123 protein-coding genes are annotated in these 113531 nt (G+C 43.1%); 43 read left to right on the plus strand and 80 right to left on the minus strand.

The window, feature by feature from the left end:
- A partial coding sequence (locus R7Q38_RS15890) for a flavin prenyltransferase UbiX (protein WP_318114285.1) occupies positions 1–617 on the minus strand: 617 nt, incomplete at its 3' end.
- 5 nt (positions 618–622) lie between these two features.
- The gene (gene mpl, locus R7Q38_RS15895) at positions 623–1981 is read right to left on the minus strand and encodes a UDP-N-acetylmuramate:L-alanyl-gamma-D-glutamyl-meso-diaminopimelate ligase (RefSeq protein ID WP_171345712.1); all 1359 of its coding nucleotides are present in this window, start codon (positions 1979–1981) and stop codon (positions 623–625) included.
- 312 nt (positions 1982–2293) lie between these two features.
- Between mpl and fbp the strand changes: the two genes are divergently transcribed.
- Positions 2294–3310 (plus strand): class 1 fructose-bisphosphatase, encoded by a 1017-nt coding sequence (fbp, locus tag R7Q38_RS15900; protein ID WP_005383114.1) that lies wholly within the window; start codon positions 2294–2296, stop codon positions 3308–3310.
- Positions 3311–3437: 127 nt separating this feature from the next.
- The gene (gene ppa / locus R7Q38_RS15905; protein ID WP_054574250.1) at positions 3438–3968 is read left to right on the plus strand and encodes an inorganic diphosphatase; all 531 of its coding nucleotides are present in this window, start codon (positions 3438–3440) and stop codon (positions 3966–3968) included.
- A 73-nt stretch (positions 3969–4041) separates the two neighbouring features.
- Here the strand turns inward: ppa and R7Q38_RS15910 are convergent, their stop codons facing one another.
- Genes R7Q38_RS15910 through R7Q38_RS15925 form a run of 4 tightly spaced genes read right to left on the minus strand, consistent with a single transcriptional unit; the run spans position 4042 to position 10319 of the window.
- Entirely contained in the window at positions 4042–4404 is a 363-nt protein-coding gene (locus tag R7Q38_RS15910; protein WP_017633454.1) for a DUF2799 domain-containing protein, read from the minus strand.
- A gap of 49 nt (positions 4405–4453) precedes the next feature.
- Positions 4454–4801: a gamma-glutamylcyclotransferase gene (locus R7Q38_RS15915; RefSeq protein ID WP_206953619.1), complete on the minus strand. Its 348-nt coding sequence runs from the start codon at positions 4799–4801 to the stop codon at positions 4454–4456.
- Positions 4802–4845: 44 nt separating this feature from the next.
- Positions 4846–8610 carry a translocation/assembly module TamB domain-containing protein gene (locus R7Q38_RS15920; RefSeq protein WP_239938864.1) on the minus strand — a complete coding sequence of 1255 codons (3765 nt, stop codon included), beginning with the start codon at positions 8608–8610 and terminating at the stop codon, positions 4846–4848.
- Positions 8607–10319 carry an autotransporter assembly complex protein TamA gene (locus tag R7Q38_RS15925; RefSeq protein ID WP_005383121.1) on the minus strand — a complete coding sequence of 571 codons (1713 nt, stop codon included), beginning with the start codon at positions 10317–10319 and terminating at the stop codon, positions 8607–8609. Before R7Q38_RS15925 ends, R7Q38_RS15920 begins: the two co-directional genes overlap by 4 nt.
- A gap of 167 nt (positions 10320–10486) precedes the next feature.
- On the opposite strand from R7Q38_RS15925, the gene msrA reads away from it, so the two are divergent.
- Positions 10487–11125, plus strand: a complete 639-nt coding sequence (gene msrA, locus R7Q38_RS15930; protein WP_239938862.1) for a peptide-methionine (S)-S-oxide reductase MsrA — start codon at positions 10487–10489, stop codon at positions 11123–11125.
- Positions 11126–11195: 70 nt separating this feature from the next.
- On the opposite strand, the gene R7Q38_RS15935 is transcribed toward msrA, so the two are convergent.
- Positions 11196–11396, minus strand: coding sequence for a DUF1107 domain-containing protein (locus tag R7Q38_RS15935; protein WP_005379612.1), 201 nt, complete (start codon positions 11394–11396; stop codon positions 11196–11198).
- 215 nt (positions 11397–11611) lie between these two features.
- Here R7Q38_RS15935 and R7Q38_RS15940 point away from each other — a divergent pair, with 215 nt between their 5' ends.
- The 7 genes from R7Q38_RS15940 to R7Q38_RS15970 all read left to right on the plus strand — a co-directional run bounded on the left by R7Q38_RS15940 (position 11612) and on the right by R7Q38_RS15970 (position 17242).
- Positions 11612–12163: a YtfJ family protein gene (locus tag R7Q38_RS15940; protein ID WP_005383122.1), complete on the plus strand. Its 552-nt coding sequence runs from the start codon at positions 11612–11614 to the stop codon at positions 12161–12163.
- A gap of 227 nt (positions 12164–12390) precedes the next feature.
- On the plus strand, positions 12391–12690 hold the full coding sequence (locus R7Q38_RS15945) for a DUF2607 family protein (protein ID WP_080996158.1): 300 nt from the start codon (positions 12391–12393) through the stop codon (positions 12688–12690).
- Between the two features lie 134 nt (positions 12691–12824).
- On the plus strand, positions 12825–13478 hold the full coding sequence (zrgA, locus tag R7Q38_RS15950; protein WP_054576634.1) for a zinc uptake protein ZrgA: 654 nt from the start codon (positions 12825–12827) through the stop codon (positions 13476–13478).
- Between the two features lie 52 nt (positions 13479–13530).
- Positions 13531–14259, plus strand: coding sequence for an ABC transporter ATP-binding protein (locus R7Q38_RS15955; protein WP_042522447.1), 729 nt, complete (start codon positions 13531–13533; stop codon positions 14257–14259).
- A complete protein-coding gene (locus R7Q38_RS15960; RefSeq protein ID WP_239938860.1) occupies positions 14256–15515 on the plus strand; it encodes an ABC transporter permease in 1260 nt (419 codons plus the stop codon). Before R7Q38_RS15955 ends, R7Q38_RS15960 begins: the two co-directional genes overlap by 4 nt.
- Positions 15516–15519: 4 nt before the next feature.
- On the plus strand, positions 15520–16014 hold the full coding sequence (locus R7Q38_RS15965) for a DUF3299 domain-containing protein (RefSeq protein ID WP_239938859.1): 495 nt from the start codon (positions 15520–15522) through the stop codon (positions 16012–16014).
- 322 nt (positions 16015–16336) lie between these two features.
- On the plus strand, positions 16337–17242 hold the full coding sequence (locus R7Q38_RS15970; protein ID WP_005379599.1) for a TIGR03899 family protein: 906 nt from the start codon (positions 16337–16339) through the stop codon (positions 17240–17242).
- An 89-nt stretch (positions 17243–17331) separates the two neighbouring features.
- Here R7Q38_RS15970 and cysC read toward each other — a convergent pair whose 3' ends face one another.
- The 5 genes from cysC to cobA form a co-directional block, all read right to left on the minus strand.
- On the minus strand, positions 17332–17949 hold the full coding sequence (gene cysC, locus R7Q38_RS15975) for an adenylyl-sulfate kinase (RefSeq protein ID WP_054576630.1): 618 nt from the start codon (positions 17947–17949) through the stop codon (positions 17332–17334).
- 24 nt (positions 17950–17973) lie between these two features.
- Positions 17974–19698 (minus strand): SLC13 family permease, encoded by a 1725-nt coding sequence (locus R7Q38_RS15980; RefSeq protein WP_005379596.1) that lies wholly within the window; start codon positions 19696–19698, stop codon positions 17974–17976.
- A gap of 250 nt (positions 19699–19948) precedes the next feature.
- Entirely contained in the window at positions 19949–21379 is a 1431-nt protein-coding gene (gene cysN, locus R7Q38_RS15985) for a sulfate adenylyltransferase subunit CysN (RefSeq protein WP_017820290.1), read from the minus strand.
- An 18-nt stretch (positions 21380–21397) separates the two neighbouring features.
- Positions 21398–22306, minus strand: coding sequence for a sulfate adenylyltransferase subunit CysD (cysD, locus tag R7Q38_RS15990; RefSeq protein WP_005379592.1), 909 nt, complete (start codon positions 22304–22306; stop codon positions 21398–21400).
- Between the two features lie 59 nt (positions 22307–22365).
- Positions 22366–23241: a uroporphyrinogen-III C-methyltransferase gene (cobA, locus tag R7Q38_RS15995; protein WP_031780800.1), complete on the minus strand. Its 876-nt coding sequence runs from the start codon at positions 23239–23241 to the stop codon at positions 22366–22368.
- Between the two features lie 275 nt (positions 23242–23516).
- Between cobA and cpdB the strand changes: the two genes are divergently transcribed.
- The gene (gene cpdB / locus R7Q38_RS16000) at positions 23517–25478 is read left to right on the plus strand and encodes a 2',3'-cyclic-nucleotide 2'-phosphodiesterase (protein ID WP_165935352.1); all 1962 of its coding nucleotides are present in this window, start codon (positions 23517–23519) and stop codon (positions 25476–25478) included.
- A 97-nt stretch (positions 25479–25575) separates the two neighbouring features.
- Positions 25576–26154, plus strand: coding sequence for a Crp/Fnr family transcriptional regulator (locus tag R7Q38_RS16005; protein WP_239938857.1), 579 nt, complete (start codon positions 25576–25578; stop codon positions 26152–26154).
- A 54-nt stretch (positions 26155–26208) separates the two neighbouring features.
- Here R7Q38_RS16005 and dbpA read toward each other — a convergent pair whose 3' ends face one another.
- On the minus strand, positions 26209–27588 hold the full coding sequence (dbpA, locus tag R7Q38_RS16010; protein ID WP_213869160.1) for an ATP-dependent RNA helicase DbpA: 1380 nt from the start codon (positions 27586–27588) through the stop codon (positions 26209–26211).
- A 142-nt stretch (positions 27589–27730) separates the two neighbouring features.
- On the opposite strand from dbpA, the gene R7Q38_RS16015 reads away from it, so the two are divergent.
- Positions 27731–28192: a GNAT family N-acetyltransferase gene (locus R7Q38_RS16015; protein ID WP_132936775.1), complete on the plus strand. Its 462-nt coding sequence runs from the start codon at positions 27731–27733 to the stop codon at positions 28190–28192.
- A gap of 91 nt (positions 28193–28283) precedes the next feature.
- Here R7Q38_RS16015 and R7Q38_RS16020 read toward each other — a convergent pair whose 3' ends face one another.
- Entirely contained in the window at positions 28284–28880 is a 597-nt protein-coding gene (locus tag R7Q38_RS16020; protein WP_017820296.1) for a LysM-like peptidoglycan-binding domain-containing protein, read from the minus strand.
- A gap of 232 nt (positions 28881–29112) precedes the next feature.
- Between R7Q38_RS16020 and R7Q38_RS16025 the strand changes: the two genes are divergently transcribed.
- Together R7Q38_RS16025 and R7Q38_RS16030 are read left to right on the plus strand one after the other, a co-directional pair.
- Positions 29113–29733, plus strand: coding sequence for an FKBP-type peptidyl-prolyl cis-trans isomerase (locus tag R7Q38_RS16025; protein ID WP_005383137.1), 621 nt, complete (start codon positions 29113–29115; stop codon positions 29731–29733).
- 153 nt (positions 29734–29886) lie between these two features.
- Positions 29887–30366 carry a DUF2780 domain-containing protein gene (locus R7Q38_RS16030; protein WP_017820297.1) on the plus strand — a complete coding sequence of 160 codons (480 nt, stop codon included), beginning with the start codon at positions 29887–29889 and terminating at the stop codon, positions 30364–30366.
- 135 nt (positions 30367–30501) lie between these two features.
- On the opposite strand, the gene rplQ is transcribed toward R7Q38_RS16030, so the two are convergent.
- The 29 genes from rplQ to rpmE all read right to left on the minus strand — a co-directional run bounded on the left by rplQ (position 30502) and on the right by rpmE (position 44839).
- Entirely contained in the window at positions 30502–30882 is a 381-nt protein-coding gene (gene rplQ, locus R7Q38_RS16035) for a 50S ribosomal protein L17 (RefSeq protein ID WP_005383141.1), read from the minus strand.
- 26 nt (positions 30883–30908) lie between these two features.
- A complete protein-coding gene (locus R7Q38_RS16040; RefSeq protein ID WP_005383143.1) occupies positions 30909–31901 on the minus strand; it encodes a DNA-directed RNA polymerase subunit alpha in 993 nt (330 codons plus the stop codon).
- Between the two features lie 24 nt (positions 31902–31925).
- Positions 31926–32546, minus strand: coding sequence for a 30S ribosomal protein S4 (rpsD, locus tag R7Q38_RS16045; RefSeq protein ID WP_005383146.1), 621 nt, complete (start codon positions 32544–32546; stop codon positions 31926–31928).
- 27 nt (positions 32547–32573) lie between these two features.
- Positions 32574–32963, minus strand: a complete 390-nt coding sequence (gene rpsK, locus R7Q38_RS16050; protein WP_001118870.1) for a 30S ribosomal protein S11 — start codon at positions 32961–32963, stop codon at positions 32574–32576.
- Positions 32964–32981: 18 nt separating this feature from the next.
- Positions 32982–33338 carry a 30S ribosomal protein S13 gene (rpsM, locus tag R7Q38_RS16055; RefSeq protein WP_005383154.1) on the minus strand — a complete coding sequence of 119 codons (357 nt, stop codon included), beginning with the start codon at positions 33336–33338 and terminating at the stop codon, positions 32982–32984.
- Between the two features lie 149 nt (positions 33339–33487).
- Positions 33488–33601, minus strand: coding sequence for a 50S ribosomal protein L36 (gene rpmJ, locus R7Q38_RS16060; RefSeq protein WP_000868186.1), 114 nt, complete (start codon positions 33599–33601; stop codon positions 33488–33490).
- A gap of 38 nt (positions 33602–33639) precedes the next feature.
- Positions 33640–34974 carry a preprotein translocase subunit SecY gene (gene secY / locus R7Q38_RS16065; RefSeq protein ID WP_005379562.1) on the minus strand — a complete coding sequence of 445 codons (1335 nt, stop codon included), beginning with the start codon at positions 34972–34974 and terminating at the stop codon, positions 33640–33642.
- Between the two features lie 20 nt (positions 34975–34994).
- Complete coding sequence (gene rplO / locus R7Q38_RS16070) at positions 34995–35429, minus strand: 50S ribosomal protein L15 (RefSeq protein ID WP_005383155.1); 435 nt, start codon at positions 35427–35429, stop codon at positions 34995–34997.
- Between the two features lie 5 nt (positions 35430–35434).
- On the minus strand, positions 35435–35611 hold the full coding sequence (rpmD, locus tag R7Q38_RS16075) for a 50S ribosomal protein L30 (RefSeq protein ID WP_005379565.1): 177 nt from the start codon (positions 35609–35611) through the stop codon (positions 35435–35437).
- A gap of 7 nt (positions 35612–35618) precedes the next feature.
- Positions 35619–36122, minus strand: coding sequence for a 30S ribosomal protein S5 (gene rpsE / locus R7Q38_RS16080; RefSeq protein ID WP_004745894.1), 504 nt, complete (start codon positions 36120–36122; stop codon positions 35619–35621).
- A gap of 14 nt (positions 36123–36136) precedes the next feature.
- Complete coding sequence (gene rplR, locus R7Q38_RS16085) at positions 36137–36490, minus strand: 50S ribosomal protein L18 (protein WP_005379568.1); 354 nt, start codon at positions 36488–36490, stop codon at positions 36137–36139.
- A 9-nt stretch (positions 36491–36499) separates the two neighbouring features.
- A complete protein-coding gene (rplF, locus tag R7Q38_RS16090) occupies positions 36500–37033 on the minus strand; it encodes a 50S ribosomal protein L6 (protein WP_005379570.1) in 534 nt (177 codons plus the stop codon).
- 13 nt (positions 37034–37046) lie between these two features.
- A complete protein-coding gene (gene rpsH / locus R7Q38_RS16095; RefSeq protein ID WP_005379572.1) occupies positions 37047–37439 on the minus strand; it encodes a 30S ribosomal protein S8 in 393 nt (130 codons plus the stop codon).
- Between the two features lie 29 nt (positions 37440–37468).
- Positions 37469–37774, minus strand: a complete 306-nt coding sequence (gene rpsN / locus R7Q38_RS16100; protein WP_004410442.1) for a 30S ribosomal protein S14 — start codon at positions 37772–37774, stop codon at positions 37469–37471.
- A gap of 17 nt (positions 37775–37791) precedes the next feature.
- Positions 37792–38331, minus strand: coding sequence for a 50S ribosomal protein L5 (rplE, locus tag R7Q38_RS16105; protein ID WP_005379573.1), 540 nt, complete (start codon positions 38329–38331; stop codon positions 37792–37794).
- Between the two features lie 23 nt (positions 38332–38354).
- Positions 38355–38672, minus strand: coding sequence for a 50S ribosomal protein L24 (rplX, locus tag R7Q38_RS16110; protein ID WP_005379574.1), 318 nt, complete (start codon positions 38670–38672; stop codon positions 38355–38357).
- A gap of 13 nt (positions 38673–38685) precedes the next feature.
- Positions 38686–39057, minus strand: a complete 372-nt coding sequence (gene rplN, locus R7Q38_RS16115; protein ID WP_004410450.1) for a 50S ribosomal protein L14 — start codon at positions 39055–39057, stop codon at positions 38686–38688.
- Between the two features lie 162 nt (positions 39058–39219).
- A complete protein-coding gene (rpsQ, locus tag R7Q38_RS16120) occupies positions 39220–39474 on the minus strand; it encodes a 30S ribosomal protein S17 (RefSeq protein ID WP_005379575.1) in 255 nt (84 codons plus the stop codon).
- Entirely contained in the window at positions 39474–39665 is a 192-nt protein-coding gene (gene rpmC / locus R7Q38_RS16125) for a 50S ribosomal protein L29 (RefSeq protein WP_005379576.1), read from the minus strand. The genes rpsQ and rpmC overlap by 1 nt, the downstream gene beginning before the upstream one ends.
- Positions 39665–40075, minus strand: coding sequence for a 50S ribosomal protein L16 (gene rplP / locus R7Q38_RS16130; RefSeq protein WP_005379577.1), 411 nt, complete (start codon positions 40073–40075; stop codon positions 39665–39667). Before rplP ends, rpmC begins: the two co-directional genes overlap by 1 nt.
- Before the next feature lie 11 nt (positions 40076–40086).
- Positions 40087–40785 carry a 30S ribosomal protein S3 gene (gene rpsC / locus R7Q38_RS16135; protein WP_005383161.1) on the minus strand — a complete coding sequence of 233 codons (699 nt, stop codon included), beginning with the start codon at positions 40783–40785 and terminating at the stop codon, positions 40087–40089.
- Positions 40786–40803: 18 nt separating this feature from the next.
- On the minus strand, positions 40804–41136 hold the full coding sequence (gene rplV, locus R7Q38_RS16140) for a 50S ribosomal protein L22 (RefSeq protein WP_005383164.1): 333 nt from the start codon (positions 41134–41136) through the stop codon (positions 40804–40806).
- A gap of 10 nt (positions 41137–41146) precedes the next feature.
- Complete coding sequence (gene rpsS / locus R7Q38_RS16145; RefSeq protein WP_004394525.1) at positions 41147–41425, minus strand: 30S ribosomal protein S19; 279 nt, start codon at positions 41423–41425, stop codon at positions 41147–41149.
- Positions 41426–41446: 21 nt separating this feature from the next.
- The gene (gene rplB / locus R7Q38_RS16150) at positions 41447–42271 is read right to left on the minus strand and encodes a 50S ribosomal protein L2 (protein WP_005383168.1); all 825 of its coding nucleotides are present in this window, start codon (positions 42269–42271) and stop codon (positions 41447–41449) included.
- Between the two features lie 15 nt (positions 42272–42286).
- Positions 42287–42589: a 50S ribosomal protein L23 gene (rplW, locus tag R7Q38_RS16155; RefSeq protein WP_004398471.1), complete on the minus strand. Its 303-nt coding sequence runs from the start codon at positions 42587–42589 to the stop codon at positions 42287–42289.
- Positions 42586–43188: a 50S ribosomal protein L4 gene (gene rplD, locus R7Q38_RS16160; protein WP_005379556.1), complete on the minus strand. Its 603-nt coding sequence runs from the start codon at positions 43186–43188 to the stop codon at positions 42586–42588. The genes rplW and rplD overlap by 4 nt, the downstream gene beginning before the upstream one ends.
- 17 nt (positions 43189–43205) lie before the next feature.
- Positions 43206–43835, minus strand: a complete 630-nt coding sequence (gene rplC, locus R7Q38_RS16165) for a 50S ribosomal protein L3 (protein ID WP_005379555.1) — start codon at positions 43833–43835, stop codon at positions 43206–43208.
- Positions 43836–43849: 14 nt separating this feature from the next.
- Positions 43850–44161: a 30S ribosomal protein S10 gene (gene rpsJ, locus R7Q38_RS16170; protein ID WP_004410492.1), complete on the minus strand. Its 312-nt coding sequence runs from the start codon at positions 44159–44161 to the stop codon at positions 43850–43852.
- A 456-nt stretch (positions 44162–44617) separates the two neighbouring features.
- A complete protein-coding gene (rpmE, locus tag R7Q38_RS16175) occupies positions 44618–44839 on the minus strand; it encodes a 50S ribosomal protein L31 (protein WP_005379546.1) in 222 nt (73 codons plus the stop codon).
- Positions 44840–45135: 296 nt separating this feature from the next.
- Between rpmE and priA the strand changes: the two genes are divergently transcribed.
- The 7 genes from priA (at position 45136) to rraA (ending at position 54254) form a co-directional block, all read left to right on the plus strand.
- Complete coding sequence (gene priA, locus R7Q38_RS16180) at positions 45136–47340, plus strand: primosomal protein N' (RefSeq protein WP_085569690.1); 2205 nt, start codon at positions 45136–45138, stop codon at positions 47338–47340.
- 303 nt (positions 47341–47643) lie between these two features.
- Positions 47644–48672 (plus strand): DNA-binding transcriptional regulator CytR, encoded by a 1029-nt coding sequence (cytR, locus tag R7Q38_RS16185; RefSeq protein ID WP_254901949.1) that lies wholly within the window; start codon positions 47644–47646, stop codon positions 48670–48672.
- A gap of 225 nt (positions 48673–48897) precedes the next feature.
- Positions 48898–49446: a cell division protein FtsN gene (ftsN, locus tag R7Q38_RS16190; protein ID WP_062730765.1), complete on the plus strand. Its 549-nt coding sequence runs from the start codon at positions 48898–48900 to the stop codon at positions 49444–49446.
- Between the two features lie 115 nt (positions 49447–49561).
- Positions 49562–50113, plus strand: coding sequence for an ATP-dependent protease subunit HslV (gene hslV, locus R7Q38_RS16195; RefSeq protein WP_005383176.1), 552 nt, complete (start codon positions 49562–49564; stop codon positions 50111–50113).
- A gap of 23 nt (positions 50114–50136) precedes the next feature.
- Positions 50137–51468: an HslU--HslV peptidase ATPase subunit gene (gene hslU / locus R7Q38_RS16200; protein WP_239938881.1), complete on the plus strand. Its 1332-nt coding sequence runs from the start codon at positions 50137–50139 to the stop codon at positions 51466–51468.
- A gap of 1285 nt (positions 51469–52753) precedes the next feature.
- Positions 52754–53671 carry a 1,4-dihydroxy-2-naphthoate polyprenyltransferase gene (locus R7Q38_RS16205; RefSeq protein ID WP_005383178.1) on the plus strand — a complete coding sequence of 306 codons (918 nt, stop codon included), beginning with the start codon at positions 52754–52756 and terminating at the stop codon, positions 53669–53671.
- 76 nt (positions 53672–53747) lie between these two features.
- A complete protein-coding gene (gene rraA, locus R7Q38_RS16210; RefSeq protein WP_005379537.1) occupies positions 53748–54254 on the plus strand; it encodes a ribonuclease E activity regulator RraA in 507 nt (168 codons plus the stop codon).
- A 135-nt stretch (positions 54255–54389) separates the two neighbouring features.
- On the opposite strand, the gene zapB is transcribed toward rraA, so the two are convergent.
- Positions 54390–54632, minus strand: coding sequence for a cell division protein ZapB (zapB, locus tag R7Q38_RS16215; protein ID WP_005379536.1), 243 nt, complete (start codon positions 54630–54632; stop codon positions 54390–54392).
- Between the two features lie 348 nt (positions 54633–54980).
- On the opposite strand from zapB, the gene glpX reads away from it, so the two are divergent.
- From glpX to R7Q38_RS16230, 3 genes are all read left to right on the plus strand, one after another.
- Positions 54981–55988 carry a class II fructose-bisphosphatase gene (glpX, locus tag R7Q38_RS16220; RefSeq protein ID WP_047101877.1) on the plus strand — a complete coding sequence of 336 codons (1008 nt, stop codon included), beginning with the start codon at positions 54981–54983 and terminating at the stop codon, positions 55986–55988.
- An 883-nt stretch (positions 55989–56871) separates the two neighbouring features.
- The gene (locus tag R7Q38_RS16225; RefSeq protein ID WP_213885605.1) at positions 56872–57492 is read left to right on the plus strand and encodes a helix-turn-helix transcriptional regulator; all 621 of its coding nucleotides are present in this window, start codon (positions 56872–56874) and stop codon (positions 57490–57492) included.
- 160 nt (positions 57493–57652) lie between these two features.
- A complete protein-coding gene (locus R7Q38_RS16230) occupies positions 57653–58003 on the plus strand; it encodes a DUF3135 domain-containing protein (protein ID WP_239938882.1) in 351 nt (116 codons plus the stop codon).
- Here R7Q38_RS16230 and R7Q38_RS16235 read toward each other — a convergent pair.
- The 3 genes from R7Q38_RS16235 to R7Q38_RS16245 form a co-directional block, all read right to left on the minus strand.
- A complete protein-coding gene (locus R7Q38_RS16235) occupies positions 57997–58290 on the minus strand; it encodes a GIY-YIG nuclease family protein (protein ID WP_025768346.1) in 294 nt (97 codons plus the stop codon). The two genes, R7Q38_RS16230 and R7Q38_RS16235, sit on opposite strands and share 7 nt — an antisense overlap.
- A gap of 894 nt (positions 58291–59184) precedes the next feature.
- Positions 59185–59607, minus strand: a complete 423-nt coding sequence (locus R7Q38_RS16240; protein ID WP_005384868.1) for a DUF805 domain-containing protein — start codon at positions 59605–59607, stop codon at positions 59185–59187.
- Positions 59608–59769: 162 nt separating this feature from the next.
- A complete protein-coding gene (locus R7Q38_RS16245; protein WP_054866030.1) occupies positions 59770–60117 on the minus strand; it encodes a 5-carboxymethyl-2-hydroxymuconate Delta-isomerase in 348 nt (115 codons plus the stop codon).
- 269 nt (positions 60118–60386) lie between these two features.
- Here R7Q38_RS16245 and tpiA point away from each other — a divergent pair, with 269 nt between their 5' ends.
- The gene (gene tpiA, locus R7Q38_RS16250) at positions 60387–61157 is read left to right on the plus strand and encodes a triose-phosphate isomerase (RefSeq protein WP_005384863.1); all 771 of its coding nucleotides are present in this window, start codon (positions 60387–60389) and stop codon (positions 61155–61157) included.
- Positions 61158–61254: 97 nt separating this feature from the next.
- Here tpiA and galU read toward each other — a convergent pair whose 3' ends face one another.
- From galU to wecA, 11 genes are all read right to left on the minus strand, one after another.
- The gene (gene galU / locus R7Q38_RS16255) at positions 61255–62133 is read right to left on the minus strand and encodes a UTP--glucose-1-phosphate uridylyltransferase GalU (protein WP_021487153.1); all 879 of its coding nucleotides are present in this window, start codon (positions 62131–62133) and stop codon (positions 61255–61257) included.
- A gap of 68 nt (positions 62134–62201) precedes the next feature.
- Positions 62202–63368: a nucleotide sugar dehydrogenase gene (locus R7Q38_RS16260; RefSeq protein ID WP_262674596.1), complete on the minus strand. Its 1167-nt coding sequence runs from the start codon at positions 63366–63368 to the stop codon at positions 62202–62204.
- A gap of 97 nt (positions 63369–63465) precedes the next feature.
- Positions 63466–65571 (minus strand): YjbH domain-containing protein, encoded by a 2106-nt coding sequence (locus R7Q38_RS16265; protein ID WP_318114286.1) that lies wholly within the window; start codon positions 65569–65571, stop codon positions 63466–63468.
- A 24-nt stretch (positions 65572–65595) separates the two neighbouring features.
- Entirely contained in the window at positions 65596–66747 is a 1152-nt protein-coding gene (locus tag R7Q38_RS16270) for a glycosyltransferase family 4 protein (RefSeq protein WP_258638274.1), read from the minus strand.
- 8 nt (positions 66748–66755) lie between these two features.
- Positions 66756–67763: an NAD-dependent epimerase gene (locus R7Q38_RS16275; protein WP_005384851.1), complete on the minus strand. Its 1008-nt coding sequence runs from the start codon at positions 67761–67763 to the stop codon at positions 66756–66758.
- The gene (locus R7Q38_RS16280) at positions 67760–69040 is read right to left on the minus strand and encodes an O-antigen polymerase (RefSeq protein WP_318114287.1); all 1281 of its coding nucleotides are present in this window, start codon (positions 69038–69040) and stop codon (positions 67760–67762) included. The genes R7Q38_RS16275 and R7Q38_RS16280 overlap by 4 nt, the downstream gene beginning before the upstream one ends.
- A gap of 9 nt (positions 69041–69049) precedes the next feature.
- Positions 69050–70180: a glycosyltransferase family 4 protein gene (locus R7Q38_RS16285; protein WP_318114288.1), complete on the minus strand. Its 1131-nt coding sequence runs from the start codon at positions 70178–70180 to the stop codon at positions 69050–69052.
- A complete protein-coding gene (locus R7Q38_RS16290; RefSeq protein WP_206948645.1) occupies positions 70181–70744 on the minus strand; it encodes an acyltransferase in 564 nt (187 codons plus the stop codon).
- Positions 70734–71519: a glycosyltransferase gene (locus R7Q38_RS16295; protein ID WP_318114289.1), complete on the minus strand. Its 786-nt coding sequence runs from the start codon at positions 71517–71519 to the stop codon at positions 70734–70736. Before R7Q38_RS16295 ends, R7Q38_RS16290 begins: the two co-directional genes overlap by 11 nt.
- Complete coding sequence (locus R7Q38_RS16300; protein ID WP_318114290.1) at positions 71500–72735, minus strand: lipopolysaccharide biosynthesis protein; 1236 nt, start codon at positions 72733–72735, stop codon at positions 71500–71502. Before R7Q38_RS16300 ends, R7Q38_RS16295 begins: the two co-directional genes overlap by 20 nt.
- Positions 72736–72780: 45 nt before the next feature.
- Positions 72781–73875, minus strand: coding sequence for a UDP-N-acetylglucosamine--undecaprenyl-phosphate N-acetylglucosaminephosphotransferase (gene wecA / locus R7Q38_RS16305; RefSeq protein WP_318114291.1), 1095 nt, complete (start codon positions 73873–73875; stop codon positions 72781–72783).
- A gap of 1147 nt (positions 73876–75022) precedes the next feature.
- On the opposite strand from wecA, the gene R7Q38_RS16310 reads away from it, so the two are divergent.
- Entirely contained in the window at positions 75023–76339 is a 1317-nt protein-coding gene (locus R7Q38_RS16310) for an MBL fold metallo-hydrolase (RefSeq protein ID WP_318114292.1), read from the plus strand.
- A 239-nt stretch (positions 76340–76578) separates the two neighbouring features.
- Positions 76579–77586 (plus strand): sugar transferase, encoded by a 1008-nt coding sequence (locus R7Q38_RS16315; protein WP_005384832.1) that lies wholly within the window; start codon positions 76579–76581, stop codon positions 77584–77586.
- Between the two features lie 110 nt (positions 77587–77696).
- On the opposite strand, the gene R7Q38_RS16320 is transcribed toward R7Q38_RS16315, so the two are convergent.
- The 9 genes from R7Q38_RS16320 to R7Q38_RS16360 form a co-directional block, all read right to left on the minus strand.
- A complete protein-coding gene (locus R7Q38_RS16320) occupies positions 77697–78464 on the minus strand; it encodes a glycosyltransferase family 2 protein (RefSeq protein WP_239939299.1) in 768 nt (255 codons plus the stop codon).
- Between the two features lie 21 nt (positions 78465–78485).
- Positions 78486–79460: a glycosyltransferase family 2 protein gene (locus R7Q38_RS16325; protein ID WP_182038472.1), complete on the minus strand. Its 975-nt coding sequence runs from the start codon at positions 79458–79460 to the stop codon at positions 78486–78488.
- A gap of 7 nt (positions 79461–79467) precedes the next feature.
- Positions 79468–80724 (minus strand): lipid II flippase MurJ, encoded by a 1257-nt coding sequence (locus R7Q38_RS16330; RefSeq protein WP_213874579.1) that lies wholly within the window; start codon positions 80722–80724, stop codon positions 79468–79470.
- Between the two features lie 4 nt (positions 80725–80728).
- Positions 80729–81559 carry a polysaccharide pyruvyl transferase family protein gene (locus tag R7Q38_RS16335; protein ID WP_182038468.1) on the minus strand — a complete coding sequence of 277 codons (831 nt, stop codon included), beginning with the start codon at positions 81557–81559 and terminating at the stop codon, positions 80729–80731.
- A 1-nt stretch (position 81560) separates the two neighbouring features.
- Positions 81561–82691 carry a glycosyltransferase gene (locus R7Q38_RS16340; RefSeq protein WP_213874580.1) on the minus strand — a complete coding sequence of 377 codons (1131 nt, stop codon included), beginning with the start codon at positions 82689–82691 and terminating at the stop codon, positions 81561–81563.
- Positions 82692–83732, minus strand: coding sequence for an EpsG family protein (locus tag R7Q38_RS16345; RefSeq protein WP_318114294.1), 1041 nt, complete (start codon positions 83730–83732; stop codon positions 82692–82694). It abuts the gene before it with no gap.
- Between the two features lie 96 nt (positions 83733–83828).
- Entirely contained in the window at positions 83829–84815 is a 987-nt protein-coding gene (locus R7Q38_RS16350) for a Wzz/FepE/Etk N-terminal domain-containing protein (RefSeq protein ID WP_213874581.1), read from the minus strand.
- Positions 84816–84880: 65 nt separating this feature from the next.
- Complete coding sequence (locus tag R7Q38_RS16355; RefSeq protein ID WP_222716774.1) at positions 84881–87583, minus strand: SLBB domain-containing protein; 2703 nt, start codon at positions 87581–87583, stop codon at positions 84881–84883.
- 64 nt (positions 87584–87647) lie between these two features.
- Entirely contained in the window at positions 87648–88166 is a 519-nt protein-coding gene (locus R7Q38_RS16360) for an outer membrane beta-barrel protein (protein ID WP_017820722.1), read from the minus strand.
- A gap of 404 nt (positions 88167–88570) precedes the next feature.
- Here R7Q38_RS16360 and R7Q38_RS16365 point away from each other — a divergent pair, with 404 nt between their 5' ends.
- From R7Q38_RS16365 to R7Q38_RS16420, 12 genes are all read left to right on the plus strand, one after another.
- Positions 88571–88792 (plus strand): hypothetical protein, encoded by a 222-nt coding sequence (locus R7Q38_RS16365; protein ID WP_005535462.1) that lies wholly within the window; start codon positions 88571–88573, stop codon positions 88790–88792.
- 68 nt (positions 88793–88860) lie between these two features.
- Positions 88861–89541 carry a YjbF family lipoprotein gene (locus R7Q38_RS16370; RefSeq protein ID WP_104974573.1) on the plus strand — a complete coding sequence of 227 codons (681 nt, stop codon included), beginning with the start codon at positions 88861–88863 and terminating at the stop codon, positions 89539–89541.
- Positions 89538–90296: a capsule biosynthesis GfcC family protein gene (locus R7Q38_RS16375; protein WP_104974574.1), complete on the plus strand. Its 759-nt coding sequence runs from the start codon at positions 89538–89540 to the stop codon at positions 90294–90296. The genes R7Q38_RS16370 and R7Q38_RS16375 overlap by 4 nt, the downstream gene beginning before the upstream one ends.
- Positions 90293–92488: a YjbH domain-containing protein gene (locus R7Q38_RS16380; RefSeq protein WP_239939192.1), complete on the plus strand. Its 2196-nt coding sequence runs from the start codon at positions 90293–90295 to the stop codon at positions 92486–92488. Before R7Q38_RS16375 ends, R7Q38_RS16380 begins: the two co-directional genes overlap by 4 nt.
- A 148-nt stretch (positions 92489–92636) precedes the next feature.
- The gene (rfaD, locus tag R7Q38_RS16385) at positions 92637–93578 is read left to right on the plus strand and encodes an ADP-glyceromanno-heptose 6-epimerase (protein WP_186584525.1); all 942 of its coding nucleotides are present in this window, start codon (positions 92637–92639) and stop codon (positions 93576–93578) included.
- Between the two features lie 126 nt (positions 93579–93704).
- A complete protein-coding gene (gene lpxM, locus R7Q38_RS16390) occupies positions 93705–94691 on the plus strand; it encodes a lauroyl-Kdo(2)-lipid IV(A) myristoyltransferase (protein ID WP_017634970.1) in 987 nt (328 codons plus the stop codon).
- Positions 94688–95410, plus strand: coding sequence for a glycosyltransferase family 25 protein (locus tag R7Q38_RS16395; protein WP_186584527.1), 723 nt, complete (start codon positions 94688–94690; stop codon positions 95408–95410). The genes lpxM and R7Q38_RS16395 overlap by 4 nt, the downstream gene beginning before the upstream one ends.
- Positions 95407–96462: a lipopolysaccharide heptosyltransferase II gene (gene waaF, locus R7Q38_RS16400; protein WP_025768326.1), complete on the plus strand. Its 1056-nt coding sequence runs from the start codon at positions 95407–95409 to the stop codon at positions 96460–96462. The genes R7Q38_RS16395 and waaF overlap by 4 nt, the downstream gene beginning before the upstream one ends.
- Complete coding sequence (gene waaA, locus R7Q38_RS16405) at positions 96456–97730, plus strand: lipid IV(A) 3-deoxy-D-manno-octulosonic acid transferase (RefSeq protein WP_239939191.1); 1275 nt, start codon at positions 96456–96458, stop codon at positions 97728–97730. Before waaF ends, waaA begins: the two co-directional genes overlap by 7 nt.
- 103 nt (positions 97731–97833) lie before the next feature.
- Positions 97834–99444: an aldolase catalytic domain-containing protein gene (locus tag R7Q38_RS16410; RefSeq protein ID WP_053303379.1), complete on the plus strand. Its 1611-nt coding sequence runs from the start codon at positions 97834–97836 to the stop codon at positions 99442–99444.
- On the plus strand, positions 99428–100063 hold the full coding sequence (locus R7Q38_RS16415) for an HAD family hydrolase (RefSeq protein ID WP_054701124.1): 636 nt from the start codon (positions 99428–99430) through the stop codon (positions 100061–100063). Before R7Q38_RS16410 ends, R7Q38_RS16415 begins: the two co-directional genes overlap by 17 nt.
- Before the next feature lie 2 nt (positions 100064–100065).
- A complete protein-coding gene (locus R7Q38_RS16420) occupies positions 100066–100746 on the plus strand; it encodes a cytidylyltransferase domain-containing protein (RefSeq protein ID WP_239939190.1) in 681 nt (226 codons plus the stop codon).
- A gap of 48 nt (positions 100747–100794) precedes the next feature.
- On the opposite strand, the gene R7Q38_RS16425 is transcribed toward R7Q38_RS16420, so the two are convergent.
- The 9 genes from R7Q38_RS16425 to R7Q38_RS16465 all read right to left on the minus strand — a co-directional run bounded on the left by R7Q38_RS16425 (position 100795) and on the right by R7Q38_RS16465 (position 107822).
- Positions 100795–101658, minus strand: coding sequence for a hypothetical protein (locus R7Q38_RS16425; protein WP_017820716.1), 864 nt, complete (start codon positions 101656–101658; stop codon positions 100795–100797).
- Complete coding sequence (locus R7Q38_RS16430) at positions 101655–102587, minus strand: glycosyltransferase family 2 protein (protein ID WP_017820715.1); 933 nt, start codon at positions 102585–102587, stop codon at positions 101655–101657. Before R7Q38_RS16430 ends, R7Q38_RS16425 begins: the two co-directional genes overlap by 4 nt.
- Entirely contained in the window at positions 102587–103696 is a 1110-nt protein-coding gene (locus tag R7Q38_RS16435) for a DegT/DnrJ/EryC1/StrS family aminotransferase (protein WP_017634981.1), read from the minus strand. Before R7Q38_RS16435 ends, R7Q38_RS16430 begins: the two co-directional genes overlap by 1 nt.
- Positions 103696–104217, minus strand: a complete 522-nt coding sequence (locus R7Q38_RS16440; RefSeq protein WP_017634982.1) for a GNAT family N-acetyltransferase — start codon at positions 104215–104217, stop codon at positions 103696–103698. The genes R7Q38_RS16435 and R7Q38_RS16440 overlap by 1 nt, the downstream gene beginning before the upstream one ends.
- The gene (locus R7Q38_RS16445) at positions 104204–104617 is read right to left on the minus strand and encodes a sugar 3,4-ketoisomerase (protein WP_005489486.1); all 414 of its coding nucleotides are present in this window, start codon (positions 104615–104617) and stop codon (positions 104204–104206) included. Before R7Q38_RS16445 ends, R7Q38_RS16440 begins: the two co-directional genes overlap by 14 nt.
- The gene (gene rfbA, locus R7Q38_RS16450) at positions 104618–105484 is read right to left on the minus strand and encodes a glucose-1-phosphate thymidylyltransferase RfbA (RefSeq protein WP_025520720.1); all 867 of its coding nucleotides are present in this window, start codon (positions 105482–105484) and stop codon (positions 104618–104620) included.
- Positions 105484–106548, minus strand: coding sequence for a dTDP-glucose 4,6-dehydratase (gene rfbB / locus R7Q38_RS16455; RefSeq protein WP_132936688.1), 1065 nt, complete (start codon positions 106546–106548; stop codon positions 105484–105486). The genes rfbA and rfbB overlap by 1 nt, the downstream gene beginning before the upstream one ends.
- A 144-nt stretch (positions 106549–106692) precedes the next feature.
- On the minus strand, positions 106693–107403 hold the full coding sequence (locus R7Q38_RS16460; protein WP_171345965.1) for a 3-deoxy-D-manno-octulosonic acid kinase: 711 nt from the start codon (positions 107401–107403) through the stop codon (positions 106693–106695).
- A gap of 11 nt (positions 107404–107414) precedes the next feature.
- Positions 107415–107822, minus strand: a complete 408-nt coding sequence (locus R7Q38_RS16465; RefSeq protein ID WP_005395798.1) for a diacylglycerol kinase — start codon at positions 107820–107822, stop codon at positions 107415–107417.
- Positions 107823–107929: 107 nt separating this feature from the next.
- On the opposite strand from R7Q38_RS16465, the gene R7Q38_RS16470 reads away from it, so the two are divergent.
- The 3 genes from R7Q38_RS16470 to R7Q38_RS16480 are packed head-to-tail and all read left to right on the plus strand — an operon-like array spanning position 107930 to position 110573.
- Complete coding sequence (locus R7Q38_RS16470) at positions 107930–108985, plus strand: glycosyltransferase family 9 protein (protein ID WP_017820712.1); 1056 nt, start codon at positions 107930–107932, stop codon at positions 108983–108985.
- 35 nt (positions 108986–109020) lie between these two features.
- Positions 109021–109788, plus strand: coding sequence for a glycosyltransferase family 2 protein (locus tag R7Q38_RS16475; RefSeq protein WP_005395793.1), 768 nt, complete (start codon positions 109021–109023; stop codon positions 109786–109788).
- A complete protein-coding gene (locus R7Q38_RS16480) occupies positions 109785–110573 on the plus strand; it encodes a glycosyltransferase family 2 protein (protein ID WP_171344436.1) in 789 nt (262 codons plus the stop codon). Before R7Q38_RS16475 ends, R7Q38_RS16480 begins: the two co-directional genes overlap by 4 nt.
- 31 nt (positions 110574–110604) lie before the next feature.
- Here R7Q38_RS16480 and R7Q38_RS16485 read toward each other — a convergent pair whose 3' ends face one another.
- The 4 genes from R7Q38_RS16485 to R7Q38_RS16500 all read right to left on the minus strand — a co-directional run bounded on the left by R7Q38_RS16485 (position 110605) and on the right by R7Q38_RS16500 (position 113484).
- Positions 110605–111540, minus strand: a complete 936-nt coding sequence (locus R7Q38_RS16485; RefSeq protein ID WP_053303391.1) for a glycosyl transferase family 90 — start codon at positions 111538–111540, stop codon at positions 110605–110607.
- Positions 111527–112009, minus strand: a complete 483-nt coding sequence (coaD, locus tag R7Q38_RS16490; protein WP_017820709.1) for a pantetheine-phosphate adenylyltransferase — start codon at positions 112007–112009, stop codon at positions 111527–111529. The genes R7Q38_RS16485 and coaD overlap by 14 nt, the downstream gene beginning before the upstream one ends.
- 86 nt (positions 112010–112095) lie before the next feature.
- On the minus strand, positions 112096–112905 hold the full coding sequence (gene mutM, locus R7Q38_RS16495) for a bifunctional DNA-formamidopyrimidine glycosylase/DNA-(apurinic or apyrimidinic site) lyase (RefSeq protein WP_239938425.1): 810 nt from the start codon (positions 112903–112905) through the stop codon (positions 112096–112098).
- 102 nt (positions 112906–113007) lie between these two features.
- The gene (locus R7Q38_RS16500) at positions 113008–113484 is read right to left on the minus strand and encodes a hypothetical protein (protein WP_025768321.1); all 477 of its coding nucleotides are present in this window, start codon (positions 113482–113484) and stop codon (positions 113008–113010) included.
- Between the last annotated feature and the right edge of the window lie 47 nt (positions 113485–113531).

Genomic DNA, 113531 nt, shown 5'->3' on the forward strand with positions numbered 1-113531 from the left:
CAACGAGGCACCAAACCTTGCTCAATACCTAAGTGGTCAAGAATTCTCGCCACCATAAAATCCACTAAGTCTTCAATACTCTTTGGCTGATGATAGAAGCCTGGAGCTGCTGGCATGATGGTGACGCCCATTTGCGACAGTTTGTGCATGTTCTCCAGATGTAGCGTTGAAAATGGTGTTTCGCGAACCACGAGCAACAGCTGCCCGCGCTCTTTCATTACCACATCAGCGGCCCGCTCGATCAAGTTATCTGACATACCATGCGCAATCGCTGCAACGCTTCCCGCAGAACATGGGCAAACCACCATTTGCTTTGGTGCAGCAGAACCAGACGCAACCGGTGAGAACCAGTCATCTTTACCGCAAACGGTGATGTTATCGGGATTGCAGTTCAGGTGCTCTACCAATGCTTGCTGCGCCGCTTCTGGGCCACTTGGTAGCTTAAGATTATGCTCGGTTGCCATCACAACACGAGCTGCCGAAGAAATCAGAACGTAGACATGATAATCCGCCGCAACCAAGCATTCTAAAAGACGAAGGCCGTAGGGAGCACCAGAAGCCCCCGTTAATGCCAACGTGATGGCTTTTTTGTGAGAGGGTTGTGTTTTGTTTTGCATATAAATCAGGCTTTTTGTTTTAACTGCTCAAGAAGTTTTCCGTGAATACCACCAAAGCCACCGTTGCTCATGACTAGAATTTGGTCACCTGGTCGCGCACGTTCGACGATCTTGGCTACAAAGTTATCTATATCCGCATCGACAAACGCTGGCTGTTTGCATTGGTCGGCAATGTCTTGCACAGACCACTCGATATTATCTGGCTGGAACAAGAAGACTTCATCTGCACTGTGTAGTGACTCTGCAAGTGTGTTTTTGTGTACACCACGCTTCATGGTGGCAGACCGCGGCTCTAACACAGCAAGGATGCGTTTTTCACCTACCTTGTTACGCAAACCACCGACAGTAAGTTCAATTGCCGTTGGGTGATGCGCAAAATCATCGTAAACCGTCACACCTTGTTCTTCACCTTTCAGCTCTAAACGGCGCTTGGTATTGATGAAACGCCCTAATGCCTGGCAAGCAAGATCCGGAGTGACTCCAACATGTCGTGCAGCAGCGATTGCCATCAGCGCATTATCCACATTGTGGTCACCCACCAAATTCCATTCGACGGTACCAACCTTCTCACCTTGCAACGCAACGTCAAACTTTGAGCCATCAAGCACTAATTTGTGCGCTTGCCAGTCGCCATCAACACCTGAAAACTGCTTTTCTGTCCAGCAACCACGCTCTAATACATCCGCTAACGCTTGATCCTGCCTCGGCGCTAAGATCAATCCATTGCCCGGTACAGTTCGCACTAAATGATGGAATTGGCGTTTGATCGCTTCTAGATCATCGAAGATGTCGGCATGATCAAACTCAAGATTGTTCATGATTAAAGTGCGAGGATGGTAATGCACAAACTTAGAACGCTTATCGAAAAAAGCACTGTCATATTCGTCGGCTTCAACGACAAAAAACATGCTTTCACCCAAACGAGCAGACACTCCGAAGTTACCGAGTACCCCACCGACTAAGAAACCCGGTTGATAACCACAATCTTCAAGTATCCAAGCAAGCATGCTCGACGTGGTCGTTTTCCCATGTGTACCCGATACCGCCAATACCCAACGATCATGCAGCAAAAACTCGTTGAGCCACTGCGGGCCAGAGGTGTAACGCATGTTAGTGTTGAGCACATGCTCGACACAAGGGTTGCCACGGCTCATCGCATTACCAATCACCACAAGATCTGGTTGAGGGTCGAGTTGAGACGGGTCAAAGCCTTCAATAATTTCAATACCTTGAGACTCAAGCAGTGTGCTCATTGGCGGATAAACGTTGGCATCAGAACCAGTGACTTTATGTCCTAATTGGCGCGCTAGAATCGCTGCGCCGCCCATAAATGTGCCACAGATACCCAAGATATGAATGTGCATAAACTAAACCTTGTAATGCGTTTTTTAATGCTTTCATTATCGCGATTACCGCCTGAAAAGCGAGTGACTTTAGCCTTCTTCTTGCAGTCCCTTTCACAAATATGACAAGGTTGAACACAGACTGTACAACCTCTTGCTTACTGATGAATCCCTCAAACAAGTCTACAAATAAATTGAGATCTCAAACAGTTACTTCATTACCATTAAAAAGATCTGCGACTTAAACTTACATCCAGCGCAATCGTTTAACATCCATAAAGAGATGCTCACTTGCGCACTACCCCCAATGAAATGAAAATGTAAGGATTAACCATGTCAGGACTGCGCACCCTAGGCGAGTTCATTGTCGAAAAACAAGCGGATTTCCCCCACGCTAGCGGTGATCTATCATCCCTTTTAGCCTCCATTCGTTTAGCTGCAAAAATCGTTAACCGCGAAATCAACGCAGCGGGTCTCGGTGATATCACTGGTGCTGTAGGCACGGAAAATGTCCAAGGTGAAGATCAGCAAAAGCTCGATGTTTACGCGAACGATAAGTTCAAAGCCGCGCTTGAAGCTCGTGATCAAGTGTGTGGCGTTGCCAGTGAAGAAGAAGACGAAGCAGTTGCGTTCAATAAAGAACTCAACCAAAACGCCAAATATGTAGTACTGATGGACCCACTTGATGGTTCTTCTAACATCGATGTGAACGTCTCTGTTGGTACTATCTTCTCGATTTACCGTCGTGTTTCTCCAATCGGTACTCCACCAACTGAAGAAGACTTCCTACAACCTGGTCACAAACAAGTGGCTGCGGGCTACGTAATTTACGGCTCCTCCACCATGTTGGTATACACAACTGGTAACGGCGTAAACGGCTTTACTTACGACCCATCTATCGGCAGCTTCTGTCTTTCTCATGAAAACATGATGATTCCTGATGATGGTAAGATCTACTCCATCAACGAAGGTAATTACATTCGTTTCCCTCAAGGGGTGAAGAAGTACATCAAGTACTGCCAAGAAAACGTGCCAGAAGACGGTCGCCCATACACTTCTCGCTACATTGGCTCACTGGTTGCTGATTTCCACCGCAACCTACTGAAAGGTGGTATCTACCTTTACCCAAGCACACAAAGCCACCCACAAGGCAAGCTACGCCTGCTTTACGAATGTAACCCTATGGCATTCCTCATTGAGCAAGCTGGCGGCATTGCATCGGACGGCGTGAATCGCATTATGGACATCAAGCCTACTGAGTTGCACCAGCGTGTACCTTTCTTTGTGGGTTCGAAGAACATGGTTCGCAAAGTTGAAGAGTTCCTTGAACTGCACCGCGACGAAGAATAATTTCAGACCTTTGTCCAACGCGGCAGGTGTTTACCTGCCGCGTTTTTGTCGCTAAAGTGAAACGCGAATTTATCATCAGATGAAGCCGCTTTTGTGTGACTCATCGTTAATGAAAAGGAATATTCTAATGAGCTTAAACCATGTACCAGCAGGCAAGTCGCTGCCTGAAGATATCTATGTCGTTATCGAAATTCCTGCAAATGCAGATCCAATCAAGTACGAAGTAGATAAAGACTCTGGTGCTGTATTTGTCGACCGTTTCATGTCTGCACCAATGTTCTACCCATGCAACTATGGCTACGTGAACAATACCCTGTCTCTTGATGGCGACCCAGTCGACGTATTGGTACCAACACCATACCCACTCATGCCAGGTTCAGTCATTCGCTGCCGTCCTGTTGGCGTTTTGAAGATGACAGATGAATCGGGTGAAGATGCAAAAGTGTTTGCGGTTCCCCACTCAAAAATCTCGAAAGAGTACGAGCACATCCAAGATGTGGGCGATATCCCAGAACTACTGAAAGCGCAGATCACGCAATTCTTTGAGCGTTACAAAGAGCTTGAAGCAGGCAAATGGGTGAAAGTGGATGGTTGGGCAGATGTTGCTGCCGCCAAAGCTGAAATCCTAGAATCTTACGAGCGAGCTCAGAAAAAATAAGCATCACTGCTGATACAAAATTAAAAAGAGCTGCTCTAGGGCAGCTCTTTTGCTTTCATCTTACCTGTGTCAACTAGATAGGTGCGCCTGCTGAAGACATTCGTCCAGCGTCGTAGTCATGTTGAAAGAAGGGGTCAACATCATCACAAATGCCAAAATACGGCCGCCCGATAACACCGAGCATATAAGCACTTTGCTCACAATACTCTTGTTTGCCTTGCTGGTAACCCGCTTGATAAGCCATTATCAGTTCTGGCGTCGCATGGTTAACATCATCCAGCTTCGCAATTCGCTCCTCAGATAACTCCCGTAATCCATCTAAAGCTGACTGCTTACCAAACACTTGCCAATCGGTCACATTATTCGAAGTCGGTAGTGTTGTTTGTGCGCATGCAGCAAGAAGCAACGCCATTACTCCAATTACGAATGCTTTCATCGTGACTCCTTAGTGTTTAGCTCGTTGCTATTGATAATGTCAGTATAGCTCACACCTTTTGACACCAATCTCCGGAAGAGATTTCTTCGGTTAATTGCTCAGTATCTTGATATAAGTAGATCCAAGCTTGGCCAAACGGCGTGACGATGCTCTCTCGGCGATATTCCACTGGCACATCTTCCAACTTATCTAGCTCGGATAAGGTTTCATCATCAATCAGATACACTTCACCTTGAATCGAGCGTTGCCCAACAGACAACGCTGGATAAGGGCCTAAGTCATACATTGCAAATTGAGCATCCGTTTCATGTAAACCAAGAAACTGCGCCGAGCGCAAATACTGATGGTTGTACTCTCCCTTGCGTAACGTGCCGTAGACAAAAATCAAATGCTGCATAACCACTCCTTAGTCATGACTGTATATGCTTAGGTTAAAGCACTTTAATCGAACTCAAACTGATAGAGTAGGTCAACGGCGCTATCTACACCAGATACCGCTTCTAAATACAAGTCTTGCATCAATCGGTAACGCACAGTGAACTCACCTAGGGAGTTAAAGATGCCGACACCATATTTCACCTGCAAACCTGGCAGAATATAACCACTCACCGTCACTTGCGAATCATCGCCCGACCCAGCAGTGTCCAGCTGTAAATCCTGTACGCCAAAGGCTTCACCGATTTCACCAACCACACGACCACTCTTCGCCAAGCTTAAACCAATTAAGGTAGTCGTCATTGCATTACCACCGGCTTCACCATCAATATCTTGACCACGAAGTAGATAAGAAAGCGCATTGGCTTGGTTCATCGCTGGCTCTGAGAAAATTTCTATACTCGGATCAGATGCTGGGCCCGACACTTGTACCCCCGCAATGACATCATCTTGAGTATTGTCTGGATTACGAATCGCTTTGATAGACAAGTAAGGTTGATCTGGTGGACCATTCATCAGAATCTTACCTTCTTTAATCAATAAGTCCTGACCAAACGAACGATAGGAACCATCGACAACATTCACTTCACCAACGATGAACGGACCTTTGTCTTTTTGTGTCACGTTTAGGTTCCCTTTCAACCCACCTTTTAAACCAAAAGCGGCAAGTTGGAAGTCATCACCAATTTTAATGTTGATGTTCGTTTCCACATCAAACGGCATCGCAGCGACATCGTCCACTGGCTGCAAGTTTTTATCGAGAATAACGGTGTCACTCGATACGCCTACCGCACTTGGTGGAAGCTCTTCGACGACAATTCTGCCCCATGGCAAATTAATATCACCCTCAATTTTCGCAAGCTGAGGAGTCACATCTATTGTCATGTCAGGCTCAACTTTGATTTTTACCATTGGGGGCAAATCAACATTGAGCTCTTTAGCAAATACACGCGCTTTAGTACGCCAGTTCTGTAAGTCCTGCCAGTCGGCATCACCGGTAACGTTCAACTCACCATCCGGGGTTAGAATCCCGGCATCCAAGTCCGCTTGATGGCCTTTAAAGTTGATGACGACCTGCCCTGAGTTTATATCTATCGGTGTGACTTCACCCTGTAGCTTCATTTGGTCAATCAAGAACTGACCATTCACCTTCGGATGCATGACGTCACCTGATATCGCTAGGTCAGTATTCATGTTTGCTTTAAACAAGCTGTACTCACCAATCAACGGTGCCAAGAAGTCCAAGTGGAACGTAGAGAGTGAAACCTTACCATCAATAGTGGGCTTTTCAGACGAGACATTCAGTAAAGAAACCTTACCAGACAAGTCACCGTTATCTTTCACATCAAATAGCCACTCGGCATCAAGCTTGTCTTTCGCTAATGCCGCTTTAAAGTTGAAGCTTTCCCAACCGACTTTAATTGGCTGCTCAAGCGCTTGTTCAACTTGGCCTTTTGGCATATTGACACTTAAGGTTACTTCAGGCTTTTTCTCTGGTGCCCATTTAGCAAAAGCCTGTGCATTAACCGAGCCTTGCAGCTTGGTTTCTGGCGGCAGGAATTGCTTGATTTGGTCAAAATCAAAATCATTGATGGCTAGCTTCGCCTGGCCACTCTTACCAACACTAATGTCTTCGGTTAGACATACGCTCGACTCCGCTTGCAACCAACAATGCGCTTGAACGTTCGCGATCTGTTTGTCAATATTGACCTTCACCGCGGTCGATTTTTGCAACGCCCACGGGCCTTGTTGCGAGCTCAGCGTCAAGCGGCGCAGCGCCCCATCCCAAATCATTTCTGGTTTCTGCTGGAATGCCCCTTCAATTTCTAAACTGGTCGACACCAGGTCAGACACTACATCGAGCGTCAGTTGATGCAGTTTTTCATCCCCAGAGACTTCAAGGTCAGCACTATCAACTTTTATGTCGTCATAGGTAATGTTGTTCGCAATTAGGCTTATGTTCGCTTTTGGGGCTGGCAGAGGCTTCACATCACCCTTTAAGGTGATCGTTTCTACGTTCGCCTGTTGCTGCCAGTTTATCTGATTTAAAGCGAGATCAAGATTGATGTCTGGTTCTTTCAAGCTACCACGTAGTGCGACTTTACCTTGCATTTTACCTGCAAGATCCGGAACACTTTTTGCAAAATCAGGGAAGTTAACCTCAACATCCATCAGAATTTGCTTATCGATCTTACCCTTTGCACTCAGTTGGTTCGGGCCATGAGAAAGCGCTAAACCCTGAGTGGTAAGTTGGATGTCTTCGCCTTTGCCGTTCTTGTCAGACGCTTCAAGCTGCCCTTCAACATTCAGCGGATAACCTCGCAAAATGCCGTCAATGTCTAACTTAGGCAAACTGACTTGCCAACCGCCTTGTTCTGTTAACGACCCCGAAGTCGAAAGATTACCGCTGATATCCCCTTCGGCTTCTTTCCACTGCAATCCTGGTTGAATGTTCTTCAGGTTTAAGTCAGCTTGCCAGTTGATTGGCGCGGCCCAATTGGCCATGACTTTCCCAGAGAGCTCGCCCCCTAAGGTTTTCACTACAAGGCTTTCGAGGTCAATTTGCTCTAACGTACCTTTGCCGTTTAGTGCGACATCAACGGCGGGAATATCTTTGCCTGACGCTTTGGTTTCTAATGCGACTTCGTAGCCATCAAGTGAGCCTTTTGCCGCCAAGCTTGGTACAGAAACCTGGTAATCGCTTTGTCCAAATAGCGGCCATTGCGCCTGTACATTTTTAATCGCGACATCAAACGGTAACTGCGTTTTAAGCGGTTGAATATCACCTTTGATCTCCGCTTGTACAAGCTCAGAAAGCGTAGCATTTAGTGACAAATCACCAACCGAACCCGAGACCGAAAGCGACAGTTTTTGTCCCTTCGCATCCGCTTGCTTCACTAACGCGTCCAGTTGCGCTTTGATAGGGTAATCAGAAGAAAGCGTCACTTGTGTGCTCAACTTGCCTTCCACTTCTGGCATGTCGAGCTCTAACGTTTTGACATCAACACGTTCACCGCCTGCTCTTGCAACCAAACCAAGATGATTGACGATCACTGGCGTTTCACCCGCCAGTTTGAAATTGTGAATATCAAGACGACGCGCTTCAACCGTCAGTGGAATCCATACTTCGGGTAAAACAATATCTTGCGGCGTAACGTCAGTTTCTTTCGGCTCCTCGGCAGCCGCTTCAGGTTCAGCCTCACTTGGTGCTAAAGCCACATTAATGTCTTTCAACGCGGTAGGTGCGATCACCAAACGATCACCCTGCATCGACAAAGCGGTCGAGAATGTTTGCCAATCAATTTGATTGCCCAGCACATTGACATTGATGTCATTAAAGCTGACTTTATTAACAAAAATTGGCACTGGCGTACTGATAGAACGCAGTGGTGGTGTTTCCTCTTGCTCCTCGCTTGCTGGCGGTAGTTCTGGCATCTTAAAGTCAAGCCCCTGCAGTCTTAACTCATCGACACAGACCTTAGGGTCAAAGAAACAGCGGAAGTTCACTGCCAAAGCTAAACGCTCGACTTTGGCATCGATATTCAAAGACTCATCGACAAAACTGACGTTATGCAGTTCGAAGCGAGGAAACAATGAACCCTGCACTTTTTCAATCTGCAATTGTGGTAGTGCTTTTTCAGCTCCCCACAAGGCAAATTTGAGGCCTGGGTGGGTAAATAAAACTGTCGCGACAATAATGATGAGCAACAGCAATAGACCAATCAAACTGAGCGACAGCCATTTGGTCCACTTAAACATCATTTTGATCATAGCTCAGGCCCCAATGAGAAGTGGATACGAAACTCTCGTTCTGGTTTTGCATCCAACCCCCATGCAAAATCAAAACTAACAGGGCCCACCGGAGACGCCCAGCGGATACCAACACCAGCACCTGATTTCCAATCTGGTGTTTCATTAAACGCATCACCAATATCGTAAAACGTTGCAGCCCACCAGTTTCCATAAACACGATATTGGTATTCTAATGTACTGCTAACAATGTATTTACCACCCGTCAAAGCACCACTCTCATCCACAGGTGAAATAGATTCATAGCCGTAACCACGAATATTATTGTCACCACCAGCGAAGAAACGCAGCGACGGTGATAGTTTTTCAAGTTCATCGGTAATATTCGCACCACCTTCTAAGCGGAACAAACCACGATGATTCTCTCCAATACCACGAATCCAAGAAGTCGAGCCAATTAAGCGGAGCACTCTAGTTTCAGAAAGCATAGCGGTATCACCATACTCAATAGTGATGCTTTGCTTGTCTCCCCACATTGGCATATTGCCCCCTCGAACCCTAGTCCGAGAAAATGTCGCACCTGGAAGTACGAAGTTGAATTCATCATCTTGTAAACCTTGCGTAAAGCTCTCGTACAAATGACGAACATAAACGGTATTATGCCAACCACCGTCTGCTAACCAATGACGTTCCACTGCAAGGTTAGACTCGATACTCTGTGTGTCACGGTTGTCTAGGTTTTTAAGCCCATATTGAACTTGATAATAATCGTTAGCGACATCTTCTAAAGGAATTTTGTAAGAAGCAGTCACGGTTTGCTCTGGCTTAGATAGGGATAAAGCGGTGTTGAAACTGTGTCCTCGGGAGCTCACCCAAGGTTTCTTCCACTTCAACGTTCCTCGAACGCCGACATCCGTTGAGTAACCAATACCCGTCTCGATCTGATTCTTAGAAGCAGGAGATAAAGACACTTTAATTGGCAAGTCTCGGCCATCATCAAGCCTATCCAATTCAGGCTCAACAAAAACTGAGGAAAACCACTCCGTATTTGATAGCTTCTGGTTAAACTCGCCCAGCTTCGAAACGTTGTATGGGTCCCCTTCTTTAAAAGGTTGTAGTGATGCGACACGGTCTTCCCATATGTGGTTGCCAATAAAAGAAACGTCGCCAAAATTGAAACGTATTCCACTGCTGTAGTGCAAACGGACATTAGCTTCGTTCAGATCAGGGATAACCTCTAATCGACTTAGCGTAAACTCACCATTGAAGTAACCACGCTGAAGCGCCAAGTTACGAATGCCTGACTTAAGGCTGTCGTATTGGCCTTGATTCAAAACTTGGCCAACTTTGAGCGGAGAGCGCTCAATAAGTTTTGCAAATTCTTCATCGTCCTTGGCCTCTCCAGTGATGACCACATCCATGACTTTCACTTTCACTGGCAAGCCCGGCTTGATGAGCACAATTAACTCATCATTCGCTTCAGGAATAGAGTATGAAATTTTTGCATGATAATACCCAAGCGCGTTAAGCGCTTCAGTGATACTTTGATCTAATCTCGCTTGAAAACGCAGAGAAGTGGAGTAATCCTTCTCTGGAATAGATGATAGATACGCACTGACATTCTCTTCTAAAGCGCCATCAATGCCTTTCAAAGTCAAAGAAACATCGGCATAGGCACCATGAGAAAAGGCAAACAGGCCAACAATGGTGGGGAGAGCTTTTTTTATCATGCTTTTATGGCTGAATGAGGTTAAGTAAACGTAAATAATGATAACGCCAATTAGATTCTAAGTCTGTAATATTAATAGGTTTAACGCGGTCTATGTCATCACAGCATCAGATACAGACGAAATGAAAAAGTTCGCAAATTTAAGACACGTATTGAAGGACAAATACCATGCTCAACAAACAAACATTGATCAGTATAGAAGATGCCTTGCCAGGTAGAGATCAACCAATGCAGATTGACGATCATCATTTTGTAAATAAATCTAACCTAAAGGCGCCTCTTGCGTCACACCAACAGCAGATTTTGCTCGGAATGGGCTGTTTTTGGGGCGCTGAGCGCGTATTTTGGCAACTCGACGGCGTTGTATCCACTTCGGTCGGTTACGCTGGGGGATATACACTCAATCCCACCTATGAAGAGGTCTGTACAGGTAAAACGGGTCATACAGAAGTCGTACGAGTCGTTTTCGATGAACGCGTCATCTCATTAGAAAAGCTACTGGCTGTTTTTTGGGAAAAACACGACCCAACTCAGGGAATGCGTCAAGGTAACGACTTAGGTACTCAATATCGTTCTGCAATTTACACTTATTCGACGGAGCAGCTCGAGAGCGCAGAGAAATCGAAACTCTTGTATCAGCAAGCACTGCAAGAAGAGCAGCGCGCGAACATCACCACCGAAATACAACCAGCAGGTCCGTATTACTTTGCGGAAACCTACCACCAGCAATATTTGGCGAAAAACCCTGATGGTTACTGTGGCATCGGAGGAACGGGAGTTTGCTTCCCACCAAGCCTCCAAGGATAAACCTAACCAGCAACAAAAAGAGCGACCGATATGGTCGCTCTTTTCTAAATCTAAGTGGGTACCAAGCTAACTAAGCCGATAATGATGCTATCACTTGGTTGACTTCTTTAAAGATGGTGAGCCTTTTATGATCGTTGACGTCAGGTAGTAACACTTTGCCATTGTCGAACTGAAAACAGCCAACCCCAACAATAAAAAATTGACCTTTGAACAACGTTTTAACAAAACGGGCCACTTGTAATGGTCGATATACAGCAAACTCACGTAGCATAACTCACCTCAATTCCTTTGAGAAAACACGGATTGCTTATTTTTCCTCTGCAATCTTAATGCGCAATTTGCGACGGAAATCATTTTAGCAAATTCTAAATATAACGCAAGATTACACCACTCCATACGTTAAATAAATGTTATCAACGGTCCTACAAATTTCTAAGATCTGGATATATACTGGAAGCTTCCAAACCTCGTACGGAATATAACAATATGAAAACTAAGACTCTCCTACCTCTACTACTGGCCTTAACGCCAAGCTTGACCTTTGCACACAACTTGTCAGTAGGAAAAAGCGTTCCTCCTGTCAATGTTGCCGCTTACGGCGAGATTGTTTTACAAGGCGAAGGCGTTGCATACCAACCCTGGGCAACTCAACATATGCAAGGCAAAGTTCGTGTTATTCAAGCCATCGCAGGCCGTAGCAGTTCAAAAGAGATGAATGCCCCTTTAATGTCGGCAATAACAGCGGCAAATTTTCCACAAGAAAGCTACCAGACGACGACTATCATCAACCAAGATGATGCAATTTGGGGGACAGGCTCTTTCGTGAAGTCTTCAGCTCAAGACAGCAAAAAAGAGTTTCCTTGGTCATCCATGGTTCTTGATGAAAATGGCGTAGTTGCTAATACTTGGGACCTGAAAGAAGAAAGCTCGGCCATTATTGTTCAAGACAAAACGGGCAAAGTTCTGTTTGTCAAAGAGGGCGCACTTGAGCAAGATGAGATAACAAAAGTCATTGAGCTTATTAAACAGAACATCTAGCTTCATTGAATGGCTCCTTGTTCCTGTTGTAAGGAGCTATATGAATTTGATTAGAAGCATGGGCAGTGATAACTCTGCTCTTTATAAGTGCGACACTTCCATCAGAGAGTATTACCAATATTTTTCGGCACGTATGTGTTGAGTTAAATTTTTCTGCTAGCCAACAAAAGAGTGAACTTTTATTCATTATGGGTGTTATATTATAACAGTCGGTAAGAGGAGCTCAGATGTACCACCACCAGCAAAAAATACTAAGATATTGGTATCGCACTGCTTTATTTTTCAGTGTTGCGTTGCTGATCGCTTGGAACTTTGCGGTTGTACTTCATCAAGTCGATCTGACGCCCGACCATCATACCCATCATCATTGCCAATTATTTTCTGGTGTTCAGCACGGTATAGCAAAGGTACAACCTACCCTCTCTACACCGACTTTTACGCGCGCCCAGCATCATCATGTTTTTTTGCATCTCGTGTACGGCGAAGAAGTTCTTGGCGCTGCTCGTGCCCCTCCTTATTTTGCTTAATTTCCAAACTATTCCACACTCAAAATTATTGAGTTCATTTCCGCACCTAGTGTGTCAGGGAACAATAACTTAGTGAAACTCGAATCTGAGCAATACCGCCTTTGGTTAATGCCAGTAAAATTAGGAAAAATACAATGTCATCAAAACACGTTTTAGCCCTTGCTATTGGCCTCACTTTATCGACAGCAGCGAATGCAAACGAATACCGCCAGCATGGTGCTCATGTGCATGGTCACGTCGAGTTTAATATCGCCCAAGATGGCAAAGATCTGTTAGTAGAGATCACAGCTCCTGGAGCTGATGTTGTGGGTTTCGAACATGCTCCAGAAAACGCACAACAAGAGCAAGCGCTTAAACAAGCCGTCGCTACACTCGAAGACAGCAACGCATTGTTCGCTATTAACTCACAAGCTGATTGTAGTGTTGAAGAAGCTTACGTGAGCCACAACCTAAGCGAAACTCATGAGGAACATGATCATAGTGAGCACGACCATGATGACCATGCACATCACGATCATGAAGGGCACGAACACCATGATCATAATGAACATCATGATAAACATGACCACCATGACGCTCATGATGAAGCGCACGATCATGGCGGTCACGGTGAATTTTCGGTGCAATATCGCTTCAGTTGCGAACAAGTTAATCAGCTTAGCCAAATCCAAACCGATTGGTTTAACCAATTCCCAACTACAGAGTCCATCAGCGTCAATATATTCACTGATACCATGCAATCAGCAATTAAATTAAGCAAAGATAACACCCAAATCGTAATCAAATAACACGAGTGGCGTGTAAGTACCCACTTACACGCCACAGCTTTGGTGATTTAATATGACTGAAACCACACCAAATGTTGTCGAGCTAGAGGATGCCCAATTTTTCTGGCCCGGTTCAACCAACGCAACCATCCACATTCCCAAATTACACATTACACAAGGCGAGCATGTGTTTATCAAAGGTCCAAGTGGCTGCGGTAAATCGACCTTGCTCGCTTTGTTGACGGGGATTAACACATTAACTTCAGGCTCTCTATCTGTACTCGATACTGACCTTGCTAGTTTAAGTGCCAGTCAGAGAGACCGCTTTCGCGCCAATCATATTGGCTACATCTTTCAACAGTTCAATTTATTGCCGTACCTTAACGTACTTGAAAACGTATTATTGCCATGTCAGTTCAGTAAAATACGACGTGACCGTGCCCATTTAGGTGCCTCATCTCAAACGTTAAATGAACAGGCTCAGGCCCTACTAGAACGACTGCACTTGCCAAACGAGCTTCATACACGCCCTGTCTCTGAATTGAGTATTGGTCAACAACAACGTGTGGCTGCGGCTCGAGCTCTGATAGGACATCCAGAGTTAGTGATCGCTGACGAACCAACCTCAGCTTTAGACTATGACAATCGTAAAGCATTTATTGAGCTCCTTATGGAGCAAGCGAATCAAGCCAATGCCACACTGGTATTCGTTAGCCACGACCCAACACTCGAACCCTTATTCGATCGCACGCTCAATCTACCCGACATTAATCAAGTATCTAGCCTAGGAGCCATATCATGAGTGCTGTTGTAAAGCTCGCCTGGAAAAGCTTGATGAACCGCAAAGCGACGGCAATTCTAACCATCATGACCGTTGCGATTTCAGTGGTACTCCTCTTGGGCGTCGAGCGTATCCGAACTCAAGCCAAGGATAGCTTCGCCAATACAATTTCAGGCACTGACCTCATTATTGGTGGACGCTCTGGGCAAGTGAACCTATTGCTCTATTCTGTGTTTCGTATTGGTAATGCGACCAACAACATCGATTGGAAAAGCTACCAAGAGTTTGCCAATCATCGTTCAGTCGATTGGGCTATTCCAATCTCGCTTGGCGACTCGCATAAAGGCTTCCGAGTTATGGGAACCAATCACAGTTACTTTGAGCATTACAAGTTTGGAAGTAAGCAACCACTAACATTTAGCAAGGGTAGAGAATTCAATGGTTTATTTGAAACCGTGCTAGGTTCTGATGTCGCTAAACAACTTGGTTATGATATCGGTAGCGAAATCATCATTGCCCACGGCATTAGCGACGTTGGCTTTAGCCGCCATGACAATCTGCCATTTAAAGTTGTCGGTATCCTTGCACCTACAGGAACACCAGTCGACAAAACCGTCCATGTATCATTGGAAGCCATCGAAGCCATTCACGTTGGGTGGGAAAGTGGTGCGCGTTTGGGCCCGACACCCAAGGCACAAGATCTCAAAAACAGATATTTTCAGCCCAAACAAATTACCGCTATGCTCGTTGGTTTGAAATCTCGTATTCAAACTTTCGCTCTGCAAAGACAAATTAACACCTACCCCAAAGAGCCGCTCAGCGCCATTATGCCCGGCATTGCGTTGCATGAGTTATGGGGAATGATGTCTGTTGCAGAGCAAGCCCTAATGGCAGTATCTGGTTTTGTCGTGATCGCAGGGTTGTTAGGTATGTTAAGCAGTCTATTAACTAGCCTACAGGAACGCCGCCGTGAAATGGCGATTTTGCGTGCCATGGGAGCAAGGCCTCGTCATGTTTTCTCACTCTTAATTAGTGAAGCCAGCTTGCTTACTGCTGCTGGTATTATTACTGGCGTTACTGGGCTGTATGCTATTCTTGCTATCGCGCAGCCGATCATCCAACAGCACTATGGAATACATCTCACCTTAAGCATCTTATCTACTTATGAGTGGATGCTATTAGGTTTCGTACAATGCGCTGGTATTGTGATTGGTTTCATTCCCGCACTCCGCGCCTACCGACAGTCACTGAGTGACGGAATGACAATAAGGATTTAATAAAATGTGGAAAAAAATTCTCGCAAGTTGCTTGCTGGTCGTCGCATTCACAGCGCCTGTTATGGCCAGCGAAGAACCATTGAAGCTTGACTGGATTGACCTTGTTCCAGAAAAAGAGCGTAAGTTATTCGACAGTATAGGCATGCCCGCATCTGATCACAGTGGTGGCGCAGCCCAGCAGTCCAAGATTGGTAACGTTCGACCAGAACTGAACGGAAGCAAAGTTAAAATTCCGGGGTTTGTTATCCCACTTGAAGGTGATGCCGATACCGTCACCGAATTTTTATTGGTGCCATATTTTGGAGCTTGTATTCACGTGCCACCACCGCCTCCAAACCAGATCATTTACGTGAAGTTTCCGAAAGGCGCGCCTGTTCAAGAGTTGTGGGATGTCATATATGTGGTTGGAACGTTGAAAACCGAGACGATAAACCACGAACTGGCAGAAACGGCTTACGTTATTGAGGGATCAGAAATAGAAGCCTACGACGATATGTAATTTAAGTCGTCGATAAGCCTCGCTACACCTAAGGCGTCACACTGGCGCCTTTTTTAGCTTTGTGCTATACGATATAACGAGATAAATACGCTAATACGCCCACATAAATAACCAAAAGAAACGCTATCGACAGGTGCTTTTTGAGTTTACCTGCTTCTGAGAACTTCATAGCCCCTCCAAAATAACGATAACAATTTTAACAACTCATTATCATTTTGAATAGCCCTATTCGTTCAAAAACTGAGAACTCCTGTCTGGTCGCTTGGTCAGATAAGGTGTAAATTTAAACGTGCGAACCGCGCAGTTCTTGGTAGGAAAACGAATGGCAGACCCGACAAAGCAACCTGTTGTCATCGAACATCAGTCAGACACAAAAAAAAATACGCAACAAGAAAAGAAACAAGGCTACATAAAAGACAGTGCTAGTAAGGTAAAAACCATAGCCCAAATACACGGTCTTGACGCCTTACTGCAAACCGAACCGCCAGCCAAATCTGCGTTTGAAAGAGCCCAATTGCGAGAGCAAAGACGCCAAGAACAGCGACAAAAAAACTTAGAACAGATTTTAAAATTAGCGCACAGTTCATGCCGAGATGAGACAGCGGGAGAGCCAGACCAAGATTGGTTGCATCGATTTTTTGAGATGGCTCAAGACATCCATAACAGCGCGATGCAAAAGCTATGGGCTCAAGTGATGAAGCGTGAAGTGACCAATCCGGGTTCAACGTCCATGAAAGCGTTGAAAACCCTCAAGGATATGTCACCAAAGGAAGCACAAACTCTGCAGAGAGCCGCCTCTTTAGCGTGCAGTTTTGGAGGGGATCACAGCAGAAAACTGCTGATTGGTTACAAAGCCCAAGGAGGCATATTTAGCTTCGGCAAGCGAGACGTCGCTAACAGCCTAAATATGGGAAGTTTTCAACTGCCGTATTCAAGCTTGTTGCTCTTAATTGAATTAGGGCTGCTGCACAGTGCCGAACTTGAATCTGGCGAAATTAGTATCGAGACACCGTTGGTCCTCACCTACCAAGGTAAAAACTTGTCACTGAACGTAAACAGTAAAGGTGTCCGCCTTTTATATTACCGCTTCACACCGACAGGTAATGAGCTCTGTACCTTACTCGGAAACAAACCACATGCCGAATACTACGATCAGATGCTTGCACTGTTAAATCATAGGTTTAGTGTCCATAGTGAAGCTAAAAGTACGGTTCATCATACCGTCTAGCCAGCTTGAGAAGCATTTGATCACCTATGATCCAAATACTTCTCCAGCTGCTCAAAGAGCTTTAGGTCACCTATGATCTAAATGCTTTTTTATCGGATCACACCGCGTTGTTTAAGAGCGATTAAGCACAAATCCACCAGCTCATCGACACTCTTTTCTCCCGCGGGCAAATCGATTTCAGGGTTCTCTGGCGCTTGATATTCCGAATCAATACCAGTGAAATTAGGAATCTCTCCCGCACGGGCTTTACGGTATAAACCCTTAGGATCTCGACCTTCGCAAACCTCTAGAGATGCATTGACATACACTTCGATAAACTCGCCTTCTGGCAATAAATCGCGCACTAACTTCCGCTCTGCACGATGCGGTGAAATAAACGCCGACAGAACAATTAAACCCGCATCTGCCATCAACTTCGCCAGTTCACCAATGCGACGAATGTTCTCGCGACGGTCCTGTTCAGAAAAACCTAAATCGCTACACAAACCATGCCGTACATTGTCACCATCCAATAAATAGGTGTGGTAACCCAATGCTGCAAGGCGATTTTCCAACGCCCCTGCTACGGTTGATTTACCCGCTCCAGATAAACCAGTGAACCACAATACGGCAGGTTTTTGCTTCTTTAATTCAGCACGAAACTGTTTATCAACCGAATGCTGGTGCCAAACAATGTTTTCATCTTTTACCGTCGTTTCGGCAGTCATAACGTATCCTTGTAAATATCGGAATTAAAACGGGAAAAAGACCGGGATCAAAGTAAGTACTAATACAGAGTACACAATCGAAATTGGCACTCCAATTCTCACGTAGTCGGTCAATTTGTAATTTCCTACGCTGTACACCAGCAGGTTAGTTTGGTAACCGTAGGGAGAGATAAAGCTCGCACTCGCGCCGAACAAAACCGCCATGATGAATGGCATCGGATCCACGCCATAACCCACCGCCATGCTATAGCCGATAGGAAAAGAAAGCGCAGCCGCGGCATTGTTTGTCACCAATTCAGTGAGTACCAATGTCATGATATAAGTCGCCACCAAGGCACCAAATACTCCCCAGCCATTAAACGCTTCAATAAACATCACTCCCATTCTTTCTGACAATCCAGAAGAGATCATCAGTTGAGCAATAGACAAAGCGGAACCGACAATCACGACGATATCGATCGGAAAACGGCGGCGCAGTTCTGAAATCTGTACAATACCAAACGCAATAAGCGCGATAAGGTACGCAGCTAGACCTTTAATAATCGGTACTAACTCTAATAGAGCGCATCCAATTACGGCTGCAAAGCCCAGTAATACAATGGAAGACTTATTCGTATCAAGCCGAGCGCTAGAGTCCAAGTCATGCACTAAAACAAACTCTTTACGATGAGCTCGGCGTTCAGACTCAAAACGCTTTCCTGGAACCAGAACTAACGTGTCTCCTGGCGCTAAGGTAATGCTACCCAAGCCACCTTCTAGGCGTTCGTGGCCTCGGCGAATCGCCACAACAACGGCATCGAATCGGTCGCGGAATCGGCTCTCTTTGAGGGTTTTGTAGCAAAACGTCGCCGACGAGCTCACCACAACTTCGATAAAGTTTTGCCCATTTAAGTGCTGCTGACCAAACAACTTGAGGCCCGGAATTTCTTGCAGGGTCGCGACGCTCTCAACATCGCCACAAAATAACAGGCGGTCTTTTGCATTGAGCACAAAATCCGGTCCCACAGAAGAAACAGTAACACCATCGCGCACCACTTCTGCAAGAAACAGTTTGCGCAGCGCACGTAAATTATTCTCGCTGATCGTACGCCCAACTAGCGGTGAGCCTGGCTCAACGCGAGACTCAAGAAAGTAAGGTAAATCTTCTTGGTTTTGATCATCATAATTCGGTAGCAAGTAGCTGAGCGGGATAAGAATCAACATCCCTCCCACCAGCACAGCCAAACCTATCATCGTAGGTGTAAAAAAGCTCAGGCTCGGTAAGCCTGCGTCTTCGACAAAGCTGTTGATGATTAAGTTAGTCGACGTACCAATCAAAGTTAATGTGCCACCAAAAATGGCGGCGTAAGACAAGGGGATAAGTAATTTCGAAGGTGCATGCTGCTGATTACGCTTAATCGCCCCAATCAATGAAACAACCACAGCGGTATTATTCGTAAATGAAGAGAGCAAGGCTGTCGATACGCCGAGCTTAGCAATCACGCTGCCTAACTGGCCCTCAGAGATACTTCGGCTCACCCAACTGATCAGCAGTGTTTTTTCTAGAGCACAGGATGCAAGAATCAATAGAACCAGGGTTAACAATGAAGAGTTGGTAAAATTGGATGCGATAGTGGCTGAATCCATCATCCCAGCCATGAATGCAATAAAAGCGGCACCCGCAAAGACATAACTAGGCTTAATTTTCGTGACAAGCAAGCAAGTGATAATGCCAAGCAAAATCGCTAACACAAACCCTTGTTCCCACATAGCCTTTCCTTACCAAATAGCCCTAAAGGGCACAACAACGACTCATTTATCCATGAATCACCGACAAACGAGCAAACAGACAAAAATCAGCGCAAGCGAAAAGAACATCAGAATGCTCGGTTTCTTGGGCTCCACCGAAGCATTCTGGTATTAGGAGAATACCTAACGACATTTCGCAATTCAGTTAGGTAGCGACACCCCAAGTACAACAGCAAACAGTGCCTGAAATTATCGTACTTGGGTGAGCCAGTTACTTTTTCAGAAACTGGCTGACGTCTTTTGCTTCCCAGTGTGGGAAGTGTTTACGGACAAGCGCATTAAGCTCAACTTCAAACGCAGAGATGCCCGTCAAATCGCGCTCAACCACGGCGAGGCTCTCTTTAACCATGCCAGCACCAACCGTCACGTTTGTCAGACGATCGATAATGATAAAGCCACCGGTATCTGCACAGTCTTGATAATTGTCCAGCGCGACTGACTCATTAAGAGACCATTCACACAAACCAATACCATTCAATGGCAGCTCTGCCGAGCTATGAGTCGAGAGATTATTAATGTCATATTGATGACGAATCGCTTCAACATGACCTACGGTTTTCTTACCTGCGATTTTGATGTCATAGTCACGACCCGGTTGCAGGGGTTGCTCTGTCATCCATACCACATCGGCAAGCAAATGGTTTGTTGTTTCCACTTGAGCATTATCTAGAACAATCAAATCGCCACGGCTAATATCGATCTCATCGCTTAGCGTCAGAGTGACAGCTAATCCGGCACGAGCTTCTTCGATATCACCATCAAATGTCACAATACGTGCCACAGTTGACGTTTTACCCGATGGCAATGCTTTAATGGCATCACCGACTTTGATCGAACCAGAAGAAATGGTCCCCGCAAAACCACGGAAATCGAGGTTAGGACGATTAACGTATTGCACAGGGAAGCGGAATTCACCCGCGCCTTTTTCTTGATCCACATCGACCGTTTCAAGAAGCTCAAGCAATGATGGGCCTTTAAACCAAGTCAGGTTTTGGCCTTTATCCACCACATTGTCCCCTTCAAGCGCTGAGATCGGGATGATTTGAATATCAATATCCCCTGTCAGATTCTCAGAGAACTTCAAATACTCGTCGCGGATCTCTTCAAAGCGCTCTTGCGAGTAATCCACTAAGTCCATCTTGTTGATCGCCACAACAAAGTGCTTCAAGCCCAACAGGTTGGAAATGAAAGAGTGACGACGAGTTTGATCGAGAATGCCCTTACGTGCATCAACCAGAATCACAGCTAAGTCACATGTCGATGCACCTGTAGCCATGTTACGTGTGTACTGCTCGTGTCCAGGAGTATCTGCAATGATGAATTTACGTTTCTGCGTCGAGAAATAGCGGTAAGCCACATCAATCGTGATCCCCTGCTCACGCTCAGCTTGTAAGCCATCGACCAACAACGCAAGGTCAGGCTTTTCACCCGTGGTACCCACACGTTGGCTGTCTGAGTGCACTGCCGCTAGCTGATCTTCATAAATTTGTTTTGAGTCATGGAGTAAGCGACCGATTAATGTACTTTTACCGTCATCCACCGAGCCACAAGTCAAGAATCTAAGTAACGACTTGTACTGGTGTTGTGTTAAATAGCCTTCGATACCAAGCTCGGCTAATTGAGCTTCAACTGCACTGTTCATTATCTTTCCTTAGATCCTTTAGAAGTAACCTTGACGTTTCTTAAGCTCCATCGATCCTGACTGATCGTGGTCGATCGCTCGGCCTTGGCGCTCACTCGACGTTGCCACCAGCATCTCTTCGATAATGCCAGTTAAAGTGTTTGCTTCAGACTCGATGGCCCCGGTCAATGGATAACAACCAAGGGTACGGAAGCGCACGCTCTTCTCTTCAATCACTTCACCCGGTTGAAGCTCCATACGATCATCATCCACCATGATCAGCATGCCATCGCGTTCAACAACTGGGCGTTTGTCCGCGAGGTAAAGCGGCACGATCTCGATGTTTTCTAAATAGATGTATTGCCAGATATCAAGCTCAGTCCAGTTAGACAGTGGGAATACACGAATGCTCTCACCCTTATTAACCTGACCGTTGTACGTCTTCCATAGCTCAGGACGTTGGTTTTTAGGGTCCCATGTATGGTTCTTATCGCGGAATGAATACACGCGCTCTTTCGCCCGTGATTTCTCTTCGTCGCGGCGCGCACCACCAAAGGCAGCATCAAAACCGTACTTGTTCAGCGCTTGTTTTAAGCCTTGAGTCTTCATGATGTCAGTGTGCTTAGAAGAACCATGAACAAACGGGCTACAGCCCATGGCTAGACCTTCTGGATTCTTATGTACCAAAAGCTCAAAACCGTATTTGGCCGCGGTGCGATCACGAAATTCAATCATCTCGCGGAACTTCCAATCGGTGTCAACATGCAGCAATGGAAATGGAATCTTACCTGGGTAAAAAGCTTTACGCGCAAGGTGCAGCATCACTGATGAGTCTTTACCAATCGAATACATCATGACTGGGTTATCAAACTCAGCCGCAACTTCACGGATGATGTGGATACTCTCCGCTTCGAGTTGTTTAAGGTGAGTTAAACGTTGTTGGTCCATGTTTTGTATTTCCTTTTTAAGCTTGAAGGCGCATTACGTCTCTAATCTTTGGTCTGAAATTATATGGAGTTGGCAATAGCACTTTTGTTGAATTCAGTACTAGACAAAAACCAGTCTAACTTTTGAGACAGTCGCACTACCTCTCCGACAACAATCAAAGATGGCGACTGTGCTTCCTTCGATAAATCAGAGAGTTGGGAGAGTTCTCCCGTAAATACTTTTTGTTGAATCTGCGTGCCACGCTCAATAATGGCAATCGGAGTCGACGCTGAACGACCATGCTTAATGAGTTGATTCTGAATATAGTGTGATTTCATCAGCCCCATGTAGATCACTAAAGTCTGATTCCCACGCGCCAACGTGGACCAATCCATCTCATCACTTTCTTCTTTCAAGTGGCCAGTCACAAAGATGGCCGATTGCGCATAATCACGATGAGTCAGTGGAATACCAGCATAAGCGGTTGCGCCAGCTGCTGCGGTAATGCCAGGGACAACTTGAAAACGAACGCCGGCATCAGCAAGCACTTCTAACTCTTCACCACCACGACCGAATACAAACGGATCCCCACCTTTAATGCGCACTACTTTGTAGCCCTGCTTGGCAAAATCCACCAAAAGCTGATTCGTCTTCTCCTGCGGCACACTGTGATGCCCAGCTCGCTTCCCAACGCACACCAAAATCGTATCGCTTGGAATCAATGCCATGATTTCTTCAGACACCAAGTAGTCGTACAAAACCACATCAGCTTGCTGCAAGCAGTTCAGTGCTTTCACCGTCAGAAGTTCAGGATCGCCTGGTCCTGCACCTACTAAGGCGACTTCACCAGGCTGTAGCGATTGCTTTGCAAAACGAGTAACACCAGCGACTGGGTTGTCAGAAACTAACCGGGGCTTTGGTTTAGGAAAAGAAGTGACTGAATCGTTCGTTGCCATGTGCTTGCTCATCGTCCATTGATATCGTTATGCAAGCATTATGGCGGGGCGTTTATATTACCTGAAATTCTAAAATTTCATTTTTTATTCAAAAATCTGCTAAGAAGTTTTTGTTTGGTCTCATTCAAAAGCGTGAAAAAGTCGGCGGTTAATATGAATAAGGTTCAGTAAACTGATTAATGTTCACAGTTTTCTGTATCTTTATCATCGAGTTGCATCTGTGTTTGATACATTACGCAGTACGATTTCCCCTTATCATTGAATTGGAGCACCAAATGAAAGTGGCAGTTCATCCTATTTCCCTCGCAGTATTAAGTGGCATGCTAACGCTTGCTGGCCCAACAATGGCCGATACCATCAAGCTTCGTATTATCGAAACCACCGACATTCACACCAACGTGATGGATTACGATTACTACAAAGACCAACCATTACAGCAAATCGGTTTAAGTCGCGCAGCGACAATAGTGAAACAAGCTAAGTCCGAGACAGAAAACACGGTACTAGTAGATAACGGTGATTTAATTCAGGGCAGCCCAATGGGCGATTACATGGCGGCAAAGGGGATTAATCCTGGCGACGTGCACCCAGTCTACAAAGCGATGAACCAGCTAGACTACGATGTGGGCAACATTGGCAATCATGAGTTCAACTATGGCTTAGATTTCCTACAAACGACGTTGAAGGGTGCAAACTTCCCTTACATCAATGCAAACGTATTTGATAAACAAACCGGTGAGCATTACTTCAAGCCTTACCTCATCAAAACTCACACATTTAAAGACACAAACGGCGAAGCGCATCAAATAAAAGTGGGTTACATCGGCTTTGTACCACCACAAATTATGGTTTGGGATAAGAAGAACTTAGAAGGCAAAGTCTTTGCTAAAGACATTAAGGAAACAGCAGAGAAACTGATTCCTCAAATGAAGAAAGAAGGCGCAGACGTGATTGTGGCGATTCCACACTCGGGCATTTCTACTGATCCATACAAACTAGGCGCTGAAAACTCTGTTTACTACCTCACAGAAGTTGAAGGTATTGATGCGATTGCTTTTGGTCACTCTCACGCCGTCTTCCCAGGGAAAGACTTCGCAAACCTACCTGGTGTTGATATAAATAAAGGGACCATCAATGGTGTAACGTCCGTGATGCCGGGCCGCTGGGGAAGTCACGTAGGTGTGATGGATTTGATGCTGAAAGAGAAAGACGGCAGATGGCAAGTCGTCGAAGGCCAAGCAGAAGCACGCCCTATCTTCGATAAAGTAAATAAGAAGTCATTAGCTAAAGCCGATGCAGATATTGTGAAAGCGTTAGAAGAAGATCACAAAGGCACTCGTGAATTTGTAAACCAACCAATCGGCAAAGCAAATGATGTCATGTACAGCTTCTTGGCATTAGTGCAGGACGACCCCACCATTCAAATCGTTAACCTTGCTCAGAAAGACTACGTAGAACGCTTTATTCAAGGCGACCCAGACCTTTCTGACATTCCAGTACTGAGTGCGGCAGCACCATTTAAAGTCGGCGGTCGTAAGAACGATCCGAATAACTTTACAGAAGTAGAATCCGGTCAGCTCACCTTCCGTAATGCGGCCGATCTTTACTTATATCCAAACACCTTGGTTGCGATGAAAGTGAAAGGTAAAGAAGTTCGCGAATGGCTAGAGTGCAGTGCGGGTCAATTCAACCACATCGACATCAACAATCCTAAACCGCAATCTTTGATTGATTGGGATAATTTCCGTACTTACAACTTCGATGTTATTGATGGGGTTAACTACCAAATCGACGTTACCCAACCGCCGAAGTACGATGCGGATTGTAAAGTGATTAATCCAGATTCTCAGCGTATTGTGAACCTGACGTTCAATGGTAAGCCTGTCAATCCGAAGCAAGATTTCATCATCGCAACCAATAACTACCGTGCTTATAGCAATACTTTCCCTGGTACAGGCCCAGATTTCATTGCGTTTGACGCACCAGATGAAAACCGCTCTGTCGTCGCCACTTATATTTCTCGCGTGAGTGAAGAAAAAGGAGAAGTGACACCAAGCGCTGACAACAACTGGTCTTTCGCACCGATTAAGTCCGATAACAAGCTAGATATTCGTTTCGAAACCTCCCCTAGCGATAAAGCGGCGCAGTTCATCAAAGAGAAAGGACAATACCCAATGAAACGCGTGTCAACAGACGACATTGGTTTCGCAATTTATCAAATCGATCTGAATAAATAAGGTTGATTTGACAGCAACACTAAGCGGCTCTCATGAGCCGCTTTTTTGTTATCAATAAAACCCGTTAAAATAAAGAAAACCGTTTCCGAGTTATCACATGCACAGCGATCTTTTTTTAGACTTAGTCAATCATGGCTTTTTAGAGACAGAAGCAAACCAACTTATTGAAAATGGTGAGTTGCTCGAACTGCCTACACGCCACATTCTTAATCACCAAGGAGAGTTGAGCTCACACCTTTACTTCATCATTGGGGGGTTATGCCACGCAAGCTATCTCACGGAGCACGGCAAAGAATTCAGTAAAGAATTTTATTGGGAGAAGGACTGGGTTATCGGGTTTGAGAGCATAATAAAGGACCAACCTTCGCCTTACTTATTGGAAACGCTGAGCGCTTGTCAGCTATTTTGCTTGCCAATTGAAACGTTGCATCACTGGCGAGCAGAAAAGCACGCCATTTACTTAAAGCTACTCGAAAACCAACTGGTTAATAAAGAGAATAAAGAACGCTTTATGTTGCTCTACTCTCCAGAGGAACGATATCAATTATTTTGCGCTCATTACCCAGATTTAAAGCAACGTATTACCGATAGTCAAATTGCGGCCTACCTGGGCATTACGCCAATCAGTTTGAGTCGAATCAAAGCACGCTTAACCAAAGATCACACTCTCAAATAAACTCAAAAAAGAAAAAAGCTCTTCAAACGAAGAGCTTTTTCTCTGCTATTTGAGCTATTTAAGAATTCGCGCCCGGAACTGGCGCCCTTTCATCTTGCCGTTACTAATGGTTTGTAGAGCCTTTTTAGCCACAGATTTTTCGACGGCAACATAAGCGCGCACAGGGAACAGGTGAATCTTTCCGACTTGAGAGCCTGAAATACCATTTTTTCCTGTCAAACAACCTAAAATATCACCCGGTCGTACTTTCTGTTTCTTACCGCCATCAATGTTAATCGTCACCATCTTCGCTTGGTATGGCTGCTGATTTGATTTGGCAGGCAATGTTGCTGGTACCACGTCCATCTCTAGGTATTCTTCAATACGAGCTACACGTAAACCGTCTTTCTCACCAAAAAAGCTGAACGCTAAACCTTTACTACCCGCACGACCTGTACGACCAATACGGTGCACATGAACCTCAGGATCGCGCGATAGCTCAAAGTTAAAGACAGCATCAAGATTATCAACGTCCAAACCACGCGCCGCAACGTCTGTTGCAACAAGGATAGACACACTCTTGTTAGCAAACTGCACCAATGCTTGGTCGCGTTCACGCTGCTCTAAGTCCCCATGGATATCGATAACGCTGAATCCTTTGTGATGCAACTCATCTGCGACACTTTGCACTTCTTTTTTGGTATTACAAAAAACAACCGCGGACTCTGGTTGGTGAGTCAGCAGCAAATTCGCCAATGCTTCATCACGCGCTTCCGAGCCTTCAACTTTATAGAAGTACTGCGCAATGCTTGAAGTATCATGCGTCGATTCCACCTTAATCACTTCCGGTGTCTGCATTATACGCTGCGCAATTTGCTCAATTTTTTCTGGAAAAGTAGCACTGAAAAGTAGAGTTTGACGCTGCTTTGGCGCTGCATCGATGATTGCATCTAATGCGTCTTGGAAACCCATGTCCAACATGCGATCAGCTTCATCTAGCACCAAGGTATTCAGTTCGCTAAGATCAATTCGGCCTTTTTCAAGGTGATCCAAAATACGACCAGGAGTACCAACTAGGATATGCGCACCATGCTCTAACGAACCAATTTGTGGCCCCATAGGCATCCCACCGCAGAGAGTAAGCACTTTAATATTATGAATGCCGCGACCTAAAGTACGAATTTCCTTCGCTACTTGATCTGCAAGCTCACGTGTTGGACACAATACTAATGACTGGACACGAAAGCGTTTGACGTTGAGGTTCGATAAAACCCCTAAACCAAATGCAGCGGTTTTACCTGAGCCCGTTTTACCCTGCCCGATGACATCACGATGTTTTAGGATTGCAGGCAAGCTCAAAGCTTGAATTGGCGTCATGTGGGTATAGTTCAGGGAATCAAGTGTGGCGAGTAACGCTGGGTTAAGCCCAACTTGATCGAATGTTTGTTTGCTCACGGGGATATCCTCAGGTGAGATGGAAAGAGGGCACATTATCACCAGATTTGGTGGGAAAACCAGTGCTAATTAACCTTTGTTAATGAGTATGAGCTCAAAACAAAGTAAAGTCAGTCACTCTATTCTCATTACGGATAACAACATGCTCACTTGGATTACTTTGCCCTTTGCTCAGCTAACAACCACGCAGCTGTATGAAATGATGAAATTGCGTGTGGATGTATTCGTTGTTGAACAAACCTGCCCTTACCCTGAACTTGATGGTAAGGACACGCTGGAAGGCGTTTATCATCTAATAGGCTATCACGGTGATGAACTGGTTGCTTGCGCAAGAATACTGCCCGCAGGCACTACGTATGACAATGTGAGTATTGGTCGAGTGGTGACAAAGCAGACCGCGCGAGGCGGTGGCTTAGGTCATAAATTATTGGACAAGGCCTTGGCACAATGCGAAACATTATGGCCAGGACAGACAATAGATATAGGTGCTCAAGAACACCTCATCCAGTTTTATGCTAGTCATGGATTCAAGGTTATCTCAGAGTGCTATCTTGAAGATGGTATCCCTCATGTGGATATGCGGAAAGAATCCGTAGCGCTATAAGCTTCAACTCGATTGGTTACTATGAAAACTAATCGCTATGAAAAACTAACTAAAAAGACGCGATATCTTCGCGTCTTTTCATTTGAAGCGTTTACTTGTTACGTCCAAAGGTCCCATCCGATAAACGGAAAAACATAACGGACCGCCCGCTTTTTTCCAGCTGTAGCATATCTAACTCACCTTCGTCACTAAGCTTAAAGCGAATCAATTGTCCCTGCTTTATTTGGCTTAGCGGCTTATCACTGCCTTCTATTTTGACCAGAGCGCTAAGATCCGCCATAGAGAGCTGATTACTTCTGAAAACCTGCGCTAATGTATCACCATTTTTAACCGTGTACTCTTTCCAGTCTTCAGATTTCGGTCCAGAGTTCTGAGAGGTTCTCTGCTGGCTTAAACTCTGCGCGTTCAGCTCAATCGCTACGCGTTGATGATCGACCTCAGTCTGCTCAACTGGTTGATCTGTTTTATTAGGCAAAGGAATAACAAGGAGTACCAGAATCAATGGCACTAAGACCATCAAAGCACGCTGGTGAAATTTAGGCAGACGCAACCAAAACTGCTTAACAGGCTGTATACGCTCCAACCATTGCTCTTTGTTGAACGGCTGCTTCCAGTCGATAGCAGCGAATTTTTGTTTAACCAATTCGACATAGTCGACTTGCTGCTTTTTCTTTCTGCGACGATTCATTGTAATGAGTCCCTTAATACTTCTACGGCCAGTATAAAAATACCGACGCGGAGAGTATATGTTTTTCACCAAACTAAAATGGAATTGGGATTAAATTAGCAGAAATTTCACTTGGAGTAAGAGATAAGTCACAACCTGGTCGCCTCAATTAAGCATTCAGTCGCAATCATTTAAACCTAAGCTCGAAACTGATATCCTGTTACCTTTATCACTCCTAATAAGAGCGACATTCATGTCTGAAATTAAATTTGAAACTGCAGAACAAAAAGCAAGCTACGGCATTGGTCTGCAAATGGGTCAGCAACTTGCAGGCTCTGGTCTTGAAGGTCTTAGCGTTGATGCTATCGCAGCAGGTATTGCAACAGCACTAACTGGTGACATGCCATCAATCGAAATTGATGAAATCAACAAAGCACTACAAGAACTTCACACTCGTGCAGAAACAGCTCGCCAAGAAGCAGCAAAAATTGCGGCAGCAGAAGGCGAAGCGTTCCTAAAAGACAACGCTCTACGACCTGAAGTTAACGTTCTAGACTCTGGTCTTCAGTACGAAATCATTTCTGAAGGTACTGGTGCAGTTCCTACAGCAGAAAGCTCAGTTCGCGTTCACTACCACGGTGAGCTAACTGACGGTACTGTATTCGATAGCTCTGTATCTCGCGGTCAACCTGCTGAATTCCCTGTTACAGGTGTGATCAAAGGTTGGGTAGAGGCACTACAACTAATGCCTGTTGGCTCTAAGTGGAAGCTATACGTACCACAAGATCTTGCGTACGGTGAGCGTGGCGCTGGTGCGGCTATCCCTCCATTTGCAGCTTTAGTTTTCGAAGTAGAACTATTAGATATTATCTAATTGAAACCATTTTCAATTATGATTAAATAAAACGGCGCACTAGCGCCGTTTTTTTGTCTAAACTGAATAGACTTTCTCACCTCTGAACCTTTCACTCTGATAGCCTTTAAAAATAAAATCACTTTTAAAAAACGCTCAACCTTTGGAGGTACTATGCGTAAAACACTCCTAACTCTAGCACTCCTATCAATCAACATTGGTAGTGCGCACGCATTCTTAGATTCAGTCACTCAAAAAAGTAAAGAAAGTGGTCTGATGGACATGGTCGGCAGCAGCTTGAACACCGAGTCATCTCCATTAACAGACATGCTAACTAGCCAATTACCAGTATCCACTGAGCAAGCAGCCGGAGGCAGTGGTGCGCTACTCGCTTTGGCTCAAAGCCAGCTTTCGCAAGAAAATAGTAGTGAATTACAGTCTTTGATTCCTGGACTTTCAAACTTGCAAGGGGCACAAAGCTTACTAGGAAATATTGAGAATATCAGTGCAGTAAAAAGTGCATTCGATACGTTAGGTTTAGACCCATCTATGATCAGTCAGTTTGCTCCAGTAATCTTGGATTACTTGAACAAGCAAGGCGCTAGCGAAGGGCTTCTAAGTTCGTTGGGCGGGTTGTGGAATACTAGTAAATAAGCGTAAGTGATAATCACTTTTTAAATTGCCAGTCTTCATGGGTTGAAATAAATGCAGGCTGGATATAAAGGTTTACTGAATTACAGATACAAAAAAGCCGAGCTAATGCTCGGCTTTCTCGTTCTTACGAACTGATTACTCAGCAGCTTCTTCAGCAGCTGGGCGATCTACAAGCTCAATGTAAGCCATTGGAGCTTTATCACCAGCACGGAAGCCAGCTTTTAGGATACGAGTGTAACCGCCCTGACGAGCAGCAAAACGTGGACCTAGTTCGTTAAATAGTTTTGCAACTACTTCGTTGTCACGAGTACGTGCAAATGCTAGACGACGGTTAGCAACACTGTCAGTCTTAGCTAGTGTAATCAAAGGCTCAACTACGCGACGTAGCTCTTTTGCTTTTGGCAAAGTAGTCTTGATAACTTCATGACGTACTAGAGAGCTAGCCATGTTGCTGAACATCGCTTTGCGATGTGAGCTGTTGCGGTTGAGTTGACGACCACTCTTACGATGGCGCATGACCTAATCCTTCTAACTAGTATCGATTAATCTTCAGCGATTGATGCAGGTGGCCAGTTTTCTAGGCGCATTCCCAGAGACAGACCACGTGACGCAAGTACGTCTTTAATCTCAGTAAGAGATTTTTTACCAAGGTTAGGCGTTTTAAGTAGCTCAACCTCAGTACGTTGTACTAGATCACCGATGTAGTGAATCGCTTCTGCTTTCAGACAGTTAGCAGAGCGAACTGTTAGTTCAAGATCGTCTACAGGACGCAGTAGGATCGGATCGAATTCTGGCTTCTCTTCCTTCTCCTCAGGAACTCGTACATCACGAAGATCTACGAATGCATCCAATTGTTCAGCTAGGATTGTAGCTGCACGACGGATTGCTTCCTCAGGTTCTAGAGTACCGTTTGTTTCCATATCGATAACAAGCTTGTCTAGATCAGTACGCTGTTCTACACGAGCTGCTTCTACAGCGTAGGCAATTTTGTCTACTGGGCTGTAAGTAGCATCTACTAGTAGGCGACCGATAGGACGCTCGTCTTCTTCGTTATGGATACGCGCAGAAGCTGGAACATAACCACGACCACGTTCAACTTTGATACGCATTGCGATCTCAGCGTTGTCATCCGTTAGGTGACAAATTACGTGTTCAGGGTTAGCGATCTCTACATCACCATCATGGGTGATGTCACCTGCAACCACAGGGCCCGAGCCTGATTTGTTCAAAGTAATGAACACTTCATCTTTGCCTTCGGCAACGCGCACAGCCAAACCTTTAAGGTTTAGAAGAATTTCAAGAATATCTTCTTGAACGCCTTCTTTCGTGCTGTACTCATGAAGTACGCCTTCAATTTCTACTTCTGTTACAGCACAACCTGGCATAGAAGATAGAAGGATGCGGCGAAGTGCATTACCCAGAGTATGACCAAAGCCACGCTCTAATGGCTCAAGAGTTACTTTTGCGTGAGTCGAGCTGATTTGTTCGATGTCAACTAGACGTGGCTTAAGAAATTCTGTTACAGAACCCTGCATTGTGTCCTCTCTTTAGTTTAAACCTTACTTAGAGTAAAGCTCGACGATCAATTGTTCGTTGATGTCAGCTGATAGATCAGAACGCTCAGGCATACGCTTGAATGTACCTTCCATCTTGCCACCATCTACTTCAATCCAAGTTGGTTTTTCACGTTGTTCAGCAACTTCTAGAGCTGCTTTGATACGAGCTTGCTGTTTAGCTTTCTCGCGAATAGAAACAACGTCATTAGCCGCTACTTTGAAAGAAGGAACGTTTACAACTTTACCGTTTACTAGGATAGCTTTGTGGCTAACTAGCTGACGTGCTTCTGCGCGAGTTGCGCCAAAGCCCATGCGGTAAACTACGTTATCAAGACGACCTTCAAGAAGCTGAAGTAGGTTTTCACCAGTGTTGCCTTTTAGGCGAGCAGCTTCTTTGTAGTAGTTACGGAATTGTTTTTCTAGAACGCCGTACATACGACGTACTTTTTGCTTCTCACGAAGCTGAACGCCATACTCAGATAGACGACCGCGACGAGCGCCGTGTACACCTGGTGCGTTATCAATTTTACACTTGGTATCGATCGCGCGAACACCAGACTTAAGGAATAAGTCAGTGCCTTCACGACGGCTAAGCTTCAGCTTAGGACCCAAATATCTTGCCATGATTCTTCTCCAATTGTCCTAGAAACGTTATACGCGACGTTTCTTAGGTGGACGACAACCGTTATGAGGGATTGGTGTAGCATCAACGATGTTTGTGATGCGGAAACCAGCGGCGTTTAGTGCACGAACAGTAGATTCGCGACCTGGACCAGGACCCTTAACCATAACTTCCAAGTTCTTTAGGCCGTATTCTTTAGCCATTTCAGCACAACGCTCAGCAGCAACCTGTGCAGCGAACGGAGTAGACTTACGAGAACCACGGAAACCAGAACCACCTGCAGTAGCCCATGCAAGAGCGTTACCTTGACGGTCAGTAATGGTTACGATTGTGTTATTGAAAGAAGCATGGATGTGCGCAACGCCATCTGCAACTTGCTTGCGTACGCGCTTACGAGCGCGAGTTGGTTGTTTAGCCATTGTACTCTACCTTCCCGATTATTTCTTGATCGGCTTACGCGGACCCTTACGGGTGCGAGCGTTGGTTTTAGTACGCTGTCCACGTAGTGGTAGACTGCGACGATGACGAAGACCACGGTAACAGCCAAGGTCCATAAGACGCTTGATGTTCATAGATACTTCACGACGTAGATCACCTTCTACAGTGTACTTAGCTACACCATCACGCAGTTGATCGATCTGCTCTTCAGTTAGTTCACTGATCTTAACATTTTCAGCAATACCCACTTCAGCTAGGATAGCTTGAGAGCGAGTTTTACCGATGCCGTAGATCGCTGTTAGAGCGATTACTGCATGTTTCTGATCAGGAATGTTAATGCCTGCTATACGGGCCATTATTCACTCCTAAGTGTTTCTATAAAAGAATTAGCCGCAGCAAAGCCCGTTATGGATACGCTGCGGAATACTACTTCTTTTGCACGCAAAAGGTAGGCCGAGGAATATACTCGACCCAACCTTCATTTTCAAGTAAAAATTTCTGCTAATTAGCCTTGGCGCTGTTTGTGCTTTGGCTCACTGCAAATCACGCGAACGACACCGTTACGCTTGATTACTTTACAGTTACGGCAGATTTTTTTAACGGAAGCACGAACTTTCATTGCTAAACTCCGTAAATGAAACTGAGTCTACCGCCGGATTAACGGCCGTAGCCTTTCAGATTCGCTTTCTTCAACACAGAATCATACTGTTGAGACATCAGATGAGTCTGTACCTGTGCCATAAAGTCCATAATTACAACAACTACGATTAGTAGCGATGTACCGCCGAAGTAGAAACGTACGTTCCACGCGACCATCATGAACTCGGGAATCAGACAGATAAAGGTAATGTACAGTGCACCAGCAAGGGTTAAACGTGTCATTACTTTATCAATGTATTTCGCTGTCTGCTCACCTGGGCGGATACCGGGTACGAATGCACCAGACTTCTTCAAGTTATCTGCTGTTTCACGCGGGTTGAAAACCAACGCCGTGTAGAAGAAACAGAAGAAGATAATTGCTGCTGCATAAAGCATTACATACAACGGTTGACCAGGGCTAAGAGCCAAAGACACGTCAGTTAACCAACCGAACGCGCTGCTCTCACCGTTTTGACCAAACCACTGAGCCAATGTTCCTGGGAACAAGATAATACTTGATGCAAAAATCGCTGGAATTACACCTGCCATGTTAATTTTAAGAGGCAAGTGCGAGCTTTGCGCAGCAAACACTTTACGACCCTGTTGACGTTTCGCATAGTTAACGACGATTCGGCGTTGACCACGTTCCATGAAAACAACGAAGTAAATTACTGCAAAAGCTAATACCGCGATTAGCAACAGAAGAAGTACATGCAATTCACCTTGACGCGCTTGCTCGATTGTTTGACCGATTGCAGAAGGCAATCCAGCAACAATACCTGCAAAAATCAGTATCGAAATACCGTTACCAATTCCGCGCTCTGTAATTTGTTCACCTAACCACATCAAGAACATGGTACCGGTTACTAAACTTACGGTAGCAATTAGCGTAAACATGGTTTGGTTGATAACAACCAGATTGTCGACCATGTTTGGTAGGCCAGTTGCAATACCTATAGCTTGGAAGGTTGCAAGTACAAGCGTGCCGTAGCGTGTGTATTGGCTTATCTTACGACGGCCTGCTTCACCCTCTTTTTTGAGTTCAGCTAACGCTGGATGAACTACAGTTAGCAATTGGACAACAATAGATGCCGAAATATACGGCATGATGCCCAATGCTAATATAGATGCACGCTCAAGAGCACCACCGGAGAACATGTTAAACATTTCAACGATGGTACCTTTTTGCTGTTCGAACAAATCGGCAAGTACAGCAGCGTCAATACCAGGAATCGGCACAAAAGAGCCGGCTCGGAATACTAAAAGTGCACCAATTACGAATAACAAGCGCGACTTTAGTTCACTTAAGCCGCTCTGAGCACTACGAAAATCTTGTCCTGGTTTCTTAGCCATCTGTACCTCGTTCCTCGAGATTATTCCTCGATTTTACCGCCTGCAGCTTCGATTGCAGCTTTAGCGCCTTTAGTCACACGTAGACCTTTAACAGTCACTGCTTTGTTGATTTCACCAGAAAGAACAACTTTTACAAATTCGATGTTCTTAGTGATGATGTTAGCAGCTTTAAGACTGTTTAGATCAACTACGTCACCAGAAACTTTCGCTAGCTCAGCTAGACGAACTTCAGCAGACACTAGGCTCTTACGAGAAGTGAAACCGAATTTTGGTAGACGTTGTTTCAGAGGCATCTGACCGCCTTCGAAACCTGGACGAACACTGCCGCCAGAACGTGATTTTTGACCTTTGTGACCACGGCCACCAGTTTTACCTAGGCCTGAACCGATACCACGACCTACTCGCTTCGCAGAAGTTTTCGCGCCAGCAGCCGGTGCTAGAGTATTCAAACGCATTCTGATTACTCCTCAACTTTAACCATGTAGTAAACCTTGTTGATCATACCGCGAATACACGGAGTATCTTCAAGTTCTACTGTGTGGTTGATTTTACGAAGACCTAGACCGCGCAAAGTAGCTTTGTGCTTTGGCAGACGACCAATTGAGCTTTTAGTTTGAGTTACTTTAATAGTTGCCATGGTGTTCTTACTCCGAAATAGATTCAACAGTTAGACCACGTTTAGCAGCAACCATTTCTGGTGACTTCATGCTACCTAGTGCATCGATCGTTGCACGAACGATGTTGATAGGGTTCGTAGAACCGTACGCTTTAGATAGTACGTTGTGTACACCAGCAACTTCTAGTACTGCACGCATCGCACCACCTGCGATAACACCAGTACCTTCTGCAGCAGGCTGCATGTAAACTTTAGAGCCCGAATGGCGACCTTTCACTGGGTGGTGAAGAGTGCCTTCGTTTAGAGCGATCGTAGTCATGTTACGACGCGCTTTTTCCATTGCTTTTTGAATCGCTGCAGGTACTTCACGAGCTTTGCCGTAACCGAAACCTACACGACCGTTACCGTCACCAACTACTGTTAGTGCAGTGAAGCTCATGATTCGACCACCTTTAACCGTTTTAGAAACACGGTTAACTGCGATTAGCTTTTCTTGCAAATCATTCGCTTGAACTTGTTGTTCTTTAGCCATCTTCCAACCCTACCTTAGAATTTCAGACCAGCTTCGCGAGCAGATTCTGCTAGCGCCGCTACTCGACCGTGGTATTGGAAACCAGAACGATCAAATGCAACTGCAGTTACGCCCTTCTCTAGAGCGCGCTCAGCAATAGCTTTACCCACTGCTTTAGCTGCATCAACGTTACCAGTGTATTTCACTTGCTCACGGATCGCTTTTTCTACAGTAGAAGCTGCTGCGATAACCTCAGAGCCGTTAGCCGCGATAACCTGTGCGTACACGTGACGAGGAGTACGGTGTACAACTAGGCGAGTCGCACCCAGTTCTGCAATCTTACGACGTGCACGTGTAGCACGACGGATGCGAGATGCTTTCTTATCCATAGTGTTACCTTACTTCTTCTTAGCTTCTTTAGTACGCACATTTTCATCTGCGTAACGAACACCTTTGCCTTTGTATGGCTCAGGCTCACGGTAAGAACGAATGTCAGCCGCAACTTGACCAACTAGTTGCTTGTCAGCACCAGTGATCACGATTTCAGTTTGGCTTGGACATTCAGCTTTAATACCCGCTGGCAACTCGTGCTCAACTGGGTGTGAGAAGCCTAGTGTTAGACCTACAGCGTTGCCTTTGATAGCAGCACGGTAACCTACACCTTTAAGAGTTAGCTTCTTAGTAAAGCCTTCAGTAACACCAACAACCATGTTGTTAACTAGAGCGCGAGCAGTACCTGCTTGAGCCCATGCGTTAGCAACACCTTCTTTAGGACCGAAAGTCAGGTTATTTTCTTCCTGAGCGATTACAACTGCGTTGTTAAGAACGCGAGTTAGTTCGCCTTTCGCACCTTTTACAGTGATTTCTTGGCCGTTTAGTTTCACCTCTACGCCAGCTGGAATAGCGACAGGTGCTTTTGCAACACGAGACATAGTCTACTCCTTATTAAGCTACGTAAGCGATGATTTCACCACCAAGACCTGCTTTACGTGCAGCGCGGTCTGACATAAGACCCTTGGAAGTAGAAACGATAGCAATACCAAGACCACCCATTACAGAAGGAAGTTCATCTTTCTTCTTGTAAACACGTAGACCTGGACGAGAAACACGTTTAAGTTGCTCGATTACTGGTTTAGCTTGGAAGTACTTAAGTGTAACTTCTAGCTCAGGTTTTGCTTCGCCTTCAACAGCGAAGTCAACGATGTAACCTTCAGCTTTTAGTAGTGCAGCAATTGCAACTTTAAGCTTTGAAGAAGGCATTTTTACAGCAACTTTGTTTGCTGCCTGACCGTTACGAACGCGGGTCAGCATATCCGAAATCGGATCTTGCATGCTCATATGATTTACTCCAAATGATTAAGTGGCAATTACCAGCTAGCCTTACGAAGACCCGGAATCTCGCCTTTCATGCAAGCTTCACGAACCTTAATACGGCTTAGACCGAACTTACGTAGGTAACCGTGTGGACGACCAGTTTGGTTGCAACGGTTGCGCTGACGTGATGCACTTGAATCACGTGGAAGAGATTGCAGTGTAAGAACCGCGTTCCAACGATCTTCTTCAGATGCGTTTACATCGCTGATGATAGCTTTTAGCGCTGCACGCTTTTCAGCGAACTTAGCTACTAGCTTCGCACGTTTTGCTTCACGTGCTTTCATTGAATTTTTAGCCATAACAGTAACCCTTCACCTTACTTACGGAATGGGAAGTTAAAGGCAGCCAGCAGAGCACGGCCTTCCTCATCAGTACCAGCAGACGTCGTAATAGTGATGTCTAGACCGCGTACTCGATCAACTTTATCAAAGTCGATTTCCGGGAAGATGATTTGCTCGCGAACGCCCATGCTGTAGTTACCGCGACCGTCAAAAGACTTAGCGCTAACACCACGGAAGTCACGTACACGTGGAAGAGCGATGTTAATTAAACGCTCAAGAAAATCCCACATACGTTCGCCACGCAAGGTTACTTTACAACCGATAGGGTAGCCTTCACGGATTTTGAAACCTGCAACAGATTTGCGCGCTTTTGTGATAAGTGGCTTTTGACCAGAGATCGTTGCCATATCAGACGCTGCATTTTCTAGCAGTTTCTTATCGTTGATTGCTTCACCAACACCCATGTTTAGGGTGATTTTCTCGATTCTAGGGACTTGCATGACGCTTGTGTAACCGAACTGTTTGGTCAGTTCAGCGACTACAGACGACTTGTAGTAATCATGCAGTTTCGCCATAGTAGAACTCCAAATTACTTCTATTAGTTAGAAACGGTTTCGCCGTTAGACTTGAAGAAACGAACTTTTTTGCCGTCTTCAAAACGGAAACCGATACGGTCAGCTTTACCAGTAGCTGCGTTAAAGATAGCCACGTTAGAAACGTCGATAGCTGCTTCTTGCTCTACGATACCGCCTTGGATACCCATAGCTGGAACAGGTTTCTGATGTTTCTTAACTAGGTTGATACCTTCAACGATAACTTTACCAGTTGCTAGAACCTTAGTTACTTTACCTTTCTTGCCTTTGTCTTTACCAGCAAGAACGATTACTTCGTCATTACGACGGATTTTAGCTGCCATTTCTACGTGCTCCTTACAGAACTTCTGGAGCCAGTGAAACGATCTTCATGAACTTATCGCCACGAAGTTCGCGTGTCACAGGACCAAAGATACGTGTACCGATTGGTTGCTCAGTATTGTCGTTTAGCAATACGCAAGCATTTCGGTCGAAGCGAATGACAGAACCGTCAGGACGACGTACGCCTTTACGGGTGCGCACTACCACCGCCTTCAGAACATCACCTTTTTTAACTTTACCGCGAGGGATTGCTTCCTTCACAGTAACTTTGATGACGTCACCGATATGTGCATAACGGCGGTGAGAGCCACCCAGAACCTTAATACACATTACGCTGCGTGCGCCTGAGTTATCAGCTGCGTCCAGCATACTTTGCATTTGGATCATGTTAGTGCTCCGCTAAATATTAATAACTAGACCCATCACGGGTCGGGCTGCCTCTTTAAAAGGGACGCGAATTGTACCACCCTTTTTTGTGATTGGGTAGTCAAAAAATAAACGGCTCCAAAAATATTTTGGAGCCGCTTTAGTTTCATAGAATTAACGAGATTAAATCTTCGCCTTTTCTAGAACTTTTACCAAAGTCCAAGACTTAGTCTTAGACAGTGGACGACACTCTGCGATTTCAACTGTGTCGCCTAGGCCACACTCGTTGTTCTCGTCATGTGCGTGTACTTTAGTCGTACGTTTTACGTATTTACCGTAGATTGGGTGTTTTACGAAACGTTCGATAGCAACAGTGATAGACTTGTCCATCTTGTCGCTAACAACACGACCTTGTTGAGTACGTTTTACTTCGCTCATTATGCGCCTGCCTTCTCAGTCAAAACAGTTTTCACACGTGCGATATCACGGCGTACAGCTTTCAGAGTATGAGTTTGCTGTAGTTGACCAGTCGCAGCTTGCATGCGCAAGTTGAACTGTTCGCGTAGCAAATTCATTAGCTCAGCGTTAAGCTCTTCAACGCTTTTCTCGCGTAGATCTTGTGCTTTCATCACATCACCTGCTTAGTTACAAATGTAGTTTTGAAAGGCAGTTTACGTGCCGCAAGACGGAACGCTTCACGTGCCAATTCTTCAGGTACACCACCCATTTCGTACATAACCTTACCAGGTTGGATTTGGGCTACCCAGTACTCAACGTTACCTTTACCCTTACCTTGACGAACTTCAAGTGGTTTTTCTGTGATTGGTTTGTCTGGGAACACACGGATCCAGATTTTACCTTGACGCTTAACGTGACGTGTCATTGCACGACGTGCCGCTTCGATTTGACGAGCAGTTAGACGACCACGGCCAACAGCTTTAAGACCGAATTCGCCGAAGCTTACATCAGTACCTTTAGCTAGACCACGGTTACGACCAGTCTGAACCTTACGGAACTTAGTACGTTTAGGTTGTAGCATCTGTCGACTCCTTACTTACGGCCTTTACGCTGCTTCTTAGGCTTGTCGCCTTTAGGCTCTACAGCGTTAGCTGCTGGCATACCACCTAGGATTTCACCTTTGAAGATCCAAGTTTTAATGCCGATCACACCGTATTGAGTGTGAGCCGAAGAAGTTGCGTAATCAATGTCAGCACGTAGAGTGTGTAGAGGCACACGGCCTTCACGGTACCACTCTGAACGTGCGATTTCAGCGCCGCCTAGACGACCGCTTACTTCCACTTTGATACCTTTAGCGCCTAGGCGCATTGCGTTTTGTACTGCGCGCTTCATAGCACGACGGAACATAACACGACGCTCTAGCTGAGACGCGATGCTATCACCAACAAGTTGCGCATCTAGTTCAGGCTTACGTACTTCAGCGATGTTAATTTGCGCTGGTACACCTGCAATTTTAGCTACAGCTGCGCGTAGCTTCTCAACGTCTTCACCTTTCTTACCGATAACAACGCCTGGACGAGCAGTGTGAATAGTCACACGGATGCTCTTAGCAGGACGCTCGATAACGATACGTGATAGAGACGCTTTTTTCAGTTCACTTGTAAGGAACTGACGTACCTTGAAGTCGCCGTCTAGGTTGTCAGCGAAATCTTTGGTGTTAGCAAACCATGTAGCATTCCAAGGCTTAACGATGCCTAGACGAATACCATTTGGATGTACTTTTTGACCCATTGCTTACTCTCCTAGTCTCTAGCGATCTGCTACAACAACAGTGATGTGGCTTGAACGCTTCAAGATACGATCCGCACGACCTTTAGCACGAGGCATAATACGCTTCATGGTTGGGCCTTCATCTACAAAGATTTTTGCGACATTCAGATCGTCAATATCTGCACCTTCGTTGTGCTCCGCGTTAGCGATAGCAGACTCTAGAACTTTCTTAACTAGTGCAGCAGCTTTTTTGTTGCTGAACGTTAGGATTTCTAGAGCTTGGTCAACAGATTTACCACGGATTAGATCCGCAACTAAGCGAGCTTTCTGAGGCGAAATGCGAGCAAAGTTATGTTTAGCAATTGCTTCCATTATCTACTCCTTAGCGCTTCTTAGCTTTCTTATCCGCAGCGTGACCGCGGTAAGTGCGTGTTGGTGCGAATTCACCCAGTTTGTGACCGATCATTTCATCAGTTACAAATACTGGTACGTGCTGACGACCATTATGGACAGCGATGGTCAAACCGATCATCGTAGGGATGATCATTGAACGACGGGACCAAGTCTTAATAGGCTTTTTGTCTCCGCTTTCCACCGCTTTCTCTACCTTCTTCAGCAAGTGTAGGTCAATAAAAGGACCTTTCTTGAGAGAACGTGGCATGGCGATTCCTCTTTATATAGATTACTTGTTACGACGACGTACGATGTACTTGTCAGTGCGTTTGTTCTTACGAGTCTTGAAGCCTTTAGTAGGCATACCCCAAGGAGATACTGGGTGACGACCACCAGAAGTACGGCCTTCACCACCACCATGTGGGTGGTCAATCGGGTTCATTACAACACCACGAACCGTTGGACGGATACCGCGATGACGTGATGCACCTGCTTTACCAAGTTCACGTAGCATGTGCTCAGAGTTACCAACTTCACCGATTGTTGCACGGCCTTCAGAAAGAACTTTGCGCATCTCGCCAGAACGTAGACGGATAGTTACGTACGCACCGTCGCGAGCAACGATTTGAGCGTAAGCACCAGCCGAACGAGCTAGCTGACCACCTTTACCAGGCTTAAGTTCAACGTTATGTACTGTTGAACCTACTGGGATATTACGCATTGGTAGAGTGTTACCAGCTTTGATTGGTGCATCAACACCAGACTGAATAACATCACCAGCTACAACACCTTTAGGTGCTAGGATGTAGCGACGCTCACCGTCTTTGTAAAGAACTAGAGCAATGTTTGCGCTACGGTTTGGATCGTATTCAAGACGCTCAACTGTCGCTGGAATACCATCTTTAGTACGTTTGAAGTCAACTACACGGTAGTGGTGCTTGTGACCACCGCCGATGTGACGTACTGTGATACGACCCTTGTTGTTACGACCACCGTTCTTAGAGTTTTTCTCTAGAAGAGGTGCGTATGGCTTGCCCTTGTGTAGGTCAGCGTTAACAACTTTAACAACGTGACGACGACCAGGGGAAGTCGGCTTACATTTAACAATAGCCATTTTTAACTACTCCTGTTATTCCGCGCCGCCAACGAAGTCAAGATCTTGACCTTCTTTCAAAGTAACGTACGCTTTCTTAACGTCGCTGCGGCGACCTTGGCGTAGACCTTGACGTTTGGTCTTACCCTTAGTGATAAGAGTATTTACAGACTTAACTTCAACTTCAAATAGCTTTTCTACAGCTGCTTTGATCTCTTTTTTAGTCGCATCTTTAGCTACTTTGAAAACGATAGTGTTCGCTTTCTCAGCTGCCATAGTTGCTTTTTCAGAGATGTGCGGTGCACGTAGAACTTTTAGGATACGCTCTTCAGTGATCATGCTAGCATTTCCTCTACTTGCTTAACTGCTTCTGCAGTCATTACAACTTTGTCAAACGCGATTAGAGATACTGGATCGATACCAGCAACATCACGTGCGTCAACTTTGTATAGGTTACGAGCAGCTAGGAATAGATTCTCATCTACTTCGCTAGTCACGATTAGAGCGTCAGTTAGCTCAAGCTCTTTAAGCTTAGCAACTAGCTCTTTAGTCTTTGGTGCTTCAACTGAGAAGTTATCAACAACGATTAGACGCTCTTGACGAACAAGCTCAGAAAGAATGCTCTTCATAGCACCACGGTACATTTTTTTGTTTACTTTTTGGCTGTGATCTTGTGGTTTCGCAGCAAAAGTAACACCACCTGTACGCCAGATTGGGCTACGGATTGTACCAGCACGCGCACGGCCAGTACCTTTTTGACGCCATGGCTTAGCGCCACCGCCAGAAACTTCTGAACGTGTTTTTTGAGCACGAGTACCTTGACGAGCACCTGCTGCGTACGCAACAACTACTTGGTGTACAAGAGCTTCGTTAAACTCACGTCCGAAAGTAGTTTCGGAAACAGTTAGTGCATCGGCACCTTTAACCATTAGTTCCATTACTTACTCCTGAGACGTTATGCTTTAACAGCTGGTTTAACGATCACGTTGCCGCCAGTTGCGCCTGGGACTGCACCTTTAATAAGAAGCAGGTTGCGCTCAGCGTCAACACGTACGATCTCTAGGTTTTGAGTCGTTACACGCTCAGCACCCATGTGACCTGCCATTTTCTTGCCTTTAAATACGCGACCTGGAGTCTGACATTGACCGATAGAACCAGGAGCACGGTGAGACAATGAGTTACCGTGAGTCATATCTTGAGTACGGAAGTTCCAACGCTTAACAGCGCCTTGGAAACCTTTACCCTTAGATGTACCAGTAACGTCTACTTTCTTAGTTTCGTTGAATAGTTCAACAGTTAGTTCTGAACCAACTTCGAACTCTTCGCCGTTTTCTAAACGGAATTCCCAAAGACCGCGACCAGCTTCAACGCCAGCTTTAGCAAAGTGACCTGCTTCAGCTTTGTTTACACGGTTAGCTTTCTTAGAACCAGCTGTAACCTGGATTGCTGCGTAGCCGTCAGTTTCAAGAGTTTTCACTTGAGAAACACGGTTAGCTTCAACCTCAACAACTGTTACTGGGATAGAAACGCCTTCTTCAGTAAATACGCGGGTCATGCCCACTTTACGACCGATTAGACCAATCATACTTCTAATCTCCCTTAACCTAGGCTAATTTGAACGTCAACGCCCGCAGCAAGGTCTAGACGCATTAGAGCATCAACAGTCTTGTCTGTTGGCTCAACGATGTCGATTAGACGCTTGTGAGTACGGATTTCGTACTGGTCACGTGCTTTCTTGTTAACGTGTGGAGAGATAAGAACTGTGAAACGCTCTTTACGAGTTGGCAGTGGGATTGGACCACGAACCTGTGCGCCAGTGCGCTTAGCTGTTTCAACGATTTCCGCTGTAGAAGCATCGATTAGTTTGTAATCGAAAGCTTTTAGGCGGATACGGATACGTTGGTTCTGCATGAGACAGAGCTCCAAATTTAATAAATTACACAAACAATATCGCCACTCAAACTCGTCAAGACGAGAGAATGCCGATTGATTTATGTGAAACCGTAGCATCCAAGATTAGGACGCATTGTCAGTTAATTTTCGATTAACTATCCCTATATGCCAAAGTCACCTTTGAGGATAGTTTTTCCGAAGAAAAGATAGCTAATTGTATTAACCGCGAACATAAGCTGAGTATACATTACCTCGCAAATCCTTAGATTTGCTCGCTCCTCACTGCTCATTGGTTCACAACTGGCTTAACCAGTGCGCTGCATTATACAGATCACACTTTAGGTTGCAAGCGCTGAGTGAAAAATAATCGGGAATATTCCAAACCCCATACATTCCTCTTCGCTTGGTAGCCATTAAAACAAAAAGGACGCCGAAGCGTCCTTTTCTAAACTGTAATCGTAATAGCGGCTGCTATTATTTCTTACCGCTTGATAGTGCACCGAAACGCTTGTTGAAGCGATCAACACGGCCGCCTGTATCAACGATACGTTGCTTACCAGTGTAGAATGGGTGACACTTGTCACATACGTCTAGGTGGATAGACTCTTTACCTAGAGTAGAGTTGAACTCAAAAGAGTTGCCGCAAGAACAAGTCGCTTTTACTGCTTTGTATTCTGGGTGGATACCAGCTTTCATGGGATAACCTCAATAGTAGGCCGTGTCGCTATACGAATCTAAGCCGCACACCACACGCAATTAATAATAAAATGGGATACCGCATCAACTAATTGCCGAAGCCATATCTCAAGGCGCGATATAGTAAAGAATCACATTGCTCGGATCAACACATTTGGCAACTTTTTCGCCACTTTTTTAGCCAGACTAATCATAGAGGCACGATTCACGCTGAATCGCATTGCTTTACTCGAATTTCCATACCGATTTTAATAGACTCTCATTTCCTTTCCCTCTTTTTTAATAGCTAAAAATTTATGCGTCCAACCATTGCTAGAGTGGCATTACCCGTTCCGCTCGACAAACAATTTGATTACGCTATTCCGGGGCACCTGTTTCCGATCATTGGTGGACGCGTTTCCGTACCTTTTGGACGCCAAACGTTAGTTGGCATCGTCACCGCGATGGTTAATCACTCGGACTTTCCCAAAGATCAACTCAAGCCAATCAAAGCAGTTCTTGATTCTCAGCCGATATGGTCTGAAAAGCTTTATTCGTTGCTGACTTGGTGCAGCCAGTTCTACCAATACCCACTTGGAGATACGCTACACAATGCGATGCCAGCAGCTCTACGTAAAGGAAAGCCTGCAGATTTTGCGACGCTACAAGAGTGGCAAATTACCGAATCCGGTAAAGACAAGCTGATGCAAGGTCTTGATCGTCGAGCGGTCAAACAACAGAAGGTCTTGCAAATGTTGGTTAACGGCGCTTTGCCTCACCAGGAATTTGTCGACCAAGAGATAGCCTCAACAGTACTAAAGTCTTTAGAAGAGAAAGGCTGGATTGAACGTATCGAGAAGAAGCCTGTAATCACCCAGTGGGGACAGCACGTTGAATGCGACGTCGAAAAGCCAAAGCTCAACCACGAACAAGCGCTGGCTATTGCGAGTGTAAATAGCCAAACAGGTTTTGCCTCCTATTTATTAGAAGGCGTCACGGGCTCAGGTAAGACAGAAGTGTACCTCAACCTTATCAAGCCAGTTTTAGAGCAAGGGAAACAAGCCTTGGTTTTAGTACCAGAGATTGGCTTAACGCCCCAAACCATCAACCGCTTTAAACGCCGTTTTAATGTGCCAGTTGACGTCATCCACTCCGGGTTAAACGAGACGGAGCGTCTGAATGCGTGGCTTTCTGCACGCGACAAAGCGGCCGGGATCATTATCGGCACACGCTCAGCCCTACTCGCGCCTTTTGCTGATCTCGGGATTATCATTGTGGATGAAGAGCATGACTCCTCTTATAAGCAACAAGACAGCTTGCGTTACCACGCTCGTGATGTTGCTGTAATGCGCGCTCATAAAGAACAAGTTCCGGTTGTTCTGGGCTCAGCCACACCTGCACTGGAGACATTACACAATGCCTTGTCAGGCAAATATCACCATTTAACACTAACCCAACGAGCTGGCTCTGCCGTGCCAACCACTAATAAAGTGTTAGATGTAAAAGGTCAGTATTTAGAAAGTGGTTTATCTGCCCAACTGATTGCCGAGATGCGCAAGCATTTAAAAGCGGGCAATCAAGTAATGTTGTTTCTTAACCGTCGAGGCTTTTCGCCCGCTTTGATGTGCCATGAATGCGGTTGGATTGCAGAATGTAAACGCTGTGATGCGTACTATACGTTCCACCATTACAGCAACGAAATACGCTGCCATCACTGCGGCTCACAACAACCGGTGATTCATCAATGTCAGGGGTGTGGTTCAACCCAATTGGTTACCGTCGGCGTAGGAACGGAACAACTCGAACAACAATTGGCTCAGTTATTTCCAGAATACAACGCCATTCGCATCGACAGAGACAGCACACGTCGCAAAGGTAGTTTGGAAGATGCCCTTGAATCGATTCGCAAAGGTGAACATCAAATTCTGATTGGCACCCAAATGCTGGCTAAGGGGCACCATTTTCCAAATGTAACGCTCGTTGCTCTTTTGGATGTTGATGGCTCTCTCTATAGTAGTGACTTCCGCGCTTCCGAGCGACTAGCGCAGTTGTTTATTCAGGTCGCAGGTCGTGCCGGCCGCGCAAGTAAACCTGGCGAGGTTATCCTACAAACCCACCATCCTGAGCACAGCTTGCTGCAGGCCCTGCTTCAAAAAGACTATCGCCACTTTGCTATGACTGCTCTGGAAGAACGCAAACTGGCTCAGCTTCCGCCTTATAGTTTCTTGACTCTGTTTAAAGCAGAGGCGAACCAAAGTGAGGTAGTTGAAGACTTCCTGCGTCAGGTTCGCTTTACGTTAGAGTCACACCCTCTGTTCGATGATTCCTGCATGGTGTTAGGCCCTACTCCTTCACCTTTGGCCAAGCGGGCTGGTAAATACCGTTGGCAACTATTACTGCAAACTCAGCATCGTTCATTGATGCAAAAGTTATTAACCAGTGCCAAACCTGCTATTGAGTTGTTGCCAAATGCTAAGAAAGTACGCTGGAATTTAGACATAGAACCACAAGATCTCAGCTAGCAAACGTTTAACTATGTAATGAATTACCATTTAATGTGACCAGAATCACACCAAGATTACAATTTTTGTTAAACAGACCGTAACTTTCACTTTAGAAATGAATAGACTATCCAAATTAGAAAAGTCTAAAGTGACTTGTTTGCACAGGCTTAGATTAAAACAATGACTATTCCCACAAATTGATATCGCGGTGAAGAATCCATTTTCCCACTCGTTAACACGAACTGAGCGAAGAGCAAATACAGCTCTAACTCGGTTTGATTACTCTGATTTCAAACCGGAATAACGTCATCTTGGCAAAAAATAAATGAGAGGTTAAAAACTATGGCGACAATGAAGGATGTTGCCCAGCTTGCGGGAGTGTCTACGGCTACGGTATCTCGAGCCTTAATGAATCCAGAGAAAGTCTCTTCTTCTACAAGAAAGAGAGTAGAAGATGCCGTACTTGAAGCGGGTTATTCTCCAAACTCATTAGCGCGTAACTTACGTAGAAACGAATCAAAAACCATTGTTACTATCGTTCCCGACATCTGTGATCCTTATTTTTCTGAAATTATTCGCGGTATTGAAGATGCAGCCATGGAACATGGCTATCTAGTCCTGCTGGGCGATAGCGGACAACAGAAGAAACGCGAAAGCTCTTTCGTTAACCTCGTATTTACTAAGCAGGCAGATGGAATGCTACTGCTTGGTACAGATCTACCATTCGATGTCAGTAAGCCAGAGCAAAAGAACTTACCTCCGATGGTAATGGCGTGTGAATTTGCGCCAGAGCTTGAGCTTCCGACAGTACATATTGATAACCTGACCTCAGCATTTGAAGCAGTGAATTACCTGACTCAATTAGGTCATAAACGCATTGCTCAAATCTCTGGACCAGATACAGCAATATTGTGTCAGTTCCGCCAGCAAGGCTACCAACAAGCCCTGCGCCGTGCCGGCATCAATAAAGATCCACAATATAGTGTCATTACTGAGTTCTCTTTTGATGGCGGAGCAAAAGCCGTTCGTAAACTGCTCGAATTGCCAGAACCACCAACGGCTATTTTCTGTCACTGTGACACAATGGCCATCGGCGCAATTCAAGAAGCGAAAAAGCTTGGCTTACGAGTACCGCAAGATCTCTCTGTTGTGGGCTTTGATGACATTAACTTCGCTCAGTACTGCGATCCACCGTTGACCACCATCTCTCAACCTCGCTATGAGATTGGTCGACAAGCGATGCTAATGATGCTCGAGATGTTAAAAGGCCACGACGTGCATTCAGGCTCGCGTCTGCTTGAAACTAATCTCGTCATTCGTGGAAGTGCAGCGCCACCACAGCGACCTTAACCTAAAGATTAGGTATTCATCCCCAAAGCGGTGCTAAGGCGCCGCTTTTTTATTTACCCCTCCTGCTTTTTGTATATCCCCGAATAAATATAAGCGAGAACAGAAACACACTCCTACACTCGGGCGTTGTCGCGCTTTAGCTATCAAGATTCTATCAATAGGGTGTTTTCTCAACTCGTTCTGGATTAACATATTTGCAAGAATCCTTGATGACCAGAAATAACCGTGGCAAATAGAGATTATGTAAGACGGGGGCGAGGCGCCCCAAAAAAGTCGACAAAAAAACAGCCGCCGAGAAGAAAAAAACCTTGGCGCAGTGGCCTGCTCGCTATCTTGCTCGTGGGCGGTTTTGGCTATGGTCTTTACCTTTTGAGTAGCGACCCAGAACCTAAACAACCAGTCGTGAAGCAGCCAAAAACCACTGTAAGCAAACCAAAGCCGAAAAAAGACTTGCCGCCACCACCAGAAGAAAAATGGGAATATGTTGAGTCACTACCGAAACGTGAAGTTGAAGTTGTGGCCAAAGAAATTGAAGTTTCTAAAATTCCTTACATCATGCAGTGTGGCGCGTACAAAACTCAGGCACAAGCGGAAGAGCGCAAGCTTGCAATCGCGTTCCAAGGGATGTCGAGCAAGATTCGTAAGAAAGAAGGCAGTTCATGGTATCGCGTGGTGCTAGGTCCGTATAAGTTCAAACGTGATGCAGAACGTGACCGTCATAAACTGCAACGCGCGAAAATCGAGCCGTGTGCGATTTGGAAAGAAAATCTTTAAACTCAGGCCCTAGGAGCTAAGATCCTAGGGCCTTTCTTTTTGCCCCCTTGAATCCCCATTTCTCCTCCCCCATATACTGAATTAAATCCAAAGAGAAATAATCAAGAGGTCGACTGTGACTACCATTGTATCTGTACGTCGAAATAATAAAGTCGTCATCGCGGGTGATGGCCAAGTATCTCTAGGCAATACCGTAATGAAAGGTAATGCGCGCAAAGTTCGCCGCCTATACAACAACCAAGTACTAGCGGGCTTTGCCGGCGGTACTGCGGATGCCTTCACCCTTTTTGAGCGCTTCGAAAGCAAACTGCAAATGCACCAAGGTCACCTAACCAAAGCGGCAGTTGAGCTAGCCAAAGACTGGCGTAGCGATCGTGCTCTGCGCAAGCTCGAAGCCTTACTTGCCGTTGCCGACGAAACCGCATCGTTAATCATTACCGGTAATGGTGATGTCGTACAGCCAGAACACGACCTGATTGCGATTGGCTCTGGTGGTGCTTACGCACAAGCTGCCGCAACCGCCCTACTAGAAAACACAGATCTAGATGCTCGTGAGATCGCGGAAAAAGCTCTCAATATCGCGGGTGATATTTGTGTCTTCACTAACCATCACCACACGGTAGAAGAGCTAGACTCAACAGTAGAGCCTGAAAAACCAACCGCGTAATCGTAACGAAGTAAGGAAAGAATATGTCTGAAATGACGCCTCGCGAAATCGTTCATGAATTGAACCGCCACATTATCGGTCAAGAAAAAGCCAAGCGTTCGGTTGCGATTGCACTTCGTAACCGCTGGCGCCGCATGCAGCTTGAAGAAAGCTTGCGTGCCGAAGTGACGCCAAAAAACATCTTGATGATTGGCCCTACTGGTGTTGGTAAGACTGAAATCGCACGACGCCTCGCAAAACTGGCAAATGCCCCTTTCATCAAAGTTGAAGCGACAAAATTCACCGAAGTGGGTTACGTTGGTAAAGAAGTTGAAACCATCATCCGTGACCTAACAGATGTCGCTGTGAAAATGACGCATCAACAAGCGATGGAGAAAGTGAAATTCCGCGCAGAAGAGCAAGCGGAAGAACGTATTCTTGATGCGCTACTGCCACCAGCACGTGATAGCTGGGGTCAAGCAGAGCAAACGGAAGAGTCTTCTCACACTCGCCAGATCTTCCGTAAGAAACTGCGTGAAGGCCAACTAGACGATAAAGAAATTGAAATCGACGTAGCCGCACCTCAGATGGGCGTAGAGATCATGGCGCCTCCTGGTATGGAAGAGATGACTAACCAGCTGCAAGGCATGTTCCAAAACCTGGCAGGCGACACTAAGAAAAAACGTAAGCTGAAAATCAAAGACGCAATGAAAGCGTTAGCGGAAGAAGAAGCGGCGAAACTGGTAAACCAAGAAGAGCTAAAAGAAGCAGCGATTTTCAACGTTGAAAACAACGGCATCGTATTTATCGATGAGATCGACAAGATCTGTAAACGCGGCGAGAACTCAGGCCCAGACGTTTCACGCGAAGGTGTTCAGCGCGACCTACTTCCATTGATTGAAGGCAGCACGGTATCAACCAAGCACGGCATGGTAAAAACAGACCACATTCTGTTTGTTGCATCTGGTGCATTCCAAGTGGCAAAACCATCTGACTTGATCCCAGAATTGCAAGGTCGTCTACCAATTCGTGTTGAGCTAGAAGCACTAAGCAGCAACGACTTCAAACGCATTCTGACAGAACCAAAAGCCTCTCTAACAGAGCAGTACGTTGCGTTGATGAAAACGGAAGATGTGGACATCGAATTCACAGAAGACGGCATCACGCAAATCGCGGAAGCGGCATGGACGGTCAACGAAAGCACAGAAAACATCGGTGCTCGTCGCTTACACACCGTTATGGAACGCTTAATGGATGAAATCTCTTACGACGCAGCGGAGCAATCTGGCGCTAAATTCGTTATTGATTCCGCTTATGTGAAAGCACGCTTAGGCGACACGATTGAAGATGAAGATCTAAGCCGCTTTATTCTTTAATCGCAATCTATTTTACCAAAGCCCAGAACCTTGTTTCTGGGCTTTTTGTTTAGAATGGCGGTGACTTTGACAACATCTAAATCAAAAGCTCTCGTCATTCTAGCGAACTCAAGCGGGACTAAGAATCTGGTAACAGCACACGCCTATTCTTTCCAACTCACCTTAACCACTTCACAACCGGACGATAGATTCTGAATCACACTCGTTCCTCGCTGTTCAGAATGACGGTCACTTAGACGACATCTAAATCAAAAGGTCTCGTCATTCTAGCGAGCTCAAGCGAGACTAAGAATCTGGTAACAACAGACGCCTATTCTTTCCAACTCACCTTAACCACTTCACAACCGGACGATAGGTTCTGAATCAAACTCGTTCCTCGCGGTTCAGAATGACGGTGACTTAGACAACATCTAAATTAAAAGGCCTAGTCATTCTAGCGAGCTCAAGCGAGACTGAGAATCTGCTAACAGCAAACGCCTATTCTTTCTCTCTCACCGTAACACTTCACAATCGGATGATAGATTCTGAATCACACTCGTTCCTCGCTGTTCAGAATGACGGTGACTTAGACAACATCTAGATCAAAAGTTCTCGTCATTCTAGCGAGCTTAAGCGAGACTAAGAATCTGCTAACAGCAAACGCCTTTCTTTCCAACTCACCTTCACCACTTCACAATCGGATGATAGATTCTGAATCACACTCGTTCCTCGTTGTTCAGAATGACGGTGACTTTGACAACATCTAAATCAAAAGATCTCGTCATTCTAGCGAGCTCAAGCGAGACTAAGAATCTGCTAACAGCAGACGCCTATTCTTTCCCACTCCCCTTCACCACTGCACAATCGGATGATCGATTCTGAATCACACTCGTTCCTCGCTGTTCAGCATGACGGTGACTTAGACAACACCCAAATCAAAGGATCTCGTCACTCTAAGAGCTCAAGCGAGACTAAGAATCTGCTAACAGCAGACGCCTATTCTTTCCCACTCACCTTCACCACTGCACAACAGGACGATAGATTCTGAATCACACTCGTTGTTCAGAATGACGGTGACTTTGACAACACCTAAATCAAAAAGGTCTCGTCATTCTAGCGAGCTCAAGCGAGACTAAGAATCTGGTAACAACAGACGCCTATTCTTCCTCGCTCACCTTCACCACTGCACAATCGGATGATCGATTCTGAATCGCCCTTTGACTTCTAGTTGAGTTGTTTTAGGTCAATAGCGTATCTGCCTCTTTGTGCTTATACTGGGCACATTGGTTACTAGCACGAAATTTCCATGAAACAATCTCTACAGATCTGGCTTGAAGCCGCTCGTCCAAAAACATTACCTCTGGCATTGGTCTCTATCTTAACAGGTAGCGTGCTCGCGTACTCGGCGGGTCATTTCTCATTGACGATTGCCATCATGGCTTTCGTAACCGCGACATTGCTGCAAATTCTGTCCAACCTGGCAAACGACTATGGCGATGCCGTTCAAGGCACAGATAACGACAAACGCCTCGGTCCATTACGAGCGATGCAGTCTGGCGCGGTAAGTGCTAAACAGATGAAACAAGCGATTATCTTTAACATCGTTCTGACCGCAATCTCAGGCTTGGTGTTAGTTTTCTATTCACTAAGTTCACTGGAAAGCATTGTCACTTTTATCGGGCTGGGAATTTTGGCCATTCTCGCAGCCATTGCTTATACCATGGGTAGCAAACCATACGGTTACGTGGGGCTTGGCGATATATCAGTGTTCTTGTTTTTTGGTTTACTCGGCGTATCCGGTACCTACTTCTTGCATACCGGTCACGTAGACACCACGCTATTCTTACCTGCTTTAGGCTGCGGTTTACTCGCTGTTGCAGTCCTCAATATCAACAATATGCGTGATATAGAGAACGACCGAGAGTGTGGTAAACGCACGGTGGCGGTACGCTTAGGTCAACGTAAAGCCAAACAGTACCACTTTATTTTACTTGGCGGAGCTATCCTTGCCTTTGCGGCTTACTTGTTAATTCAAGACAAACCCGTTTGGATTAGCTTGCCATTCTTACTTAGTATTTATTTCGTGGCCGATCATGGTAAAGCGGTTTGGCATACACAAAAGCCTGCTCAAATAGCACCAATGATGCCAGTCATTGTGAAATGTTCTCTAGTCACCAACGTTTTGTTTGCAACAATTGTGGTAGCTCAAACTCTAGTAAGTTAAAAAAGGATTGTCATTGCATTGACTTAATGCCTAGATATACTCAAAGACAACCAATTTCTGTTTAGAAAGGTACGCTATGGAATACAATACCTCAGCACTCTGTGATATCTACCTCGATCAGGTAGATGTGGTTGAACCAATGTTCAGTAACTTTGGCGGTCGCGCTTCATTTGCCGGGCAAATCACCACCATCAAGTGTTTTGAAGATAATTCGTTGATCCGCGAGACATTAGAGCAAGATGGACTTGGTCGCGTTTTGTTAATTGACGGTGGCGGTTCCCTACGTAAAGCCCTTATCGATGCAGAAATCGCAACCATTGCGGAAGAAAACGAGTGGGAAGGCATTGTCGTTTACGGCTGTGTTCGTGAAGTAGATGAACTTGAAGATATGAACTTAGGCATTCAAGCCCTCGCTTCTATTCCTGTTGGAGCGACCAGTCAGGGTATTGGCGAATTGGATGTACCAGTCAACTTTGGCGGCGTTAGCTTCCTTCCAGAAGATTACATTTATGCTGATAGCACCGGAATTATCCTGTCGCCAGAACCATTGAATATTGATTTAGAGTTGGATGAAGAAGCATAACGAGTCTTAGGCGCCTAAGTTATAGGGCCTTCTCTTGGCTCTTAGCGCCTAGCCTTGTCTTAACATTTTCTACTTCCCTAAAACACAAACACCCGCTTAACGCGGGTGTTTTTAATTTGGAATGAAGAAGCCGAATTATTCCACTTCGTCCATTTTGCCAAGTAGTGCACGAATGCGCTCTTGCCATTGTGCGTGCTCTTGCTGTGCTTGTTGTGCTTTTTGCTCTAGCTCTTCACGTTGAGAGCGAAGCTCGTTCGCTTCTTCCGCAAGTTTAGCTTTATCTTCTTTCAGCTCTTCGACTTCCATCTGAAGAAGAGTGATTGTGTCAACTGCAGTTTGAATTTTAGATTCTAGTTGTTCTAGTACTTCAAAAGACATCTTGGCCTACCTATGTTATTCCGTTGGGACGATGTGCGAGATTGATGCACACCTAACCTATATAAGGTTCATTCTACTCAGCGTCGCGATGAGAAACACTCACTATATTCGATATTTTGCATCATTCGGTCAAAAAATCAGCGCAATCTCACTAAACGCTGACTTTTCTTGTCGCCGAAGCATTTTTGAGCAAGGATTTTGCGTCCCGCTACGCTGAAAATCGCTCTAAGTATTGATCAAATTCAAGTTAGATAAAGTAAAAGCCTCGCAAAAAGGCAAACGTTTACTCGACCTTGTGATAGAATCGCCGCGCAAATTCTTCTTCCCTCTTGCTTACTTGGAGACATCATGAAACGCGATTTAGCAATGGCATTTTCCCGTGTGACTGAAGGTGCAGCTCTGGCTGGTTACAAATGGCTTGGCCGTGGCGATAAAAACGCAGCCGATGGCGCAGCTGTTGAAGTTATGCGCACGCTACTGAACAAAACAGATATCAGTGGTGAAATTGTCATTGGTGAAGGTGAAATCGATGATGCGCCAATGCTGTACATTGGTGAGCAAGTGGGTATTGGTGGTGATGAAGTGGATATCGCTGTCGACCCGATTGAAGGGACGCGTATGACGGCAATGGGACAATCGAACGCACTAGCCGTACTTGCCGCAGGTGAGAAAGGCAGCTTTCTTAAAGCGCCAGATATGTACATGGAAAAACTGGTTGTTGGCCCTGGTGCAAAAGGCGTAATTGACTTAGAAAAGCCGTTAAAAGAAAACCTAGAGAACGTAGCAAAAGCCCTGAACAAGCCACTTGATACCCTAGTCGTTATTACCCTTGCGAAACCTCGCCACGATAACGTTATTGCAGAAATGCAAGCAATGGGCGTACGTGTCTTTGCGGTGCCTGATGGTGACGTCGCTGCCTCTATTCTAACTTGTATGCCAGACAGTGAAGTGGACATGATGTACTGTATTGGCGGTGCGCCAGAAGGGGTTGTATCAGCAGCGGTAATTCGAGCGCTAGACGGTGACATGCACGGTCGCCTGCTTCCTCGTCATGAGGTAAAAGGCGATACTGAAGAAAACCGCATTTACGGTGCAGATGAACTAAAACGCTGCGATGAAATGGGCGTAAAAGCGAATGTTGTCCTCAAAATGGAAGACATGGCTCGTAGCGACAATGTGGTATTTTCAGCTACAGGCATCACTAAAGGTGACTTGCTGGAAGGTATCTCTCGTCAAGGCAATATCGCAACCACAGAAACGCTGCTCGTGCGCGGTCGATGCCGAACTATTCGCCGCATCAAATCGACTCACTACTTAGATCGTAAAGATCCAGAAGTACGCGATATTATTCTTTAAGCATTTCTCGAGGCTCTCGCTCAGTCTGAGCTTGAGCCTTTCTTTCCGCACAACCGGGCAATAGATTCTGAATCACCTCGTTCCTCGTTGTTCAGAATGACGGTGACTTTAATACGCTCTAAATCGAAAGAACTCGTCATTCTAGCGAGCCCCAGCGAGACTAAGAATCTAGTAGTAACAAGCTCCTATTCTTTCCTGAACACCTCAACCACTACTCAACCGGACGATAGATTCTGAATCACCTCGTTCCTCGCTGTTCAGAATGACGGCTACCATAGCAAGCTCTAAATCGAAAAAACTCGTCATTCTAGCGAGCTCCAGCGAGACTAAGAATCTGGTAACAGCAAACTCCGCTTCTTTCCCGCTCAACTTAGCCACTGCACAGCCGGACAGTAGGTTCTGAATTACACTCGTTCCTCGTTGTTCAGAATTACGGTGACTTTAATAAGCTCTAAATCAAAAGAACTCGTCATTCTAGCCAGTTCCAGCGAGACTAAGAATCTAGTGGTAACAAGCTCCTATTCTTTCCTGGTCACCTTAACCACTGCTCAACCGGACGATAGATTCTGAATCACCTCGTTTCTCGCTGTTCTGAATGACGGTGACTTTAATAAGCTCTAAATCAAAAGAGCTCGTCATTCTAGCAAGCTCCAGCGAGACTAAGAATCTGGTAGTAACAAGCTCCTATTCTTTCCTGGTCACCTTAACCACTGCTCAACCAGAAGATGGATTCTGAATCACCTCGTTCCTCGTTGTTCAGAATGACGACATATCTTGGCTCATATGAACATAGCCCCTACAAATCCACACTCAAATTAAGTCAACACTTTTCTTTACTAACCCTATCGCGCATAATATGTACTGACGTATAAATGGTGGGTATATGAAGACCGTAGATAGGATATTGCAAATCGTTAAGCGTGATGGCTCCGTCACTGCAAAACAACTCTCTTCTGAGCTAGGTATGACAACCATGGGGGCTCGTCAGCACCTGCAAAGTTTAGAAGATGATGGCATTCTTTCTATCCATGACGTAAAAGTAAAAGTTGGTCGCCCTGCTCGTCATTGGTCTCTCACTCAAAAGGGTCATGAGCAATTTGCTGACCGTCACGGTGAGTTGACCATTCAGTTTATAGAAGCTGTCGAACATATCTTTGGCAAAGATGGACTGGAAAAAGTCACATCAGAGAGGGAAAAACTCACGTTACAAAGTTATCGTCAGCACCTTGAGCAATGCGACTCTCTGCAAAGCAAACTAGAAACACTCGTCACATTAAGAGAGCAAGAAGGCTATATGGCTGAACTCGAGAAAGATGAGAACGGATTTATTTTAATCGAAAATCACTGTCCGATTTGTAAAGCCGCAACTCGCTGCCCAAGCTTGTGCCAATCAGAATTGAGTGTCTTTCAGTCTTTACTTGGACATGACACCAAAGTAGAGCGTACCGAACACATCATTAGCGGCCAAAGACGCTGCGTTTACCGCATCCAACAACTGCAGTAACCACCACAACCAAACATCGACATGCCGCACTTATTCAATCTCCAGCTTGAAAGCTTCTCTTATAAGTGAGACGGCTGAAGAATTCATCCTCTCTCCTCTTTCTAGTGGTGTAGGCTTTTAGTAACTAAAGGCAATTTCCATAAGGATTTGGAGAGCATCGATGTCTACTCTACGTCATATCCCGTCCCAAACGCTTCCTCCATTCGATGAAATGGTTCTAATGGCAGAGCGAGACCCAGAAGCTTTTGAGCAATTTCGTCATGAGATGGCGAAAGAGATGATCGAAAGCGCATCAGAAGATATGAAAGAAAGATTGTGGGCTCAACAAAGCCATATTGATAGAGTCATCAGCACGTGTAAAAACCCTCATCACACCAATGTGGTATTGATGAACGAGTTGCAAAAACAGGTCGTAAAGTTCAAAGCAGCGCTAGAAGGGGAAGCGGCACCGACACAAAAAGCGGATGTGGTTAGCTTAAATGCGTTTAAAGATAGGGATGATTTTTACTGATACTCAGTAGATAGATCGAGAAAGTTAGGGTTCGTTTCTCTTACCAAGGCTAACTTCCACTCACGCTTCCACTGCTTGAGCTGCTTTTCTCGGTTTATAGCATTAGCCATATCGTCGAATAACTCAAAGTAAACGAGCTTATGAACGTTGTATTTCTTAGTAAATCCTTCCACTACTCCATTTTTATGTTGCCATATTCTTTGGGGCAGCTGACTGGTAACACCTATGTAGAGAACGGCGTTGTTATTTGACGTTAGGATATAAACGCAAGGTGTCTTATCGATGATTCATTCTCCTTCATTATTCGCTGTTACTTTTCCATTGTAATTCGCAAGCTCAGTCAGTTTATTTCGAACTCGGAGCGCTCTATGCGTAGATTCTGAATCACACTCGTTCCTCGTTGTTCAGAATGACGGTGACTTTAATAAGCTCTATGTCAAAAGCGTTCGTCATGCTAGCGAGCCTTAGCGAGACTAAGAATCGCGTAACAACAAGGCTCCTATTCTTTTGCTCTCACCTTAGCCACTGCTCAACCGGATGATAGATTCTGAACCACACTCGCACCTCTCTGTTCAGAATGACGATGGCTTTCACAACCTCTAAATCAAAAGAATTCGTCATTCTAACGAGTCTCGGCAAGGCTAAGAACCTGCCAACAGTAAACTCCTATTCTTTCCCGCTCAGCTTAACCACTGCTCAACCGGACGATAGATTCTGAATCACGCTCGTCCCTCGTAGTTCAGAATGACGGTGAGTTTGACAGCCTCTAAATCAAAAGAATTCGTCATTCTAGCGAGCCTTAGCGAGACTAAGAATCTCGTAACAGCAAGCTCCTATTCTTTCCCGCTCAGCTTAGCCACTGTTCAACCGGATGATAGATTCTGAATCACACTCGTTCCTCGTTGTTCAGAATGACGATGACTTTAAGAGCCTCTAAATAAAAAGAGTTCGTCATTCTAGCGAGCCTCAGCGAGACTAAGAATTTAGTAACAGCAAGCTCCTATTCTTTCCCGCTCAGCTTAAACACTGCTCAAGCGGACGATAGATTCTGAATCACGCTCGTCCCTCGTTGTTCAGAATGACGATGACTTTAAGAGCCTCTAAATAAAAAGAGCTCGTCATTCTAGCGAGCCTTAGCGAGACTAAGAATCTACTTTCAGCACGCACGATACTTGAAGCAATTACTCCGGCTCAGGGCCATATTGGTTTGGTCCTGATGTTCCCTTTAAGAACCCACATTCAATTAGAATCCATAAACCACAAATCAGAGAAATGGAAGCAACGAACATCTGTGGGGTCGACGGCTCTTGCGCGGCAGGGCTGGTCATTGGCGTGGCAATTCGTCCGATAATCAACGGAATATTCAGTGCTAGCCAATAGATCGATTTGTTGCGGTCGTGCCAACGCTTGGTGGTGATCGCCAAATCAGGGATCAACAGAACCACCAAGAAAATAGGAAGAAGCACATAGGAGAGAGTAGGAAGCAGTTGGCTGATACCGGCACCAAAGCCTAGAATGGACACATAGTAAATGACGTTCCAAATCCAGTAGGTTTTACGGTTTATACGTCCTTGAAAAGAAAACAGTAACTCTTTAGTCGACATCAAATTTTACCCCAAAGTAGAAAGGTTATAGATTAGCCGAGTCGATATAGTTTGGAAAGGACACCGATAGCTTGGGTGCCCACAACGCCCATATAACAAGCAGAGCCAGGCTGAGAATTAGTAACAATAACCCCTCGCTATTCTCGGGCAATTCAGCGCAACCTAGTTCAATACCTTTTGGAAGCTATCTATATCCATGTCTCGGATATTGACCGTTAAACTGTGCACGTGACTGGCTTGCTCTTGAAGTGTCGCCATCAAGGCTCGTGACAATTCTCGCTTTTGTTCTTGGGAGCGACCAGATAACAAATCAAAGTTGATATGGATAAAATCGAGGCTATCTCCCTCCTCTCCTATTAACCAATTGTGGCACCGGAGCGTTCTAGATTTCACTGACGCGAGCTCAAAAAGACCACTCTCTAACGCCGTTTTATGTAAATCCTCCAGCAACCCCTGAACATTGACACGTTCTTCAACCGAGTTTGAATACTCTAAAACGAGATTTGGCATTTTGATTCCTTTCTACAACTATTAATTCCAGCGCGTAGTAATACCAATCTCAGCAGCAATTTCCGAGGAATGAACTATCATTCTGTCTACGTGATCACCAATCGATTGCTTTTGACAAAAATAACAGGATCGCTGCTTGGTCGAATCAGTAAAGAAAGCCGGACAAGACATGACGCCAATCATGATCTGTTCACATTATTCTGTTATATTCCTACGTAGATTTTTTACATTAATTGACTATTTACATTAAAGATAAGGGAGATATTCCTATGCGTCGTCCTGTAGTGATGGGTAACTGGAAACTAAACGGCAGCAAAGCAATGGTAACTGAGCTGCTAACTGGTCTTAACGCTGAGCTTGAAGGCGTTGAAGGTGTTGACGTAGCAGTCGCTCCACCAGCACTTTACATCGACCTAGCAGAGCGCGTAATCGCTGAAGGCGGTAACAAGATCATCCTAGGTGCTCAAAACACTGACCTAAACAACAGCGGTGCGTTCACTGGCGATATGTCTCCAGAAATGCTGAAAGATTTCGGTGCTACTCACATCATCATCGGTCACTCAGAGCGTCGTGAATACCACAACGAATCTGACGAGTTTATCGCTAAGAAATTCAACTTCCTAAAAGAAAACGGCCTAACACCTGTTTTCTGTATCGGTGAATCTGAAGCGCAAAACGAAGCTGGCGAAACTGAAGCTGTATGTGCACGTCAAATCAACGCAGTTATCGACACTTACGGTGTTGAAGCTCTAAACGGCGCAATCATCGCTTACGAACCAATCTGGGCTATCGGTACTGGTAAAGCAGCAACCGCTGAAGATGCACAACGCATCCACGCTTCTATCCGCGCACTTATCGCTGCGAAAGACGAAGCAGTTGCAGCACAAGTAATCATCCAATACGGCGGCTCTGTTAAGCCAGAAAACGCTGAAGCTTACTTCTCACAACCAGACATCGACGGTGCTCTAGTTGGCGGCGCTTCTCTAGACGCGAAAAGCTTCGCGGCAATCGCTAAAGCAGCGGCAAAAGCAAAAGCTTAATCTCGTTTTTACTGAGAGTAAAAATAACAAAGGGATGCATCATGCATCCCTTTTTGTTTGTGTTGTACCGTCGGAGTACCTAATAGGAAGTTCCGATTTACGCTGGCTCAGCAATTTTCACGGTTGGCTTTTTCGCGAGCTCCGCACTGGAATCTTTCTTATAAAGGTTCTCGTAGCAGTAATTTGTAGCTTCAATGTAGCCTTCTACACTACCGCAATCAAAGCGTTGACCTTTAAATTTGTATGCCAAAACACAACCAGATTGAGCTTGTTGCATCAACGCATCGGTGATTTGAATCTCACCACCTTTACCCGGCTCTGTATTTTCAATCAGTTCAAAGATATCAGGTGTCAGAATGTAGCGACCAATAATCGCTAGATTGCTAGGTGCAGTACCTGGCTCTGGCTTTTCAACCATGTTATCAATGCGGAAGATATCATCTTTGATCATCTCGCCAGCAATCACACCGTATTTATGCGTTTCTGATTCCGGCACTTCTTGTACCGCAACGATTGAACAGCGGAACTGTTTGTACAGCTCAACCATTTGCGCTAGAACGCCTTGGTCCTCATTCACACATAGGTCATCCGCGAGCACAACAGCAAACGGTTCATCACCGACCAGTTCACGTCCCGTAAGAATAGCGTGACCTAAGCCTTTCATTTCACGCTGACGAATGTAAGTGTAACTCGCAGAATCAATCAAAGAACGAATATCATCAAGCAGCGCTTCTTTACTTGTACCGCTAATTTGATGCTCTAACTCATAGTTTTTATCAAAGTGATCCATTAACGAGTGCTTACCACGACCGGTGACGATGCACATACCGTCCATACCGGCTTCAATCGCTTCTTCAACACCGTATTCAATCAATGGCTTGTTCACCACTGGCATCATTTCTTTCGGCATCGACTTAGTTGCAGGAAGGAAACGTGTGCCGTAGCCCGCTGCAGGGAATAAACATTTTTTAATCATAACCATTACCAACTAAAAAAAGGCTCCTCTGAGGGAGCCTGTTATATTATTTTGAATATAAAGACTAATTAATCGCTACCAAACAGGTCACGGGTGTAAACTTTATCAGCCACATCAGCTAGTTCCTCAACCATGCGGTTAGAAACAATAACATCAGACATTTGTTTGAACTCTTCAATATCGCGGATAACGGCAGAATGGAAGAACTCATCTTCCTGCAGTACCGGCTCGTAAACCACTACTTCAATACCTTTCGCTTTAATACGCTTCATAATGCCTTGAATAGACGAAGCGCGGAAGTTATCTGAACCAGCTTTCATAATTAAGCGGTAAATGCCCACTACTTTTGGCTGACGTTTGATAATGGAGTCTGCAATAAAATCTTTACGAGTGCGGTTTGCATCAACAATTGCACCAATGATGTTATTAGGAACTTCTTGGTAGTTTGCTAACAATTGCTTTGTATCTTTTGGTAAGCAGTAACCACCATAACCGAATGACGGGTTGTTGTAGTGATTGCCAATACGAGGGTCTAAGCCAACACCTTCTATAATTTGGCGAGCATCAAGGTTGTGTGCTTCAGCATACGAATCTAACTCATTGAAATAAGCTACGCGCATCGCTAGGTATGTGTTTGAGAACAACTTAACCGCTTCGGCTTCTGTAGAGTCAGTAAACAAAACCGAGATGTCTTCTTTTACCGCACCTTCAATTAAAAGATTAGCGAACTTCTCTGCACGTTCGCTACGCTCACCAACGATAATGCGAGACGGGTGTAGGTTATCGTAAAGAGCTTTACCTTCACGAAGAAACTCTGGAGAGAACATAACATTCTGACAACCGAGCTCCTCTTTAATGCGCGCAGTATAACCCACAGGTACAGTCGACTTAATCACCATAACTGCATCTGGATTAATTGCCATCACATCTTTAATCACTGCTTCAACTGAAGAAGTATTAAAGTAGTTCGTTTGAGGGTCATAATCCGTTGGTGTAGCAATAACAACAAACTCCGCGTCTTTGTAAGCCAGCTCTTTATCTAGCGTCGCGATAAAGTTGAGTTCTTTATTTGCAAGGAAATGTTCGATTTCCGCATCAACAATTGGAGATTTCTTGTCATTCAACAAGTCCACTTTTTCTTGGATAATATCAACCGCCACAACCTCATGGTTTTGTGACAATAACATGGCATTGGACAAACCGACGTAGCCCGTGCCTGCTACAGCAATTTTCATTTTTATTTCCTATTATTTAACTGACGCTAGCATATCAAAACACCGACACTCTCGGTAGAGTGCGGCGATTAACTAAAAGCCTAACTAGCAACACAACTTAATTCAATTGAGTACCCAAGTAACGCAAATAAGCATTGCGAATGCGAAGCTTGTTCTGCTCAAAGTACTCTTGACCATAACGGCCTCGGTTAAAGTAGCGGCGAAGCATACTATTATCCATCACGAGTTCATCACCCTGGCCTGCTGCCAAATAGTTTGTATCGTTGCCAACTCGTGTCGTAACGTTGAAATCATAAGCCTCGTTACCACGAACTTGTATCACTCCCGGCGACATATCACGCCATGGCGTTAATGGCAGTTTTACTGACACTGTGACAAACTGCTCTTCGTCTGTATCATTAAACTTTGTCACCTGATAACTTGCTGATACTTCTATGTCCTCAAACCAATGTGAGGTCGTGAATTTTGCTCCGACATCCCCCTTCCAAAACTCTCCAGCAGTCGCATTAAACTGCCAATCCCACTCCGGCATAGAGAATGTATAACGAGTTAAAAAGGTTTGGCGGTCTGGATTCGCATAACCATTTTTGTCTTTTTCGTCTTGATGTTGGAAGTAGCTCATCTCTAGTCCCAACTCATGGTTGCCCGATTGAGAGAACCAAGCTGATTCGCTGCGCGCACCGATATAATCCGACTTAACCAAGCCTAGAGAGACCTGGTTAGCAATATCGACATATGGTAAACGGAAGAACTGATGCACCATTGCACGATCAATCTCGTTCTCGTACGCGCTGTCTTCGAAATACCCACCTTCTTCAAAATCGTCACTTTCTGCTAAAGGTAAAATATGACGAACATCAATTGCCGCGCCAGACCATAGGTAGGTGTATAAGTTGCTAGACATAGCAAAAGAGTAATCATACACACCGTACTCGGTTGCAAAACCATGCCTTACCATAGGAGAAAGCACGATCTGCGAATCTAAAGTGCCTGAATTAACTCGCTCCGTTTTCCAATCAACCATGTCTAATCTTTCCGGTAAATCGCGCGTGATAAACTGAATGTCATCACAAGCTGCGCTACCATTGACAAAACTTTGGTAACAGTTAGCGTCAGACAAAACGCTGACCACTGGTTTTTGGTTGGCAAGCATCACAACTTCAAATTGATCCGATGCAACGCCTATATCTTGCGCCGCATTTTGACCTAAATGACTAGACACAATACCCAGAGCGACACCTAGTCCGTCAACTTGGTTATGGTTGTAGCGGCGGTTTTCTACAGCCACCACAACTTTGCCATTTGATACGCCCACTTGAACATTAACGAAGCCTTCATTTTTTAACGCACTAACCAAAGAGGAAATTGACGCTTGTTGCGCTTTGTTTTGCTCAACGACTAAACGATCCATTAACGTCATATTATTCTTCGCGTAGTCGCGAGAGCGAGAGTATTCCGTTATCAATGGCATCGAGAGTGCAGCACTCCAAACGCTTGAACCATCCGATTCATGACCAGAATAAATCTGGTAACTTAATGAGGCGGTTATATCATTAGGCAGTAAATTATCGGGAGTAAACACTTTTATAGAAGAGTTAAATTCTACTGAATCGTACTCTCCTACTAGTTGAACAAAGTCAAAAGGTTGGTATTCAAAGCCACCAAAAGGGCCATCTAGAACACCCATCAAACGCTCTTCTGACTGACCGAAACCAGCAGAAACCCTTAAGGGAAGTGCATTAAACGTATAATCAGCGACGGCAAAATTAGTCATGAGCTTATTTGCAGCCCCACCGACATCTTGCATACCCAAAGCAAAATCTAAGTTCTCATTCCCCCAAAAATTGGGAACCTGATACTTCAGTGATAATGATAAATCTCGAATACCGCCACAGCCTGTTTTAAAACAGTTCGAGTTATAATCATAAGTAACGATACTACCATGAGCCTCTAACCCTTCAATGAGGCCGAAAGATACTTTTATAGAATCTAAACCTTGCACCTCGTCAAGCCAAGGGCGCCCTTGGGCAAAAGATACACCAAAGTCGCCATACTCTTTAACTTGAGCATTAGGGTTAAAAACCAGTCCACTAAAGCTTTGGTTAGAATTTAGCGTCTGCAATTCGTTTGCCGCGACGCCACAACTAAAAGCCAACGATAGGGTAATTATCGTTACTTCATCCACTGAAATCTTTTTGATCATAACTCTTTATTTTATTTAGTTTTGCTAGCTGGCACTGAGGCCTTCTGCTTGAGTTTTTTCTTTTTGAAAGCAATCTTCCACTGCGTCCAAGTATTTTTGTATGACTAACTGCTCATCAAACTCTCGTTCAACTTTTTGACGACTGAATTGTCCCATTGTTAACCTTTCTTGATGAGTGAGGTTGATCACCAAATCCAGTTTTTCAATTAAACTCTCTGTCGAACGAGGAGTACATAAATAACCATTGACTCCATCGTCAACCGTTTCACGACAACCAACATTGTCAGTTGTTACTATGGGTTTCCCCATTGCCGCCGCTTCAAGTAACGATTTAGGTACTCCCTCTCGATAGAATGAAGGAAGCACCATGCAATCTACCTTCGCAATCTCCTCTTCTACACAATCAGAAGTGCCAAGATAACTTACAATGCCTTCATCAACCCACTTTTGCATATCACTACTAGAGACAGCTGAAGGGTTATTAACATCAAGAAAACCTAGTAATCGAAATTCAACCTTATCACCATGTTTAGACTTCAATGCGCGAGCCGCTTCAACGTAGTGACCAATGCCTTTGTCGTACAACATTCTGGCAATCAATAAAAAGCGAATTACACCGTCATCATTTGCAGGGTTAACTTGAAAACGGTTGAGATCAGCTCCCGAACCAGGTAAACGATCAACAAGATACGATGGCGCTAACCGGTTCTCCAAAAACAACGTTTTATCGTCTTCATTTTGAAAGAAGATCTTACTTGCTTTAGATTGGCTCATTTTATACAGCAATCTGGCAATCTTAGACGTAAGGCCTTCATTAATAAAGACCATACCTAAGCCGGCAATATTATTGACCGACTTAGAGCCAACAAAATGCCCAGCTAACGTACCGTAGATATTATTCTTTGGAGTAAAGTTCAGTACCACATCGGGTTTGACGCTCTTAAAGATTTTGATAAATGAGAAAAACGTACCAATATCTTTAACAGGATTTGTACCCCCTTGGTCAATGTTGATATGACAAAAGCTTGCTCCAAGTGATTCAAGCTTCGGTGAATAATCATCTTTAGGGGCTATAGCTACAACCTGATAACCAGCGTCCAACAACGCCGTAATGGTGTTTCTTCTGAAATTATATAAATACCAACTTGTATTTGCTGAAATCGCAACCGTTTTCATCTAACTACCTAAACCTTATAAAACTCGCGATACCAATCAACTAAGGCTTGAACGCCTTGTTTAAGACCAACTTGAGGTTTATAGCCAGTCGCTTCGAATAAATCAGAGGTATCAGCATAAGTCTTATACACATCACCAGGCTGCATCTCGCGGAAGTTCTTTTTCGCTTCAATACCAAGCGCAGATTCGATTTCCGTGATGAAGTCCATAAGGTTAACTGGACTACCGTGACCGATATTGTAAACAGAATATGGAGCAGAACTAGAAGCAGGCGTACCGGATTCAACGGTCCAGTCGTCATTTCTTTGAGGGATAACCTCAGAAATACGTACAATACCTTCAACAATGTCGTCAATGTAAGTGAAGTCTCGCCACATATCGCCATTATTGTTTATATCAATTGTATCGCCCTCTAATATCTTCTTAGTGAAAATAAAAGGAGCCATGTCAGGACGACCCCATGGACCGTAAACGGTGAAGAACCGCAATCCAGTCGTCGGTAAGTCATACAAGTGAGAGTATGAATGTGCCATTAACTCATTTGATTTCTTCGTCGCCGCATACAAAGAAACTGGATGATCAACCGTATCACTTGTTTCAAAAGGTGTTTTTTGATTCAAGCCATAAACAGAAGATGACGATGCGTAAACTAAATGCTTAACTTTTGAATGTCGGCAACCCTCTAGGATGTTTAGGTGACCAACTAAGTTAGAATCCGCATAGGCCATCGGGTTTTCTATAGAGTATCTCACACCAGCTTGAGCTGCTAAGTGGATAACACAATCAAACTGGTTGTTAGCGAAGAAATCAGCTACAGCTTGTCTATCCGAGAGATCCATCTTTACAAATTCGAATCGCTCACTATTATTGATCGTCAGTAGTCGAGCTTCTTTAAGATTAACATCATAGTAGTCATTAATATTATCTACACCAACAACACTCGCACCTTTACTCAAAAGCACTTCAATGGTTTTAGCGCCAATAAAACCCGCTGCGCCAGTCACTAAGTATTTCATTTTAAACTCCATTTATATTTTTTAAAGAACAAAAAGTATAAAAAAACAAGAAATAGTAAAGAGAAAACATTTCTCATTAATAGTAACTGACTATTAAAAACACCGAAATAAACGATTAAAAACAAATAGGAGAATAAAAATACACACAGAATACTATTCTCGCTTTTAACCTTAAAAAGTAAAAAAGAATATAACGATGAAATTATTACTGTATAAACTAAGACTGAAAAAACACCAGCATCTAGATAAAAATCTAAAAGGTTAGTATAGAAAGCATTAGCATAAACATTATTATCAAAAACATCCTTACCCAAAAACACAAACTCAGACAAATCTCGATAATTATCAGTACTCATAAATGTATTAAGGTTGTAACCGAAAATATTAATAATTTTTTGTAGTATATACTGAAAATTAGCAAGGAAAACAAGGCCATCTACATCTATAACTTCAGGCATATTCTCCGTCAAATAATAATCAAAAAGAGCAAACCCAAAAACATGATAACCAACTATATTTCTCACAACAACTGATACTAAATCTGAAAAGTTTTCAAACCTAAACAAGGTAAAGACAACAATAAAAATCAGTAACAAAGATGTTGACAATAAAAGCTTTCTTATATTTAACTTTGAATATATAAAACCAACCACAACAAACGTGACAAAATGATAATATAAAATAAACCTACCAAAAGAAACTATACAATCCAGTAAAATAACTAACGTAACGATATAAATGGGTAACTTTACATTCCTTATATGAAAGATAACAGAAGAAACAATACTGACTGAAACTAATATCCCTTTAAAAAAAAATTGATAGACAAAAAGCTCAATACCTTTACCAAATAAAACAGATCCATCATCTCCAAAACCGTTAATGGAACTTCTGTAGTTTGCAATTGAATCCACCAACATCAACTGCAATGCGTCTGGGACATAATAAGCAATATAGAAAAGCAAAAACAACGAAAAAGCAGATAAATATCTGCTCAAACTTTTCTCATTTAACACTATTTCATTAGTTGAGGATTTTTTATTACAAAAACCTAAAGTGAAAAAGCTTACAGCATAAAAAACGATAGAGAATAATATAACTACCGATAAAGAAATAACTGAAATTTCTCGTTCAAGGTATAATCCGGAAGATAGAAAAAATAAAAGGACTAAATAAAACAAAGGTAAAACAGATTCAAAAGTAATATACGATTTAAATATTACTTTATTTATCAGCATAATAAAGAAAATAAGACATAAGATAAAAACCACGCTCATTATATGTACCTAAATGCTTAATGCCTTACTCCAAAAAGACATTCGCCTTTGGATTAGATTATCTAATTTAAATTCATTTGCTTTATCTAGACTATATTCTGAAGCTTTTTTATACCTATCCAATTCAATGATTGACTTTATATTTTTTACAAGAGAAAGGTAATCACCTCTCTTGTGAACATAATCAGGCATTATTAGTTCTGGAATACCACCAGCATCACTTCCAACTACTGGAAGACCTGTACTCATTGCTTCAAGAATAGCTCTAGGTAGCCCCTCTTGATAAGAAGGTTGTATATAGATATCAAGACTACTTAACCAACTTCTCACTGCCTCACCAGGAGGAAGGACTCCTGAATACTCAACATAATCAGTAGTGTGAGGAAACTTTGTTACCCACCTACTCTTGTCTCCAGGACCTAGTATCTTTAAGGTGGCATTATAGCCCTGCTCTCTTAAGTCAATTATAGCTTTAATTGCTAACTCTATGCCTTTATGGGGTGAATCAAGAGAACCAACTAATCCCAATATGATTTTATTATCTGCAGCAATAGTCTTAGGATTCAAGTTAACATCGGTTATAGATACATCAGACACTCCAATATTGTGAAAATTATTAGGATATCTTTTCTGTAAAAAATCACTAGTGACATAAATCACATCGCTCGCATTCTTAACAGCTTTACGATTCCTATAAAAATAATAAGGGGCGTACAATTTAGATTTAATACCACCGTAATACCAAAGGCCATCCCAAGGACATGCAACAAATTCAATAATACACTTTACACCTACTCTATTAGCAGCATTTACTGCAAGTAAACCGATCTCACTAGGCAACCTTGCTATAACAAAATCATGCTGACTTACAAGGTCGCACATTTCACTAATATTTCTATTATTAAACAATTCCTTTACATTAGATAAGTTTTTAAATGGATAAAAAGATAAATTGCTATTATTTATCTGAACTAGGTTATCAGAAGCAGAATCAATTTTTTCAAATCTAGAAACTATAGTAATTGAATCTAAAAAGTTAAGATATATATCAAACATTTCTGGATTTACTTTTCCTTTAGAAAAAGCAACACCATCACTTCTTAGAAGGAAACGATGATCATGGGCAAACAATGCTTTCATTTATATTCCTTTTATTACTTTCGCTGGAACTCCAGCAATAATTGAATCACCTTCAAAGTGACTGGTAACAATTGCTCCAGCAGCCACAATAGTTCTCTCATTTAAATAGCTTCCAGCAAGTATACGACTACCACAACCAACCCATACATCCGACTTTAATATTATTTTATCAAAGAAAAGAGTATTATATTTTATTGGTAATTCTTTATTGCTATATGTATGATTAAATGAAATTAATGATGAATTATGAGCAATAGAGACATTATCACCTATTTCCACTCCCCCTATCGCATCTATAAAGCAGTTTTCATGAATTGAAACATTACTACCTATCTTTAATCCTTTAAAGTTTTTTATTTTTACATTCGTACCAATATACAAGTTATCACCACAATCAGATAAACTCATAACTAGTATACTTCTAAATAAAACACCAACTTTAGTTGGAAAAAACATCATTATTTCATACAATAGCTCTTTTATAAAACTTGGCAAAAATCTTAACAAAAAGAGAATAAAGTATACTAAATACTTTATTTTATTAAATAAACTCCTACCTGACATTTGCCTTCCTTAGCAGTTCAGTATTTCTTTTATATTGTTTTGTGTTCATAAGGTTCTTATATTTTTTTAAAAAAAGAGCAATACCAAGATACTTATTATTATTCGTCGTTATTCTCTGCCTACTTCTATCAACATTCATAACCTGAGTTGCTTTTCTTAGTTTATAAGCAGGACCATATTCCTTTATAAGCCTCACCCATAGATCATAATCCTGCCAAGCTTTTTGTTCTACATCAAACAAGCCAACATTCAACAATCTACTCTTATGTATAAATATCTGATTTCCTATATGATTCATATCTAACAGATCATTTAAACAAATCACACCGTATTTATACTTAATTAAGTGTTTTAATTTTGACCAAAGACTATTCGGTTCTACTTTCCAACCCGAACAAATAAAGGAATAACTATGATCGTAGTTATCCCAAAAAGCCTCAACACGATTAGGAAGAAAGTAGTCATCATCATCAAGCCCTGTGATGAATTCTCCCTCAGAATTTTTTATTGCAATATTTCTTGAATAGCAAGCACCTTCATTTTTTTTATTTAAAATCACTTTGACATTTTTGTGCTTTTCTTTAATTTCATTTAAATAATCTCTTGTTCCATCTGAGCTACAATCATCGACTATAATTAACTCTATATTTTTATAAGTTTGATTTAGCACTGAATCCACAGCTTTTTTAAGTAGTTTTTCTCTATCTTTAGTGACGATATAAACCGTTACTCTGGGTTGTTTTTTAGTTATTCCTTCATATCTTTTTTCTAACATTCATGTATACCATTAAACTTATGAGAAAATAAACCATGGCATTAACTATAGAGAAAGATAATACCGCTTCAAGATGTTTTCCAGATTCATTAACAACAATATAAAATATTAAAACTCTCAATATTACACTAGCAATTTCAAAAATAAGAAAACTTTTCTGTAGTTTTAAAGGCGCAATAGCAGTAATCGCAGGGCGACTTACCAAAGCAACAAAAGATGCTAGAGCAATTACCTGGGCATACTCTCCCGAAACACTCCATCCAGAACCAAAGACAAAGTTAAATAATTCAGGAGAGAACAAACCGAATATAATAAGCGGTACTGCGGCTACAGGAATTAAAGATAGTGTAGCAATATTGAATAACTTTACAGCCTCTCTAGGAGAGCTATTGATTAGTTTAGAAAACTTAGGATAAAAAACATCACTAACAGACTTACTCACTAGCAAAGTAGGTATTGTCAAAACAGAATTAGCTATGGCATAGAAACCAGCATACTTAGCTCCAAAGTAATAAGTAAGCATAAATATAGGTATCGAGTTAGAAATGCCATTAAGTAATACTTGAGGTGTCCTATAAAAGGCAAAATCATAATATCTAATAAATATTTTCTTGAAGCAATAAATATTGTGAGTGCCTTTATTATTTGAAAACCGGCGAAGAAGTAAGAAGTTAACTCCTGGAGATAAGCTAGATACTAAAATCAATGTAATGGCTGTATTATAAAACAAACCACCAACTATTTTCATAAGATTGATTATAAACGAATGGACAACCGAAAGCTTAGATATAACTCTAAACTTTTCATCCTTTATTAAAAGTTGTTGTGATATTTGCAACTGAGTCGAAAAAATAATAACGACGGGAATAAAAAAAAGATAAAAGCTATTAAATGGAAGAATATATATATCTTTTATAAAAACAATGACAGTTGCTGATAAAAATGATAGAAGTAAAGATACAATAGATGCAGTAGATGCAACTTCTTTTGCTTCATCCTCACTTTTTGTAAGAACAATAGCTAATGGAAAACACAGCGCTGATATTGGCATAATCACATTTATTATTGCCATATAGTTACCAAGAACACCGAGTTCACTAGGCCCATAAATTCTAGTTAAAATAGGGGAGGAGACTAAAGTAATAGCTTGAGCCATTATAGAGCCTGTAGCCAGTAATATTATATTTTTTATTATACCATTAGAGATTAACTTCAATTTTCCCACATCCAATTAAAAATTAACATTGTGATTTATACAGCTCTATCCAATTTTTTTTCTCATCGGATTAGGGTTAGAACTAATTCTATCACTCAACTTCTTCACTAGTGTCGATACCCTCCATATATGACTAATCATAGAGAAATAACACGCAAACAGAATTATAAAGGCAAGGAACATTGTAGATTCACTGACATCAGTAAAGTCAGCCCACAAGCCTACCGCAGCACAAATCGATGCCATCGAACAGATGAAAATTAACGTTGCACCTGGTGAAAGCCCAATACGCTGACAAATATGGTGTAGATGTTCTCTGTCTGGTTGGAATGGTGACTGACCTTTACGAATACGACGGATCATAATGGTTGCCATGTCCATCAACGGTAAAGCTATTAACCACAGTGCTGTGACTGGCTTGAAGGCTACCGCTCCTGGTTCTTGCGTGCCGCGAATCAGCATCCAGACCACTGTAAAGCCGATAAACATACTGCCAGCATCACCCATAAAGATTTTAAAGCGACGACCAAGTGGGAAACCTAAGTTCAGGAAGATGTAAGGAAGCATCGCAGTCACGATCATTAAACAGATCGTGGCTAAATATTCGTTTCCGTTGTAGGCAAACACAATACCTAATGCTGTAAAGGTGACCGAGGCTAACCCGCCCAGCAAGCCGTCTATGCCATCAACCATATTAAATGCGTTAATTGCGCCTATTACCGCAATAACGGTGATCACTGCGCCAGCGACTTCATTAAGGGCAATGGTTTCGCTCCCCATTAAGTAGCCTAAATCGTGTAAGCTGTGGCCTCCGATGTAAATCATCGCAAGGGATATTCCAGCTTGGATAATAAGACGAATTTTGAAACTTACATCGTAGTAGTCATCTAATGCGCCGAGCACTATAAGCACAGCCGAACAAGATAAGTAGAGTGATAGGTTGTCATTCATTGGTAGGAACAGAAGGAACCCGACCAGTATAGTAGAGAAAATGGAGATGCCTCCTACAAGGGGTACTACTCCTTGGTGGAGCTTTCTTGCATTGGGTTTATCTACTAGACCTACGCGCTTAGCAACTTTGCGCATAACAAAAAGTAGAACGAACGACAAAATAAATACAAATAAATATGCATTATTCATGGTAGCCAACTGTGTTATTAAATAAGTTTGAGGTAAATCTATAACGCATCCGACTGATTCCCTTTACGGATTCCATTGCATCACAGGTCCGATACTGCTGATTCTTGCTTCGCTCGTATCTAGACACGCCGAACTCTAAGAATGAGCAGGTGATTTTTTGGCGTGACAAAACCACATTAGCCAACGTGGGTTGTAACGCATTGCAAACGCTAATTTCTAATATTGAATATGTAAGTAACTGAGTTCCACCGACACTAGCTCGTGACGGTCATCGGTTCTCAGCCTTTTATAGGCAGGCCAAATACAAAGCTGAATACACTAACTAACGGTTTGGGCCGGTAGTTATGTACTTCTATAAACCTAGTATTTGGTTTTGATAGGTATGAGAAATGGAGATTTAAATTGTAACCTATGCCTAACCAACATTTGCTCGCCACTTTGTTAGCTTTGAGCGTCCCTCTGACAAAAGGGAATTACATAAATTTGTAATAGTTCTCGTTTTTTATAAATCAATCTTGCCAGAAATGCACTTAGGTGCTTATTATTATTAAAAATTATCTTGCTTGGTCTCTCTTCTGTTAGGAAAGAGACTAACAGATGATTTGGGCACGCTACCGCCCCTAGGTCTGGCTCCTAGAAGCAAGTTTTAGACGTAGTGTTTAATGGTTGCGTTTCCAAACAGGAGACGAATTGTATAGTAAACACGTTGCAACTAAAAGTAGAACGTGTAAAAAGCTTGCAAAAAAATGTCTTTTTTCTGACACTTAACTCGCCATAAACGTGACGCTTTTTTTGTTGGCTTACTAATTATTAAACTCCTTCCGGCATAGCTGATGTTTGTATAGCTAGCGCGTTAATCTCAGAAGTCTAAGTAAAAATAGTTGCAATAATATGAATTGCATCACAACAGGTTGCAATGCTACACAGTCAAATTTATGACGAATATCTAAGTCTCTCTAAACTTTCGGTTTTGCTGTTTTCTTACTCTCATTATCCTTGCCTACAATACGCTCACTTATTCACCACTTTCTGCTTACCTTGTTCATTGCGCGATTGACTGAGCCGTCTTTACGTCGCGAGGTGTCGCTATATATGAAAGCAAATACTCGTAAGCGTGGGTTAACAAAGGAAAAGACGTCGTTTCGTTATGAAAGTACTGCACCACGGTGGGAAAAATACGGTTACTGGCTCTTGTCACGAGCTCGTATTACAAAATGGAAGTGTGCTGATCGACTGTGGTTTGCTACAAGGTCAAGATAATGCTCAGCAGGAGAGTTTGAATATCGACTTTTCTATCTCTGATCTCAAAGCGGTTGTTCTAACCCATTCTCATATCGATCATGTTGGTCGGCTACCTTGGCTATTGGCTGCAGGTTATAAGGGGCCTATCTACTGTACGGAAGCCACCGCTGAGCTCGTACCGCTTATGTTAGAAGATGGATTAAAGCTCCAGTTAGGCATGAGGCGCCATCAAAGGGAAAGCTTGCTCGATTTTATTCGAACGCTTATTCGCCCTTGCTCTTACTCCCAATGGATAGAGATAGAAGAACATACCTATCTTCGCTTTCAACCAGCAGGACACATTTTAGGGTCTGCATATATTGAGTTTCATTTATCAAACAATGAAGTTGTTGTGTTCTCAGGGGATTTGGGACCTCGTAACACGCCTCTCCTACCTGACCCGGTATCGCCTGAAAAAGCTGACTATTTGTTTATCGAGTCAACATACGGCAATAAAGTTCACGAAGATGTTGAGTCTCGCAGTAGGCGATTGCTTTCTATTATTGAGCATGCACTTCAGGATGGTGGCGTAATTGTTATACCTGCTTTTAGCGTCGGGAGAACTCAAGAGTTACTGTTTGATATAGAACAGCTTATTCATGAGCACGCCTTGCAAGATTCTCTGCCTATTATTCTCGATTCTCCTTTGGCTAAAAAGGTAACTACTACCTATCGGCAATTTAAAAAGCTTTGGGGAGCTGAAGCGAAAGAGCGAATCGAGCATCACCGACACCCTCTTGCGTTTGATCAATGTATTACCGTCGAAAGCCACACTGACCATTTAAAGCTCGTCAATCGACTCGCAAGCACGGCAGAAGCTGCTATCGTGGTTGCGGCCTCTGGTATGTGTGAAGGTGGACGTGTCGTCAATTATTTAGAAGCATTGCTGCCAGATAAAAGAAATGATGTGCTATTTGCAGGATATCAAGCAGAAGGGACGTTAGGTCGGCGAATTCAGGATGGAGAAGAGAACATACTGATTGACGGAAGGCGCGTTAGAGTGGAGGCTCAAGTACATACCATGTCAGGTTACTCTGCACATGCGGATAGGGACGATTTAATACAGTTTGTTTCTGGTATTCCTACTCCTCCGAAAGAAGTTCACCTTATTCATGGTGAACAAGCGTCGAAAAGATCGCTTTATCAACAACTGATAACCCTCGGATATAACTGCGTTATATAGTGAAATGAACAATCATTTAATTTCGAGGCAATATAATATATCGCAAACATAGTTTTTCGAATTCATTGATATAACTTCGTTAAGATTCAAAAACAAGTCATAGACAAGGACTCAGGTTCAAGAAAATTAACAAAGTTATGAGCATGTTCTGGATTAAGGGATATAATTTCTATACGAAATAAATTATAATCGCCGACTTGTAAGCAATTGGCTAGTCGATAACAACTTATTCCATTCCTATGACAGACAGTATGAGCGACACGCTTCAAGAACGAGAAGCTTCTGAATTAACTAAGCATAATTCTATCAGCATAACATCAGCATTGGACGAGTTATCCGCAAGTGAATCAAATGCTTGCCTTTATATCTACTGTCCAAAAGAAGACGAAGCAAAAATTGCTCAAGTGCTTAAGAGGCATCCTGAGATTAACGCTCAGGTTAATAACTATGCTCTTAGAGACTTCAAGAGCAAAACGCTTTGCCACTTCAAAAGCTCGCATCTAGATCCTGAACAGCAAGCATTTCTTGTCGCGGCGACAGAGCTAGGTGCTTGGGTTGAGCCATTGGTGAGCTATTTTGACCGTTCACTCGGATATACTGAAACTGAGCTTTTGCACAGCGGCTACTTCTTACACCAAAAAGCTTTTTCTATCCTTTCTAATCGCAAGAACAGCTGGCAAAAACGCTTCATCGATCTGTTGTTTGTTTTCATGCTGTCATGGGTTGCTATTCCAGTAGGGCTTATTACGGCACTACTCATTAAGCTTGAATCGCCAGGTCCGGTATTCTTTAAACAGCGTCGTACCGGCCAGTATAATGAAGAGTTTGAAGTGATTAAGTTTCGCTCGATGCGGAACGATGCAGAAAAGAACGGAGCCCAATGGGCAACAAAAAATGACGCCCGCGTAACGAAAGTCGGCTGTTTTATTCGTAAAACTCGCATTGATGAGCTCCCTCAGTTAATCAACGTACTAAAGGGAGAGATGTCGATGGTTGGCCCTCGCCCAGAACGTGAAGTGTTCATCTCTGAGTTGGAAAAAGCCATTCCTTACTATCGCTTTCGTCACGCCGTTAAACCTGGGGTCACTGGCCTAGCTCAAGTAAAATATCCTTACGGCGCATCGGTAGAAGACGCTATTTGGAAGCATAAATACGATGTCTACTATATCAAACACCAAAACTGGATGATGGAAGTGAAGATTCTTTTCCTTACAGTCAAAACAGTGTTATTTGGGATGGGTCGCTAAAACACGGCGAAGTTAATCGAACGGATCACAGGTATAAAAAAGAGCAGCGCCTTACGGTCGCTGCTCTTTTTGTGTGTATATTCTGTAAGCTCTATCGAGGATTAAGGAAACTAAGATTTGCGCTTAGTTCGGTGTTTCATCGTACCTTTAACGGCGTAGACAGAAAATGTAAATAGGCTTCTTGGCAAGCTCAAGCCTACTACGTCTCTGTAGAACTTCCATTGATATGACAAAACGCTAAATTTGTTAGCTGTCATACCACTATCCATCCGATACTTTGCTAATGGCTTAGGTAGACAGTAAGCTTTGGGAGTATCTTTCAGTATATCTAACCACAATCCCATATCCTGACGTTTACGAATAAGCGGCATATAGCGCTTACCTAGCGCCTGTGTGTCATAAACGGCGGTCAGGCACCCGATAACATTACTGTACATAAGTTTTTTATACGTTGTATATTCGGGAGCAGTTACAACACTCAGCTCTTCTTCACTAGTAAAACGGCTGTAGTGAGTGTATGTGAGTGGGTAGTTATTCTCCAGCATGAATGGAATTTGCTCTGCGAGTTTGTCTTCTGTCCAAAGGTCGTCAGAATCCAAAAAAGCAATAAAGCGGCCTTTTGCTTTTTCTATCGCGAAATTACGACTTGCACCAGCCCCTTGGTTGACAACATTTTGATAAACTTTAATGTTCTCATACTTGTTTGCATAACCTGTAATTAGATCCCAAGTTCCGTCTGTCGAGCAATCATCGACTATGAGCAACTCCCAATCACTATACGTCTGAGCTAATACACTCGAAATACTTGCTTCTATAGTAGCTCGAGAGTTATAACTTGGCATGACTACAGAAACTTTAGCAGTGGAATTCTTAATCATCTAAATAACTTGACCATTCATTTATTTACGCTTGAAACGAAGGATTAGAGGGGTTATGTTTAGAAACAAAGCATATGAAAACACTTTTGTCTTTAATGGAAGGTATTTTAATAAGTAAAATAGCTCTTTATATGAAACTTCATAAGCACTCTTTAAGTACTTAATCTCTTCTTTATAATTATTAACACCACCATTATTTATATTACTTAAAAATATAAGCTTCGCCATGTTAACAAATCTAAAAATTTTAAGCTCATTGGAAAAGCCACCTTTCTTAAAAACTGAAAGGTCTTCATCTAGTACGCTATCAACTCTATCTTTACCATAACTGCTTTCATACTTTCGAGATGAATTTTCAAAAGAAGATAACGATCCTGCACGTTGTCTATAGTACACTTTGGCATTACACGCTAGGCCACTCTTAATACCTTTGGCAAATTGTAATTTAGTGAGTGTCGTTTCTCCCTGTAGATAGCTGTAGGAGTATTCTTCTAGCACTTCTTTCTTAGTCATCCTTGACCAGGATGAATATGGCAATGAAAGTACATTGCAAATATTATTTTCGTCAAATAATAAATTTTCATTAAACTGTTTATATTCGCTTTTTATTTCTGAGCCAATTTCATCAACTAACACTACATTTGAAAGGACCATATCAAGATCGTTGTCACTGGCTAAGTTATACAGTGACTCTAAAAATGTTGGTGATATATAATCATCAGAATCAAGATTGATAACATATTCACCTTGCGAAAGATTATATGCATCCTGTCTGGCCTGCATTTCCCCCTGATTAACTTTTTTATTTATATATGTAAAACGCTCATCTCTGGACACATACTCTCGAATAATATCATCCGAACGATCTGGAGATGCATCATTTACTATAATAAACTCTGCAGCACCTAACGTTTGTTGACACAAGCTATCTAAGAATACCTTAAGATACTTTTCGACTCCATAAACCGGAACGAGAACACTAACTTTCTTTTTCATATAATTCCTATAGCAACTTAAATGTATTTATTTTCAACTTAAACAGTACATACATATAGGAGGATAAATTTACCAACACAACTGTAGCAGATGCCATTATTGCCGCGCCTAAAGGCCCAAACTCAGGAATAAGAAGAAAACCTAAACACAATGACATAGCCAGTGAAATTAATAGAATATTCCTCTGTACCTTTTCGTGCCCAGTCATCGACAATAGAAGGCCGATATTACCCGTAATGACGTTCACCAGTTGGCCAAATGTCAAGATAACAAGAATAACACTTTGCTCTTTATAGGAATCATCAATTAACCCTAGAACTTCTTTACTAAACAACATTAATATAAAAACCGCCGGAAGGCAAAGAGCCCACATCAACCTAGATGATTTTGTGATGAGCTTTTGCAAGTCTTGCATATCACCATTTTTGTAAGTTGATGCAATCTTAGGAGCTAGCACTTTATTAACCGATATTATAATAAATGATAATAGCGTTGTTAGTTTCAGTGAAACAGCAATGATTGATAAGTCGCTTCCAACCCATAAAAAGCCTAAGAGTAATATAGCTGCATTATTATTATATTGCACGATACATTGAGTAACGAACATCGAAGAACATGTAGTGCGAAAAGCTACCTTATCAAACATCTCATTATCGGAGTTTAACCGCTTGAGAAAATAATAGGCTGCAACTAGGCAAGCAATAGCATGCCCAACTGAAAATGCGATTACTGAGTCTAGATAACTATTAGCGAAAAGCATCAAGGCTGTGAGCAAAACTACGTTTTGTAAAACGCCCGATGTTATCATGGCTAAAACAACGCTTCCTCTACCCTGCAACGCGGAAGAAAGAACAAGCGATAATGACGTTAATGGTAACAGTATGAATATTGAAGTAATAAAATCACTGTTAGTGGAAACCTCATGCCACATATTTCCCATATATAACGTTAAAACAACTATCAAAGAAAATACTGATGTTAAAGCACAGGCGCTAAAAACAACATTTCTTATTAACTTCCCTTTTGACTTATTTATAGCGACAAACTTCAGTATTGCATCGGGACAACCAAAGGTAGAGATGGCGGTTAAAAACGAAGATAGTGATACTAAAAAGAAATAATCACTCGATGTTTCTCCCCCTAACTGCTTCACCAAGATAATCGTCGTGCTAAAACCAACAATTGATGAAACAACTTTGACAAGAAACACTAAAATTGTTTGTCTATAAAAACTATCATGGAGAAACTTATTTAAAAAACTCATAAGTTTAAATATTGTATGGAAATAGTTTAAGGATAGAGTCAATCTTTGCGTCTGATACTTCGTTATAGTAGGAATTTTCGCTTAGATTTTCTATTGTTGTTCCATCAGTGACAATGATCGGTTGTCGTTTTTTCCCTGAAATCCCCAAAGCATAATCATCGAATTTAAACTGACCACCGAGTAGCTTATCTGAAAAAATGACATGTATATTAGGAATTGAATAAGAGTCTGAGGCAATAAGCCCATGTAGAGATGAAGAAATTATTTTTTCACATGACAACAGTTGGTCAATAAAAGGCTCGATATCTTGTTGAATATCGATGAAGAGTACATCATCTCTTTCTAACCATTCTTTTAAAGTACTATTATTTTTATCTACATGATGTGGAATCAAACCATATTTGAATTTTTTTTCTACTACGGGATTGTAAAACTTGCGAATACAAACACCTGGATCTCCAAACTCAACTTGTTCACAATGAAGTTTTTCACTAGTAAGAGGACCTCTGAGCAGCCTAATATCTATTTTTTTTGTTGTTTCACTTTCCTTTGAGATAAAGCCACTTCCCCAAACAATACTATTATCTTTTGCTCTGTGAAGAATAGAGCCTATCCCTAAGACATGCTTTTTTTTCGAGTAAGGATACATTACTACTTTTTTTCCAGAGACCTTTTCTATAAGGTAGACATTCAAATCATCTCCCCAATTTGGAACACCTTTAAAGTAGTTTACTAATATACAGTTATCTCTCCCATACTTAACAATTGCATAGTGATAGTTAAATATAGCTTCTAGCTTCGCTCTAATAATTTTATATAAAGATATTAACTTCATTTTAAAGTACTTCTCGATAAATTTGTTCTAACTTAGAAAACTCTTTTTCCCAGCAGTTATTCTCAACATACTTTTTCCCATTTATTCCCATTACCGGTAGTATGTCTCTTTTACTAACTAACTTCAGGATACTCTTTGCTAACGTATTCGGCTGTTGTGGTTGAACGAAAACACCTGCATTAGTTCTTTGAAGTTTATCTCTCCAAGCAGGAAAATCACTCGCGACAAAAGGTTTACCAAACGACATATATTCATACAGTTTATTAGGATCTGTTCTTGCATGATCTCCCACGTCATGAATATAAATTAATCCAAGGTCCGATTCAGATACATAAGCAAATGCGATATCTTGCTCTAGCCTGCCTAAGTAATCAACATATTGCCATCCAGGTAGTATTTTTAGTGAATTTAAATAGGCAGTGTCCATTTCACCAATCAACCATAATTTAGTTGGTTCAACTTTATTTATCTCTTCTAAGGAATTTACTATGTCTGTAATACCTCTAGATTTGTTAATACTACCTAGGTAAACTAAACGTAAACTTTCATTACTCAGATCGAGATTAGACTTTATCTTATTAACTTTATTTATTAGCTTTTCGTTATATCTCGGTGGATTCCCTATCAGATGAGCTTTCTTTCCTAACCTTTTCACTACTCCTTCTTGAGTACCAATAGCGGCTAAAGAAATATTTGCTGTAAACTTTTCTAGAAATGACACAAGCCAACAAGCAGGTTTACGTACTACTTTTGGAATCCACTCTCTAAATAGAAGTCTTTCTGAATAATCTTCATGAGTGTCATATATCACTCTTTTTGAAGCCAGACGCAGTGAAATGGCAATTGGTATCGTATTTGGATTGTGCAAATGGTATATGTCGGCCTTACAAGCTAAAGCTTGACGGAGGACTTGATAAGAAAAAAAGATTCGCCCTAGCTTTCCCTTATCCGATAATTTAGAACGAACTAATTTAACTCCATCCTGTATAGTGCCATCTAGTTCCTGATCCATACGAGCAATAAGAGTTACATCATATCCGCTACAAGATAATGATACAGCTTGTTTTTTAAACACCCTTACATCATCCCAAATATGAATGGGAGCTAATATACAGACTTTTTTACCACTCATTTAAAAATTCCCTAATATTGACTGATAATCATATTCAGATGTTGCCAAAACTGTGACCTTTAATACATATGGAGCAGATATGTACAAAATAGTAATTATCGCAGAATAGACTTTACCTCTATCTATATACCTTTCGATAAGATAGTAAATAGGGAATATATAGAATATCATAAAATACTGTGCTACTCGCCCAAAAAAACCAAAATACATGTTAACGATAAACAGCCAGTAAGTGACTGATAGGATCATAAAAAATCGCATAATCATATCATGCTTATGATCAAACCTATTTTCTATCAAATCTTTTTTGTACATCAAAATAGAAAGTACAAAAAGAGGAAAATAATACAACTTAGTGATAAGAGAAGTAATATTAGCGCTTGCTGAAAGCGCACTATCAAAGTATCCTGCATAGTTGCCAAACAAAGCTCCAACAACAATAGGAAGAGCTTTTGGTATAATTACAGCAGAGAAAACAAAGCTAATAAAGAATAGGATGCCGATCCGATAAGGAGAAGGTTTAATGAATAAAAATATATAGAAAGGGTATAACAAAACAAAAGTAGCATGACATAACGATGCTATTATAGTCAAAATAAAAGAGCTGACAAACTTTCTTCTATATAGCAAGATAAATATACAGGGTAAGATAGCGATAGCCATATATTGTCGTAAGCCATTTAACTGGTTCTGATAAATACCTGTAATACAAAAATACAAAAATACAATTATCCAAACCTTATAATTTGAGCTTTTCAACAAACATACAAAATACGCCCAAAATATTGAATATACTATTGAAACAAGGATGAATATTGACTGCTCTCCCAGCTTTAATCCTGTTGCTATCTTAAGTATTGAATAAAATATGAGTTCCTTCTTGTTAAAGTAATATTCTATATTATAGCCATACTTATACATATCTACATAAGACATGTAATCAGTACCAACATTGTATTGAAACGCTGGCATCTGAAAATAGAAAAACATAACAGGAAGCAGAACTAAGACAAAAGCTAATTTGTCAAACTTCTTATCCATGATGTACAGGTATAGCACACTAATTATTGTAGTAATTAAATACATATGGGTTATTTTTCAAATAAAAAGAAGAGGCATTAACCTCTTCTTTTTATTTTAAATATTGGAATTCAATTTGTTTTTATCTCTGATGAGAACAAACCGTATAAAGACAACACTGAGGCCAATAATAAATCCAAATAAAGTTCCACCGATACATATGAGTGCTCTACTTGGTTTAACTTTGACTTCTGGCACTACTGCTGGGTCAACAACTTTAAATACAAACTCTTCCTGTACCTCTGCAAGCATTAGGCTTTTAGTTTGCTCTTCAATCAATTTATAGAACGTACTTTGCATCTCAGCAACTGAAGTTTTGTTAAGTTGATTGTTCAAATAGGCCAAATTTTGTGTAGATTCTGCGATAGTTCGCTCTCTCATTACTTTATTTATATCAGAGACTATCCAATTTACCCATTTCTCTGCGATATATGGCGAGTAATGCATGATAGAGACGGTATATAAACCACTCTCTTTGTCTTGAGTTATCGAGAATACATCATTGATGAAGACTTCATAAGCTTCTTGCTTTGAAGGTTTTGCCCCTCTCAGACCGTCAGGTTTACGAAGCCACTTTTCACTCTCCAGATCATAAGCATCTTCATCATACACTAACGTATCACTACCTATGTTCCAGCCTCTTGTACCCATTAAGGTAACAAGTAGATTATGCTTTTCGATAAACTCTGATACAAACTTTCTTGACTTCATCACTTGTACAGCGAGCTCCGTCTGACGACTTTCAGCCCCTCCTAAACTAACCCCAGCCAACGCAGCCAAACCACCAAATTGACCAGCCATTTGCCCTAAGCCAGAGCTTGATTGAGAATCAGATGGTGATAGTAGAGCACTGGCACGGTAAATATTTGGTTGATAAAGAGCAAAAACAACTGATGCAACTGCGAGTATCAGTGTAGTCATTATTATAATTAGCTTTCCTTGCCAAATAGCACGAATCAACTCTAGTAAAGTAATTGACTCATCCGTAGTTTGATAGGAAAAACTAGTAGATAATTTTGTGTATTCTTCAGGCTTTAAGTTCATTCTAGTTAAATAAGATTCTGTTTAATTAATGAAAAGGGAGGTTATCCTCCCTCCCTAATTAGCCATTATTTGAGTGCATTGATTGCTACACCCGTCTGATACAATATTTGAGTAGCAGCGGTCCAGGTGCTTAACGCATCACGATAGTCGGTATCAATTGGCACAACAATAGTATCACCAGCTTTTAGTTCTTCTTTGTTATTTCCAAACCAATAACCAGAGGATGGCTTGTAAACTGAACCATCAGCTCGTACGACAAAGATACGATCTTCGTCCGCTTGCTTCTTGGCACCACCGGCTTTGTTAAGATAGTCATCGACATCAAGTTTGTTGTCTAACAAGTAGGTAATTGGAACCTGAACTTCACCCATAATCGATACAGTATTGCGGAAGGTTGGGACAAAGAGGAAGTCTCCATCTTCTAGCATAAAATCTGCTGAACGCTCACCCTTTAAGATGCGATTTAACTGTACCACCATACGGCCAAGTGCTTTGCTGCGACTTGCTTCTTCAACAAATGCTAACGTTTTTTCTGGGTCTGAAATTACAGAGCCTATATTGCTATCTGCTCGGAACGTTTTCTTCGCGGTTTCTTTACGCATATCTGCGGCGTATTGATTTAAAAGCTTCTGCTCTTGTAAACGCAATGCTTCACGCGTAAATATTGCTCCTTGAGGGTGAGCAAACTCTGTCAGACCTCCAGCTCTGTCCAATAACTCACTTAAGGTTTCACCTTGGCGCACGGTATAAGTGCCAGGGAAGCGAACTTCACCCTGTAAAGTGACTGTGCTTTGTAGCTTCACATTTGGCTTTTCTAAGATGTTCAAACGATCTCGTCCCACGATAACTGCATCGTCTGAAGCACTGCCTTGAATTGCTTTACGCAGGTCAATACGTTCAACATCAATATAAGCGCGCTCATCCGCATTATTAATCGCGGTTCGTGCAAGTTCTGCATTAATTGTAAATGCGTTGTAAGTCAAACCACCAGCTGCTTCAATAAGCGTTGATACCGTCATTCTTGGAGTAATCGGGTAACGCCCTGGGTGCTTCACTTCACCAAAGACTTCAGCAATTTGAGGGGCTAGTCCCAAACGAGACTGTTGCTGAAGTTGTAACAACACAGGGGCAAGTAAAGTGCGACGAGTATTTTGCTTCAGCTTTTCAAAGTCTTCCTCTGTAATCTCTTTACCACGGAAAATGATTTTAGCTGGTTTCGCCTGCTCTGTAGTGCTCGGGTTGTTCAGCGTACCGTTTGCTGAATGCGAAACGGAAACAGAAGAGCTCATCACTTCTTGCTCTTTCTGTTGTTCCAGCTCAGCTTGTTCTTGCGCTTGCTCCAATGTTTTTGCTTTTGCAACAGCCTCTTGCGTTGCTAATGTATCCAAGTCTTCGTTATTAAAGCGGTTGAAAACCAATATACGGTCTCGTGAGTGTAACTTAAGGTTGTCTTGGCTACCTGGTGATAGAATCGCGTTAGCTAAGCTTAGTTGGAACACCTCAATATCACGCTGTGGATTAATCTCTCTTACCACAACCGCATAGTTAACATCAGCTGTAGAATTAAAAGCTGAGTCAACAGATTTGAAAAGATCAGCAACACGAAGACCATTGCGCCATTCCACATAGCCAGGATGACGAACATCTCCCTCTATCTGTACGTAACGAGTAAGCTCTTCGCTTTTTTTCAAGATCTTGATGGCATCGCCATTTTTAACTTTACTCTGTCGATCTTGCGTTTTATTGAAATCAAGCGTCAGAGCCTCACGAGCGCCATGTGAAGCGTAGCGTTTTATCTCCAACTGCTCGACATGAGCATTCGCAGTAAAACCACCAGCCATCTGAATAAGTTGTTGGTAAGTTTCACCGGCCTTGACTTCATAAATTGCCGGACGGTTTATCTCGCCCTCTATAGACACTGTATCGTTAACAGAACCAATTAAAACAACATCATCCGGTAGCAAGCGCACATCATTACTTGCATCACCTTTTAGTAAAAGGTCATACATATCCAACTTACGAATAATTTTCCCATCACGCTTTAGCTGAATATCTCGCAGAGCCCCACTTTCACCAAAGCCGCCGCTGTAATAGATAGCTTGTGAAATTGTCGTCAATGCGCTAACCGTGTAGGCTCCTGGTTTATATGCATCACCCATGACAAACACTTGCATGGTGCGCAATTCACCCAATGAGATATCACTGCGCACACCAATCATTTGTTCTTTTACACGTTGCGTAAGAGAGTCTCGAACATCAGAAAAGTGCATGCCAGCAACGTTTACTGGTCCAAGTGACGGGAAGTTGATTGTGCCTGCGCGATTTACACGTAAGCGATGTGTCTCGTTCTCCTTACCAAACAACTGCACAATGATTTCATCACCAGCCCCCACAGTGTAATTTGCAGGTACAGGAACATCACTGATCGGAGCAAACGTGCTTGGAGAACCAGCAAAAAGATCTAAACCAAAGCGTTTGAGCTCTTCTTGCTCACCTTTTTTGAGCCATTGTTCTTCGATATTGGAAGATACAGCACCACTAGATTCTGCTCTAGGTTTGATGACTTGTGGGTTTTCGTAAGGAGACTTATTTGAAGATGAACTAGAAGGAATGGAGAAACCATATTTACTCGCCAAAGCTTGTTGTTGGTCGGCGGGTAGATTTTGAAACATTTTCATTTGTTCTGGAGTGGGTGTTTGTGCCATTGAATAAGACGCAAACGTACTTGCCAATATAAAAGCGGCAATAGAGAAATATCCTTTAAACATGGTATGTCACTATAATAATTGAATAAAAGACCCTAGCCCCAAGTTTGAGCTCTAGGTATTTAAATTAGAAACGGTGCTGAAAACCCAATGTAATCGAGTTAAGGCGAACTTGGTCTTCAGAGACGTTATCAACGAACTCAAATATCACCGCGCTTTGGTTATTTAAAGCGTAGTGCATACCTAACCCAAAACTAAATCCTTGTTCTTTGTGAGAACCTACATTTTGTAGATCAAGCTGAACGCTTGAATACCCAGCTAAACCATAAAGTGCAACTCGCTCTGAAACCGGCATATTCAACTTAACAAAGCCGCTCAAAGCGCTATCAACGGCAAGACCACTGTCACGTTGAACTGATGTCCCATAACGTCCTTCGAGACCAATGTAGTCATTAAAGAAGTACCCTGCTTGCGCACTAAGAAGGAAAGGACTCCCCTCTTTTACGGACTCAGAAGACGAGCTTTTCAATTCTGCATTTGAGTAGCTCACTAACGCACCAGCATAAAAATCGGCTGACGCTGAAAAAGAACTCAGGCTCAAGCCCAGTGCACCAAGTATTCCCAAACAATGCTGCTTTCTTATCACGTAAAAGTCCCTAGTACTGGTAATAATATGGGCTGCCAAAGCAAAGTTAAGCGTGCTATGCAGGCCATTAAATACTGAAGAGTTGGCACGCTACCGCCCTGAGGCGTTGAGCGTAAGCCACTGTATCGCTTTCTATATGGTGTAAGTAAAAACGACCTATTTCCTCCAAACCTCTAGTTCTGGAGGAAATAGACCGACAAATTATGCACTCTTGATAGTTTATCAGCAAGCAAGGGAGCAAGATAACCGCACAATGTCACGCTGGTGTTAGAAATGAGATCGTAAGCCATAGCAAAATAAGAAACTATTTACATGCTAAGGCTTTTTTATCTAGAATATAATTTGGAGCATTTTTTATGCTACCAAACATCGATGTTTTTATACCGGATATACAAGGATTAATAATGAAGAATACAGCTCTAGCTATTCTTATGGCTCTAAGCGCATCAACTGCATTTGCAGCAGAAGAAGCAGGTTCAGCAGGCGCAGCTTCTGCATCTGCAACAGGCACAACAGCTGTAGCAGTAGGTGCAGCAGCAGCAGTAACTGTTGTAGCAGTTGCAGCGTCAGATAGCGATTCAACATCTACTTCAACATCTACTTCTACTTCTACTTCTACTAACTAGTTTCGTTTTGTAGATAGAAGATAATCGCCCTGAATGATTCAGGGCGATTTTATTTGTAAGAGGGAATAATGAACATCTTCAGAACGTCCAAATGGATACAACCACTCCTCGCTCTTCCGCTACTAGGTTTACTCTTCGGCTGCACACAGAAGTTCAATGATGTTTCAGCAACCGTTCAAGAAGCCTACAGTAACTACATCGATGTAGAGATGACACCAGAAGAAATAAATGCTGTTCCATATGCTAGCGCCTACTTGAAACTTGGGAATCAAAAACAGGTCTTTGTTGTTTTAGCTTTTGCAGAACAAAACCCTCTCAATGGAAAAATACAACTGAAATGGGTAAGTGCTGACAAAGCTATGATCGTTACGGAGAATGGGCATATAGTCAAAACAATAGGTCTACAGAATGGGGACTTAGCGGGTATTTATGGTGATGTGCCAGATTTTTCTTCTGATTCAGCCTCTGTCAACTTTGCACTCTCATACGACTGGGCAACACAATACCGTTATGGTTTTCCTGTAAATGTAACGCGCTCTTACTCAGGCCAAGAAACGTTAATAACACCTATTTCTAACGCCATGACCGACGTATATAAAGAAGTTGTTGAGTTTAGCAGCCTTTCTCAATCGGTCGAAAACTACTATTGGGTCAATGAACAGGGTCAGGTTGTTAAAACCTTACAATATTTAGGACCTAATATGATCCCGGTTGAGTTGACCATTTTAAAGGGGTATAGCAAATCATGAGCAAGCGACTAATCACATTATTCTGTTTGGTCATGCCACTTTTTAGCTCACATAGCTTCGCTCAAACAGAAGCCTCAACTACACAGCCATTAAATGTTGAGTTGCTGGAGGTAGGCAAACAGCTACAATTCCAAGGACCTGCTCGTTTAGAAAGTGTGTTAGCACTCGCTACGGAGCAAGACGCCTCACTACAATACTCTCTTGGTACGACTTTGTTTGATAAATCGGATCGTGCCGACAAAACCTCTACCGCTTTAAAGAACTCGGTACTCAATCAAATGATTCAGCACAATTTGATTGCACATCCATTCTACAAGTTTATTCAGAAGCAAAGCTTTGCACCACGTTTACTGTCTGCAATCGATGTTGATAAAATCCGACTAAACAAATTCGAGAATCCGCTTTTGTATGGCAATGCCCTTCTAGCAAGCCCTCTACGCGAAGAAAAAGTGTATTACTTGGGAAACCTAAATAGCGTGTATACCGTTAAGGACCAGGCAGGTATCCCTTTGCAGAGACAAATAGAGAATTTGAAAAGTAACATTGGTACGTTATCAACGCGGCCGGTATTGATATACCCAGATGGTCATGTAGTTAAACCGCATCACGGAGCTTGGTTAACAACACAATATTACTTACCACCTCTGACATTGGTATATGTCCCGTTTGGTGATCTTGAACACTCCGAAATGGACCAAGATATTGTCCGCCTACTCACTCAACTGATACCAAATTCCACAAAGAGACCACAATGATGCCAATTAGAAAAAGCTTAACCCTTTATTTAATGGGCCCAGCATTGGTTTGGGCTCAAGACATGCCCTTTGAGGCTCCCACGTTACAGCCTTCTCAGTCTGACTTTGGTGGTGTTGGCTTAATGCAGATGCCAACCGGACGTATGGCCCCTGAAGGGGAGTTCAACTTTTCAATAAACTATGCTGATGAATACACTTTTTACAACGTTTCTTTGCAGCTAATGCCTTGGCTTGAAACAACCTTGCGTTACACTACCGTCAACGACGTTTTATTTAGTGAAGACCCCTCCTTCTCTGGAGACAATAAATATACAGATAAAGGTATCGATCTCAAGCTAAGAATATTACAAGAGAGTGAATATCTTCCAGAAATATCGCTTGGCATACGAGACTTCGCTGGCAATGGTTTTTTTGACGCAGAATACCTAGCTGCAACAAAAAGATATTCGAGTAAAAGTTTAGGTACTCTTGATCTTACGCTTGGTATTGGGTGGGGTTCATTAGGAATGCGAGATAACATTAGTAACCCTTTTTGTAGTATTTCTGATAGCTATTGTGACAGAGAGTATGGCTTTAACGAAACAGGTGGTACATCTAATTACCATCGATGGTTCAAGGGTCCAAGTTCCCTATTTGGTGGTGTTGAGTATCAAACACTACATAAGCCATTGAGGTTCAAGTTAGAATATGACAGTAATGACTACAGCGATGAATACCCAGTCAGAAAAATTGGTGTAGACATGAGACCGCATACACCGTGGAACTTTGGTGTGCTCTATCGTCTAGGAATGGCTGATTTTCGTTTAAGCTATGAACGCGGCGACACTTTGGTCGCAGGCTTAACACTAAACACTAATTTCAATGACATGCCATCTTTTTGGCGAGACACACCTACGCCAGAAGTAGAAAGCAATCAGCCAGAAGAACTGTCTGATGTTGACTGGGAACGTGTAACAGAAGATTTAGACAAAATTGCGGGTTACCAAAACACACGCATTTATGTTGATGACAACACCGTAACTGTCGTTGGTGAACAGAAGAAATATCGTGACCGTACAGAGGCACATGAAAAAGCGGCGGCTGTACTTCATAATGAAATGCCTGACGATATTGATACCTATGCTATCAACGAACGTAGCCGAGGCTTAGTCGGCGAACAAACGATTATTTCCAAGGAGAAATATCGCGACTTTGCCCAAGTTAATTACATCAATCCCAAAATAGAAGACGCAACCGAAAAAGCTAGCAATAAGCCAAGTGGAGAATCTGTCTATGATGGTTTTGAGCGTTTTGATTGGGGCTTTGCACCTAAACTTGTTCAAACTCTAGGTAACGCAGAAGACTTCTATCTCTTTAGTGTAGGGCTAAGCGGTAATGCCTCATACTGGCTGACGGACAACCTTGAAATTGGCGGTTCGTTATACTGGGATTGGTATAACAACTACGATAAGTTTAATTATGTCACTCCACCCGATGGTACTACTGTTCCTCGCGTTCGTACCATGTTCCGCGCTTACCAAAATGAACATGCTATAACCATGTCAAACTTACAATTGACTTGGTTCCAAGAGTATTCCGATACCATGGATCAACAATTCTACGCGGGTTATCTGGAGAGCATGTTTGCTGGAGTCGGTACCGAGCTTCTTTACCGACCACAAGGAGCTAACTGGGCGATTGGCGCTGACGTCAACGTAATTTCTCAACGTGATCCACAAAGTTACTTCGGTGTTTACGATGAGAAATGGCAAAACGTGCCAGAATATGGACGTCCGTTCCAAGTTATTGATAAAGGATTCACTGGTTTTGTATCTGGTTACTACTACCCTCAATGGGAATTCCTGCAAGATTTGATGATCCAAGTCGATGTTGGTCAGTTCCTAGCTGGCGATGTTGGTACACAAATCAATGTTTCTAAGCAGTTCAAGAGTGGCGTAATTGCTGGCGCCTTTGCCTCATTTACAGACTTGTCTGCGGACGAATTTGGTGAAGGTAGCTTTACTAAAGGTTTCTACTTGTCGATTCCGTTTGACATCATGACCGTTAAGCCAAGTAACAATCGTGCGAACTTTAGTTGGCAGCCTCTTACTCGTGACGGAGGGCAGAAGCTCGGCCGCAAATACAGCTTAATTGAGTTAACCGACGAACGAAATCCTTGGTACCAAAGACCTAACCGTTCGGATGTGGAATAATAAAGTAATCAAGGGAGCTGCGGCTCCCTTTTTCATATCTAGATACTGAGTCATAGAAGACTAAAACCTATCTTCCTGCTTCCAATAGCGCTACTTTTCGTTTCTTGCTAGAATTCCAGAGAAAATTTTAATCTATGGTGGAAGTTCTATGATCATCGTAACTGGTGGCGCTGGCATGATCGGCAGCAACATTGTTAAAGCACTAAACGAAGCTGGTATTAACGATATCCTGGTTGTCGACAACCTAAAAAATGGAAAAAAATTTAAGAACTTAGTTGATCTGGACATCACAGATTACATGGATCGTGACGACTTTCTGACCCAAATTATGGCGGGCGATGATTTTGGTCCGATTGAGGCAATTTTCCACGAAGGTGCTTGCTCTGCAACGACTGAGTGGGATGGTAAGTACATGATGCTAAACAATTACGAGTACTCTAAAGAGCTGCTGCATTACTGTTTAGATCGCGAGATTCCATTCCTATACGCTTCTTCCGCAGCCACTTACGGCGATACAGAGACTTTCGTTGAAGAACGCGAATACGAAGGCGCACTGAATGTATACGGTTACTCGAAACAGCAGTTTGATAACTACGTTCGTCGCCTATGGCAAGACGCTGAAGAGCATGGTGAGACCCTTTCTCAAATCACCGGCTTCCGCTACTTCAACGTATATGGCCCACGTGAAGACCACAAAGGTAGCATGGCATCAGTTGCGTTCCACCTAAACAACCAACTTAACGCAGGTGAAAATCCTAAATTGTTCGCGGGCAGCGAATCATTCAAACGCGACTTCGTTTACGTTGGTGATGTATGTAAAGTAAACCTGTGGTTCTTAGAAAACGGCGTATCAGGTATTTTTAACTGTGGTACTGGCCGTGCTGAATCTTTTGAAGAGGTAGCAAAAGCAGTTATCAAGCATCATGGCAAAGGCCAAATTGAAACCATCCCATTCCCTGAGCACCTAAAAGGCGCTTACCAAGAATTCACACAAGCGGATCTGACCAAACTGCGCACCGCAGGCTGTGATGTTGAATTCAAGACAGTTGCAGAAGGCGTTGCCGAATACTTGGCTATCCAAAACAGTTAAGCACCACAAGGTGGTAGAACCATAACCTGCCACCTTTACTCAAGTGCAATAGCCTGTATCATTCCTAACTATCTTTTTCTCATTTAAACCACTTCGCCCGCACACGAATAGGTAACTAGACACGCCATGACCATAAAACGTGATGACTTCGACCCTAAAGCATATAACCCTGAGTTTAAGCGCCACTTTCTGTCGCCTAAGTACTGGGGCACGTGGTTAGGTGTTATCTTATTTTTACCGTTATCATTAATGCCTCTGGGTTTACAAAAGTGGTTAGCGAAAACCATAGCCAAAAAACTGTCGAAATCCCACAAAGGTCCAGCTCACCGAGCGAGGGTTAACTTTGAGCTGTGTTTTCCGGAAAAATCATTCCAAGAGCGTGAAGCTTTGATAGAAAAAACACTCTACACTGCAGCCATGTTTTTTTTTCGCTTCGGGTTACTAAGTTTACGCTCACCAAAGTGGCTTCAGAACCGTTGCCAAATTCGCGGCCTAGACATTTTACGACAGCACATTGATAACAACGAAAATGTGATTTTAATGGTTCCCCATTCTTGGGCCATTGATGTGCCTGCTATCTTGCTCGCGTCAATGGGAATGCCAGTTTCTGCAATGGCGAAGAAACAAAAGAATGATGTTGCTGACTGGCTAATGCACAAGCAAAGAGTCCAATACGGTGGCCGTGTTTATGAACGCTCAGGTGGCATTAAGCCTTTTCTGAAATCCATTCGAGATGGCTATGTAGGGTATTATCTACCCGATCAAGATCACGGCCCAGAGCATAGTGTGTTTGTAGATTTTTTTGCAACACGTAAAGCAACGCTACCTGGTTTAGGCAAAATTGCGAAACTATCACGCTCAAAAGTACTGCCTCTATTTGCGTCGATGAACACTGAAGATGGTACGTTTGATATTGAGATTTTACCGGCGTTTGAGCTGGATAAAGGCGAAGAGCAAGACGCTCGTACCTGTAATGAAGCAATTGAATATTTTGTCGGTGATAAACCCGAACAATATATGTGGGTACTGCAGTTGCTGCACTCTCAAGAAGACGGCAATAACTATTACAATTTGTTTAAACCAAGATATAACAGCGACTGGAAAGTGCAGTGAAAGTATTTGTCGTAAGCTTGGCTCGATCACTAGATCGCCGAGAACGTATTGAAGAAAAGTTAAAACAACAAGGCATTACGTTTGAATTTTTTGATGCAGTAGATGGCTCTGTTGACCGTTTTCTTCATTCAGAAAAAAGTCGTCCAACCATTACTCTGCGCCGCAAAGGGTATCAATTAAAAACCAGTGAAGTCGCCTGTTTTGCAAGCCATTACGAGTTGTGGGTTCGATGTGTTGAGCTTGATGAACCGATCGTCATCTTAGAAGACAACGTCGACCCCGTAGAAGGGCTGAAGCAAGTACTCGAACATACCCTTCCATTGACTTCTAATTATGACTACATCAAATTGTCTGCCACTCAGAAGCGTGTATTCACCCCAATCGTACCTATTGATGATAATCATATGCTAGGGGGATACTCAGCAGGCACTTGTGGTACCACCGCTTATATCGTCACACCTAAAGCAGCATCAAAGTTTGTTATGCATGCTCAAAAGTTTATTGAACCAGTCGATGACTACATGGAAAAACCATGGAGACATGGTGTTCAAGTTTACAGCGTGTCTCCAGATCTCTTTACTAGAGCGGAGATTGCTTCGACGATTGGTGGTAAAAGAAAAGATAAATCCAAAATGACTCTTGCGAATAAAATATACGCTGAACTTTTTAGAACTTATGAGTCAATTTTGAAATTCCTATACTGGAAAAACAAAGCATGAAGATTTTAGTCATTGGCCCTGCATGGGTCGGCGATATGGTAATGTCGCAATCGTTATATATCGTATTAAAGCAACGCCATCCAGATAGCCAAATTGACGTTATCGCTCCAGGATGGTGTAAACCGATTCTTGAGCGTATGCCAGAAATCCATCAAGCGATTGAAATGCCTATCGGTCATGGTGAGTTTAACTTATTAGGCCGCAGGGAAATTGGCAAATCGTTGCGTGAAAAGCAATATGACCACGCCTATATCTTGCCTAAATCAGCGAAATCGGCACTGATCCCATGGTTTGCCAACATTCCTCTTCGTACTGGCTGGAAGGGAGAAATGCGCTATGGTTTATTGAACGACTTACGCCCTAACATGAAGTCTTTTCAGTACATGGTAGAGCGCTATGTAGCGTTAGCTTATCCAAAAGCAGAAATGGTGGATTCTAACTCTCTCGGCGGGCTTGAAACCTTGCCTCGCCCACGCCTTGCAATCAACGCGGCAGAGCAACAAGCCACGATCAAAAAGTTCAACTTAGCCCAAGACCAACCAATTATCGGACTATGCCCAGGAGCAGAGTTTGGTCCCGCAAAAAAATGGCCCGAAACACACTACGCTGAAGTTGCGACGCAAATGGCTCGATCTGGGCATCAAATCTGGTTGTTTGGTTCTCAAAAAGACTTAGAGACTTGTAACAATATTCGCGCACTTGTTCCGACGCAATTCCATGAGCACATTCATGTTCTGGCAGGCCAAACCAGCTTAATTGAAGCAGTCGATCTACTTGCTGCATGTAAGACTGTTGTCGCGAATGACTCAGGCTTAATGCATGTGGCAGCTGCGGTTGGTTGTAATGTTGTTGCCGTATATGGCTCAACTTCACCGAAGTACACCCCCCCACTCGCAGAAAAAGTGGAGATTGTTCATACCGATATTGATTGTCGCCCTTGTTTCCAGCGTGAATGTCAATACAAACACCTTAAGTGCTTGACAGAACTTTCGCCTAAGCAAGTGCTAGATAGCATCCAAAAACTTGACGCCATTACGATAAGCTCATGTTAGTTCGTATTGTTTATACCTTACTACTCGCTCTAGCGTCACCGCTGCTTTTATTTGGTTTGTACAAGAGCAAACCAAATAAGCCTAAGTTCGGCTCTCGCTGGAAAGAGCACTTTGGTATCACTCCCAAGCTAAAAAGCTACGACAAACCTATTTGGATACATGCCGTATCTGTTGGTGAAAGCATAGCAGCAACACCTTTAATTAAAGCCCTTAAGGAACAAAACCCCGAACAATCTATTCTAGTTACTACAACAACAAGTACCGGAGCTGAACAGATTGCTAAGTTGGGTGATTTAATTGAACACCGCTATATGCCAATTGACTTTGGGTTTGCTATCAAAGGCTTTCTTAAAGCAGTACAACCAAAACAAATGTTGATCATTGAGACTGAGCTGTGGCCAAACACGCTTCACCATGTTTACAAAGCGGGTATCCCTATAACAGTCGTGAATGCTCGCCTATCTGAAAAATCGTGTCAGAACTACGCCAAAATACAGCGGCTTTTTAACCAGCTTCATCCATGCCTAACTCAAGTACTCTGCCAAACGGATTCAGATGCAGAGCGCTTCGAACGCTTAGGCGTTGAGAAAAAGAAACTATCCGTTACCGGCTCGATTAAGTTCGATATTCAAATATCAGAGCAAGTGAAACAGCAAGGACAGCAGCTTCGAGCCCAGCTTGGAAAGGATCGTCCAATTTGGATTGCAGCTAGCACCCACAAAGGCGAGGACGAACAGGTATTAGATGCACATAGACAAGTTTTAAAATCTCATCCAAATGCATTACTTATTTTGGTTCCTCGCCATCCGGAACGATTTGATGATGTATTCACGCTTTGCCAACAGCAAGGCTTTAACACTGTGCGTCGTACTTCAACGCATGCAGTAGAGACAAATACTCAAGTATATCTCGGCGATACAATGGGTGAGATGCTAACGTTGATGGGTGCAGCAGACATCTGCTTTATGGGCGGTAGCCTAATTGGAGATAAGGTTGGTGGGCACAATGTGCTAGAGCCTGCCATGTTAGAAAAAGTCATAATCACTGGCCCTAGCTATTTCAACTTTAAGGAGATTGTTGAAAACTTACTAGCTGTGGATGGTATCTTAATTGTGCCAGACTCAACGACCCTTGCCCTAAGGACTACAGAGATCATTTCTCAACAAGATAAATATTTACTCCGAGCTTTGCATGCTAATAAATGGGCCTCATCCAATCAAGGCGCTCTAAACCGAACAATGAGCTTACTCCCACAAAGTGATAAGTAATAACTTAATAATTAGTTTGATAAATACCTCACTTTTACTATTAAGCTTGTATGTTTTACTGTACTAAGCACATTACCTGTTTAACTTAAAAAGAATATCCATTATGCAAAAAATTTTAGACTGTACTCTTCGCGATGGTGGCTACTATAATCACTGGGACTTTTCACCAGAAGTCGTTGACGCTTACCTCACTGCAGTTGCAAAAGCTAAAATTGATTATGTTGAATTAGGGCTTCGTAATTATCCTAAATCTGTTTACAGTGGTCCATTTGCTTATACGACTGAAGAGTTTCTAAACACGCTACACCTACCGAAAGGTCCGACATATGGCGTAATGGTTGATGCAAAAACTTTGCTAGATGCGGGTAAGCCTGTTGAAGCTGCCATCAATGATCTTTTTGTACCAGCACAAGAAAGTAAAGTTGATCTCGTTCGTATCGCGGCACATTTCAATGAAGCAGAGCAGTGTGAAAGCATGATTAAAGCTTTCAAAGAAATGGGGTATATCGTTGGCCTAAATCTGATGCAAGCGGGCGGAAAACCATCCCAAGTTATTGCGGAAAAGGTACAGGCGGTAGCAAAAGCAACCCCTGATGTTATCTATTTTGCTGACTCTCTCGGAAATATGGATGGTGCAGAAGTCACTCGCATTGCCGAAATTGTAAAGCAAAACTGGGATGGCGACATTGGTATCCACACCCATAACAACATGGGTCAAGCAATGTCCAATACGATGACTGCTCGTTCGAATGGTGTTACATGGTTGGATGTGACCGTTACCGGAATGGGACGAGGCGCTGGGAATGCCCAGACCGAAAACCTGCTCGCCGAACTTGATGGACTAGATAAATACTTGCCAACAGCAATATATGAACTAGTTATTCGCCATTTTGAGCCAATGCAAAGAAGATACGGTTGGGGCTCAAGCCTTCTATATTACTTGGGGGCCAAAAACGATATTCACCCAACTTACATCCAGAATATGCTTTCAAATCCTAATTACGGAACAGAAGAAATTGTTGGTGCTATCGAGCATTTAAAAAAGCTAGAAGGTACAACAAGCTATAATGGTGATGTCTTAGAAGAAGCGCTTACTGTAGGGAAAATAAGCCAACCGACTGAAAGCCAATCAGATCTATCAGGTATCTTTTCAGGAAAAGAAGTCTTACTGGTCACTAATACGCCCAATACGGCAACACATAGAGTCGCGATCGAAACATACATTAAAACTCGAAAGCCTATCGTAATTGGCATCAATACAAAGCATGAGATTGACACTGAGCTTTTCGATTACTTTGCTGTATCTCATAACTCTAAATACTTGTCAGAAAGCAGCCATTACTCAGAGGTAGCCAAACCCGTATTTTTGCCAAAGAACCGCTTTGACGAAGACGAGCTAAGTAAATTTAGTAATATTTCTATGATTGATTACAGTAGCACCATAGAGAAGGATACTCTCACCGCCCATAAAAACTACTGTACACTACCGTATGATAATACCGCTGCATATGCGTTATGTATCGCTTTTATAGGTCAAGCGCAGAAGATATCTCTCGTTGGTTTTGATGGTTATGATGTGACTGACCGACGCCAAATGGAAATGAATGAGATCTTTAGCATGGTTAGTCAGCAGTTTGGAAGTACATCAATTCAAGCGTTAACCCCAACCACTTATCCAGTAAAAGCAGGGTCTATTTATGCACCCGCTATTTAATGGCTATGATACTGTTATTTTTGACTGCGATGGCGTGATCCTAGACTCAAATAACCTCAAAATTGATGCCATGCGTAATGCTTTACGCATGGCTCAAGTATCAGAGCTCGAAATAGATAAGTGTTGCACTTATTTTAAAGCTAATTTTGGCAAATCGCGTTTTCATCATGTGAGTTACTTTGTTGAACATTTCATCACAAATGCAGATGAAGCATTGTACGAACGTATACTAAACTGCTACTCAAAGCAGTGTGAAGAGCTATACATGGAAGCTCAACTGACGCCTAATTTTATTGCAGCAATTACAGATTGCCCAGCCAAACTCTATGTAGCGAGTGGATCTGCTCAAGACGAATTACGAGAAGTATTTGTTAAAAGAGAGCTGGCGCAATATTTTACGTTAATTCTAGGATCACCTACCGCGAAAGCAGATAACGTTGCAACCATCCTAAAGGAGTCTTCAGGCGCGGCTCTAATGATCGGTGACGCATTATCAGACTTTCACGCAGCCAAAGAGAATAATATTGATTTTCTTGGCTATCTTCCTTTTTCAAATGTAAAAGAAGAGCTTGAAAGCTTATCAAAAAGTGAAGGTTTCAATATTCTAAGGAGTTGGTAAGCATGAGTGTCCATGTTTTTCTACCATGCCGGAAAGGCAGTGAACGTATCCCAAACAAAAATACCAAAGACTTTGCAGGTGTAAAAGGTGGGTTACTAAAAATCAAACTGGATCAGTTAATCAATATAACTGACCTAGATTCGATAGTCGTATCTTCAAACGATGACTTTGTACTGGATTTTGCTTCAACATATAAAGATTCTCGCATACGAATAGATGAACGCCCAGAGCACCTAGGGGCAAGTTCAACAAGCACTGATGATCTTATTAGATATGTTCCTTCGATTATTACTACGGGTCACGTACTTTGGACTCATGTAACCTCACCATTCTTAGACGAGTCAGGTTATAGCGCTATTATCAAACAGTATAATCAAGCACTCACGGAAGGTTATGATTCATTAATGACGGTCAAAGAACTACGTGGGTTTATTTGGAATAAAGATAAGCCAATTAGCTACGATCGTAATATAGAAAAATGGCCTAGAACTCAGACAATTGAACCTCTTTATGAAATCGATAGCTCAGTCTTTTTAAATAGTGTAGAAAACTACAAAAAGCTAAATGATCGAATTGGACAAAAGCCTTCGATGTACATACAGGATGCAGAGAGCTCAATTGATATAGATTGGCCAGAGGACTTTACTTTCGCTGAATCTATGTGGTTACAGAAAAATAAATGATCATCGGTAAATAGACATTACAATTGTAGCGTCTATTTACCTGTCATTTCATCGTCTAGGATAAGCATCGATCATAGAGAAACTAGACCTATTCACGATTTTTACCCCTTTGAGATCGGCCCATTTATTTAACAGTTGATGTGCATAAAACGTCAAGAAAGTTAATCGCATCAAGTCCGTCATATTAAAAGGTTTGACCTTTTGAGGATTTTCTAGGAGCGGCAACTTCTCTTCTTTTCCATAGAAATGCTTGTAGACCATATAAAGCTGGTTGCTCTCTTGATCAACATGGACATCATTATGGAAGCTCATATCCGCTCCAAATATTTCCACTGAATCATATTCACATAGAATTGCTACATACACAGCAAAGATAAGCACATTGACAGCTGGAGGTGCGACGATACCAGAAGATAGTGCCATTGGGCCATATTTAATATTAGTTACATTACTAGGAATTGCTCGCAGCACTTTTATCGCTATGTTGCTGTTTTTGATATTGCCTTGAATGAACTCTCTGTCAGCAAAGTCAGGAATAATCAATTGCATTTCCCAAGACACAAGTTCATTTAGATCTTTAAACAATTTATCTCTTTTTTCCACCAGAGAGCTATGGGTGGTTTCATCCCAGAAATAGCTATCAATTAAAATATATTTATTAGGTTTCAACGCCGTAAAATGCTCAGACTCTGAGAAATGATTAACAGCAATCACATCACTATCTGTACCAATACTATTAATATCTGACTTTAAGGATGGTCCATTACCTAAAACCGTACATTTCTCATGTGTACGATAAAAGTCTTTAGGTGAATCAGTGCTTTTATCGCTTCGCTTTTTGAATGAACGGAAAGTTGAAGAAAAATGCCTCTTCATACTTATCGATTGCTTTATATTTTTAATTTTATTCATCTTAACCTACGCAAAACTTTTAAAACCGTTCGATAATCCAGCGTTTTAACAAAATAACAAATCGCTTCGCTGTACAAAGCAGACTTTGATTGTGAAAGTGATGCCATAAACTCAGCGGTACACATACGCTTTTTAATCGCACTCACAACTTTAGTGGCGTTTTTACTCTCTGCATCTCGCAAGTTCATTTTAAGATCTTGCAGTTCACGCTGAGCATTAATTACTGTGTTGTCATACCTTTCTTCACGTGTTTCTTTTGCGAACGTTGATATGCCACCCAATCGATATTGGATCCATTTTTTGTTTTCATGATGAATACCATTTAACAAAAAGGCTCGAAGGACATTGATGCGATCTTCATTGATGATGTCTTTGTTGTAAGGAGCAAACTCGTTCAGTACATCAGAGGTAAAAGCGGCGCAACAACCATCTACTGCACACTTTCTATTAATAATATTTTCGAGTGTGTACGGCTTTTTATTTTGCTTAATCGATTCAAATGACTCAATAACATCGCCTTGCTCAGAAATTTTGTCGTAACCACCAATAATTAAGCTTGGTTTGCCATTTTTCAACCAGGCTTCATAAGTTTCCTCAACTCGGCTCGGCATCGCTATATCATCGCCAGCTTGTACAATAATAAGCTTATTTTGGTATTGCCCCCGCAAGGAGTTGATTTGGCTAACTAAACCAACATTTTGCTTATTGTGGCGATATTCAATATTTAATCCTTTAGGCGCAAACTCTAAAAGCGATAGAATTATTTTATGACTATCATCAGGTGAACAGTCATCCAAGATCAATAATTGGCTTGGCCACACGGTCTGGTTCAATGCCGCTGGCAATGTTTTCTCAAGATAACGAGATTGTTTATAACAAAAGAAGACATAAACCACGTCTTCTAATACTTGCACATGCTCTTGTGTCATTACTCAACCTTAAAAGAGTTGATTGCATCGACTACTTCTTGACTCTCGTCTTCACTCAAGTAGGACGACATTGGCAATGACAGCACCTCATTTTGTAACTGCTCAGTCAACGCTAATGACAGATGACCAAACTCTTTATAAGCCTGCTGTTTATGCGGCGCTATCGGGTAATGTACTTGTGTTTGAATACCATGCTCTGATAAATGCTTAACCAATGCATCTCGGTGTGAAGTTCGCACCACAAACAAATGCCATACATGTGCCTCAGGCTCTGTCACTTCCGGCAAGATAATATTCGGGTTGTTGATTTCGCGTAAGTAAAATGCCGCCAACTCCTGACGCGCTTTCGTCTGCGCTGGAAGGTAGTTCAGTTTCACTGACAACATCGCCGACTGAATTTCATCCAAACGACTGTTCAATCCTTGATAAAGATTCTGGTATTTAACATGTGAACCGTAGTTTCGAAGGGCACGCAAGGTTTCGGCAAGCTCTTCATCGTTGGTCGTAATAGCGCCACCATCACCCAATGCACCTAGGTTTTTACCCGGATAGAAGCTAAAGCCTGAGGCGTCACCCCATGCTCCAGACTTCTTACCATCAAGTGTCGCACCATGAGACTGGGCGCTGTCTTCCAACACGAGAAGATTGTGTTTTGTTGCCAACGCCATAATCGCTGGCATATCGGCCAACTGGCCGTACAGGTGCACCGGCAAAATGACTTTCGTCTTTTCTGTAATCGCCGCTTCAATCGCTTCAGGACTGATATTGTGCGTCTGCTCATCCGGCTCCACAAACACCGGAACCAAGTCCGCTTCGGTGACCGCCAATACCGATGCGATATAGGTATTACCCGGTACGATAACTTCATCACCTTTGTTGATTTTTCCTAGCTCTCGCCAAGCCTTTAACGTCAGTGTTAAAGCATCTAAGCCATTCGCAACGCCTATACAGTGTTTAACACCACAGTAGTCAGCAAATGCTTGTTCAAACTGTTCCGTTTCCTTGCCAAGGATATACCAGCCAGATTCAATCACGCGTGCACAGGCTTGTTTCAATTCGTCTTCGTACTCGGCATTTAAGCGCTTTAGCTCTAAAAAATTAACGTTCATTATCTACCTAGGATTTTTTCACACTTCAATTTCATTGGCTCAATATCTGACGGGTATATTTCATAAAGATAATCCAAGTCTGTATCGCCAACGAGTCGAGCACCGAACTTTTCATGGAATTTGTTTACCGCATGGTTATCTTTGCGAACATCGAAGTGGCATTTTTTAAAACCCAACACATCAAAGCCAAATTGATAAACTAAAAGAGCACTTTCGAGGGCAGCGTAACGTGTTTTTTCATGATTCAGGATCCAACTTCCCCAACAAAAAGAAACACCTTTAAAGTCGTAAAGTCTAACTGTTCCGCATTTGGTTCCATCTAGCCTCTCTATAATGAAGTAAAACTGCTTCTTTTGTTGCTCGTCCTCTTTATACGCTCTTATCCATAATCTTTGTGCTTCAACACTTGTATCGCATTTGGACAAGTGTGTATTGTATTTTTCATCACCTCGAAGCTGAGTTATAAACTCTGCATCATCTTCTTGAACAAGGCGAAGTTGTATTGTCTTACTTTTCAGCATGTTTGTTTACCACATTCAAAAATTCAGCATAATCGCGTATGTAATCGGCTTCATCATACAATTCACTAGCGACAACCATTAGCACACAATCTTCAGAAAAGTCGTGCATCTCACGCCATTTTAAGCCTTTGATATGCAGTCCTACATCGGGAGATGAAAGCGTCACTTTCTCTTTCGTGGTGCCATCATCAATGACGAAAGTCACGCTACCTTTCATACAGATAGCGACTTGCTCTAAGTCGTAGTGTGCATGAAAGCCCCTAGCTAAACCGCTTTGTGTATCAAAAATGTAGTAAATACGTTTGATATCAAACGGAATGTTTTTGTGTTGCTCTAACGAGATTAGTGAACCTCGCTCATCACCCATTTTCTGAAAAGATATTAGCGGTATATTTGACATTTATTCTTCCAATAACTCTAGAAGATAGCGGCCATAATCGTTTTTAGATAAGGCTTTTCCTGCAGCTTGAATATGATCTCGTGTTAACCACCCTCGGCGATAAGCAATCTCTTCTAAGCAAGCCACTTTATAACCTTGTCGTTTCTCGATCGTTTCGACAAAGTGAGCAGCTTCAAGCAAGCTGCCATGTGTCCCCGTGTCTAACCACGCAAAGCCGCGCCCTAGCACGTCAACCGTCAATTTCCCTTGCTCTAAGTAAGCTTGGTTAATACTCGTAATTTCTAACTCGCCACGATGAGACGGTTGAATAGTTTTGGCAATGTCCACGACGCGGTTATCGTAGAAATACAGTCCGGTAACGGCGTAATTGGATTTTGGCTTGAATGGCTTCTCTTCAATCGATAGCGCTCTCATCTCTTCATCAAATTCCACCACACCAAAGCGCTCAGGATCTTTCACTTTATAGCCAAAGACCGTCGCACCTTCCGTCAAAGCAGCAGCTTGCTGCAACTTCGGAGTGAACCCTTGTCCATAAAAGATGTTGTCACCCAGCACTAAACATACTGAATCATCGCCAATGAATTCTTCGCCAATGATGAACGCTTGAGCTAAGCCGTCTGGGCTTGGTTGAATCGCGTATTGCAACTCAATGCCAAACTCTGAGCCATCACCCAATAGGCGCTGAAATCCTTCCTGGTCTTCTGGCGTGGTGATGATCAAGATTTCACGAATACCAGCTAGCATGAGTACCGACAACGGGTAGTAAATCATTGGTTTGTCATAAACCGGCAGTAACTGCTTAGAGACACCGCGTGTAATAGGGTAAAGGCGAGTGCCCGAGCCACCTGCTAAAATAATGCCTTTCATTATTCGCCCGCTCCTAATCGCTCTAAACTGTATGAACCATCAAGCACGCGTTGCCACCATTGCGGATTATTGAGGTACCATTCCACGGTTTTGCGAATACCGCTTTCAAACGTTTCTTCTGGCGTCCAGCCAAGCTCTTGAGCAATCTTGGTGGCATCAATTGCGTAACGCACATCATGACCTGGGCGATCTTTCACATACGTGATCAAAGATTCATAAGACTCAACACCTGCAGGTTTGTTTGGTTGCAGCTCTTCAAGCAAAGCACAAATGGTTTTCACCACTTCGATGTTGGCTTTTTCGTTATGGCCACCAATGTTGTAGGTTTCACCGACTTCACCTTCGTTGACCACTTTGTACAGCGCGCGAGCATGGTCTTCCACAAACAGCCAATCTCGGATCTGCATACCATCACCATACACAGGCAACGGCTTGCCATCGAGGGCATTTAAAATCATCAGAGGGATCAACTTCTCTGGGAAGTGGTACGGGCCATAGTTGTTGGAGCAATTAGTGATAAGTGTTGGTAAGCCATAAGTACGTTGCCAAGCGCGAACCAGGTGATCGCTCGAAGCTTTAGATGCAGAATATGGGCTGCTCGGCGCGTATGAAGTGGTTTCGGTGAACAAATCATCCGTTCCCTCTAAATCACCATACACTTCATCCGTAGAAATATGATGAAAACGGAATGCCGATTGGCGCGCTTCATCTAAGCCCGACCAATATTGACGAGCCGCTTCAAGCAAATGGTAAGTGCCCATCACGTTGGTCTCAATAAAAGCAGCAGGACCATCAATAGAGCGATCGACATGAGACTCGGCGGCCAAATGCATCACCCTATCGGGTTGATGCTCTGAAAACACGCGATCTAGTTCAGCTCGGTCACAGATATCTACTTGCTCAAAGTAGTAACGTTCACTCTCTGAGACATCAACCAGTGATTCTAGATTCCCTGCGTAGGTCAGTTTATCTAAATTGATGACGGTATCTTGGGTGTCACGAATGATATGTCGGACAACAGCTGACCCAATAAAGCCTGCTCCACCGGTTACTAATATTTTCATTACAAATGTTACCTACGTTAATTTTTGTGCCATCAGATACACATGAATACTTTATGATTATTGTAGTTTATAGACTCACTCGAGCATCGTTAGACTCAAGAAGGCTTACTTAGAGCAATCAACATAAAATGATAAAAAACTCAATTAAGATTGAGAAGCATAACCGTCCTGAAAATGTTCAAAATCGGATTCTTGCCAAATAATCTGTCGCTTTAAACGCTCTTTATTAAATGAACGCAGAAGTCTATTTAGATTTTGATGCTTCCAGTCACCAGAAGTTTCAAAACGACACTTATCAAAATCGATAATCCATACCTTATCTTTGTCGTCGATCAAGATATTGTGGATATTCAAATCAGTATGGTTAACGCCAACCTGATGCATCTTGGCAATTTCTTGCCCTATTTTCTGATACATTTCTACCGATAAAGACTGTTCTTGCAAGATACTAACCAGATCTCTGGCGTTTGGGATTCGCTCACTTAATAAATCAGCTTGATAGAAGAGTCCTGACTTTACGGCTCTTGCTGCAATAGGACGAGGAACGTGCACCCCAGCCTCAATTAGCGCCAACAAAAGCTGAAACTCTTGCGCACAACGGGTGTTATCCCAGCCAGAGAACCAATAATGATCGTTAACTAACTTTCCAAACAAACCGCCACGACGGTAATGACGTAGTGCCGCTTGCATGCTCTCTAGTTGGATAAACCATGTCGTGCCTCGCCCCGTCGCACTGCCAACCACCTTGTCGGAGGACTGCCAGTATTCCGCATCAAATATCGGTTGGCTAGGGTCTGTAATGATCTCGTCATCAAACCAGATCACTTGGTTGTTGTTTTTATACTGTTGAGTCATACGCTCACCCTCTAGCCTAAATACCGGCTGGCTAATATATACAACCAAGTAAATGCAGCAAACGCCAAAGCAACCATAACGGCAGCAGAGCCTATATCTTTAGCTCGACCACTGAGTTCATGCCGTTCAATACCGATACGATCCACTACCGCCTCAATCGCTGAGTTTACAAGCTCTACAATCAAGACTAATACCACGACCCCGATCATTAAGATACGCTCAACCATGCCGACATCCACTAGCCAAGCCAAAATCACGGCGATACTCAACAGAGCCAACTCTTGTCGAATGGCAGCTTCATGCTTAAAAGCCGCTTTTAATCCTTGGATCGAATAACCCGTCGCTTTAACGATGCGCTTTAGTCCGGTATTACCCGGCTTGCCAGATTCTTGCGATTGATGTGGTGTTGTCTTTGACATTGCAGAACACTTATCAGTACTTAGCTATATTCGAGCCGTGTATTTTACATTTATTGGGGATGTCTGCATAATTTACCTGCCTCTATTCATCGAATCAGACAATAATTATGTTCACTTCTGCCCCATCGTCACTATGCGTCTTGCGTTTGTCCGCTATCGGAGACGTTTGCAATACTATCGCCAGCATTCAAGCTATTCAGAAACACTGGCCTTCGACCCAGATTACTTGGATAACGGGTAAACTTGAAGCCCAGTTATTAGCCGCCATCGATGGTGTAGAAGTGATTGTTTTTGATAAAAAAGCGGGACTTGATGGCTACAAATCACTTTGGCGACAGCTGAAAGGCAGAGAGTTTGATGCGCTATTGCATATGCAGTACGCGATTCGAGCGAGTGTCGCAACGTTGGGCATTAAAGCAAAATACAAACTTGGTTTCTCTTCTGATAGAAGCCAGGACTTTCAAACACTATTTACCAATGTCAAAGTGCCTTCCCCGCAATCTCTGCATGTCGCAGATGGCTTAATGGCCTTTGCCCATCAAATTGGGGTACCAAAGGCAGGACTAGACTGGGTACTTTCTTATTCAGACCACGACCAAGCTTGGGCAGAGTCTCATATTTCTCGTAGTAAACCTAACCTGCTGATTGTGCCTGGTGCGAGCAAAGCTTATAAAAACTGGAACGCGGAAGGTTATGTGGATGTGATTCATCACGCCAGAGCAAAAGGCTGGAACGTGATTCTGGCAGGCAGCCCTGCTCAGGTAGAATTGGATCTGGCAGAAGCCATTCAATCTCGCTTGGAAGAACCGTGTCTAAATTTAGTTGGACAAAGTTCAATTCTGCAAATGCTTGCGTTAATAGATAAGGTTGAAATGGTCATCGCCCCCGATACCGGACCAGCACACATGGCGAATGCCATGAAAACGCCAATCATCGGGCTCTATGCACACCATAATCCGCTGCGAGTGGGACCTTACCGTTATCTAAAATACGTTGTCTCAGTGTATGAAGAAACGATCTTTGCGGAAACAGGTAAAAACAGTCACGAGTTAAGCTGGCGAACTCGCGCTAAAGATGAAACGGCAATGAACCGCATTACCAGCACTCAAGTAATGAGCATGTTCGATCAAGTCTTAGAAGATTTGTATCCTCAATACCAGTAAACTTACTGTCTTGATTTGTTAAGAAGGAAATGACCTTGTCCAAACCAACCTTAGCCGTTGCCTTAATTGTAAAAAATGAAGAGAAGCACTTACAAGCTTGTCTAGACACAGTAAAAGATTGGGTCGATGAGATTGTCCTTCTAGACTCGGGCAGCACTGATCGCACTGAAGAAATCGCCCGACAATACACAGATAAGTTTTACACCAACCTAGATTGGCCAGGATTCGGTAAACAGCGCCAACTGGCGCAGCAATACGTTACGGCAGACTACGTTTTGTGGCTTGATGCGGACGAACAAGTCACTCCAGAGCTAAAAGAAAGTATCTTACACGCGGTATCAGCCAATAAGCCGAACGTTTTATACAAACTTAATCGACTAAGCTCAGCGTTTGGTAAGTTCATCTACCATTCTGGTTGGTCTCCAGACTGGATTGTGCGCTTATATCGCACCGAATATACACAATATAATGATTCGCTCGTTCATGAAAAAGTTGATGAGAAAAACTATCAAACTGAAAAACTGGATGGTCGACTGCATCACTACACTTACGAGCACCTTCATCATTACATCAATAAAACCACTGGCTACCTCAAGGCCTGGACGGATGAACGTGAAGGTAAAAAGAAAGCGGGTTTAACGACCGCTATCGTTCACGCTCTTGCTAGCTTTTTGAAGATGTATGTTCTCAAACGAGGCTTCCTTGATGGCAAGCATGGCTTCATTCTAGCTTGGCTAAGCATGCACTCTACTTTTGTAAAATATATCGATCTCTACTTACGTGAACAGGCAAAAAAATCATGAAAACGACTTTAATTATCACCACTTACAACTGGAAAGAAGCATTAAAAGCGGTGTTAGAAAGCGTGAAACGTCAAACCGTTTTGCCTGACGAAGTAATTGTTGCAGATGATGGCTCTCGAGACGATACCAAAGCAATGGTTGACCAAATGCGTGAAGGTTTTCCGGTTCCACTGATTCATAGTTGGCACGAGGATAATGGCTTTCAGCTTTCAATGAGCCGCAACCGTGCGATCGCCAAAGCATCAGGTGACTACCTCATCATGATTGATGGCGACATGGTGCTGTCCCAAACGTTTATTGAATCACATAAGCAAGTCGCAAAACCAAATTGGTTTGTGCAGGGTGGACGAGTGTTAACGGATGAAAGCTGCAGCAAGGCCATCATGGAAAACGGCTTAGTGCCTTCCATTTTCAGCAAAGGCATTCGCAATCGTAAAAACTGCATCACCAACGCCTTGCTATCGAAATGGTTCTCTTACGAGCGGAATAACGATAAAGCCACTCGCGGTTGCAACATGGCATTTTGGCGACAAGATGTCATCGAGGTGAATGGCTTCAACCAAGATTTTGTTGGATGGGGACGCGAAGACAGCGAGTTTGTTCATCGCATGTTGAATGCGGGTAAGTCACGTCTTTACCTAAAATTCGCAGGTGTAGGCTACCACTTGTACCACGTAGAAAACTCTCGTGCGTCACTCGGACAAAATGATGAGATTTTAGAGAACACCATTAAAAACAAGCTTAAACGCTGTGAGAATGGTGTTGATCAATTTCTAGAAGCTTAAGATTATAAAAAAGGGGCGTTTCGCCCCTTTTTTATTGTTGCTGAGATAAAGCGAAGTACTTATCGGCAACCATCAATGAGATCAAACGCTCTTTACGTTTATCTTTGAACTGCTCAACCCACTGGTGCGCATTTTCAATGATCGCTAATGCTTCTTGCTCATTCGCTAGGTAATAATCCATCTTTTCGGGTAAATCCGAATAGTCATCCTTCACTTCAACATAGTGGACGCCTGCCTCTAACTTACCTTCCATAAACCAAGTCTCATATTTTGGCTTTGACATAATAACCAAGGAGTTAGACGACATAGCCCACTTAAGGTTGGTGGCCACATCATTGCCTTCTATACAGAGCAAAAACTTATACTGCAGTTGCTCTTCAATACTCATAAAGCCCTTTTCCCATGGTTTCCCTTCTACCGGGCGGGTCTGGCCAATATTGCATTGCGGATGGTTGTAAAACGCATGAATCACCTTTTTACGATGCGGCTGAAAACCCACGCCGCGCCACGCTACCATGTCCTTTTTATCTTGATAGCGAACAGGATCATCAATAAATTTAAAATGACGAACTTGATTAAGTTTCAACACCACTGAATTTTGGTTGTTACCAAAAATAGGGCGGCTTTTTATAAAGCTCGGTACATTGGGGATGTGTGTAACATCGCCGTTGATGTAGTTAAACGCAAAACTGGAAGGGAAATAGCGTACAACTTGGCGAAGATCGAAAAAATACGTCCAGCCTTTCGTTTTTTTGAATGTATCGATGGTCGAGTAACTTTGTTCTCGGCTATCAACTGAAAACGGCGTTTCACACTTATTGTAATAGTTCACCCGCTCAATACAGCGTTGCTGCTCTGCTTCGGTCAGATTCGAAAGTAAACGCTTGGCTTGTGCTCGATATACAAAGCGAGGGATAAGTATCGAGAGAGCGTTTGAGAAATAATAAGGGAACTTACTGTCTTTCATTGAGTTTTTCCCCAATCGCGATGGCTACTGGCTTGGGAACGAATTGTTCGATACTTCCGCCATGAATCGCTACTTCTCTCACGATAGTCGACGATAAAAACGCAAACTCTTCTTCAGGAGTTAAAAATACGCTCTCGATTCCTGGTAATAGCTTTCGGTACATGTTGGTCAGTCCAAACTCGTATTCAAAGTCTACCGTTGTTCGTAAACCACGAATAAGAACCTTAGCTTTCTCATTTCTCGCGAAATCCACTAATAACCCGGAGAACCCCTTTACCGTCACACCAGGTAAATGCGCTACAACGTCCTGCATCAGTGCAACGCGCTCTTCCAATGAAAACATAGTGTTCTTCGATGGGCTTGCGGCTACGCCAATCACAACCTCATCAAACATTTCGTGAGTACGTTCTATTAGATTGAGGTGACCATTAGTCACTGGATCAAAAGTGCCCGGATAAATGACTTTCATATAATTTACTAAGTTATTCGAAACTGATTGAATTATTGAGGCTCGAGCGCAAGATTACAACAACTTAAGCTCGATAATAGCTCGACTTACTTCTGACACTCACTACAAAAGAAGGTATTACGTTGGCCAATCTTTAGCTCTTGAAGTCGTTCGCCGCACTCTGGGCATGGCTCTCCTGCTTTTCCGTAAACCAATAACTCTTGTGCAAAGTAACCCGGCTTTCCATCGGCTTGCGCAAAGTCTTTCAGCGTAGTCCCACCTTGCGTAATGGCAATCTCAAGTGTCATTTTGATATTTTCAACAAGTAACCCCCACTCTTGAGAAGTCAACTTACCTGCGGGCCTTGAAGGGTGAATTCGAGATTTAAACAACGACTCATTCGCGTAGATATTTCCGACACCAACCACGACTTTGTTGTCCATGATGAACTGCTTGACGGCGACACGCTTATTTTTAGCTTTCTCCGCTACATATTCCGCATTGAACTCTTCAGTTAAAGGCTCAGGCCCCATGTTTGCTAGTACAGCATGTGACTCACCAGGAGCACACCACAGCCATGCCCCAAAACGACGCGGATCGTTATAGCGCAGTATTTTTCCACTGCTTAGTTTGAGATCCACATGATCGTGCTTTGCTGGCGGAAATTCGGCGTCTAGAACACGTAAAGACCCCGACATGCCCAAGTGAACAATGGCTGTACCTGTGTTTGTCTCGATCAGTAAGTATTTCGCACGACGACTAATCGCACGGATCACCTGCCCTTCCAATTTTTTAAGCTCTGTAGGAATATCCCAGCGCAATTTAGGCGTTCGAAAAGTAAACGACTGGATCGTTTGTCCAACCATGTGGGGGCTAATCCCCATACGGCTGACTTCAACTTCTGGCAACTCAGGCATTAGATTCTCCAATTCACCGGCTAATAGTTCTCGCTGCTAGCATAATCGAAAAGAAAAACGATAAATAGGGAAGCTTATTAGGGGTATAGGCGCAAAAAGACTCTACTCTGGCATAAGGTAGTTTTCATCGACGGAGATAGCGACCCATTTGTCTTGCCAGGTTTTAAATAGCCAAAAATCAGGTAAACGAAAGAAAGTCACCCGCTGCGGCTCTTCGATATCCTGATACCAGACTTCTACCGTTTCAGGTACCGTCAGGTTAGGTTTTAAATGATCGTACTGTTTTGAGGTAAGCTCCGTCCCTTCTAATGATTGCCAGCGTGATACAAGTTCACTGATCGGTGCATCGACTTTGATGTTGGATTGCCACCGTCCATCATGCAGCTCGAACTCCCAGCCACTATAGTACAAAGACTCCACCGTATAGTCGGAGCGAAGTACATTTGGGTAAGGGTCTGCTTGGGCTGTTAATAGGTAAGTTTTGATCCACATCGGCGCATTTAAGATCACTATAAACGCGATAATGCCCAGAATAAGAATATTGTTCCATCGGCGGCGACGAGCCGGACTCACACGCATAACCATCTCTACTCTCTTATAGTTATGAGTAAACTACCAAAGAGTAT

The sequence above is a fragment of the Vibrio sp. Vb0598 genome (assembly GCF_033338935.1).
GTDB classification, from domain to species: domain Bacteria; phylum Pseudomonadota; class Gammaproteobacteria; order Enterobacterales; family Vibrionaceae; genus Vibrio; species Vibrio alginolyticus.

What these genes read in the sequence shown, in the direction of transcription:
- R7Q38_RS16440 (WP_017634982.1), bottom strand. Translation starts at nt 104,217, where the DNA reads ATGCTGAAAAGTAAGACAATACAACTTCGCCTTGTTCAAGAAGATGAT.
- R7Q38_RS15915 (WP_206953619.1), bottom strand. Translation starts at nt 4,801, where the DNA reads ATGCAGCATTTGATTTTTGTCTACGGCACGTTACGCAAGGGAGAGTAC.
- R7Q38_RS15920 (WP_239938864.1), bottom strand. Translation starts at nt 8,610, where the DNA reads ATGATCAAAATGATGTTTAAGTGGACCAAATGGCTGTCGCTCAGTTTG.
- rplF (WP_005379570.1), bottom strand. Translation starts at nt 37,033, where the DNA reads ATGTCTCGTGTTGCAAAAGCACCTGTCGCTATTCCAGCTGGCGTAGAG.
- rpmJ (WP_000868186.1), bottom strand. Translation starts at nt 33,601, where the DNA reads ATGAAAGTTCGTGCTTCCGTTAAAAAAATCTGCCGTAACTGTAAAGTA.
- R7Q38_RS16470 (WP_017820712.1), top strand. Translation starts at nt 107,930, where the DNA reads ATGTTCACTTCTGCCCCATCGTCACTATGCGTCTTGCGTTTGTCCGCT.
- waaA (WP_239939191.1), top strand. Translation starts at nt 96,456, where the DNA reads ATGTTAGTTCGTATTGTTTATACCTTACTACTCGCTCTAGCGTCACCG.
- wecA (WP_318114291.1), bottom strand. Translation starts at nt 73,875, where the DNA reads ATGAATAATGCATATTTATTTGTATTTATTTTGTCGTTCGTTCTACTT.
- rpsC (WP_005383161.1), bottom strand. Translation starts at nt 40,785, where the DNA reads ATGGGTCAAAAAGTACATCCAAATGGTATTCGTCTAGGCATCGTTAAG.
- R7Q38_RS15925 (WP_005383121.1), bottom strand. Translation starts at nt 10,319, where the DNA reads ATGATAAAAAAAGCTCTCCCCACCATTGTTGGCCTGTTTGCCTTTTCT.
- cpdB (WP_165935352.1), top strand. Translation starts at nt 23,517, where the DNA reads ATGAAAGTGGCAGTTCATCCTATTTCCCTCGCAGTATTAAGTGGCATG.
- R7Q38_RS16230 (WP_239938882.1), top strand. Translation starts at nt 57,653, where the DNA reads ATGTCTACTCTACGTCATATCCCGTCCCAAACGCTTCCTCCATTCGAT.
- rplV (WP_005383164.1), bottom strand. Translation starts at nt 41,136, where the DNA reads ATGGAAGCAATTGCTAAACATAACTTTGCTCGCATTTCGCCTCAGAAA.
- msrA (WP_239938862.1), top strand. Translation starts at nt 10,487, where the DNA reads ATGCTCAACAAACAAACATTGATCAGTATAGAAGATGCCTTGCCAGGT.
- R7Q38_RS16365 (WP_005535462.1), top strand. Translation starts at nt 88,571, where the DNA reads ATGAAGAATACAGCTCTAGCTATTCTTATGGCTCTAAGCGCATCAACT.
- R7Q38_RS16380 (WP_239939192.1), top strand. Translation starts at nt 90,293, where the DNA reads ATGATGCCAATTAGAAAAAGCTTAACCCTTTATTTAATGGGCCCAGCA.
- rraA (WP_005379537.1), top strand. Translation starts at nt 53,748, where the DNA reads ATGGAATACAATACCTCAGCACTCTGTGATATCTACCTCGATCAGGTA.
- R7Q38_RS16270 (WP_258638274.1), bottom strand. Translation starts at nt 66,747, where the DNA reads ATGAAAACGGTTGCGATTTCAGCAAATACAAGTTGGTATTTATATAAT.
- R7Q38_RS16425 (WP_017820716.1), bottom strand. Translation starts at nt 101,658, where the DNA reads ATGAATAAAATTAAAAATATAAAGCAATCGATAAGTATGAAGAGGCAT.
- R7Q38_RS16410 (WP_053303379.1), top strand. Translation starts at nt 97,834, where the DNA reads ATGCAAAAAATTTTAGACTGTACTCTTCGCGATGGTGGCTACTATAAT.
- R7Q38_RS16340 (WP_213874580.1), bottom strand. Translation starts at nt 82,691, where the DNA reads ATGAGTGGTAAAAAAGTCTGTATATTAGCTCCCATTCATATTTGGGAT.
- lpxM (WP_017634970.1), top strand. Translation starts at nt 93,705, where the DNA reads ATGACCATAAAACGTGATGACTTCGACCCTAAAGCATATAACCCTGAG.
- R7Q38_RS16030 (WP_017820297.1), top strand. Translation starts at nt 29,887, where the DNA reads ATGCGTAAAACACTCCTAACTCTAGCACTCCTATCAATCAACATTGGT.
- R7Q38_RS16275 (WP_005384851.1), bottom strand. Translation starts at nt 67,763, where the DNA reads ATGAAATACTTAGTGACTGGCGCAGCGGGTTTTATTGGCGCTAAAACC.
- R7Q38_RS16430 (WP_017820715.1), bottom strand. Translation starts at nt 102,587, where the DNA reads ATGACACAAGAGCATGTGCAAGTATTAGAAGACGTGGTTTATGTCTTC.
- cysD (WP_005379592.1), bottom strand. Translation starts at nt 22,306, where the DNA reads ATGGACCAACAACGTTTAACTCACCTTAAACAACTCGAAGCGGAGAGT.
- rplR (WP_005379568.1), bottom strand. Translation starts at nt 36,490, where the DNA reads ATGGATAAGAAAGCATCTCGCATCCGTCGTGCTACACGTGCACGTCGT.
- rfbA (WP_025520720.1), bottom strand. Translation starts at nt 105,484, where the DNA reads ATGAAAGGCATTATTTTAGCAGGTGGCTCGGGCACTCGCCTTTACCCT.
- rpmC (WP_005379576.1), bottom strand. Translation starts at nt 39,665, where the DNA reads ATGAAAGCACAAGATCTACGCGAGAAAAGCGTTGAAGAGCTTAACGCT.
- R7Q38_RS16460 (WP_171345965.1), bottom strand. Translation starts at nt 107,403, where the DNA reads ATGACTCAACAGTATAAAAACAACAACCAAGTGATCTGGTTTGATGAC.
- mutM (WP_239938425.1), bottom strand. Translation starts at nt 112,905, where the DNA reads ATGCCTGAGTTGCCAGAAGTTGAAGTCAGCCGTATGGGGATTAGCCCC.
- R7Q38_RS16310 (WP_318114292.1), top strand. Translation starts at nt 75,023, where the DNA reads ATGAAAGTACTGCACCACGGTGGGAAAAATACGGTTACTGGCTCTTGT.
- R7Q38_RS16020 (WP_017820296.1), bottom strand. Translation starts at nt 28,880, where the DNA reads ATGAATCGTCGCAGAAAGAAAAAGCAGCAAGTCGACTATGTCGAATTG.
- R7Q38_RS16225 (WP_213885605.1), top strand. Translation starts at nt 56,872, where the DNA reads ATGAAGACCGTAGATAGGATATTGCAAATCGTTAAGCGTGATGGCTCC.
- rplE (WP_005379573.1), bottom strand. Translation starts at nt 38,331, where the DNA reads ATGGCGAAACTGCATGATTACTACAAGTCGTCTGTAGTCGCTGAACTG.
- R7Q38_RS16025 (WP_005383137.1), top strand. Translation starts at nt 29,113, where the DNA reads ATGTCTGAAATTAAATTTGAAACTGCAGAACAAAAAGCAAGCTACGGC.
- rplX (WP_005379574.1), bottom strand. Translation starts at nt 38,672, where the DNA reads ATGGCAGCTAAAATCCGTCGTAATGACGAAGTAATCGTTCTTGCTGGT.
- priA (WP_085569690.1), top strand. Translation starts at nt 45,136, where the DNA reads ATGCGTCCAACCATTGCTAGAGTGGCATTACCCGTTCCGCTCGACAAA.
- R7Q38_RS15940 (WP_005383122.1), top strand. Translation starts at nt 11,612, where the DNA reads ATGAAAACTAAGACTCTCCTACCTCTACTACTGGCCTTAACGCCAAGC.
- cysN (WP_017820290.1), bottom strand. Translation starts at nt 21,379, where the DNA reads ATGAACAGTGCAGTTGAAGCTCAATTAGCCGAGCTTGGTATCGAAGGC.
- secY (WP_005379562.1), bottom strand. Translation starts at nt 34,974, where the DNA reads ATGGCTAAGAAACCAGGACAAGATTTTCGTAGTGCTCAGAGCGGCTTA.
- R7Q38_RS15955 (WP_042522447.1), top strand. Translation starts at nt 13,531, where the DNA reads ATGACTGAAACCACACCAAATGTTGTCGAGCTAGAGGATGCCCAATTT.
- rplD (WP_005379556.1), bottom strand. Translation starts at nt 43,188, where the DNA reads ATGGAACTAATGGTTAAAGGTGCCGATGCACTAACTGTTTCCGAAACT.
- R7Q38_RS15945 (WP_080996158.1), top strand. Translation starts at nt 12,391, where the DNA reads ATGTACCACCACCAGCAAAAAATACTAAGATATTGGTATCGCACTGCT.
- rpmE (WP_005379546.1), bottom strand. Translation starts at nt 44,839, where the DNA reads ATGAAAGCTGGTATCCACCCAGAATACAAAGCAGTAAAAGCGACTTGT.
- R7Q38_RS16005 (WP_239938857.1), top strand. Translation starts at nt 25,576, where the DNA reads ATGCACAGCGATCTTTTTTTAGACTTAGTCAATCATGGCTTTTTAGAG.
- rplB (WP_005383168.1), bottom strand. Translation starts at nt 42,271, where the DNA reads ATGGCTATTGTTAAATGTAAGCCGACTTCCCCTGGTCGTCGTCACGTT.
- rplQ (WP_005383141.1), bottom strand. Translation starts at nt 30,882, where the DNA reads ATGCGCCATCGTAAGAGTGGTCGTCAACTCAACCGCAACAGCTCACAT.
- R7Q38_RS16040 (WP_005383143.1), bottom strand. Translation starts at nt 31,901, where the DNA reads ATGCAGGGTTCTGTAACAGAATTTCTTAAGCCACGTCTAGTTGACATC.
- rplP (WP_005379577.1), bottom strand. Translation starts at nt 40,075, where the DNA reads ATGCTACAACCTAAACGTACTAAGTTCCGTAAGGTTCAGACTGGTCGT.
- R7Q38_RS16345 (WP_318114294.1), bottom strand. Translation starts at nt 83,732, where the DNA reads ATGGATAAGAAGTTTGACAAATTAGCTTTTGTCTTAGTTCTGCTTCCT.
- R7Q38_RS16375 (WP_104974574.1), top strand. Translation starts at nt 89,538, where the DNA reads ATGAGCAAGCGACTAATCACATTATTCTGTTTGGTCATGCCACTTTTT.
- R7Q38_RS16320 (WP_239939299.1), bottom strand. Translation starts at nt 78,464, where the DNA reads ATGATTAAGAATTCCACTGCTAAAGTTTCTGTAGTCATGCCAAGTTAT.
- R7Q38_RS15935 (WP_005379612.1), bottom strand. Translation starts at nt 11,396, where the DNA reads ATGCTACGTGAGTTTGCTGTATATCGACCATTACAAGTGGCCCGTTTT.
- rpsK (WP_001118870.1), bottom strand. Translation starts at nt 32,963, where the DNA reads ATGGCTAAACAACCAACTCGCGCTCGTAAGCGCGTACGCAAGCAAGTT.
- R7Q38_RS16330 (WP_213874579.1), bottom strand. Translation starts at nt 80,724, where the DNA reads ATGAGTTTTTTAAATAAGTTTCTCCATGATAGTTTTTATAGACAAACA.
- R7Q38_RS16290 (WP_206948645.1), bottom strand. Translation starts at nt 70,744, where the DNA reads ATGTCAGGTAGGAGTTTATTTAATAAAATAAAGTATTTAGTATACTTT.
- R7Q38_RS16325 (WP_182038472.1), bottom strand. Translation starts at nt 79,460, where the DNA reads ATGAAAAAGAAAGTTAGTGTTCTCGTTCCGGTTTATGGAGTCGAAAAG.
- R7Q38_RS15965 (WP_239938859.1), top strand. Translation starts at nt 15,520, where the DNA reads ATGTGGAAAAAAATTCTCGCAAGTTGCTTGCTGGTCGTCGCATTCACA.
- rplW (WP_004398471.1), bottom strand. Translation starts at nt 42,589, where the DNA reads ATGATCACTGAAGAGCGTATCCTAAAAGTTCTACGTGCACCGCACATC.
- R7Q38_RS16480 (WP_171344436.1), top strand. Translation starts at nt 109,785, where the DNA reads ATGAAAACGACTTTAATTATCACCACTTACAACTGGAAAGAAGCATTA.
- rpsE (WP_004745894.1), bottom strand. Translation starts at nt 36,122, where the DNA reads ATGGCTAAAGAACAACAAGTTCAAGCGAATGATTTGCAAGAAAAGCTA.
- rfbB (WP_132936688.1), bottom strand. Translation starts at nt 106,548, where the DNA reads ATGAAAATATTAGTAACCGGTGGAGCAGGCTTTATTGGGTCAGCTGTT.
- R7Q38_RS16205 (WP_005383178.1), top strand. Translation starts at nt 52,754, where the DNA reads ATGAAACAATCTCTACAGATCTGGCTTGAAGCCGCTCGTCCAAAAACA.
- R7Q38_RS16415 (WP_054701124.1), top strand. Translation starts at nt 99,428, where the DNA reads ATGCACCCGCTATTTAATGGCTATGATACTGTTATTTTTGACTGCGAT.
- R7Q38_RS16245 (WP_054866030.1), bottom strand. Translation starts at nt 60,117, where the DNA reads ATGCCAAATCTCGTTTTAGAGTATTCAAACTCGGTTGAAGAACGTGTC.
- fbp (WP_005383114.1), top strand. Translation starts at nt 2,294, where the DNA reads ATGTCAGGACTGCGCACCCTAGGCGAGTTCATTGTCGAAAAACAAGCG.
- R7Q38_RS16280 (WP_318114287.1), bottom strand. Translation starts at nt 69,040, where the DNA reads ATGAGCGTGGTTTTTATCTTATGTCTTATTTTCTTTATTATGCTGATA.
- R7Q38_RS16260 (WP_262674596.1), bottom strand. Translation starts at nt 63,368, where the DNA reads ATGAAAATTGCTGTAGCAGGCACGGGCTACGTCGGTTTGTCCAATGCC.
- zapB (WP_005379536.1), bottom strand. Translation starts at nt 54,632, where the DNA reads ATGTCTTTTGAAGTACTAGAACAACTAGAATCTAAAATTCAAACTGCA.
- rpsH (WP_005379572.1), bottom strand. Translation starts at nt 37,439, where the DNA reads ATGAGCATGCAAGATCCGATTTCGGATATGCTGACCCGCGTTCGTAAC.
- R7Q38_RS15960 (WP_239938860.1), top strand. Translation starts at nt 14,256, where the DNA reads ATGAGTGCTGTTGTAAAGCTCGCCTGGAAAAGCTTGATGAACCGCAAA.
- rpsS (WP_004394525.1), bottom strand. Translation starts at nt 41,425, where the DNA reads ATGCCACGTTCTCTCAAGAAAGGTCCTTTTATTGACCTACACTTGCTG.
- cobA (WP_031780800.1), bottom strand. Translation starts at nt 23,241, where the DNA reads ATGGCAACGAACGATTCAGTCACTTCTTTTCCTAAACCAAAGCCCCGG.
- R7Q38_RS15910 (WP_017633454.1), bottom strand. Translation starts at nt 4,404, where the DNA reads ATGAAAGCATTCGTAATTGGAGTAATGGCGTTGCTTCTTGCTGCATGC.
- R7Q38_RS16420 (WP_239939190.1), top strand. Translation starts at nt 100,066, where the DNA reads ATGAGTGTCCATGTTTTTCTACCATGCCGGAAAGGCAGTGAACGTATC.
- R7Q38_RS16355 (WP_222716774.1), bottom strand. Translation starts at nt 87,583, where the DNA reads ATGTTTAAAGGATATTTCTCTATTGCCGCTTTTATATTGGCAAGTACG.
- R7Q38_RS16315 (WP_005384832.1), top strand. Translation starts at nt 76,579, where the DNA reads ATGACAGACAGTATGAGCGACACGCTTCAAGAACGAGAAGCTTCTGAA.
- R7Q38_RS16350 (WP_213874581.1), bottom strand. Translation starts at nt 84,815, where the DNA reads ATGAACTTAAAGCCTGAAGAATACACAAAATTATCTACTAGTTTTTCC.
- rpsN (WP_004410442.1), bottom strand. Translation starts at nt 37,774, where the DNA reads ATGGCTAAAAATTCAATGAAAGCACGTGAAGCAAAACGTGCGAAGCTA.
- R7Q38_RS16015 (WP_132936775.1), top strand. Translation starts at nt 27,731, where the DNA reads ATGCTCACTTGGATTACTTTGCCCTTTGCTCAGCTAACAACCACGCAG.
- R7Q38_RS16465 (WP_005395798.1), bottom strand. Translation starts at nt 107,822, where the DNA reads ATGTCAAAGACAACACCACATCAATCGCAAGAATCTGGCAAGCCGGGT.
- rpsD (WP_005383146.1), bottom strand. Translation starts at nt 32,546, where the DNA reads ATGGCAAGATATTTGGGTCCTAAGCTGAAGCTTAGCCGTCGTGAAGGC.
- hslU (WP_239938881.1), top strand. Translation starts at nt 50,137, where the DNA reads ATGTCTGAAATGACGCCTCGCGAAATCGTTCATGAATTGAACCGCCAC.
- R7Q38_RS16295 (WP_318114289.1), bottom strand. Translation starts at nt 71,519, where the DNA reads ATGTTAGAAAAAAGATATGAAGGAATAACTAAAAAACAACCCAGAGTA.
- waaF (WP_025768326.1), top strand. Translation starts at nt 95,407, where the DNA reads ATGAAGATTTTAGTCATTGGCCCTGCATGGGTCGGCGATATGGTAATG.
- cysC (WP_054576630.1), bottom strand. Translation starts at nt 17,949, where the DNA reads ATGACTGCCGAAACGACGGTAAAAGATGAAAACATTGTTTGGCACCAG.
- R7Q38_RS16265 (WP_318114286.1), bottom strand. Translation starts at nt 65,571, where the DNA reads ATGATCAAAAAGATTTCAGTGGATGAAGTAACGATAATTACCCTATCG.
- rpmD (WP_005379565.1), bottom strand. Translation starts at nt 35,611, where the DNA reads ATGGCAACTATTAAAGTAACTCAAACTAAAAGCTCAATTGGTCGTCTG.
- galU (WP_021487153.1), bottom strand. Translation starts at nt 62,133, where the DNA reads ATGATTAAAAAATGTTTATTCCCTGCAGCGGGCTACGGCACACGTTTC.
- rpsQ (WP_005379575.1), bottom strand. Translation starts at nt 39,474, where the DNA reads ATGAGCGAAGTAAAACGTACTCAACAAGGTCGTGTTGTTAGCGACAAG.
- rfaD (WP_186584525.1), top strand. Translation starts at nt 92,637, where the DNA reads ATGATCATCGTAACTGGTGGCGCTGGCATGATCGGCAGCAACATTGTT.
- R7Q38_RS16240 (WP_005384868.1), bottom strand. Translation starts at nt 59,607, where the DNA reads ATGTCGACTAAAGAGTTACTGTTTTCTTTTCAAGGACGTATAAACCGT.
- rplN (WP_004410450.1), bottom strand. Translation starts at nt 39,057, where the DNA reads ATGATCCAAATGCAAAGTATGCTGGACGCAGCTGATAACTCAGGCGCA.
- rplO (WP_005383155.1), bottom strand. Translation starts at nt 35,429, where the DNA reads ATGCGTTTGAATACTCTAGCACCGGCTGCTGGCGCGAAAACTTCTGCG.
- rpsJ (WP_004410492.1), bottom strand. Translation starts at nt 44,161, where the DNA reads ATGCAGAACCAACGTATCCGTATCCGCCTAAAAGCTTTCGATTACAAA.
- R7Q38_RS16285 (WP_318114288.1), bottom strand. Translation starts at nt 70,180, where the DNA reads ATGAAAGCATTGTTTGCCCATGATCATCGTTTCCTTCTAAGAAGTGAT.
- R7Q38_RS16335 (WP_182038468.1), bottom strand. Translation starts at nt 81,559, where the DNA reads ATGAAGTTAATATCTTTATATAAAATTATTAGAGCGAAGCTAGAAGCT.
- R7Q38_RS15970 (WP_005379599.1), top strand. Translation starts at nt 16,337, where the DNA reads ATGGCAGACCCGACAAAGCAACCTGTTGTCATCGAACATCAGTCAGAC.
- rplC (WP_005379555.1), bottom strand. Translation starts at nt 43,835, where the DNA reads ATGATTGGTCTAATCGGTCGTAAAGTGGGCATGACCCGCGTATTTACT.
- ppa (WP_054574250.1), top strand. Translation starts at nt 3,438, where the DNA reads ATGAGCTTAAACCATGTACCAGCAGGCAAGTCGCTGCCTGAAGATATC.
- rpsM (WP_005383154.1), bottom strand. Translation starts at nt 33,338, where the DNA reads ATGGCCCGTATAGCAGGCATTAACATTCCTGATCAGAAACATGCAGTA.
- R7Q38_RS16485 (WP_053303391.1), bottom strand. Translation starts at nt 111,540, where the DNA reads ATGAAAGACAGTAAGTTCCCTTATTATTTCTCAAACGCTCTCTCGATA.
- glpX (WP_047101877.1), top strand. Translation starts at nt 54,981, where the DNA reads ATGAAACGCGATTTAGCAATGGCATTTTCCCGTGTGACTGAAGGTGCA.
- R7Q38_RS15980 (WP_005379596.1), bottom strand. Translation starts at nt 19,698, where the DNA reads ATGTGGGAACAAGGGTTTGTGTTAGCGATTTTGCTTGGCATTATCACT.
- zrgA (WP_054576634.1), top strand. Translation starts at nt 12,825, where the DNA reads ATGTCATCAAAACACGTTTTAGCCCTTGCTATTGGCCTCACTTTATCG.
- R7Q38_RS16370 (WP_104974573.1), top strand. Translation starts at nt 88,861, where the DNA reads ATGAACATCTTCAGAACGTCCAAATGGATACAACCACTCCTCGCTCTT.
- coaD (WP_017820709.1), bottom strand. Translation starts at nt 112,009, where the DNA reads ATGAAAGTCATTTATCCGGGCACTTTTGATCCAGTGACTAATGGTCAC.
- R7Q38_RS16500 (WP_025768321.1), bottom strand. Translation starts at nt 113,484, where the DNA reads ATGCGTGTGAGTCCGGCTCGTCGCCGCCGATGGAACAATATTCTTATT.
- R7Q38_RS16435 (WP_017634981.1), bottom strand. Translation starts at nt 103,696, where the DNA reads ATGAACGTTAATTTTTTAGAGCTAAAGCGCTTAAATGCCGAGTACGAA.
- R7Q38_RS16445 (WP_005489486.1), bottom strand. Translation starts at nt 104,617, where the DNA reads ATGTCAAATATACCGCTAATATCTTTTCAGAAAATGGGTGATGAGCGA.
- tpiA (WP_005384863.1), top strand. Translation starts at nt 60,387, where the DNA reads ATGCGTCGTCCTGTAGTGATGGGTAACTGGAAACTAAACGGCAGCAAA.
- mpl (WP_171345712.1), bottom strand. Translation starts at nt 1,981, where the DNA reads ATGCACATTCATATCTTGGGTATCTGTGGCACATTTATGGGCGGCGCA.